A 110,398-nucleotide genomic window follows, 5' to 3' on the forward strand; every position below is an offset into this window, starting at 1 on the left:
GGGCTCCTACGGCCTTGACGTCAGGCGGAGCCTGGGCCCCGGATTTCATCCGGGCTACGGCGTTTTCGCGTGTCCCTTGGCGCAGCAACTGACACCCTGTTCGATGCCCTGCAGGATCGGGCAGTCCGGCCGCTCGTTGCCCTGGCAACTGGCCGCCAGGTCCACCAGGGTGTCGCGCAGTGCGCTCATCTCGGCGATCTTGCGCGACAGTGTGGCGATGTGTTCCTCGGCCAGTGCCTTGACGTCGGCGCTGGCGCGCTGCTTGTCCTGCCACAGCGCCAGCAGCCTGCCCACTTCGTCCAGCGAGAACCCCAGGTCCCGTGAGCGCTTGATGAAGGTCAGGCGATGCAGGTCGTTGGCGTCGTACTGCCGGTAGCCGCTCTGCGAGCGCCCGGCATGGGGCAGCAGGTCGATGGATTCGTAGTAGCGAATCATCTTGGCGCTGAGGCCGGTGTGCTTGGCGGCTTGGCCGATGTTCATGCCTTGGGTCTCCAGCGGTTCAGCAGCAGGGCGTTGCTCACCACGCTGACACTGGACAGGGCCATTGCCGCGCCGGCGAACATCGGGTTGAGCAGGCCCGCAGCGGCGAGGGGGATGCCGACCAGGTTGTAGATGAAGGCCCAGAACAGGTTCTGGCGGATCTTCGCATAGGTGCGCCGGCTGATGTCCAGGGCCGCCGGCACCAGGCGTGGGTCACCGCGCATCAGGGTGATGCCCGCGGCGTGCATGGCGGCGTCGGTGCCACCGCCCATGGCAATGCCGACGTCGGCGGCGGCCAGCGCCGGGGCGTCATTGATGCCGTCGCCGACCATGGCCACCGTGCCCTGCTGGCGCAGCTCGTCGATCAGGCGCGCCTTGTCCGCCGGGAGCACCTGGGCATGCGGCTGGTCGATGCCCAGGGCGGCTGCCACCGCCGCGACGCTGCCCTGGTTGTCGCCGCTGATCAGGTGGCTGGTGATGCCCTGTTCGCGCAGTTCGGCAATGGCTTCTGCGGCGCCGTGCTTGAGTTGGTCGCCAAACGCCAGCAAGCCGAGCAGGCGCGGGTTGTCGCCGCTTTCGATCAGCCAGGACAGGGTCCGACCTTCGGCTTCCCAGGCGCGGGCGGACTCGCTCAGGGCGCCGGCCTGCAGCTGCTGTTCGTCCAGCAGACGGCTGCTGCCCAGCTGCAGCTGGCGGCCCTCGACCGTGCCGGCGATGCCCCGGCCCGCCAGCGCGCGGCTGTCGCTCACGGCGGGCAGGGCAATGCGCTGCTCGCTGCAGCGTTCCAGCACGGCCTTGGCCAGCGGGTGTTCGCTGCCTTGCTGGAGGCCGCCAGCCAGGCGCAGCAGCGTCTCTTCGCTGGCCTCGGCCAGGCCGACATGGGCGATACGTGGTTTGCCCTCGGTCAGCGTGCCGGTCTTGTCGAAGGCGATGTGGCGCACGTCATGGGCCACCTCCAGCGCTTCGGCATCCTTGATCAGGATGCCGTGGCGAGCGGCGACGCCGGTACCGGCCATGATCGCGGTCGGGGTCGCCAGGCCGAGAGCGCAGGGGCAGGCGATCACCAGCACGGCCACGGCGTTGAGCAGGGCCTGTTCGGCGGAGGCCCCCAAAAGCAGCCAGACCAGCAGCGTGGCCAGTGCCACCAGCAGCACGGCAGGGACGAACACCTGGCTGACCTTGTCCACCAGCTTCTGGATCGGCGCCTTGGCCGCCTGGGCGTCTTCGACCAGGCGGATGATGCGCGCCAGCACCGTTTCCGCGCCGAGGGCGGTGGTCTCCACCAGCAGGCGGCCTTCGCCGTTGATGGCACCGGCGGTGACCTTGTCGCCCGGCTGCTTGGCCACCGGCAGGCTCTCGCCGCTGATCAGCGCTTCGTCGGCGTGGCTGCGGCCTTCCACCACCTGGCCATCCACGGGAAAGCGTTCGCCAGGCCTGACCAGCACCTGGTCACCGAGGGCCAGCGCCTCGATGCTGACCTGCTCCTCGCGGCCATCGATCAGGCGCACGGCGTGATCCGGGCGCAGCGCCTGCAGGGCGCGGATGGCGCTGGCGGTCTGGCGCTTGGCGCGGCTTTCCAGGTACTTGCCGAGCAGGATCAGGCTGATGATCACCGCCGAGGCTTCGAAGTACAGGTGTGGCATCTGCCCGGCGGGTGTCACCGCCCACTGGTAGAGGCTCAGGCCGTAGCCGGCGCTGGTGCCGATGGCCACCAGTTGGTCCATGTTGCCGGCGCGTGCCTTGAGCGCCTGCCAGGCCGCACGGTAGAAGCGGGCGCCGAAGATGAACTGCACGGGGGTGGCGATCAGGAACTGCAGCCAGGCTGGCAGCATCCAGTGCAGGCCGAAGGGTTCGACGAGCATCGGCACCAGCAATGGCAGGGTCAGGGCGATGGCCGCGAACAAGGTGAGGCGCTCGCGGCGCAGGCGCGAGCTGCCATCGTCCGCAGGGGTTTGCTCGTCCACGAGGCTGGCCTGGTAGCCAGCCGCCGCCACGGCTTGCAGTGCCTGCTGCGCGTCGAAACCGGCGACGACCTGCAGGCGTGCCTTCTCGTCCGCGAGGTTGACCGCGACCTGGGTCACGCCCGGCAGCTTGCCGAGTGCACGTTCGATGCGGCCGACGCAGCTGGCGCAGGTCATGCCCTCGATGGCCAGTTCCAGTGCGTGGCCGGGAACGGCGTAGCCGGCCCCTTCGATCGCCTCGATCAGTTGCCCGAGGCTGTCGGCAGGCGCTTCGATGCGTGCCTGCTCGCTGGCCAGGTTGACGGTGGCGCTGGCGACCTCTGGCAGCTTGCGCAGTGCGCGTTCGACACGACCGGCGCAGCTGGCGCAGGTCATGCCCTGGATCGGCAGGTCGAAAGTGGTCATGGACGGGCTCCCGGTAACGTCATGACCACAGGATCAACCTTGACCCCATGGCAAGGTCAAGCGTTCAGTTCAATGCGGGCGCGGCATGCAGTCGCAGGCCGGCGTTGTCCATGGCGATGCGGTAGCGGCGTACTTCGCCGGCATAGAGCTCCAGCGACTGCCCCTCCAGCTGGGCGATGCCATCCTGGCACGGCCCGGTGCCGGTCAGGCCGAGGCGCAGGGACACCTTGCCGGGCGGCAGGTTGAACGCCACCGACTGGCCCTGGTGCAGGCGGGCGGCCATCTGGTCATGCAGGTACAGCGCGACCTCGCAGGTGGTGGCCACCTCCAGCCGTTCGCGTGAAACGATGAGTACCGCGTAGCCCTCGCCCTGGGCGGCCGATGGCAGGGGTGCCAGCGGTTGGGCAAGGGCTGCTGGCGCAAGCAGGGCGGCAAGCAGCAGGTAGGGCAGGCGCATGACGATGATCCCCATGTCGAAAGCCGGCGGAATGACTGGCGGCAAGTGCTTGACCTTGCCACCGTGGCAAGGTCGAGACTACACCCATCGACCATCGATTCAAGGAGTCAGCAGATGCAGCAGTTCAAGGTTAGCGGAATGTCCTGCGGTCACTGCGTCAGGACCGTCACCCAGGCGATCAAGGCGCTCGACCCGGCGGCGCAGGTGGATGTCGATCTCGCCGCCGGAGTGGTGCAGGTCGACAGTGACGTGCCGGCCGCGCAGCTGGAGGCGGCGATACGCGGCGAGGGCTACGAGGTGAGCGCGCCTTAGCCGGCCGCGAGTGGCGCTACGGCCACTGCCGCAGCAGGCCGCGGAAGCAGCTGTCGATCATCGCCGGCGTGTCGGTCTGCGCGTCGAACAGGTTGGGGTCGCGCAGCCAGTCGCTGAACAGCCCGACCAGCATGGCATGCAGGGCCCGTGACGCCAGGCGGGAGGTGATCCCGGGTTGCAGCAGTGGTTGTACCGACGGCAGGGCGAACTGCTGTTCGCAGAGGGCGATGAACTGGTTGACGAAGGCTTCGTGGCGTTCCTCGGCTTCACGCAGCTCCTCGGTGAACTCGCAGCGCCGCAGCAGCACGGTGAGGATGCGCCGGCGCTGGTCGTCGAGAACCAGGTTGGCCATGGCCTCGATGCACAGGTCGCGCAGCAGCTGCAGGGATACCAGCCCGTCCACTTCGGCCAGCTGCTGGGCCAGTGGCTCCAGTGGCAGGCGCACCTGGTTGAGCATCTCGTGGAACAGGTGGGCCTTGTTCTGGAAGTGCCAGTAGACGGCACCTCGGGTCACACCCGCGTGTCTGGCGACCTGCTCCAGGCTGGTGTGGGCGACTCCGCGCTCGAGGAACAGGTGTTCGGCTGCGGCCAGGATGGTATGGCGGGTTTTCTCCGCGTCTTCTTTTGTTCTGCGCATGGTGATCCGGCAGGTTGGTGCTGGGCTATGAGGGGGCGAAGTTTACCGGCTTTGCCATGACCTCTGCTGAGGGGTGATCGACGGGTATCAGCGCCAGTGTTTTAGGTCCTGCGTCGTGCACGACGATGGGGCCCCAGGGGGCTTTCACCGCGCCTGCGGTCGGTGAGATGATTAGCCGGCTAACAATAAAGCCCGGAATAGTCATGAACCTGAGAACACTCCTGATTCTCGGTGCCCTGTGTGCCTTCGGCCCTCTGGCCATCGATTTCTATCTGCCAAGTTTCCCGACTCTGGCTCAGCAGTTCGCCACCGATGTCGAACACATCCAGCTGTCGCTGGCGGCCTACTTCGTCGGTATCGCCATCGGCCAGCTGTTCTACGGGCCACTGGCCGACCGATTCGGGCGCCGGGTGCCGTTGCTGGTCGGTGTCGCGCTGTTCGCCTTGGGCTCGCTGGCCTGTGCGATCGCGCCGAGCCTGGAGTGGCTGATCGCCGCGCGCTTCGTGCAGGCCCTGGGCGGCTGCGCCGGCATGGTGATCACCCGTGCCGTGGTGCGTGACCTGTGCGACCCGCTGGCTTCGGCCAAGGTGTTTTCGCAACTGGTGCTGGTCATGGGGCTGGCGCCGATCCTGGCGCCGCTGGGAGGTGGCTTGCTGCTCAACACCCTGGGCTGGCCCTGGATCTTTCACAGCCTGGCGATCTTCGCGACCCTGTGCCTGCTGGCGGTGCTGCGCTGGTTGCCGGAGACGCGTCCGCAGGAGCTGCCGCCAGCGCCTCTGAGTGGCGCCTTCGGGCAATACCGGGCGCTGCTGGGCAATGCGCCGTTCATGGGTTACAGCCTGGCTGGCGGTGTGGCGATGGCAGGAATGTTCGCCTATATCGCCGGCTCCCCCTTCGTCTTCATCGAGCTGTACGGCGTGCCGGCCGAGCACTACGGCTGGCTGTTCGGCAGCAATGCGGCCGGCTTCGTGATCATGGCCCAGGTCAATGCGCGGCTGGTGCGGGCGGGTGGTCCGGCGGTGTGGTTGCGGCGCGTGGTGCTGGTGTACCTGAGCAGCGGCCTGTGCCTGCTGGCGCTGGCGTGGTGGCGACCGGAGCAGCTCTGGCCGCTGCTGGTGCCGCTGTTCATCTGCGTCGCCAGCCTGGGCTGTCTGCTGCCCAACGCCACGGCCTGCGCCATGGCCGGGCAGGGGCGGCATGCCGGCAGTGCCTCGGGGTTGCTGGGGAGCATGCAGTTCACCGTGGCCGCCAGCGCCTCGGCGCTGGTGGCCTTCCTGCATGATGGCTCGGCGGTGCCGATGGCACTGGTGATCGCCCTGTGTGGCGGGGCGGCCACTGCCTTCGCCTGGTGGAGTAGGCGCTTCGCGATCTGAGCCGCTTGGCTGTTACAGGCGTGTCGCCTTGAAGGTGTCGCAGCGGCTCGGCTGGCCGGTCTCGAAACCGGTGCTGAACCAGCGCACACGCTGCTGCGAGGTGCCATGGGTGAAGGCGTCGGGCACCACCTGGCCGCGCGCCTGCTTCTGCAGGCGGTCGTCGCCGATGGCGCTGGCGGCGTTCAGCGCCTCTTCCAGGTCACCCGCCTCTAGCCAGTCATGACGCCGCTGGGCATGGTGCGCCCAGACGCCGGCCAGGCAGTCGGCCTGCAGCTCCTGGCGCACCAGCAGGCCGCCATCGCCTTCGACGCGCTCACCGCGCTGGCGGGCGGCATTGACCTTGGCCGATACGCCCAGCAGGGTTTGCACGTGGTGGCCGACCTCATGGGCGATCACGTAGGCCTGGGCGAAGTCGCCGGCGGCGGAGAAGCGCTGCTCCATCTCGCGGAAGAAGGCCATGTCCAGGTACACGCGCTTGTCGCCTGGGCAATAGAAGGGGCCGACCGCCGAGCTGGCGAAGCCGCAGGCCGAGTTCACCCCGCCCGAGAACAGCACCAGTTGCGGGTCGCGGTACTGCTGCCCGGCCTGCTGGAACAGCTCGCGCCAGGTGTCCTCGGTATCACCGAGAATGGCGCGAACGAACTCGCTCTGTTCATCCCCGGCGGGTGGTGCCGTCTGGGACTGGGGTGCCTGTGGCTGCGTGGCCTGGCCGGCTATCTGGCCGAGGATCTGCAGCGGGTCCTGCCCCATCAGCAGCCCGACGATAACGATGACCGCCACGCCGCCAAGGCTCAAGCCGCCGCCGACGCGCCTGCCGGAGCGGCCGCGTGCATCCACCACGTTGTCACTGCGTCTGCCTTTCTGCCAGCGCATGTCGCTGCTCCCTCGTTGGTTATCGCTGCGGAGCGGGGTAGTCGCTCAGCACCTGGTCCTGACGGTCACGGTCCAGGCCGATGACCTGGTAGGCGTCGACGCGGTCGCCGTACTCCATGCCGGGCGAGCCCACGGGCATGCCCGGTACGGCGGCGCCGACAAGGTCGGCGCGTTCGCGCAGTTTGAGAATGTCGGCGGCCGGCACGTGGCCTTCGACGAACTTGCCGTCGATCACGCCGGTATGACAGGAGGCCAGGCGCGCTGGCACGCCGAGGCGTCGCTTGACCGCGCTCATGTCCTGCTCGACGTGGTCGTTGACGGTGAAACCGTTGTCCTGCAAATGGCTGATCCAGGCGGTGCAGCAGCCGCAGCTGGCGTCGCGGTGGACATCGATGGTCAGCGGCTCGCTGGCGTGGGCCAGGTTGCCGATGAGGAAGAGGGCAAGCAGGGAAAGGCGCATGTTGGCAGCTCCTGTGGGCGTGGGGTAGAGGATACCGCCGCGCCCGAGGATGACCAAGATGCGTGACGCGGCGCCGCAGTTGCTCCGGCGCCGCTGCACGGGTCACTCCAGTTCCATCAGGCCGGGATCGCGCTGTACCGGCTTGATCTGCTCAGGCTTGACCTCCTTCTTGAGCATCAGCTTCAACTGGCTGGCCTTCTGGCAGGCGTTGTGCCCATCGACGAAGACACCGCCCTGGTTGCACTTCCAGTCATAGAAGTTGGCCAGGCCTCCCGCCAGTTGCAGGCTGTAGTCGCTGCTCTTGGTGCCGGGGCTGAACGGCTGGCCGGCGGGAATGTTCTGGAACCAGCGCATCCATTGCGGCGAACCGACCGCCGGAGGGTTGGCCTGGAAGGTGGGGTTCATGATGGCCAGTTGCGGGTACTCCCCGGTCATGTGGCAGCTCATGCAGGAACTGACCGGGTTATCCACCGGGCCGTTGAGGCGGCCATTCCAGCCCAGGTGCGTCGGCGGCAACTGCGCCTTGTTGGCGTTGATCGCGGTCTGCTTGAGGTTGGGGTTGATGCGCGTCTGGCTCGGTTGCGGGTTGCTGAAGTCGTTGCCCGTGTCCTGCGGGTCGTTGCCCCACATGATGCCCACCGGGACCAGGTTGTCCCAGCCGGCCTTGCCGGTGACTGCGCCGTTGTACTGGAAGGTACCGAAGATCCAGCCGGTTTCGTTGATGCGGGTGTCGCGCACGGCGATGTCCATCTGGATCAGGGCGACGTCCTTCACCTCGCGGTCGGCGGAGTCGAACCGTGTGGTGATATAGCCCTTCCACAGCACCGGGTTCTGCAGGAAGGGCACCTGGCTGCGGTCGACATCGGCGAACAGCGCCTTGCACACCACGGTGCCGTTGGCGAAGCTGTTGGGCTTGGAGGTGAAGTCCGGGTTGGGGTTCTGCGGGTCTTTCCACACCTGGCCGATGGTGTAGGCGCCGATGTCGTTGTAGATGCCCACCGCGTAGGTCTGCCCGGTGCTGGTCTGGCTCGCGGCGAGTTGCTTGGCCTGGATCTGCGCCTCCTTGGTCAGGCCGTGGATGCCCTCACGACCCAGCGGACCGTAGTGCTGCCAGGGCATGTGGTACCACTGGCGCAGCGTGTTCTTCTGCACGTTCCAGTCGTTCTCCACGTTGCCTTCCAGGCAGTAGTCCTTGACCGCGTCCATGTACTCGCGCCAGGTCTCGAAGTCGTTGCTCGGCTTGCCGGGTAGCAGCTTGAAGAAGGCCGGCAGGGCCGACGCGGGAGGTGCGGCGTCGGGATAGGACTGGCTGAGCTGGAACAGCGGCCCGCTGTATTCCTTGCTCGGTGGCTGGTAGCCGAAGTCGGGAAAGGTGCCGGCCTGGGCTACCGGGGCGAGCAGTGGGGTGGCCAGTGCCAGGGTGAAGATCAGGGTTCCTTGTGCGTTGCGCATGGATCATCTCCTTATGTGGCCACGCCTGCCTGGCGAGCGGTTCGCGCAGTGAGTGCAGGGTGGCCGTTATCTAGGCTGCGGCGCATCATCCGGTGCGTCGGTTCACGGTGTCGCGGGGCTCCTGAGCGGGGGCGTGGAGAGGTACTCAGGCACGAGTTCGGCATGGCGCCGACGGGCGGGACGACTAGGACGGCGGGCAGGCATGTCGACCTCCATGTCGAGTACGGTGAGGGCACTACTACAGGTGATAGTTGTAGATCATCCTGACGGAAGTGCCATGATCTGGTGCGGCGTCGCCCTGCGCGCCGGTACTCGAACGAGGAATTTCCGATGCTGTTCGCGCGAATCGTCCTGCTGATCCAGATTGCCGCCCTCGTCCTGCTGGGGCTGGCCTACTTCATCCGCCCCGAGGAAATGGCCAGCTTCAGCGGTGCGCTGCTGATGAGCGCCGCGGCGGTGACCGAGGTCCGGGCGTTCTACGGTGGCCTGCAGCTTGGCCTGGCGGCCTTTCTGGCGATGGCGCTGTTGCGCCTCGACCTGCTGCGTCCGGCGCTGACCCTGCTGGTGCTGCTCTACAGCGCCCTGGCCGTGGCGCGCATCGGCGGCCTGTGGCTCGACGGTGGCGCGCAGCAGACCTTCAATCTCTACGCGCTGCTGCTCGAACTGGTCTCGGCCGGGCTGGCCTGGTGGGCGCTGCGGGGGATTCAGCGCGGGAACTGAGCCGTTCAGGCGACTCAGCGGCGCTCCAGCAGCACGCCCGCTTCCATGTGATGGGTATAGGGGAACTGGTCGAACAGCGCGCAACGCGTGACTTTGTGCGTGTCGTGCAGCTGGGCGATGTTGGCGGCCAGGGTCTGCGGGTTGCAGGAGATGTAGAGGATGCGCTCGAAGCGTCGGGTCAGCTCGCAGGTGTCCGGGTCCATGCCGGCGCGTGGCGGGTCGACGAAGACGCTGCCGAAGTCGTAGCTCTTCAGGTCGATGCCCGCCAGGCGGCGGAACGGGCGCACCTCGTTGAGGGCCTGGGTCAGTTCCTCGGCGGACAGACGCACCAGCTCGACGTTGTCCACGCCGTTGTCGGCCAGGTTGGCCAGGGCGGCATTCACCGAGGCCTTGCTGATCTCGGTGGCCAGTACCTTGCGCACGCGGGTGGCCAGCGGCAGGGTGAAGTTGCCGTTGCCGCAGTACAGCTCGAGCAGGTCATCCTGACGCTCGCCGAGCGCATCGTAGGCCCAGCCGAGCATCTTCTCGCAGACCCGGCCATTGGGCTGGGTGAAGGCACCCTCCGGCTGGCGGTAGTGGAAGCTGCGCCCGGCCACGTCGAGCTCCTCGGCCACGTAGTCGCGGCCGATCACCAGGCGCTGGCCACGCGAGCGACCGACCAGGCTGACGTTGAGCGCGCTGGCCAGTTTTTCCGCCTCGGCCTGCCAGGCGTCGTCCAGCGGACGGTGATAGGCCAGGGTGATCAGGGCGTCGCCGGCCAGGGTGGTGAGGAACTCCACCTGGAACAGTTTGAACGACAGCACCTCGCTGGCCTGCCAGGCCGCGCGCAGGCGTGGCATCAGCTCGTTCACGCGCAGGCTGGCGATGGGGAAGTCGTCGAGCAGGATCGGCGTGTGCTTGTCGCCCGGGGCGAACATCGCATAGTGGCGCTGGCCGTCTTCACGCCACAGGCGAAATTCGGCGCGCAGGCGGTAGTGCTCGCGTGGCGAGTCGAATACCTGCGGTTCGGGGGCGGCGAAGGGCGCCAGCAGTTCGACCAGGCGTGCCTTCTTCTCGGCGAGTTGGGCGTCGTAGGTGGCGGGGTCGAATGCGGGGCGGCTCATCGGTCACTCGTGCAGGCAGGAAAACGGGGCGCCATTGTAGCGGAGGCGGTGGCCGCGTGCCTTGGGTTACTCGTCGGCGCTGCACTGTGGGTGGGCACAAGTGAGTGATTGGTGGACGTGAAAAGCGATGTCCACTCTAGGTGGTGGCCGGCGGGGGCGTAGGGTGGATGACGCTCTTTTCATCCACCGTTGCTTCGGCTAGCGGGTATGGGGGGCTGCAATGGCATGCCCAGCCAAGGGCCGATCAGGCGAAGTAGGCCAGCTTGACGATGAACAGCGCCGAGAGCACCCACATCGCGGCGTTCAGCTCGCGGGCACGGCCGGACAGCAGCTTGATGCCGGTCCAGGCGATGAAACCGAAGGCGATGCCGTTGGCGATGGAGAAGGTCAGCGGCATGGCCAGGGCGGCGATCACCACCGGGGCGGCGACGGTCAGGTCGTCCCAGTCGATCTGCGCCAGGCTGCTCATCATCAGCACGGCGACGAACAGCAGCGCCGGTGCGGTGGCATAGGCCGGTACGGAGCCGGCCAGCGGGGCGAAGAACAGGCTGAGGAGGAACAGCGCAGCGACCACGCAGGCGGTCAGGCCGGTACGCCCACCGGCGCTGATGCCCGCGGCGGATTCGATGTAGCTGGTAGTGGTGCTGGTACCCAGTGCGGCACCGGCCATGGTCGCGGTGCTGTCGGCCAGCAGGGCACGGCCCAGGCGCGGCATCTTGCCGTCCTTGTCCAGCAGGTCGGCTTTCTGCGCCACGCCCACCAGGGTGCCGGAGGTGTCGAACAGGTCGACGAAGAGGAAGGCGAAGATCACGCTGACCAGGCCGATGTCCAGGGCGCCGGCGATATCCAGTTGCAGCAGGGTCGGCATCAGCGACGGCGGCATCGAGACCACCCCCGGCAGCTCGGACAGGCCGAGGATGATCGACAGTGCGGTGACCAGCAGAATGCCGATCATCACGGCGCCGGTGACCTTGCGGTAGGCCAGCGCGGCGATGACGAAGAAGCCCAGGCAGGCCAGCAGCGCGCCGCCGTTGCTCATGTCGCCCAGGCCGACCAGGGTGGCCGGGTGATCGACCACGATGCCGGCGTTCTTCAGGGCGATGATTGCCAGGAACAGGCCGATACCGGCGGCGATGCCGGCGCGCAGGGCCAGCGGGATGCTGTTGATGATCCATTCGCGAATCTTGAAGATCGACAGCAGGAAGAAGATCGCGCCGGAGAGGAACACCGCGCCCAGGGCGGTCTGCCAGCTGTAGCCCATGGTCATCACCACGGTGTAGGTGAAGAAGGCGTTGAGACCCATGCCCGGGGCCAGGGCGATCGGGTAGTTGGCCAGCAGGCCCATTACCAGCGAGCCGATGGCGGCGGCCAGGCAGGTGGCGACGAACACCGCGCCGTGGTCCATGCCGGTCGCGGCCAGCATGTTGGGGTTGACGAAGAGGATGTAGGCCATGGTCAGGAAGGTGGTGATCCCGGCCAGAACCTCGGTGCGCACCGTGGTGTTGTGGGCTTTGAGTTGGAACAGTCTTTCCAGCATGGTGGCTCCCCAAGGCGCGAGCGCGCCGAAATTGGTCTGCAGAAAGCAAAGCACATTCGTCCGAACCGGCCGGAAAATTGCCCGTTCCCGCAAAAGCCGCGCATCATACCAGCAAGGTTTTGCCTGGTGAATTTGTGCGCTGTGCGGCCATTTCATGACCAGGCGGACAGTTTCATTTCGCACCTGAAGGAGTGGATAGATGAGCAAGCGTGCACTGATCACCGTCGCCGATGGCGTCGAGGATCTCGAATGCGTGACCCTGATCGATGTGCTGCGCCGTGCCGACGTCGAGGTGCTGGTGGCAAGTGTCGAGGAGCGGCGGATGATCACCTGTTCCCGTGGCACGCGCCTGACCGCCGACGCCATGCTGGTGGATGTGCTGGCGCAGGACTTCGACCTGATCGTGCTGCCCGGTGGCATGCCCGGTGCGCAGCGCCTGGCCGACTTCGAGCCGCTGGCCGAGCGTGTGCGCAAGCAGGCCAGGGCCGGTGAGCTGTTCGCTGCCATCTGTGCGGCGCCCGCCCTGGCGTTGCAGGGCTACGGGGTGCTCAGGCAGCGGCGGATGACCTGCTACCCGGCCTTCAGCGATCGCCTGAGCGGCTGCAGCTTCGTCGATGAAGCGGTGGTGGTCGACGGCAACTGCATCACCAGCCAGGGGCCGGGAACGGCACTGGCCTTCGCCCTGACCCTGGTCGAGCAACTGGTCGGGCGCGGCAAGCGCAACGAGGTGGCGGCGGCGATGCTGGTCTAACGTTCGCGATGCTGTTGCAGGACGGGCGTCGCGGGTGGCAGCGGCGAACTCATGGTTCGCCATGCTCGCTCGCCAGCAACTGGCGCTTGCGCTGCAGCCCCCAGCGGTAGCCGCTGAGGCTGCCGTCGCTGGCCACCACACGGTGGCAGGGCAGCAGCAGGCCGATGGCGTTGCTGGCGCAGGCCCGTGCCACCGCGCGCGGATGGCTGCGCAACTGCCCGGCCAGCTCGGCGTAGCTGCGGGTTTCGCCGCTGGGAATCTGTTGCAGGGCCTGCCAGACGCGCTGCTGGAAGGCCGTGCCGCGAATGTCCAGCGGCAGGTGGGCGGCGCGTTCCGGCTCCTGCAGTTGCCCGAGTACCTGCTGCAGCCAGTCGTGCAGGGCGCCCTCATCCTGCTCCAGCCGGGCTGCGGCGAAGCGCTGCTGCAGTTCGGCGAGCAGCGTCGCCGGATCGTCGCCGAACAGCAGGGCGCAGACGCCCTTGTCGCTGCTCGCCAGCAGCACGTGGCCGAGGGCACAGGGGGCGATGCCGTAGCGCAGGTGTTCGCCGGCGCCCCCTGAACGCCGTCGGCCCGGACTCATGGCCTGCGGCTTCTCATACAGGGCACGGGTGCCGGAGTAGCCCGCCGCCAGCGCGGCATCGAGGACGCTGTGCGATTGCGCGAGGTGCGCGTCCAGGCGCTGTCGTCGTTCGGCATCGGCCCAGGCGTGGGGCGTCATGCCGGTACGCGCCTTGAACGCACGCGCCAGGTGCGAGGGCGACAAGCCGATGCGTGCGGCCAGCTGGGGCAGCGTCAGGCGTTGCTCGCCGCGCAGCAACTGGCAGGCGGCCGCGACCAGCGCGTCGAGCTGCTGTGCCGGGCTCTGGCCTTGCGGCGAGCAGCGCTTGCACGGGCGAAAGCCGGCGGCTTCGGCGCTGCCCGGGTCCGCATGGAAGCTGACGTTGTCGCGGCGTGGGCGCCTGGCCGGGCAGCTTGGCCGGCAATAGATGCCGGTGCTGCGCACGGCGAACACGAAGCGTCCGTCGAGCGTCGCGTCGCGCTCGCAGACGGCCTGCCAGCAACTCTCCGGATTCAACATGTGGCCTGCCCAGGTGATGACGGTCTGAATGACGATTGTCGGCCGGCTCCGCCGCGCTGCCAATCCGTATTGCACTTTCAAAGCCTAACGGCGGTCAGTTGTGGAACACCTGGGCGCAGATGCCGTTCTGCGCCTTTACTGTTCGGTAGACAGGTAGCCGTGGAGGTCGCCATGCGCGGGATGCTCGACAGGCCGGAACAGGAGCTGATTCTGGTCGCGGACGACTCACAGGAGGTGCGCGAGCGCATCGGCGCACTGCTGGTCGAGCGCTACCAGGTGCGCCTGGTCGCCGCTGACCAGGCACTGGCTGCCGCCTGCGAGGCGCCGCAGCCGGACCTGATACTGCTCGGCTGGCAGGATGACTATGCGCTCTGCCGCCAGTTCAAGCGTGAGGCGCAGACCCGGCATATCCCGCTGATTCTGGTGACCGCCAAGCGCGATGCCGTCGACGAGCAGATGGGCTTCGACCTTGGCGCCGCCGACTACATCACCAAGCCGGTCAGCCCGCCCATCGTCCTGGCTCGGGTCAAGGCGCAGCTGCAGCTCAAGGCGGCCACCGACTACCTGCGCGACAAGAGCGAGTACCTCGAACTCGAGGTCAAGCGGCGCACCCGCGATATCCAGAAACTGCAGGACGTGACCATCGAGGCGATGGCCAGCGTTGCCGTCATGCGTGACAACCCGTGCAGCCGTCACCTGGCGCGCATCGAGCGCTACATGACCTGCCTGGCTGCGGCGGTGGCACGGCAACAGCCCGCGCTTTCCGCTCAGCTGGACGAGGAGCGCATCGCCCAGCTGGGCAAGTCCGCCATGCTCCACGTGATCGACCGGATGACCCTGCCGGACCGTATCCTGTTCCGCCATGGCGAACCGGACGAGGGCGACCTGCGCCTGCTCAGCGAAGGTGTGCTGGCCGGGCGGGACGCCTTGCTGCGTGCCGAGCGCAAGCTGGGTAGCAGCACCAGTTTTCTCTCCGATGCCAAGGACATCGTCCATGGCCAGCACGAGCGCTGGGATGGCAAGGGTTACCCGCAGGGCGTGCATGGTGAGCAGATTCCCCTGTCCGCACGCCTGATGGCGCTGGTCGGCCACTTCGAGGAGCTGACCTGCCAGCACCCGTACCGGCCGCGGCTCAGCCCCGCTCAGGCGGTGGCGCAGATCAGCGAGGCCAGCGGTACGCGCTTCGATCCCATGGTGGTACTGGCCCTCGTCGAGGCGACGCCGGCATTCATGCGCATCGCCGAGTCGCTGGCCGACGACGCGGCGGCTGTGGAGGTCGAGTTGCAGCGCCTGGAGGACTCCCTGGCGGAGAGCATCGAGCTGACCCTGCCGCCAGTGGGCTGAAGACGCTCAGCCGGCTATTCGCTCGACGTGATGGCAGGCGACCTGGCGCGTGTCGATCAGGCGCAGCTCCGGGCGCTCGCCGCGGCAGCGCTCGTCGGCATGCGGGCAGCGCTTGTGGAAGGCGCAGCCGGACGGCGGATCGAGCGGATTGGGCAGCTCGCCGCTGATCTTCACCCGGGGCTTGTCCGGATCGGGATGGATCGCGGGCGTCGCCGACAGCAGCGCCCGTGTGTACGGATGCAGGGGGCGGTCGTAGAGGGCCGCCGCCGGGCCCATTTCCACCGGGCGCCCGAGGTACATCACCAGCACGTCGTCGGCCACATGGCGCACCACCGCGAGGTTGTGCGAGATGAACACGTAGCCGGTGGCGAACTGCTCCTGCAGGTCCATGAACAGATTGAGCACCTGGGCCTGGATCGACACGTCCAGCGCCGAGGTCGGCTCGTCCGCCACCAGGACCTTGGGTTGCAGCATCATGGCGCGGGCCAGGGCGATGCGCTGGCGCTGGCCGCCGGAGAACATGTGCGGGTAGCGCTGGTAGTGCTCGGGGCGCAGGCCCACCTGCTGCATCATCGCCTGTACGCGCTCGCGGCGCTCGCCGCGATCCAGGCCGGTATTGATCAGCAGCGGCTCGGCCAGCTGGTCGCCGATCTTCTGCCGGGGGTTGAGCGAGGCGTAGGGGTTCTGGAACACCATCTGCACGTCGCGGCGCAGTTGCTTGCGCAGGTCGTTGCTGGCCCCGGCCACTTCGCGGCCGGCGATCTGCAGGCTGCCCGAGCTGGGCTCCTCGATCAGGGTGAGGGCGCGGGCCAGGGTGGATTTGCCGCAGCCGGATTCACCGACCACCGCCAGCGTCTTGCCGGCCTGCAGGCTGAACGACACGCCGTTGAGTGCCCTGACCAGCGCGGTGGGTTTGAACAGGCCGCGCGAGACGTTGTAATGACGGGTCAGGTCCTGGGCTTCGAGTACGCAACTCATCAGGCCACCTCCAGGGGAAAGAAGCAGCGCGCGGCGCCACTGGCGTGTTCATCGAGTGCGGGCCGCTGCTGGCGGCAGCGCTCCTGCACGTAGGGGCAGCGCGGGGACAGCAGGCAGCCCTGCGGCCGGTCGTAGCGTCCGGGCACGATGCCGGGCAGGGTCGCCAGGCGCTCGGCGCCTGCGCTGTGCTCGGGAATGGCCTTGAGCAGTGCCTCGGTGTAGGGGTGGCTGGGGGCATCGAACAGCGCCGGCACCTGGCCCAGTTCAACCGCCTGCCCGGCGTACATCACGCAGACGCGCTGGGCCGTCTCGGCCACCACGGCAAGATCGTGGGTGATCAGCACCAGGGCCATGCCCTGATCGCGTTGCAGGTCCAGCAGCAGTTCCATGATCTGCGCCTGGATGGTGACGTCCAGCGCCGTGGTCGGCTCGTCGGCGATCAGCAACTTGGGCTCGGCGGCGATGGCCATGGCGATCGCCACGCGTTGGCTCATGCCACCGGAAAGCTGGTGTGGATAGGCGTCCAGGCGGCTGGCGGCAGCGGGAATCTCGACGCGTTCGAGCAGTTGCAGCGCGCGCGCCCGCGCGGCCTTGCCCTTGAGCCCGAGATGCTGGCGCAGCACTTCCTCGATCTGGAAGCCTACGGTGTAGCTGGGGTTGAGGGCGGTCATCGGGTCCTGGAAGACCATGGCCAGGTCCTTGCCGACGATGTGCCGGCGCTGACGCCCTTTCAGGCGCAGCATGTCGGTGCCATCGAACTGCATGCAGTCGGCGCCGACGATGCCGGGGGCGTCGATCAGGCCCATCAGTGCCATCATGGTCACCGACTTGCCGGAGCCGGACTCACCGACGATGGCCAGCACTTCACCCTTTTCCACGGACAGGTCGAGGCCGTCGACCACCGGCACGGCATCGGCGCTGCCGAAGCGTACGGAAAGATTGCGGATATCCAGCAGGCTCATGGGCGTGCCTCCGTGCGCAGGGTGGACGATGCTGCACCCGTCCAGCGTCGTAGATTCGTGGTGGATGAACAGCGCGTCATCCCCCCTGCGTCGCTGACATCCAGGGCGTGCTGCCTCGCCTGCTGGCGGGGGAGGGTTGGGCAGAGCCCTCGCCCGTGAACGGGAGAGGGGAGGAGGCCGATTCGGGCTGGGGTATGGCTCATGTCGGGCTCCTCACTGCGCATTCTTGAGTTTCGGGTCGAGCGCGTCGCGCAGACCGTCGCCCATCAGGTTGATCGCCAGCACGCTGAGCAGGATGGCCAGACCCGGCAGGCTGACCACCCACCAGGCGCGTTCGATGTAGTCGCGCGCCGAGGCCAGCATGGTGCCCCACTCGGGAGTGGGCGGTTGCACGCCGAGGCCGAGAAAGCCCAGCGCGGCGGCGTCGAGAATCGCCGAGGAGAAGCTCAGGGTGGCCTGCACGATCAGCGGTGCCATGCAGTTGGGCAGCACGGTGACGAACATCAGGCGAGGCAGGCCGGCGCCGGCCAGCTGGGCGGCGGTGACGTAGTCACGGTTCAGCTCGCCCATCACCGCGGCGCGGGTCAGGCGCACGTAGGACGGCAGCGAAACGATGGCGATGGCGAAGATGGTGTTGATCAGCCCGGGGCCGAGGATGGCGACGATGGCCACCGCCAGCAGCAGCGACGGCAGGGCCAGCATGATGTCCATCAGGCGCATGATGCTGGGGCCGAGCAGGCGCGGGAAGAAGCCCGCGGCCAGGCCCAGGAGGATGCCGGGGATCAGCGACAGCACCACCGACGCCAGGCCGATCAGCAGCGACAGGCGTGCGCCATGGATCAGGCGGGACAGCAGGTCGCGGCCCAGCTCGTCGGTGCCGAGGAGGAACTGCCATTGGCCGCCTTCCAGCCACACCGGCGGGGTGAGCAGAAAGTCGCGGTACTGCTCGCTGGGGTCGTGTGGGGCGATCCAGGGGGCGAACAGGGCGCAGAACACCATCAGCAGCATGAACGCCAGGCCGCCCAGGGCGCCCTTGTTATGGCTGAAGGCCTGCCAGAATTCCTTCAGCGGCGAAGGGTAGAGCAGGCTCTGGTCGAGCGTGGTGGCGGTCGTCATGGGCGCACCTCGCGTGGGCTGGATGCTGCAGCGGCGGTCCGCCATTGGTTTTTCACGCTGGATGAAGCGGGGGTCATCCAACCTGCGTAATCGTCATGTTCGTGCATGGCGCCTTCCTTACTGCTGATGGCGGATGCGTGGATTGGCCAGGCCATAGAGGACATCCACGATGAAGTTGACCAGGATCACCAGGCAGGCGATCAGCAGAATGCCGTTCTGCACCACCGGGTAGTCGCGGGCGCCGATGGCTTCGATCAGCCATTTGCCGATGCCCGGCCAGGAGAAGATGGTTTCGGTGAGCACGGCGCCGGCCAGCAGGGTGCCGATCTGCAGGCCGAACACGGTCAGCACCGGGATCAGCGCATTGCGCAGACCGTGGACGAACACCACCCGTGCCGGAGAGAGGCCCTTGGCCCGCGCGGTACGGATGTAGTCCTCGCGCAGCACTTCGAGCATGGCCGAGCGGGTCATGCGGGCGATCACCGCCAGCGGGATGGTGCCGAGCACGATGGCGGGCAGGATCAGGTGGTGCAGGGCATCGAGGAAGGCACCTTGTTCATCGGAGAGCAGGGTGTCGATCAGCATGAAGCCGGTGACCGGCGGAATGTCGTAGAGCAGGTCGATGCGTCCGGACACGGGGGTCCAGCCCAGGCCGACGGAGAAGAACATGATCAGCAGCAGGCCCCACCAGAAGATCGGCATGGAATAGCCGGTCAGCGAGATGCCCATCACTCCGTGGTCGAACAGCGAGCCGCGTTTCAGCGCGGCGACCACCCCCGCGACGAGGCCCAGCGTACCGGCGAACAGCAGCGCCGCCAGTGCCAGTTCGACCGTGGCGGGGAACAGGGTGAGGAACTCGCGCCAGACGCTTTCGCGCGAGCGCAGCGATTCCCCCAGGTTGCCCTGGGCGAGCTGGCCGATGTAGTCGAGGTACTGGGCATACAGCGGCTTGTTCAGCCCCAGGCGCTCCATGGCCTGGGCGTGCATTTCCGGGTCGACGCGGCGTTCGCCCATCATCACTTCCACCGGGTCGCCGGGGATCAGGCGGATCAATGCGAAGGTCAGCAGGGTGACGCCGAAGAAGGTGGGGATCAGCAGCCCCAGGCGTCTGGCGATGAATGAAAACATCAGGCGGTTCTACTCCATGGCTGGAAGCGGGCGGCGGACTGCGTGGTCCGCCGCTGTTCTGGGATGTGCGTGGCCCGGAGGCCTTCCGGGGGTATCGCGGGTTGGCGGGCTGTGCGGCGAGGGGTCATGGCAGCTTCACCCGGGCAAAGTTGTTCGAGCCCATGGGGCTGAGCACGAAACCTTCGACCCCCTTGCGCAGCGCGGCGAACTGCTTCGGGTGGGCCAGGGCGATCCATGGCGCCTGCTCGTGGAAGATCGCCAGGGCCTGGCGGTACAGCGCCGCACGTTTTTGTTGCTGCGGCTCGCGGCGGGCCTGGGTGATCAGCGTGTCGAAGGCCTCGTTGCACCAGCCGGCCTGGTTCTCGCCGCTTTCGGCGGCTGCGCAGGACAGGTTGGGCGTGAGGAAGTTGTCCGGGTCGCCGTTGTCGCCGGCCCAGCCCATGAACACCAGATCGTGCTCGCCATTCTTGGCGCGCTTGATCAGCTCGCCCCACTCGAACACGCGAATGTCGCTGGCGATGCCCAGCCTGGCCAGATCGGCCTGCAGCATCTGCGCGCCGATACCGGGGTTGGGATTGGTCGGGCCGCCGCCGGGGCGCGTCCAGATCGACAGCTTGAAGCCGCTCTTGCGCCCGGTTTCGCCCAGCAGCTGGCGGGCGCGCTCGACGTCGTGCGGCCAGTCCTGCAACTTTTCATCGTAGCCCCACAGTGTCGCCGGGTAGGGGGCGACGGCAGGGCTCGCATTGCCTTCGCCATACTGCGCGCGAATGTAGGCGGCCTTGTCGAACGCCAGGTTCAGCGCCTGGCGCACGCGCACGTCATCCAGCGGCGGGTGGCGGGTGTTGATGCCGATATAGGCGGTGAGCAGCGAGTCCAGTTCCAGCACCTGCAGTCGTGCATCGGCCTTGAGCGCGGGGATGTCCACCGGACGCGGATACAGGGCGATCTGGCAGTCGCCGGCCTTGAGCCGTTGCTGGCGGACGTTGGGCTCGGTGGTGATGGCCAGCAGCAGGCGCTCAATGGCAGGGGCACCATCCCAGTAGTCGGGGTTGGCACGAAAGCGCACTTGGGCATCCTTGGCATAGCGTTCGAAGATGAACGGGCCGGTGCCGATGGGCTGGCTGTTGAGGCGCTCGGGTGCATGCTCGGCGAGCAGCTGGTGGGCGTACTCGGCCGAATAGATGGAGGCGAAGCCCATGGCCAGGTTGGCCAGGAACGGCGCCTCCGGGTGCCTGAGCACGAAGCGCACGCGATAGTCGTCGAGCTTTTCCACACGCTCGATCAGTTGCCGCAGGCCCATGGCTTCGGCATAGGGAAAGCCGCGCAGCGACAGCTTGTGCCAGGGGTGATCCGGGTCGAGCTGGCGCTGGAAGCTCCACAACACATCGTCGGCGTTGAAGGGGCGAGTCGGGGTGAACGCCGGGTTGCTGTGGAATTTCACCCCCTGGCGCAGGTTGAAGGTGTAGCTCAGACCGTCGTCGCTGATGCTCCAGCTCTGCGCCAGCGCGGGAATGATCTCGGTGCTGCCGGGAGCGAAGGCCACCAGGCGCTCGAACAGGGTCTCTGCGCTGGCGTCGGCGGTGGTCGCCGCGGTGTACTGGACGATATCGAAACCTTCCGGGCTCGCTTCGGTGCACACCACCAGGCTGTCAGCCGCCTGGACGTGTGCGCCCAGCAGGGCGGCCAACAGCAGGCCGCCACGTAGCAAGGACGTGGATGACATGAATAACTCCTTGAACGGCGCCCTTGCGGGCGCCGCATGCATCACTTGTCGATGCTTACACCATAGAAGGAGTTGAGCGCGAACGGACTGATGCGGAAGTCGTGCACTTCCTTGCGCATCGGCTGGTACACGGTGGAGTGTGCCAGCGGGGTGATCGGCACTTCGCGTTTGAGGATCACCTGGGCCTGCTTGTACAGCTCGGTGCGCTCGGCCACATCGGTGGTGCGCTTGGCTGCCTTGACCAGCTTGTCGTAGTCCTCGAAGCACCACTTGGAGAAGTTGTTGCCGTCGACCGCATCGCAGCCATAGAGGGTGCCCAGCCAGTTGTCCGGGTCGCCGTTGTCGCCGCTCCAGCCGATCAGCATGGCGTCATGTTCGCCGCCCTTGGCACGCTTGAGGTACTCGCCCCACTCGTAGCTGACGATGCGCGCCTTGATGCCGATCTTGGCCCAGTCGGCCTGCAGCATCTCGGCGATCTGCTTGGCATTGGGGTTGTACGGGCGCTGCACCGGCATGGCCCACAGGGTGATCTCGGTGCCTTCCTTGACGCCCGCCGCCTTGAGCAGCGCCTTGGCTTTCTCGGGGTCGAAGGCCGGGTCCTTGATGTCCTCGTTATACGACCACTGGGTCGGCGGCATGCCATTGACGGCCAGCTGTCCGGCCTTCTGGTAAACGGCGTCGAGGATCGCCTGCTTGTTCACCGCCATGTCCAGCGCCTGGCGTACTTCCAGTTTGTCGAACGGCGGGTGGGTGACGTTGTAGGCGATATAGCCGACGTTGAAGCCCGCCTGCTCGGGCATCTGCAGGTTGGGGTCCTTCTGCAGCGACTCGATGTCCGCCGGACGCGGGAACAGGGTGACGTGGCATTCGCCGGCCTTGAGCTTCTGCATGCGCACCGAGGAGTCGGTGTTGATGGCGAAGATCAGGTTGTCGATCTTCACGTCGTCGGGCTTCCAGTAGTCCTTGTTGCCCTTGTAACGGATCACCGCGTCCTTCTGGTAGCGGCTGAACACGAAGGGGCCGGTGCCGATCGGCTTCTGGTTGATGTCGGAGGCCTTGCCGGCCTTGAGCAGCTGGTCGGCGTATTCGGCGGACTGGATCGAGGCGAAGCTCATCGCCAGGTTCTGCACGAACGCGGCGTCGACCTGGTTGAGGGTGAAGCGCACCGTCATGTCATCGAGCTTCTCCAGCTTGGCGATGTTGCTGTCCATGCCCATGTCGGTGAAGTAGGGAAACTCGGTGGGGTACGCCTTGCGGAAGGGGTGGTCCTTGTCGAGCATGCGTTCGAAGGTGAACAGCACGTCGTTGGCGTTGAACTCACGGCTGGGCTTGAAGTAGTCGGTGGTGTGGAACTTCACCCCGGGACGCAGCTTGAAGGTGTAGACCAGGCCGTCGTCGGAGACCGTCCAGCTCTCGGCCAGGCCGGGCTCGACCTTGGTGCCGCCACGCTCGAACTGGGTCAGACGGTTGAAGATGGTTTCCGCAGCGGCATCGAAGTCGGTGCCGGTGGTGTACAGGCCCGGGTCGAATCCGGCGGGGCTGCCTTCGGAACAGAAAACCAGGTTGGCGGCGCTGGCGAGGGGGGCGCTGGCGATCAGCCCAGCGGTCAGCAAAGCCTGGATAACGGCGTTCTTGCGCATCATGACCTCATCGTTGTTTTGCTTGTTTTTGAGGAGCCCCTTGTGGGGGCCTCCTGGCAAGCTATGCAGGGCGTGTGCCTGAGGCAAGTGCGCAAGTGGCGTAAAAAGGGTTAGCGCTACACGGGTGTAACTCGCTGTCGCATTTATGAACTTTTGTCGGGAAGAGATAGCAAAACGCCGTTATCTTTCGACAACGGCGCTGCTTTGTCGCGGGGCGCGGGTCAGGGCATCTGCACTTCGATGACGCCATCGGCGCTCACGGTCACCTGGCTGGTGCCGGCTTCGATCTGCGGAGTGGGGGCGGAATCCATCATCGCCATGCTCTTCGCCTCGAAGCCGCGCATGGCCATCGGCGGCTGGAAACCACCGGTGTTCAGGCTCAGGCTGACCAGCTTGTAGCCCTTGCCGCCGAGCGCCTGGGTGGCCAGCTGGGCACGGGCCTTGAAGGCATCCACGGCGTCCTTGAGCATGGCGTCCTCGCGTGTCTTGCGGGTATCGCTGGCGATGCTGAAGTCCATGCCGCCCATCTTCATCGACTGCAGCAGCTCACCAGTCAGCGAGGACAGGCGGGCGAAGTCGGCGCTCTCCATGCGCACTTCGGCGCGCTCGCGCCAGGCGGTGATCTTCTGGCCCTTGTCGTCATAGACCGGGTAGCTGTGGCGGCTGCCCAGCTTGACCGATACGCCTTTTACCTGGCGCACGTGCTCCAGGGTCTTGTTCAGGGTGTTGGTGATCTCCGCCGCCAGTTTGGCCGGGTCGGCATTCTGCGACTCGGTGTACAGGGTGACGTGCATCAGGTCATGAGCGACTTCCTGGTTCACCTCGGCGCGCAGGGCAATCTGGTTGTAGCGCGCTTCGTCGGCCAGCAGGCCGCTGCTGGCCAGGCCGGCGATGGTCAGGGCGATGGCGGAGGCGATACGGGGCATGGTGAGCATGTGCAGTTCCTTTTTCAGTGGCCTTGATGGCCGTTTCCCGAGGTTAGACGAAGACAGATGACCATCCGGGTTAAACCCGGTTCAGGTTTTTTTCAGGCCGCACAGCCGCGCCGAACAGGCGTGCGTCCGGTTGCCGCAGCGGCGGAAGGCCGCGCCAGGCTTGGTTATACTCGCTCCATTGACTGGAGTCGCCATGCTCGAACCCGTGCAGTTGTTGTCCGCCAGCCGCCAGAATCTCTGGCGCCTGACCCTCATTCGTATCCTCGTGCTCGCCGCCCAGGCCGGCTCCGTCGGGCTCGCGTACAAGTCGGGCGTGCTGGCGCTGCCCTGGTGCGAGTTGTCGATCACCCTCGGCATTTCCCTGCTGCTCTGCGTGGGCACGGCGCTGCGTTTGCGCGGTCCCTGGCCGGTCACCGAGGTAGAGTACGCCGTGCAGCTCGGCTGCGATCTGATCATCCACAGCGTGCTGCTGTATTACTCGGGTGGTTCGACCAACCCCTTCGTCTCCTATTACCTGGTGCCGCTGACCATCGCTGCGGCCACCTTGCCCTGGCTGTTCACCATCGTGCTGGCGGGGATGGCGCTGGCGGGCTACACCCTGTTGCTGGTGTGGACGCACCCGCTGGAACTGCCGGCGGCGCGCGAGAGCCTGCTGGTCTATGGCATGTGGCTGAGCTTCGCCCTGGCTGCCGCGCTGATCACCTTCTTCGTCGCCAAGATGGCCGAGGAACTGCGGCGCCAGGACGAGCTGCGTGCCGAGCGCCGTGAGGAGAGCCTGCGCGACCAGCAGTTGCTGGCCGTGGCCACCCAGGCTGCGGGCGCCGCCCATGAACTGGGTACGCCGCTGGCCACCATGAGCGTGCTGCTCAAGGAGCTGCGCCAGGAACACCGTGACAAGCCGGCCCTGCAGGACGACCTGGCCCTGCTGCAGGAGCAGGTCAAGCTGTGCAAGTACACCCTGCAGCAACTGGTGCGGGCGGCCGAGAACGACCGGCGCCAGGCGGTGGTGGAGCAGTCCTGCGTGGAATGGCTGGAAACCACCCTCAATCGCTGGCACCTGATGCGCCCCGAGGCCAGCTACCGCTACCAGTGCCTGGGGCGTGGCACGGCGCCGCGCATCATGCCGCCGGCCGACCTTACCCAGGCGCTGCTCAACCTGCTGAACAACGCCGCCGATGCCTGCCCGGACAAGCTCGATATCCGTCTGGACTGGGATCACCAGTGGTTGCGCCTGAGCATCCGCGACCATGGCGCCGGCGTCCCGCTGGCCATCGCCGAACAGCTGGGGCGGCCGTTCTTCACCACCAAGGGCAAGGGTTTCGGGCTCGGTCTGTTCCTCAGCCAGGCCAGCGTGACCCGTGCCGGTGGTACGGTTAAGTTGTATAACCATGAGGATGGCGGCACCCTCACCGAATTGAAGTTGCCGCGAGCCTATGGCGTGGCCTGACAAGGAAAACCTGCATGAGCGAAGAATCCCTGTTCGAAGGTGAAGAGCAGCCCCATCTGCTGCTGGTCGACGACGACCCGACGTTCACCCGTGTGATGGCGCGCGCGATGAGCCGCCGTGGCCTGCGTGTGTCCACCGCGTCCAGCGCCGAGGAAGGCCTGGCGATGGCCAAGGAAGACCTGCCCGACTACGCGGTGGTCGACCTGAAGATGGAAGGCGATTCCGGCCTGGTCCTGCTGCCCAAGCTGCTGGAGCTGGATGCCGAGATGCGCGTGGTGCTGCTCACCGGTTACTCCAGCATCGCCACCGCCGTCGAGGCGATCAAGCGTGGCGCCGCCAACTACCTGTGCAAACCGGCCGACGCCGACGACGTGCTGACCGCCTTGCTCTCCGAGCATGCCGACCTGGACAGCCTGGTGCCGGAAAACCCGATGTCGGTCGACCGTCTGCAGTGGGAGCACATCCAGCGTGTGCTGGCCGAGCATGAGGGCAACATCTCCGCCACGGCCCGCGCGCTGGGCATGCACCGTCGTACCTTGCAGCGCAAGTTGCAGAAGCGCCCGGTACGCCGCTGAGGCCATTGGCCCGGAGCGGTTCCGGGCCTCGCTTCATGGCCGCCGCAGGTGGCCACCCGATTTACCGGTAGCAGCATAAACATTAGCCGGCTAACATGCGTTGTCGTACAACTGCATCGGTGCCTTCATGCTCGCCGTCGCTGCACAAACCCTCGCTGTCACCGCCCCGGTGTTCGCCATGCTGTTTCTCGGTGTGGCGCTCAAACGCGTGCGCTGGATCGACGGCGCCTTCATCGATACCGCCTCGAGCCTGGTGTTTCGCGGCACCATGCCGACCCTGCTGTTTCTCGGGGTGATCAAGGCCGATCTGGATGCGGCGCTGCAACCGGGGCTGCTGACCTACTACGTGCTGGCCACGGTGGCCAGCTTCTTCCTGGCCTGGGGCTGGGCCGTCTGGCGCGTGCCGTTCGTGGACCGTGGCGTCTACACCCAGGGTGCCTTTCGCGGTAACAACGGTATCGTCGGGCTGGCGCTGGCCACCAGCATGTATGGCGATTACGGGCTGTCCCTCGGCTCGGTGCTCGCCGCGCTGGTGATCCTCTGCTACAACGCGCTCTCGGCCGTCGTGCTGGCCATCTACAGCCCGGGGGCGAAAACCGGCATGCGGGCCATCGCCCGCAGCATCGTCAGCAACCCGATGATCATCGGCGTGCTGCTGGCCGTGCCTTTCGCCTACTGGAAGATCGCCCTGCCGCAGTGGCTGCTCACCTCGGCGGAGTATTTCGCGCAGATGACGCTGCCGCTGGCGCTGATCTGCATCGGTGGCACGCTGAGCCTGGCCTCGCTGCAGCGCAGCAGCGGCACGGCCATCGGTTCGAGCCTGATGAAGATGGTCTGGCTGCCGCTGTTGAGCACCACCGGCGCCTGGCTCCTGGGTTTTCGCGATGCGGACCTGGCGATTCTCTTTCTCTACTTCGCCAGCCCGACGGCTGCGGCCAGTTTCGTCATGGCCCGGGCCGTCGGTGCCAACCATGAGCTGGCGGCGGCGATCATCGTCATCACCACCCTGGCGGCGGTGCTGACCACCAACTTCGGTCTGCTGCTGTTGCAGTGGGGGGGCTGGGTCTAGCCGGTCGTGGCCGGCGCTCGATGGAGCACCGGCAAGGCGGCTCCTACGAGGCGTTGCGCTGATAGTCGTCGATCACTTCCTGGGCGGCGCGGAAGGCATCGATGCTCGCCGGCACGCCGGCATAGACCGCACAGTGCAGCAGGGTTTCGCGGATTTCCTCGACGGTGCAGCCGTTGTTCAGCGCGCCGCGCACGTGCCCCTTGAGCTCCTGCGGGCACTTCAGTGCGGTCAGCGCGGCCAGGGTGATCAGGCTGCGGGTCGCGCGTGGCAGGCCGCTGCGCGTCCACACGCCGCCCCAGGCGTGTTCGTTGACGAAGTCCTGCAGGGGTTGGCTGAACTCGGTGGCATTGCCCTGGGCGCGCTCGACGAACGCCTCGCCCATGACTTCGCGGCGTACCTGCAGGCCGCGCTCGTGGTTCTCGCTCATGTTCAGATCTCCTGGCCGCGTTGCTTGTGCCAGGCACGCCCGGCGATGATCACCAGGGTAATGGCGGTCAGTGGCAGCGCATAGCCGATCATTGCGTCACCGAAGCTCTGGGCGAATGGGCGGCCGGTGGCGAACAGCACCACATAGAGGGTGTAGGCCACGTAGTAGGCGACGAACAGCAAGCCTTCCCAGCGGTTGATGCGATAGCCGCTGAAGAAGATCGGCAGGCAGGCGAAGGCCACGGCGATCATCACCGGGAAGTCGAAGGCCAGCGCGTTGGCGGCCACCGGGATGGCGTTCGGCGAGACCAGCGAGGCGAGGCCCAGGACGCACAGCAGGTTGAAGATATTGCTGCCGACGATGTTGCCGACGGCGATGTCGCGCTCACCCTTGAAGGCGGCGATGATCGAGGTGGCCAGTTCCGGCAGCGAGGTGCCGATGGCGATCACGGTCAGGCCGATCACCAGCTCCGACAGGCCCAGGGCGCGGGCCAGTTGCACGGCGCCGTCGACCAGCAGGTTGGAGCCGCCCACCAGCAGCGCCAGGCCGGCGAGCAGCAGGCCGAGGTTGACGGCCCAGGCGTAGGGCTTGGCCGGCTCGTCGAGGCCGAATTCCTTGGCGAACTCATCGTCTTCGCCGCCCTTGTCCTTGCGGCTGCTGTAGATCAGGAAGACGGTGTAGGTGATCACGCCCGCGAACAGCAGGGCGCCATCGAGACGGCTCAGCTGGCCGTCCCAGGCGAGTGCGTAGACCACCAGGCTGGCGCCGATCATGATCGGCACGTCCAGGCGGATCAGCTGGCGCGAAACGATCAGCGGGGCGATCAGTGCGGTCACGCCGAGGATCAGCAGGACGTTGGCGATGTTGCTGCCGATCACGTTGCCGAACGCCAGGTCGCCACTGCCGTTGAAGGCCGATTGCACGCTGACCGCCGTCTCCGGGGCGCTGGTGCCGAAGGCCACCACGGTCAGGCCGATCACCAGCGGGGGAATGCCGAACTGCGCGGCCAGCTTGGCGGCGCCGCGTACCAGCACTTCTGCGCCGGCGACCAGCAACACCAGGCCGGCGATCAAGTAGACGAAAGTCATCAGGGTCATTACAGGGAGGCTCCGAAAAAGTGCGGCTAGTGTAGCGATGGCGTCCGTGGCCGCCAGAGATTACGCAAGGTATTTGTTGCCAATTGTTCGTCAGTCCAGCGCTTGAAGCCGAACCGGCACCACGCCTGCACGCAGCATGTCCAGGCGCTCGGCGGCGGCGCGGGAGAGATCGATGATGCGCCCGCGCACGAACGGGCCGCGGTCGTTGATGCGCACCACCACGCTGCGCTCGTTGTTCAGGTTGGTGACGCGTACCCGTGTGCCGAAGGGCAGGGTGCGATGCGCGGCGGTCAGGGCGTGCTGGTCGAAACGCTCGCCGCTGGCGGTGCGCTTGCCATGGTGCGCCTGGCCATAATAGGAGGCCTTGCCGGTTTCGCTGCCGCCGCTACCGCCGAAGGTGGAGCAGCCGCCGAGCAGGACCAGCGCGCCAAGCAAGGCGCAGGTCTGTAGCCCGGATGCAATCCTGGGCGTTGCGGGCTCCCGGATTGCATCCGGGCTACGGGTCATCATCGCGGTATCTCCAGATAGAAAGACGCCGGGCAAGCCCGGCGTCGTTTCGGTGGGTCGAGGCTCAACCTTCGAGCTTTTTCTTCAGCAGTTCGTTCACTTGGCCCGGGTTGGCCTTGCCTTTCGAGGCCTTCATGGCCTGGCCGACGAAGAAGCCGAACATCTTGCCGCGCTTGGCTTCGTCCGCTGCACGGTACTGCTCGAGCTGCTCGGCGTTGGCCGCCAGCACTTCGTCGAGCATCGCCTCGATGGCGCCGGAGTCGGTGACCTGCTTGAGGCCCTTCTTCTCGATCACCTCGTCGGCGCTGGCGCCTTCACCGGCGGCCAGGGCTTCGAAGACCATCTTGGCGATCTTGCCGCTGATGGTGTTGTCCTTGATGCGCAGGATCATGCCGCCCAGTTGCTCGGCGGACACCGGCGACTGCTCGATCTCCAGGCCTTCTTTATTGAGCAGGCTGGACAGCTCGCCCATCACCCAGTTGGCCGACAGCTTGGCATCGCCGCAAGTCTTCTCGACCGCTTCGAAGTAGTCGGCCAGCTCGCGGCTGGCGCTCAGCACGCTGGCGTCGTAGGCGGACAGAGCGAACTGGCTCTCGAAGCGCTCGCGCTTCTGCACCGGCAGTTCCGGCAGCTGGCCGCGCAGGTCATCGAGGAAGCTGCGCTCGATCACCACCGGCAGCAGGTCCGGGCAGGGGAAGTAACGGTAGTCGTTGGCTTCTTCCTTGCCGCGCATGGAGCGCGTCTCGTCCTTGTTCGGGTCGTACAGGCGGGTTTCCTGTACCACCTTGCCACCGTCCTCGATCAGCTCGATCTGCCGCTGAATCTCGTGGTTGATGGCCTTCTCGATGAAGCGGAAGGAGTTGACGTTCTTGATCTCGGCGCGGGTGCCGAAGGCTTCCTGGCCTTTCGGGCGTACCGACACGTTGCAGTCGCAACGCAGCGAGCCCTCGGCCATGTTGCCGTCGCAGATGCCGAGGTAGCGCACCAGGGCGTGAATCGACTTCACATAGGCGACCGCTTCCTTGGCCGAACGGATGTCCGGCTCGGAGACGATTTCCAGCAGCGGCGTGCCAGCGCGGTTGAGGTCGATACCGCTCATGCCGTGGAAGTCTTCGTGCAGGCTCTTGCCGGCGTCTTCTTCCAGGTGCGCGCGGGTGATGCCGATGCGCTTGACGGTGCCGTCTTCCAGGGTGATGTCCAGGTGGCCCTTGCCGACGATGGGGTGATCCATCTGGCTGGTCTGGTAGCCCTTGGGCAGGTCCGGGTAGAAGTAGTTCTTGCGCGCGAAGACGTTGCGCTCGCCGATCTCGGCGTCGATCGCCAGGCCGAACATGCAGGCCATGCGCACCGCTTCGGCATTGAGCACCGGCAGGGTGCCGGGCATGCCGAGGTCAACCAGGCTGGCCTGGGTGTTGGGCTCGGCGCCGAAAGTGGTGGCGCTGGCCGAGAAGATCTTCGATTGGGTGCTGAGCTGAGCGTGAATCTCCAGCCCGATCACTGTTTCCCATTGCATCTTTAGTGTTCCTCAATCCTGTGTGGCGTCATCCAGCCCTCTCCCGGCGCTGCGCGCCACCCTCTCCCATGAATGGGAGAGGGGAAAAGGCTGCATGGCTGCGCCATGGCCTAGAAGCCGCTCGGTGCTTGGCTGTGCCAGTCAGTCACCTGCTGGTACTGATGCGCGATGTTGAGCAGGCGACCTTCCTGGAAGTAGTTGCCGAGCAGCTGCACGCCCACCGGCAGGCCATCGACGAAGCCGGCTGGCATCGACAGGCCGGGGATGCCGGCGAGGTTGGCGGTGATGGTGTAGATGTCCTCGAGGTAGGCCGACACCGGGTCGCCACCTTTTTCGCCGAGTTTCCATGCCAGGTTCGGCGTGGTCGGGCCGAGGATCACGTCGACGTCATTGAAGGCAGCGACGAAGTCGTTCTTGATCAGGCGGCGGATCTGCTGCGCCTTGATGTAGTAGGCGTCGTAGTAGCCGGCCGACAGCGCATAGGTGCCGACCATGATGCGCCGTTTCACCTCCGCACCGAAGCCTTCGCCGCGCGAACGCTTGTACAGGTCTTCGAGGTTGAGCGGATTCTCGCAGCGGTAGCCGAAGCGCACACCGTCGAAACGCGACAGGTTGGAACTGGCCTCGGCCGGGGCGATCACGTAGTAGGCCGGGATCGCATGCTGCAGGTTGGGCAGGCTGATGTCCTTGACGCTGGCGCCGAGCTTCTTCAGCTCCTCGACCACGGCCAGCACCTTCTCGCCGATACGGGCGTCGAGGCCGGCGCCGAAGTATTCCTTCGGCAGGCCGATGCGCAGGCCGGCCAGTGGCTGGGCGAGGGCGGCCAGGTAGTCATCCACCGGCTGGTCGACCGAGGTGGAGTCCTTGGCATCGAAGCCGGCCATGGCGCCGAGCAGCAGCGCGCAGTCTTCGGCGGTGCGGGCCAGCGGGCCGCCCTGGTCGAGGCTGGAGGCGTAGGCGATCATGCCCCAGCGCGAGACGCGGCCGTAGGTAGGCTTGATCCCGGTGAGGTTGGTCAGCGCCGCCGGCTGGCGGATCGAGCCGCCAGTGTCGGTGCCGGTGGCGGCCGGCAGCAGGCGTGCGGCGACCGCAGCCGCCGAACCGCCCGAGGAACCGCCCGGTACACGGCTGGTGTCCCAGGGGTTCTTCACCGGGCCGTAGTGGCTGGATTCGTTGGCCGAGCCCATGGCGAATTCGTCCATGTTCAGCTTGCCGAGGGTGACAGCGCCGGCGGCGGCCAGTTTCTCGACCACGGTGGCGTTGTACGGCGCCTTGAAGCCGGTGAGGATCTTCGAGGCACAGGTGGTCAGCACGCCTTCGGTGCAGAACAGGTCCTTGTGCGCGATCGGCGCACCGAGCAGGGCGCCGTTCTCGCCAGCGGCACGGCGGGCGTCGGCGGCCTGGGCCTGGGCGACCGCCTGTTCGGGCGTGACGGTGATGAAGCTGTTGAGCTGCGGATCTAGCTGCTCGATGCGCGCCAGCAGGCTGCGGGTCAGTTCTTCGGCGGAGAATCGCTTGGCCTCGAGGCCCTTGGCGATCTCGGCCAGGGTCAGTTGATGCATGTCAGCCCTTTCCTTATTCGATGACTTTCGGCACGAGGTACAGGCCGCTTTCCACGGCCGGGGCGATGGCCTGGTAGGCGTCGCGCTGATTGCCCTCGGTGGCCACGTCGGCGCGCAGGCGCTGGGTGGCTTCCAGCGGGTGGGCCAGGGGTTCGATGCCCTGGGTGTCGACGGCCTGCATCTGGTCGATCAGGCCGAGGATGTTGTTCAGGGTCTCGGTGGTTTGCGGAATATCGCCGTCATTCAGGCCCAGGCGGGCCAGGTGGGCGATTTTTTCCACCTCGGAGCGTTCAAGCGCCATTGGGGGGTCTCCAGTGGAAGTGTGACGGGGCGGGTGTCTGCCAATTGCTGCGCTCGGGCATCCCGCGTCGCCTGTAGGGAACGGATGTCGCGAGCCGGCGGTCAAAGGCCGCGATGTGCAGCTACAAGGCCCGGAAAAACAGGCAATCTACCATATTGCCGCCTTGCTCAAAATCCCTGCCGTTGTTAGAGTTTGCCGCACTTTTTTACCCACGCGTTGCCTAGGGTCCCTTCCTAATGTTCAAGAAACTGCGTGGCATGTTTTCCAGTGATCTGTCTATCGACCTGGGAACTGCCAATACCCTTATTTATGTGCGCGAGCGCGGTATTGTCCTGAATGAACCGTCCGTGGTCGCCATCCGCACCCACGGCAACCAGAAGAGTGTCGTGGCCGTCGGCACCGAGGCCAAGCGCATGCTCGGCCGTACGCCTGGCAACATCTCCGCCATTCGGCCGATGAAGGATGGCGTGATCGCCGACTTCAGCGTCTGCGAGAAGATGCTGCAGTACTTCATCAACAAGGTGCACGAGAACAGCTTCCTGCAGCCGTCGCCGCGCGTGCTGATCTGCGTGCCGTGCAAGTCGACCCAGGTCGAGCGCCGTGCCATCCGTGAATCGGCCCTGGGCGCCGGTGCCCGTGAAGTGTTCCTGATCGAAGAGCCGATGGCCGCCGCCATCGGTGCCGGCCTGCCGGTAGAGGAAGCCCGTGGCTCGATGGTCGTCGACATCGGCGGCGGCACCACCGAGATCGCCCTGATCTCCCTCAACGGCGTGGTCTATGCCGAGTCCGTCCGCGTCGGCGGCGACCGCTTCGACGAAGCCATCATCACCTACGTGCGCCGCAACTACGGCTCGCTGATCGGTGAAGGCACCGCCGAGCGCATCAAGCAGGAAATCGGTACCGCCTACCCGGGCGGCGAGATTCGCGAAGTCGACGTTCGCGGCCGCAACCTGGCCGAGGGCGTACCGCGCAGCTTCACCCTGAACTCCAACGAAGTGCTCGAGGCGCTGCAGGAATCCCTGGCGACCATCGTCCAGGCGGTGAAGAGCGCGCTGGAGCAATCGCCGCCCGAGCTGGCCTCGGACATCGCCGAGCGCGGCCTGGTGCTGACCGGTGGTGGCGCACTGCTGCGCGACCTGGACAAGCTGCTGAGCCAGGAAACCGGCCTGCCGGTGATCGTCGCCGAAGACCCGCTGACCTGCGTCGCCCGTGGCGGTGGCAAGGCGCTGGAAATGATGGATCGCCACGCCATGGACCTGCTCTCCACCGAGTAAGCGCCTGCCGTGGGGCTCGCTGTCGTGCCGCCTCCGGGCGGCACGCGCATATTCGAGCATTGCAGTACACTCGCCTCAACCTTCGCCAGATCGGTTTGCCCTTCGCATGAATTCGCGCGCTTTCCGCCCTCGTGGCGCACAAGGAGCAGGTCATTAAGCCGCTCTTCGCCAAAGGTCCTTCGCTGGGCATCCGCCTGCTGGTGCTGGCGGTGCTGTCGGCTGCGCTGATGGTGGTGGATGCCCGCTTCGAGGCGCTCAAGCCGGTGCGCAGTCAGATGGGCCTGGTGCTGACGCCGTTCTACTGGCTGGCGGACCTGCCGGTGCGGGCCTGGGATGGCGCGACCCAGCAGATTTCCTCGCGCAGCGAGCTGATGGCCGAGAACGAGAAGCTCAAGGCCGAGGCCCTGCTGCTGCAGCGCCGGCTGCAGAAGCTGGCGGCCCTCACCGAGCAGAACGTGCGCCTGCGCGAATTGCTCAACTCCGCCGCACTGGTGGATGACGAAGTGCTGGTCAGCGAGCTGATCGGCGTCGATCCCAACCCCTATACCCACCGCATTCTCATCGACAAGGGCGAGAAGGACGGCGTGTTCCTCGGCCAGCCGGTGCTCGATGCCCGTGGCCTGATGGGCCAGGTGGTCGAGATCATGCCCTACACCTCGCGGGTGCTGCTGCTCACCGACAACACCCACAGCATTCCGGTGCAGGTCAATCGCAACGGCCTGCGCGCCATTGCCGTCGGCACCGGCAACCCCGAGCGCCTGGAGCTGCGCCACGTGGCGGATACCGCGGACATCAAGGAAGGCGATCTGCTGGTCAGCTCCGGCATGGGCCAGCGCTTCCCGGCGGGCTATCCGGTGGCCACGGTCAAGGAAGTGATCCATGACTCCGGCCAACCGTTCGCCATCGTTCGCGCGGTGCCCACTGCGGCGCTCAATCGCAGCCGCTATCTGCTGCTGGTGTTTTCCGACCGGCGTACCCCCGAACAGCGCGCCAACGACTCCGCCGTGGCGCAGGAAGCCGCCGACCGTGAGGCCGAGCAGGCGCGACAGGGCGAGCAGGCACCCGCGGACGGGCAGACGCCGGCTGCGGACGCTGGCGCAGAGGAGACGAACTGATGGTTGGCGTGCAGCCTCGCAATGGCTGGGTGATCTGGCTCAGTCTCGCCCTGGGTTTGTTACTCAGTGTTTCGCCGTTGCCCGAGTTCATGCAGATCGGCCGCCCGCTGTGGGTCGCGCTGGTGCTGACCTACTGGGTGCTGGCCCTGCCGCACCGTGTCGGCATGACCACCGCCTGGGTTCTGGGCCTGGCGCAGGACGTGCTGTTCGGCACGTTGCTGGGGCAGAACGCGCTGATCCTGACGTTGATCACCTTCCTGGTGCTGAGCCTGCACCAGCGTCTGCGCATGTTCCCCATGTGGCAGCAGAGCATGGTGCTGATGGTGGTGTTCGGTCTGGCCCAGCTGGTTCAGCTGTGGCTCAATGCGCTGACCGGCAGTCGGCCGCCGACCCTGGCCTTCATCCTGCCGGCGCTGGTCAGTGCCCTGCTCTGGCCGTGGATCTGCGCCATCCTGCGTGGTCTGCACCTGCGCCTCAACGTCAACTGAGCGCGGCCCGCCGCACGGCTGGTCGCGGTTCGCCAACGGAGATACCCGCATGGCCGAGCTGTTCCTGGCCTCCGCTTCGCCCCGTCGGCGTGAACTGCTGGCCCAGATCGCTGTGCCATGTGTCACGCAAATCGCCTCGATAGATGAAACCCCGTTGCCAGCCGAGCCTGCCGCAGTCTATGTAGAGCGCCTGGCGCTGGAAAAGGCGCGTGCGGGGCTGCGTGCCCTGGGCGAGCGGGCCGATGCTGTGGTCCTGGGGGCCGATACGGCGGTGGTGCTGGATGGGCGCATTCTCGGCAAGCCGGCCGACTTCGCCGAGTCCCGCGAGATGCTCTTGAGCCTGTCCGGTCGCAGCCATCAGGTCATGACTGCAGTCGCCCTGGTGGGCACCGGGCGGGAGTCGTCCCGGGTGGTGACCAGCGAGGTGAGTTTCCGCACCCTCGGTGAGGCGGAGATCGCGGCCTACTGGGCCAGTGGCGAGCCCTGCGACAAGGCCGGCAGTTATGGTATCCAGGGCCTGGCGGCGGTGTTCGTCAACCGTGTGCAGGGCAGTTATTCGGCGGTGGTGGGGTTGCCGCTGTGCGAAACTGCCGAGATGCTTGGCCAGTTCGGTATTGCCTGCTGGCAGTTGCCGGCGCAAGGGGGCGTCTAGAAACGCAGGGCGTTTCCAGCGACTCCCGAAAGCTTGAGTCCGCGGGGCGGCGTTATGGTCCGGCCGGCATGATCACCAGGATGGATGCATGAGCGAAGAGATTCTGATCAACATCACGCCGATGGAATCGCGTGTGGCCGTAGTGGAAAACGGTGTGCTGCAGGAAGTGCACGTCGAGCGTACGCAGAAGCGTGGCATCGTCGGCAACATCTACAAGGGCAAGGTGGTGCGCGTGCTGCCCGGCATGCAGGCGGCCTTCGTCGACATCGGCCTGGAACGTGCCGCGTTCATCCATGCCTCGGAGATATCCACCCGCGAGGGCGCCGCGATCGAGCCGATCAGCGCGCTGGTGCACGAAGGCCAGAGCCTGGTGGTGCAGGTGACCAAGGACCCGATCGGCAGCAAGGGCGCGCGCCTGACCACTCAGCTGTCGATTCCGTCGCGCTACCTGGTGTACATGCCGCGCACCAGCCACGTCGGCATTTCCCTGAAGATCGAGGACGAAGCCGAGCGCGACCGTCTCAAGCAGGTGGTGGCCGACTGCGTGGCCGCCGAGGGAATCGAGGAGGCCGGCGGCTTCATTCTGCGTACGGCTGCCGAGGGGGCCGGTGCCGACGAGATCCTCATCGACATTCGCTACCTGCGGCGCCTGTGGGATCAGATTTCCGCGCAGGTGCAGACCGCCAAGGCGCCCTCGGTGATCTACGAGGACCTGTCGCTGGCACTGCGCACGCTGCGTGACCTGGTCAGCCCGCGAACCGAGAAGATTCGCGTGGACTCGCGCGAGACCTTCCAGAAGATCACTCAGTTCGTCGCCGAGCTGATGCCGGAGATTGCCGACCGCCTGGAACATTACCCCGGCGAGCGACCGATCTTCGACCTGTATGGCGTCGAAGACGAGATCCAGCGGGCGCTCGAGCGCAAGGTGCCGCTGAAGTCCGGCGGCTATCTGGTGGTCGACCCCGCCGAGGCGATGAGCACCATTGACGTCAATACCGGCGCCTTCGTCGGCCATCGCACCCTCGAAGAGACCATCTTCAAGACCAACCTGGAAGCGGCCACGGCCATCGCCCGCCAGCTGCGCCTGCGCAACCTGGGCGGGATCATCATCATCGACTTCATCGACATGGAGGACGAGGAGCACCAGCGCCAGGTGCTGCGCACCCTGGAGAAGCAGCTGGAGCGCGATCACGCCAAGACCAACATCATCGGCATCACCGAGCTGGGCCTGGTGCAGATGACCCGCAAGCGTACCCGCGAGAGCCTCGAACAGATTCTCTGCGAGCCGTGCAGCGCCTGCCAGGGGCGCGGCAAGTTGAAGACTCCCGAGACCATCTGCTACGAAATCTTCCGCGAGATCCTGCGCGAGGCGCGGGCCTACCAGGCGGAAAGCTACCGGGTGCTGGCGAACCAGAAGGTCGTCGACCGCCTGCTCGATGAAGAGTCGGGCAACGTCGCCGATCTCGAAGCCTTCATCGGCCGCACCATCAAGTTCCAGGTGGAAACCATGTATTCCCAGGAACAGTACGATGTGGTGCTGCTCTGAGCGCCGCGAGCGCTGAGGTGAACGGCCTGGTGCGCCTGTTCACCACCTTGCTGCGCTGGGGGCTGGGTGTCCTTGCCGCGCTGCTGGTGCTGGCGGCGCTGTACGTCAGCCTGGGGCGCGAACTGGTGCCGCTGGTGGCCGAGTACCGCCTCGAACTGGAGGACAAGGCCAGCGCGCAGCTGGGCGTGCCCGTACGTATCGGCCGGCTCGAAGGGCGCTGGCAGGGGTTCTCCCCGGTGCTGCTGGCGCACGATGTGCGCCTGGGCGCAGAGGACGACGGGCTGAGCCTGGAGCGCGTACAACTGGTGCCCGATGTGCTGGCCAGCCTGCTGGCACGCCAGCCCCGCATCGCCCACCTGCAGTTCGACGGTTTGCAGCTGAACCTGCAGCAGGACAGCGAAGGGCGCTGGCATCTGCAGGGTTGGCCACAGCGCGGCGAGCGGCAGATGGATGTCGAGCAGCTGTTGCGGCAGTTGCAGGCGGTGCGGCGGGTCAGCCTGTTCGACAGTCGCGTGGTGCTGCAGCCGCTCGATCAGGAACCGTTGCTGCTCAGCTACGTCAATCTGAGCCTGAGCTACGGCAGCAGCCGGCAGCGCCTCGACGGCCGCCTGCTGCTCCCCGACGGCCAGCCGGTCGCCCTGCGGCTGCGCACGCGCATGCAGCCCGAGACCTGGCGCGAGACGGAGTCCGAGCTCTACCTGAGCCTGCCGCAGAGTGACTGGGCAACGTGGTTGCCCAAGTCGCTGCTGGGCGACTGGCAGGTGCAGCGTCTGCAGGCCGGTGGCGAACTCTGGCTGCAAGGGCGTGGGCTGGCCCTTGATAAAGCTGCGCTGCGCCTGCATGCGCCCGAGCTGGTGGGCGGTCGGGCCAAGCGTGAAGCCGTGACCCTCAAGGACCTGGCCTTCAACGCCTTCTTCGAACACGACGAGCAGGGCATGCGCGGGCAGATCGACTCCCTGGCCATGACCCATGGCGAGCAGCGCATCGGCGAGTTGCACCTGAACCTGAAACAACTCGATGGCGGCGAGACCGACGAGCGCTGGGCGCTGACGGCTGACCGTCTCGACCTGGCGGCCTGGGCGCCGCTGGTGCAGGCGCTGGCGCCCATGCCCGACGCGGCCCACGACGCCCTGGTCGCGCTGGCGCCCGTCGGCGTGGTCAACAACCTGTTGCTCGACTACTACCCGCAGCACCAGGGTGCCGAGCGCCTGCGCTTCGCTGCCAATCTGCAGCAGGTGGGCGTCCAGGCCTACCACGGCGCGCCGGCTGCCGAAAATGTCAGCGGCAGCGTCTCCGGCAACCTGTTCAAAGGCGAGTTGCGCCTGAACAGCGAGAACTTTGCCCTGCACCTGAATGAACTGTTTCCCAAACCCTGGCGCTATCGCCATGCCCAGGCCCGCCTGAGCTGGGACTGGAGCGAAGCCGGCCTGACCCTGTACAGCCCCTACATGCGTGTCGACGGCGAGGAAGGGCAGGTTGCGGGTGACATGCTGATCCGCCTGCTGCGAGATCCCGAGGCCGAGGACTACATGGACCTGCGTGTCGGTCTGCGCGACGGCGATGCGGCCTTCACCGAGAAGTACCTGCCGAGTCTCTCGCCCGGCATGAGCCCGGAACTCGATCATTGGCTGAAAACGGCGATTCGTGCCGGCCACGTCGAGGAGGGCTACTTCCAGTACCAGGGCTCGTTGCACAAGGGTGCACCGCTGGCGGCGCGCAGCCTCAGCCTGTTCTTCAAGGTCAGGGATGCCGAGCTGGCCTTCCAGCCTGGCTGGCCATCGCTGCGTGACGGCGCCGGCGAAGTGCTGATCGAAGATGATGCCGTGCGGGTGCGCCTGCAGCAGGGGCGCCTGCTCGACAGTCAGGTCACGGACGTGAGCGCCAACATCCCGCTGCTGCATGACGGCAAGGCGCCGCACCTGTACCTCGATGGCGACGTGCAGAGCAGCCTGAGCGATGCCATCAAGCTGCTGCAGGAGGCGCCTCTGGGCACCTCGCAGATCTTCGCCGGCTGGCAGGGCGAGGGGCCGCTGGCCGGGCGCCTGAAGCTGGATATCCCGCTGCACAAGGGGGATGCCCCGGTCGTGGTAGTGGACTTCGCCACCGAAGGCGCGCGTCTCAAGTTGCCCAACCCGGACCTGCAGCTGAGCAAGGTGAAGGGCGCGTTTCGTTTCGACAGTGCGGCGGGCCTCAGCTCGCCCGACGTGCGTGGCGAGGTGTTCGGGCGCCAGGTGCGCGGCAAGATCAGTGCCGAGGGCTCGCGCGGTCAGGCCAGAACCCTGTTCGATCTGCGCGGGCAGGTGCAGGTCGACACTCTCAACAAATGGTTGAATGGTCCGCAGGCGCTGCCTGTCAGCGGCCTGCTGCCCTATCGCCTGCGCCTGACGCTGGATGGCGACGACAGCCAGCTGCGCGTCGATTCCAATCTGCTCGGGGTGAATGTGGCGCTGCCCGCGCCCTTCGGCAAGGGCGCCGAGCAGGAGGCCTATGCCGACTGGCGCATGACGCTGTCCGGCAAGGAGCGCCGCTACTGGGCCGACTATCGCGGGCTGGCCAGCCTGAACCTGGCGGCGCCGCCGACGGCACTGGCCGAGGGCCGTGGCGAGCTGATGCTGGGCGGGGCGCCCGCCCGGCTGCCCACCAGCCAGGGCCTGCGTGTGCGTGGTCGCCTGGCCGAGCTGGACCTGGATGCCTGGAAGCAGTTCATCGCGGATCACCCGCTGAAGGTGGACGCTGACAGCCAGCGCCTGTTCCGCAGCGCCCAGCTGGATATCGGCCGTTTCAAGGGCTTCGGCCAGGAAGTCGAGCAGCTCGCCGTCGGCCTCGAGCGAGAGTCTCAGGGCTGGGCGCTGCAGCTCGACAGCGCATTGGCGAGCGGGCGGGTGGTGCTGGCGGACGCCGAGGGCGTACCCATCCAGGTCGACTTGCAGCATGTCAGCCTGCCAGCTCCGGCCGCCGATGCTGCGAGCGTCACCGATGCCCCGGACCCTCTGGCGAATGTCGACCCCCGGCAGATTCCGGCGCTGGATATCAGGATCGACCGCGTACAGCGGGGTGACAAGGTGCTGGGGGCCTGGTCGCTGAAGGTTCGGCCCGAGGCGCAGGGGGTGCGCTTCGACGAACTCGACCTCGACCTGCGCGGGCTGAAGATCAGTGGCAGCGCCGGCTGGCGCGGCACGCCAGGCAACCTCCAGAGCTGGTACAAGGGCCGCCTGCACGGCGAGGACCTTGGCCAGGTACTCAAGGCCTGGGATTTTGCGCCGAGCGTCACCAGCGAGCGCTTCCGGTTGGATGTCGATGGCAACTGGCCGGGCTCGCCGGCGTGGTTCTCCCTCAAGCGGTTCTCCGGCAACCTCGACCCGTCGCTGCGCAGCGGCCAGTTCGTCGAGGTGCAGGGTTCGGCACAGGCCTTGCGGGTGTTCGGCTTGCTCAACTTCAATTCGATCGGCCGCCGCCTGCGTCTGGATTTCTCCGACCTGCTGGGCAAGGGCCTCAGCTACGACCGGGTCAAGGGCAACCTGCAGGCGACCGATGGCGTGTTCGTCACGCACGAGCCGATCACCCTGACAGGGCCCTCGAGCAACCTGGAACTCAATGGCAACCTGGACATGCGCAACGAGCGCATCGACGCCAAATTGCTGGTGACCCTGCCGGTGACCAACAACCTGCCGCTGGCGGCGTTGATCGTCGGTGCGCCGGCCATCGGCGGTGCACTGTTCGTGGTGGACAAGCTGCTGGGCGACAAGGTGGCGCGTTTCGCCAGCGTGCAGTACGACGTCGACGGCCCGCTGCAGGATCCCAAGATCAGCTTCGACAAACCCTTCGAGAAACCGCAATGAAGCGCCGCCTTGGCGTACGCTGTCAGCACCGGAGGCAATGAGCGCAGCCATGAATCTTGCCGTGATACAGATGGTCAGCCAGGCAGAGGTGCGGGCCAACCTCGCGCAGGCTAGGCGTTTGCTGGAGCGTGCCGCACAAGGTGGTGCGCGCCTTGCCGTGCTGCCGGAAAACTTCGCGGCCATGGGCCGGCGCGACCTGGCCGCCATCGGGCGTGCCGAGGCCATGGGCGAGGGGCCGATTCTGCCCTGGTTGAAACAGACCGCCCGTGACCTCAGCTTATGGATAGTGGCCGGTACGCTGCCGCTGCCACCGGATGACGACCGCGACGGCAAGCCACGGGCCTGTTCGTTGCTGATCGATGAACAGGGTGAGCGTGCCGCACGCTATGACAAGCTGCACCTGTTCGATGTCGACGTGGCGGACAATCGTGGCCGCTATCGCGAATCGGACGACTTCGCCCATGGCGAGCAGGTGGTGGTGGTCGACACGCCGGTCGGTCGGCTCGGGCTGACGGTATGCTATGACCTGCGTTTCCCCGAGCTGTATGGCGCGCTGCGTGAAGCCGGAGCCGAGCTGATCAGCGTGCCGGCGGCATTCACCGCGGTGACCGGCGCGGCCCACTGGCAGGTGCTGACCCGTGCCCGCGCCATCGAGACCCAGTGCTACCTGCTGGCGGCCGGTCAGGGCGGGGAACACCCCGGGCCACGCTGGACGTTCGGCCATTCGGCCATCATCGACCCCTGGGGGGGCGTGCTGGTCGAGCAGGATCAGGGCGAAGCCGCCTTGCTGGCTTCACGCGATGGCGCCGAGCAGGCGGCCATTCGCCAACGCATGCCGGTGCAGCAGCACCGCCGTCTTTTTTCATCGGGCGTCGCACGCCCGATCGTTGTGGAGTGACCATGAATACGATGTTGCAATCCGTCAGCGAGCACCTGCTCGCCCCAGGCGACCTGACTCTGGATAGCCTCGGCTCGGTGCTGGGTGAGGTCGCCGGGCCGGGTATCGACGCGGCTGATCTGTATTTCCAGAGCCAGGTATCCGAGTCCTGGGTGCTGGAGGACGGGATCGTCAAGGAGGGCAGCTTCAATCTCGATCAGGGCGTCGGCGTGCGTGCGCAGTCGGGCGAGAAGACCGGCTTCGCCTACAGCAACGCGATCAGCCTCGATGCGCTGCAGCAGGCGGCGCGTGCGGCGCGCTCGATCTCGCGCGCCGGCCAGCAGGGGCGCGTGCAGGCCTTCGTCAGCCCGCAGGTGACCCAGCTGTATGCCCGGGACAATCCGCTGGATGTCATCGACCGGGCCGAGAAGGTCGAGTTGCTGCAACGCATCGATCGCGCCACGCGTGCGCTGGACCCGCGCATCAAGCAGGTGACCGTGAGCCTGGCCGGGGTCTGGGACCGCATCCTGGTGGCGGCCCATGATGGCAGCCTGAGCGCCGACATCCGCCCGCTGGTGCGTTTCAACGTCAGCGTCATCGTCGAGCAGAACGGCCGTCGTGAGCGTGGCGGGCATGGCGGTGGCGGACGCACCGACTACCGCTATTTCCTCAGCGAGGATCGCGCCATGGGCTATGCCCGTGAAGCGCTGCGCCAGGCGCTGGTCAACCTGGAAGCCGTTGCCGCGCCTGCCGGGACCCTGCCGGTGGTGATGGGCGCGGGCTGGTCGGGCGTGCTGCTGCACGAAGCGGTAGGCCATGGCCTGGAAGGCGATTTCAACCGCAAGGGCAGCTCGGCGTACAGCGGCAAGGTGGGCGAGAAGGTCGCGTCCAGCCTGTGCACCATTGTCGATGACGGCACCCTGGCCGAACGTCGCGGCTCGCTCAGCGTCGATGACGAAGGCACGCCGACACAGTGCACCACGCTGATCGAGAACGGCGTGCTCAAGGGCTACATGCAGGACAAGCTCAACGCCCGCCTGATGGGCGTCGCCGCCACTGGTAACGGCCGGCGCGAGTCCTACGCGCATCTGCCGATGCCGCGCATGACCAACACCTACATGCTGGCTGGCGAGAGCGATCCGGAAGAAATCATCCGTTCGGTGAAGAAGGGCATCTATTGCGCCAACCTGGGCGGTGGCCAGGTGGACATCACCAGTGGCAAGTTCGTGTTCTCCACCAGCGAGGCCTACCTGATCGAGGACGGCAAGATCACTGCGCCGGTCAAGGGCGCCACCTTGATCGGCAATGGGCCGGAAGCCATGAGCCGCGTGTCCATGGTCGGCAACGACCTGGCCCTGGACAGCGGCGTCGGCACCTGTGGCAAGGACGGCCAGTCGGTGCCGGTAGGCGTTGGTCAGCCGACGCTGAAGATCGATGCGATCACGGTCGGCGGTACCGGTGCCTAGAGGGTGCGAGGTCAGCGCAGGCCGCGCTGGATCTCGTCGAGTTCACGGATGTACTTGAACACCTTGCGTGCGGCCGCCGGCGGTTTGTTGCGCGCGGCCTCGTGCTGGGCATGACGTATCAGGCTGCGCAGGTGCTGGCGGTCCGCGTCGGGGTAGAGCTCGAAAAAGCTTTCCAGGGCGCTGTCGCCTTCGCCGATCAGGCGGTCGCGCCAGCGCTCGAGGGCGTGAAAGCGCTCGTTGTATTCACGGGTGGAAGTGTCCACCTGGTCGATCATGGCGAGGATCGCCTCGACATCCTGTTCACGCATCAGCTTGCCGAGGAACTGGATGTGGCGTTTGCGCGCCGCGTTGGCCGTATGCTTCGGCGCTTCGGCCAGTGCCCGGCGCAGGGCGTCGGTCAGCGGCATCTTGGCCAGCAGGTCGGGTTTGAGCGTGGTCAGTCGCTCGCCGAGTTCCTGCAGGGCATGCAGTTCGCGCTTGACCTGGGATTTGCTCTTCTCCAGGGAGAAGTCGTCGAAAGAATCAGACATGGGGCGGGTCCAGATGGAAACGCCGCCATGATAACAGCAGCTGCGAGCTTCAAGCTTCAAGCGAAAAACGGGTTCGGCGTTTTTCTTGTAGCGAGGAGCTTGTAGCTTGAAGCTGCTTTTTAGGAGTCGTTATGAGTGAGTTAGAACAGATCGGGCCGCAGGCCTTGCCAGAGCTGCAGCAGCAGGTCGAGAGCATTCTTGCCGAGGCGGCGCGCCAGGGTGCCAGTGCGTGCGAAGTGGCGGTCTCGATCGGCCAGGGACTGTCGACCACGGTGCGTCAGCGCGAAGTGGAAACCGTGGAGTTCAACCGCGACCAGGGCTTCGGCATCACCCTGTACGTCGGCCAGCGCAAGGGCTCGGCCAGTACCTCGGCGACCGGCCTCGACGCCGTTCGCGAGACGGTGGCGGCGGCGCTGGCGATCGCCAGGCACGCATCCGAAGACGAATGCGCCGGCCTGGCCGACGCGGCGCTGATGGCGCGCGAGTTGCCGGAACTGGACCTCTATCACCCCTGGGCGATCAGCCCGGAGCAGGCGGTGGAGCAGGCGCTGGCGTGCGAAGCGGCGGCCTTCGCTGCTGACCCGCGCATCAGCAACGCCGATGGCACCAGCCTCAACACCCATCAGGGTTGCCGCGTGTACGGCAACAGCCATGGCTTCATCGGCGGTTACGCCAGCACCCGGCACAGCCTGAGCTGCGTGATGATCGCCGAGGGCGAAGGGCAGATGCAGCGTGACTACTGGTACGACGTCAACCGCCAGGGCGAGTTGCTGGCCGACGCCGCCGGTATCGGCCAGCGCGCGGCGCAACGTGCCGTCAGCCGCCTGGGCGCACGCCCCGTGCCGACATGCGAAGTGCCGGTGCTGTTCGCAGCGGAGCTCGCCGGGGGGCTGTTCAGTCACCTGCTGGCAGCCATCTCCGGTGGCAACCTCTATCGTCACTCGTCCTTCCTGGAAGGGGCGCTCGGCCAGCGCCTGTTCCCCGAGTGGCTGAGCCTCGATGAGCGTCCGCACCTGCCGCGAGCCCTGGGCAGCGCTGCGTTCGATGGCGACGGCCTGGCCACCTATGCCAAGCCATTCGTGGACAAGGGCGAACTGGTGTCCTACGTGCTCGGCACCTACTCCGGCCGCAAGCTGGGCCTGCCCAGCACGGCCAACTCGGGGGGCGTGCACAACCTGTTCGTCACTCATGGCGACGAGGACCAGCAGGCGCTGATCCGGCGCATGGGGCGCGGGCTGCTCGTGACCGAGCTGATGGGGCAGGGGCTCAACCTGGTGACCGGCGATTATTCGCGTGGCGCCGCCGGTTTCTGGATCGAGAACGGCGAGATCCAGTTCCCGGTGCAGGAAGTCACCATCGCCGGCAATCTGCGCGACATGTTCGCCCAGATCGTCGCGGTCGGCAGCGATCTGGAGCGCCGTGGCAACATCTGCACCGGCTCGGTACTGATCGAGCGGATGACGGTCGCCGGCAGCTGATCCCCAGGCCGACCGCCGCGTCGGCTTTTCTCGTTGCGCGCCCGCTGCACGGTGCGCAGCGAAGCCCACACGGATTGCGTGTTGATTATCTCATGAGAATGGGAATAAATATCATTACGTAATCTGGTGGGCCTCTATGCACAATCCCTACTCCTCGCTCTGTCTCGACTGCTGGCACTGGCAAGGTCTGCGCATTCGCTGCGCGCTGCTGCCGGACGACCCGCGCCTGTTCGATTTCCACGAGGCGCAGGGGCGTCAGCTGGTCGCGCAGGGGCGCCTGGACGCCTGGCGGATGTGGTGGCACCTGGCGCAGTTGCTGCTCGACAGCGCTGCCGATCCGGCATTGCCCTGGCATTGGCGCAGCCAGTGCCTGGACCGTGCCTGGCGCCCCCTCTACGCCCTGCAGATGCTCGCCAGTGATCGCCGCCGCCTGCTGCGCCTGGATGCATTGCGCAGCCGCCTGGCCCACCTGCGCCTGGCGCCATCGCTTTCCTACGACGAATCAGCTGAGGGACCATCCCATGCTTGAAATGACTGCTAGCACCCGTATCGAACGCGACAGCATGGGGGAGCTGGCCGTACCCGGTGGCGCGCTCTATGGCGCACAGACGCAGCGCGCGGTGAACAACTTCCCGATCTCCGGGCAACGTATGCCGGCCGCTTTCGTGCGTGCGCTGATCCTGGCCAAGGCGGCTGCGGCGCGGGCCAACGTCGAGTTGCAGCAGCTCGATGCGCCGATGGGCGATGCCATTGTCAGCGCCTGCCAGCAACTGCTCGACAGCGATTTCATGGCGCATTTCCCGGTGGACGTGTTCCAGACCGGCTCTGGCACCAGCTCCAACATGAACGCCAACGAGGTGATCGCCACCCTGGCCAGCGACCTGCTGGGCGATGCGGTCAGTGCCAACGATCACGTCAATTGCGGGCAGAGCAGCAATGACATCATTCCCACGACCATTCACGTCAGCGCCGCCATCGAGCTGCATGAGCGCCTGCTGCCGGCGCTTGGCCACCTGCTGCAGGCGCTGTGCGAGAAGTCGCTGGAAGTGCGCCCTTACGTGAAGACCGGGCGGACCCATCTGATGGACGCCATGCCGGTGCGCATGAGCCAGGTGCTCGACGGCTGGGCGCAGCAGATCCAGGCCAATATCGAGCACCTGCGTCATCTGCAACCCTCCCTGCAGGCGCTGGCCCAGGGCGGTACGGCGGTGGGCACCGGGGTCAACGCGCACCCGCGCTTTGCCGAGCAGTTCTGCCAGGAGCTGAGCACCCTGAGTGGTCTGCCTTTCACCACCGGCACCAACTTCTTCGCCCTGATCGGTTCGCAGGACACCGCCGTTGCCGTCTCCGGTCAGCTGAAGACGGTAGCGGTGTCGTTGATGAAGATCGCCAACGACCTGCGCTGGATGAATTCGGGGCCTCTGGCCGGCCTGGCCGAGATCGAGCTGGAGGCCTTGCAGCCTGGCTCTTCGATCATGCCGGGCAAGGTCAATCCGGTGATCCCGGAAGCGACCGCGATGGTGGCGGCGCAGGTGATCGGCAACGACGCGGCCATCGCCATCGCCGGCCAGTCCGGCAACTTCGAGCTCAACGTGATGCTGCCGCTGGTGGCCGACAACCTGCTGTCGAGCATGCAGTTGCTGAGCAATGCCAGCCGCCTGCTGGCCGACCGGGCGATCAGCAGCTTCAAGGTCAACCAGCCGAAGCTCAGGGAAGCGCTGGAGCGCAACCCGATTCTAGTTACCGCGCTCAACCCGCTGATCGGCTACCTCAAGGCCGCGGAGATCGCCAAGCAGGCCTACCGCGAACAGCGGCCGATCATCGATGTGGCGCTGGAGCACACCGAGCTGAGCCGTCAGCAACTCGAGCATCTGCTCGACCCGGAGAAACTCACCGCAGGCGGTCTGTAAATCCACTGGCGAGCAGCCGGGAGGTAACCATGGAGCACTGGAAACACATCATCGAAGCGGGCAACCGCTGCTTTCGGGACGGCGACTGGGTGCAGGCCCGCGAGCTCTATCTGCAAGCCCTGGCCGAGGCTCAGGTGCTGTTCGGGCGCTGGCACGAGCACAACATGGCAGTGGCCGCGTTCGTGATCTCGCACCACAACCTGGCCGATCTGCATCTGACGTTGGGCCAGCCGGAGGAGGCGGCGGAGAACCTCTGCGCCAGCCATGAACGCCTGTTGCAGACCCTGGGCGACGCGCAGCAGCCCCAGGCACTGCGGGATATCGCCATGCATCACAGCCGGCGTACCTACATCGAACTGCTGCGGTTCATCGCCGAGCACGGCGCATTCCCGCGTACCGACCGCTTGCTGGGGGCGCCGAGCAGGCGTCAGCAGCACCTGGCCTGCAATGGCCGTCACTGTCACTGAAGGATGACGTCAATGCCTTATCAGCTTCCGCCGCTGGCCTACGCCTACGATGCCCTGGAGCCGCATATCGATGCGCAGACCATGGAAATTCACCACACCAAGCATCATCAGACCTATATCAACAACCTCAACGCGGCGCTGCAAGGTACGGCGTACGCCGAGCAGGACGTCGAGCACTTGCTGCGTCAGGTCAGCGAGCTGCCGCAGAGCCTGCAGGGCGCGGTGATCAACCAGGGGGGTGGCCACGCCAATCACAGCCTGTTCTGGCAGGTGATGTCGCCCAGCGGAGGCGGCGTGCCCGAGGGGGAACTGGCGTTGGCGATCGATACCGAACTGGGTGGTTTCGCGGCATTCAAGGAGGCCTTCACGCAGGCGGCGCTGAGTCGTTTCGGCAGTGGCTGGGCCTGGCTCAGCGTGACGCCGCAGCGCAGGTTGCTGGTCGAGAGCAGCGCCAATCAGGACAGTCCGCTGATGCACGGCAACACGCCGATTCTCGGGCTGGACGTCTGGGAACATGCCTACTACCTGCGTTACCAGAACCGCCGGCCGGAATACATTGGTGCCTTCTACAACGTCATCGACTGGGCGGAAGTGGCGAGTCGATTCCGACGGGCGTCGAGCTGAGGATGCGCCTGGTGATGCTGCGGCGAACCTTGCTGAGCCCCTCGGCAGCCGCCAACGGACGAGTACTGCGCTATCTGCTGGGTGGGGCCATCCTGTTCAGCGGTGCGTTGCTGCTGTTCATCCAGTCGACTGCGCTGCTCGACCCGCACGCGCAGCCGCGCTTGATGGATGCCTTGCAGGGCGGGCTGTTGTGCGCGCTCGGCACGGCGTCAGGCGCGCTGCCGGTATTGTTCATGCGCGAGTTGTCCCAGCGCTGGCGTGACCGTCTGCTCGGCTTCGGTGCCGGTGTCATGCTTGCGGCGGCAGTGTTCTCTCTGTTGATACCGGCGCTGGACGTGGCGCGCACACAGGGGTTCGGCCCCTGGTCGGCTGGCGCGCTGGGCAGTGCTGGCCTGTTGCTGGGCGCGGCTGGGTTGCTCGGTTTGGCGCGTTTGCTGGACGCGCGACAGTGCCTGCCGGATACGCAGGCCGGTCTGACGCCGGGCGTGCTGCTGTTCGTCATCGCCATCATGCTGCACAACGTACCGGAAGGGATGGCTGTCGGTGTTGCTGTCGGGGCCGGACTGAGCGGCGCCGAGGGCCTGGTGATCGGTATCGCCCTGCAGGACGTGCCGGAGGGGCTGATCGTCGCCCTGGTGCTGGCCAGTGCCGGTATGGGGCGGGGTAGGGCGGTGCTGATCGGCGCGGCGTCCGGGTTGGTCGAGCCGCTGTTCGCGGTGCTCTGCGCCTGGGTGGTGAGCCTGTCGCAGTTACTGTTGCCTTGGGGGTTGGCGCTGGCTGCGGGGGCCATGCTGGTCGCCGTGACTCACGAAGTCATTCCCGAGTCGCACGGCAACGGTTATCGCGGCGATGCCAGTCTGGCACTGGCGATGGGCTTCTGCCTGATGATGGTGCTGGATACGGCCCTGGCCTAGAACTGAAGAGCCGGGTGCAACTGGTCGCGGCCTTACTCGCCTTCCTCGAAGTAGTTCTCGATCAGGCCGACCAGGGCTTCCATCGCTTGCTGCTCCTGTTCGCCTTCGGTCGACAGGTGCACATCGGTGCCCTTGCCGGCCGCGAGCATCATCACAGCCATGATGCTCTTGCCATCGACCAGGCTCTCGGGGCTTCTGCCAATGCGCACCTGGCAGGGGTAGGTCGTGGCCACGCCAACGAACTTGGCCGCAGCACGTGCGTGCAGGCCGAGCTTGTTGATGATGGTGATATCGCGTGCTGGCATCGCGGCGGGGCTCCTTAGCTGAGGTCGCGGTGACGCACCTGGACGTTCTTCAGTTTCTCTTTCAGTGCCTGGCTCAGGCGGCTGGCCAGGTAGACCGAACGGTGGTGACCGCCGGTGCAGCCGATGGCGACGGTCACGTAGGCCCGGTTGCTGGCGGCGAAGCGGGGCAGCCACTTGTCCAGATAGACGAGAATGTCCTGATACATTTCTTCCACTTCCGGTTGCGCCGCCAGGTAGTCGATCACGGGCTGGTCGAGGCCGGAGTAGTCGCGTAATTCGGGTTTCCAGTATGGATTGGGCAGGCAGCGGGCGTCGAACACCAGGTCGGCGTCCACCGGCATGCCGCGCTTGAAGCCGAAGGACTCGACCAGAAATGCCGTGCCGGTCTGCTCCTGGCCCAGCAGGCGGAGCTTGAGGGCATCGCGCAACTGGTACAGGTTCAGGCGTGTGGTGTCGATCCTCAGGTCGGCGCGATCGGTGATCGGTGCCAGCAACTGGCTTTCGTAGGCGATCGCCTCGGCCAGCGAGCGGTTGTCATTGGTCAGCGGGTGGCGCCGGCGGGTTTCCGAGAAGCGCTTGAGCAGGGTGTCGTCTTCGGCATCGAGATAGAGCACGTCGCAGCGAATGTTGCGCTGGCGTACTTCATCGAGCAGCTCGGGAAAACGCTTGAGCTGGCTCAGCAGGTTACGTGCATCGATGGATACCGCGACCTGTGGCAGGAGCATGTCGCTGTGCGGCAGAAAGCGTTCGGCGAGATCAGGCAGGAGGCCGGCTGGCAGGTTGTCGATGCAATAGAAGCCGTTGTCCTCAAGGACATCGAGGGCGGTGCTCTTGCCCGAGCCCGAGCGACCGCTGACGATGATCAGGCGCATGCTTATTGACCGTTCTGAGTGTCCACGACCACTTGGTAAAGGTCTTCGCCGCTTGAGGCATGGCGCAGACGTTCACGTACGTCGCCGCGGTCGAGCATGCTGGCGATCTGGCGTAGCAGCTCGAGGTGAGCGTCGGTTGCGGCTTCCGGCACTAGCAGTACGAACAGCAAGTCGACCGGGGCGCCGTCGATGGCGTCGAAGTCCACTGCGGTGTCCAGATGCAGCACGGCGCTGATCGGTTCACTGCAGCCAGCCAGGCGACAGTGAGGAATGGCGATGCCGTTGCCGAAACCGGTCGAGCCGAGTTTCTCGCGGGCAATCAGGCTTTCGAAAATGTCCTGGGCATCCAGGTCGGGAAGATCGCGGGCGACCAGGTTGGCGATCTGTTCGAGCACGCGTTTCTTGCTGCCGCCCGGCACGTTCACCAGGGAACGGCCGGGGGTCAGGATGTTTTCAAGTCGGATCATGGATGGGGAATGTCAGCGGGCCGTGGCGCCTTGCAGGCGGTCGAGCTGCTTTTCCTTGTGCTTGATAAGTTGACGGTCAAGTTTGTCGGCCAACAGGTCGATGGCTGCGTACATGTCCTGATGTTCGGCGTTGGCGACCACTTCGCCGCCTGCAACGTGCAGAGTCGCCTCGATCTTCTGCTTGAGTTTCTCGACCTCCATGGTCACCTGAACGTTGGTGATCTTGTCGAAGTGGCGTTCCAGTCGGCCCAGTTTCTCGCCGATATAGTCACGCAGGGCGTCGGTCACATCCAGCTGATGTCCACTGATGTTGACTTGCATACCGCTTTCTCCTTGTTGCCTTGTGTAAGAGACGGGTCTCGTGCGACCCGCCACCGGAACACGTTGGCTTGGAGGCCCAGGCCTCCAATCGATCTGGCCTACATCAGTCGCTTGCGCTCACTGGAGGGCGCTATGCCGAGGGACTCGCGATACTTGGCGACCGTCCGACGGGCGACTTGGATGCCTTGTGCCTCCAGTAAACCAGCGATCTTGCTGTCACTCAACGGCTTTTTCGCGTTTTCTGCAGCGACCAGTTTCTTGATGATTGCGCGGATCGCGGTGGACGAGCATTCGCCCCCTTCGGAGGTGCTGACGTGGCTGGAGAAGAAGTATTTCAGCTCGTAAATGCCACGCGGGGTGTGCATGAACTTCTGCGTGGTCACGCGCGAGATGGTCGACTCGTGCATGCCGACCGCTTCGGCGATGTCGTGCAGGACCAGCGGTTTCATCGCCTCGTCGCCGTAGTCGAGGAAGCCGCGCTGGTGCTCGACGATCTGCGTGGCCACCTTCATCAGCGTTTCGTTGCGGCTTTGCAGGCTCTTGATGAACCAGCGCGCTTCCTGCAGCTGGTTGCGCATGAAGGTGTTGTCGGCGCTGGAGTCGGCTCGCTTGACGAAGCCCGCGTACTGCGCGTTGACGCGCAGGCGTGGCATGGCTTCTTGGTTGAGCTCCACCAGCCAGCGATCGTTGTGCTTGCGCACGATCACGTCCGGTACCACGTATTCCGGCTCGCTGGATTCGATCTGCGAGCCGGGGCGCGGATTGAGGCGCTGGATCAGTTCGATGACCTGACGCAGTTCGTCTTCCTTGAGCTTGGTGCGCCGCATCAGCTGGGCGTAGTCGCGGCTGCCGAGCACTTCGAGGAAGTCACTGACCACGCGCTGCGTTTCGCTCAGCCATGGCGTGCCGGCAGGCAGCTGGCGCAGTTGCAGCAGCAGGCACTCGCGCAGGTCGCGCGCGCCGATGCCGGCCGGCTCGAACTGCTGGATGCGATGCAGGACGACCTCGACTTCGTCCTGCTCGATGTCGAGTTCAGGGTCGAAGGACTCGGTGACTTCCTCGAGGGTCTCTTCGAGGTAGCCGTCGTTGTTGATGCAGTCGATCAGGGTGGCGGCGATCAGGCGGTCCTTGTCGGACATGGGCGCCAGGTTCAGCTGCCAGAGCAGGTGGCTCTGCAGGCTCTCGCCGCTGGAGGTACGGGTGGTGAAGTCCCACTCGTCATCGTCGTTGCTCGGCAGGCTGCTGGCGCTGGTCTGGTAGACGTCTTCCCAGGCCGTGTCGACCGGCAGTTCATTGGGTATGCGCTCTGCCCACTCGCCTTCTTCCAGGCTGTCCACCGTCGGGGTGGATTCCTGGTAGCTGTCTTCCTTGCTGGGGGTGGGGGCGGCGCTTTCCGCGCCGTCGGCCATGGGGTCGCTGTTGTCGAAGTCGTCGCCGTCTTCCTGGCGCTCGAGCATGGGGTTGGATTCCAGTGCCTCCTGGATTTCCTGTTGCAGGTCCAGGGTCGACAGTTGGAGGAGGCGGATAGCCTGTTGCAGCTGCGGTGTCATCGTCAGCTGCTGGCCCATCTTGAGGACTAGCGATGGTTTCATTGCAGACCTTAATTTACTGGCGAGTTACGCCTTCCACATCAGGGCGCCGAAGCGCCGCCAGGAAGCAAATTATATGCCTGAATTTCTCGTTCTTGCCTAGGGGGTGCAATATTTCTGTAGCGAAATAGCCTGCGCCCTACAGGCGGAACTCGTGGCCCAGATACACCTCTTTCACCGTCTGGTTGGCGAGGATGGTCTCGGCGTTGCCTTCGGCGATCAGCTGACCGTCGTTGACGATGTAGGCGGTTTCGCAGATGTCCAGGGTCTCGCGCACGTTGTGATCGGTGATCAGGATGCCGATGCCCTTGGCCTTGAGGTGATGGATGATCTGCTTGATGTCACCCACCGAGATCGGGTCGACGCCGGCGAAGGGTTCGTCGAGGAGGATGAACTTCGGGTTGGTGGCCAGGGCGCGAGCGATCTCCACGCGACGCCGTTCACCACCGGACAGGCTCATGCCCAGGCTGTCGGCGATGTGGTGGATGTGGAACTCCTGCAGCAGGCTTTCCAGTTCGGCCTGACGTCCGGCGCGGTCGAGATCCTTGCGGGTCTCGAGGATGGCCATGATGTTGTCGGCTACCGACAGCTTGCGGAAGATCGAGGCTTCCTGCGGCAGGTAGCCGATGCCGGCGCGAGCGCGGCCATGCATGGGCTGATGGCTGACGTCGATGTCGTCGATCAGTACGCGGCCCTGATCGGCGCGTACCAGGCCGACGATCATGTAGAAGCAGGTGGTCTTGCCGGCGCCGTTGGGGCCCAGCAGGCCGACGATCTGCCCGCTTTCGATGCTCACGCTGACGTCGCGCACGACCTGGCGGCTCTTGTAGCTTTTCGCCAGATGTTGGGCTTTGAGAATGGCCATTACTGCTGTGCCTGATCCGCGGGTTTGTTCTTCGGTTGGATGACCATGTCGATGCGCGGGCGCGGCGTGCTGACATTGCTGCCAGTGGCGCGGCCTGCGTTGACGATCTGGCGGCGGGTGTCGTAGACGATCTTCTCGCCTTCGAAGGTATTGCCTTCCTGGATCACCTTGGCCTGATCGATCAGCACGATGCGTTCGTTGCTGGCGAAGTACTGGATCGTCTTGCCGTAGGCCTTGACGATGTCCTTGTCCACGTCCGGCTTCTGCTCGTAGTAGGCGAGGTTGCCCACCGAGGTGAACACGTCGATGTCACCGCTGGCGGTCTGGGTGATGGTGACGGTGTCGCCGGTGATCTTCAGGGTGCCCTGAGTGATGATCACATCGCCGCGATAGACTGCGACGCCCTGCTTGTCATCCAGCTCGGCCGTGTCGGCCTGGATGCGGATCGGCTGGTCGCGATCCGATGGCAGTGCCCAGGCGGCCGCGCTTCCCAATGCGGCGCCGAGGCTGAGAATCAGGGGGAGGGTGTTAACGAACCTCATGCTGGCCTCTTACGTTGGACTGCAGGATCATCCTGCCGTCATTCAAGTACGCTTTCATTCCTTGTGCCGTGGTCACCCCATTGGCCGCGACGATTCTAACGGCTTGCTTGGTCTGCGCATATTCCTTGTCGGGAATTACGGTCATGCGGCTGCTGGTGATGATGGTCGGGCGGTTCTTGGCATCGGTACGCGCGATGCGCACATCGTCGATCAGCTCCACCTCGGTGCCGCCGGGGGAGACCTCGGCGCGCTGGCTGGTGACTTTCCAGGGCAGTTCGCTGCCGCGGTAGAGGTCCAGCTTGGGGGTGTCGACCAGGGTGATGTCGGTGCTCTTGACGTGCTCGAGCTTCTCCGCGGTCATGCGGTAATGCAGCTTGCCGTCATCCTGGTACTGCACGGTGCGCGCACCCAGGACGTAGAAGTCGATGGCGTCGTCGTTGCTGGCCTGTTGCGGCTTGTGGGCGTTTTCCGGGGCGATGTTCCAGTACCCGAGGGCGGCCACGACGGCTGCGATCAGGGCGAAAATCAGAGTGTTGATGGCTTTGCGCAGCATGCTTGGCTCACAGGTAGGCGGCTTGAGCCGCATCCAGCGTGCCCTGGGCACGCATGATCAGTTCGCAGAATTCCCGGGCGGCGCCTTCCCCGCCGCGCGCCTGGGTCACGCCATGGGCGTGCTGGCGCACGAAGCTGTCCGCGCTGGCCACGGCCATGCCCAGGCCGACGCGACGGATGACCGGCAGGTCAGGCAGGTCATCGCCCAGGTAGGCGACCTGCTCGTAGTCTAGGCCGAGTTCGGCGAGCAGGCCGTCGAGAACGACGAGCTTGTCTTCACGGCCCTGGAACAGGTGCTGGATGCCGAGGTTGTTGGCGCGGCGCTCGACCACCGGGGTCTTGCGCCCGCTGATGATGGCGGTACGCACGCCCGAGCCGATGAGCATCTTGATGCCGTGACCATCGAGGGTGTTGAAGGTCTTGAACTCGCTGCCGTCTTCGAGGAAGTACAGGCGGCCGTCGGTGAGTACGCCATCGACGTCGAAGATCGCCAGCTTGACGGCGCGTGCTCGCTGCAGCAGGTCGTTCATCACATCACCCCCGCGCGCAGCAGGTCGTGCATGTTCAATGCGCCGACCGGGTTGTCCTGGTCGTCGACGACGACCAGAGCATTGATCTTGTGGTCTTCCATGATCTTCAGGGCCTCTGCCGCGAGCATTTCTGCGCGGGCGGTCTTTCCATGCGGGGTCATCACGTCATCGATCAGTGCCTGGCGCACGTCGATGCCCTTGTCCAGCGTGCGACGCAGGTCGCCATCGGTGAAGATGCCGGCCAGGCGGCCATCACTCTCCAGCACCACGGTCATGCCCAGGCCTTTCTGGGTCATTTCCAGCAGTGCGTCACGCAGGCTGGTGCCGCGGTGCACGCAGGGCAGTGCGTCGCCCTTGTGCATGACGTTCTCCACTTTCAGCAGCAGGCGGCGGCCAAGCGCGCCGCCCGGGTGGGAGAAGGCGAAGTCTTCGGCGGTGAAGCCGCGAGCTTCCAGCAGGGCGATGGCCAGGGCGTCGCCGAGTACCAGGCTGGCGGTGGTCGAGGAGGTCGGTGCCAGGTTCAGCGGGCAGGCTTCCTGCGAGACGCTGGCATCGAGATTGACCTCGGCGGCCTGGGCCAGTGGCGAGTTCGGGTTGCCGGTCATGCTGATCAGGCGAATGCCGAGGCGTTTGATCAGCGGCAGCAGCGTGACGATCTCCGCCGTGGAGCCGGAGTTGGACAGGGCCAGGACGATGTCGTCGCGGGTGATCATGCCCATGTCGCCGTGGCTGGCTTCAGCCGGGTGGACGAAGAACGCCGTGGTGCCGGTGCTGGCCAGGGTGGCAGCGATCTTGTTGCCGATGTGCCCGGACTTGCCCATGCCGACCACGACCACGCGGCCCTTGCAGTCCAGGATCAGCTCGCAGGCCTTGACGAAATCTGCGTCGATACGAGGCAAAAGTTCCTGTACTGCTTCGATCTCGAGGCGAATGGTGCGCAGCGCGGAATCAATCAGGTCACGGGTCTGGTTCATGCTAAACAGGGGCTTCGGGCGAAAAAGACGAGGATTATAAACGGAAATGCTTGCAACGCTCACCTTTGCTGAGTGTGCGTAACATCGAAGCTGTCGCAAGTCTGAACGCTGGCGCGCGTCGCTATTGGGCGGTAACTCCAGCCAGTGCTATAGTTCGCGGCCATTTCGGCCATCTTGCAGGTGTGTCCCAGTAGGTGGGAGATGGCGTCTGCCAGGAAGGCCAGTTTTTCAAGGAGTTCAGATGAGCGCCGAGCACGAGTATGCGATCGAGCTGCAGGGCGTTAGCTTCAAGCGTGGCGCGCGGTCGATCTTCGACACGGTCGATATCCGCATACCGCGCGGCAAGGTCACCGGCATCATGGGGCCGTCCGGTTGCGGCAAGACCACGCTGCTGCGGCTGATCGCCGCCGAGTTGCGTCCGTCCGCCGGTGATGTCCGCGTCGCGGGCGTCAGTCTGCCGAAGCTGTCGCGCGATGAGCTGTTCGACATGCGCAAGCAGATGGGCGTGCTGTTCCAGAGTGGCGCGCTGTTCACCGACCTCGATGTCTTCGAGAACGTCGCCTTTCCGTTGCGCGTGCACACCAAGCTGCCCGAAGAGATGATCCGCGACATCGTGCTGATGAAGCTGCAGGCCGTCGGCCTGCGTGGCGCGCTGGAGCTGATGCCGGACGAGCTGTCCGGCGGCATGAAGCGTCGTGTGGCCCTGGCGCGTGCCATTGCGCTGGACCCGCAGATACTGCTGTACGACGAGCCCTTCGTCGGCCAGGACCCCATCGCCATGGGCGTGCTGGTGCGCCTGATCCGCCTGCTCAATGACGCGCTGGGAATCACCAGTGTGGTGGTCTCTCATGACCTTGCGGAAACCGCCAGCATTGCCGACTACCTCTATGTCGTCGGTGATGCGCAGGTGCTGGGGCACGGCACTCCGGCCGAGCTGATGGAGTCGGATAACCCGCGTATCCGGCAGTTCATGAAAGGCACGCCGGATGGTCCGGTGCCCTTTCATTATCCGGCGCCGGATTACCGCGAAGATCTGTTGGGGAGAGGTTGATGCGCAGAATTTCACCGCTCGAACGGCTGCGTCTGTTCGGTCGTGCGGGTATCGATGTGGTGGCGACGCTGGGACGCTCGATGCTGTTCCTGGTGGGCGCGCTGTTCGGCCGCAACCGCGCCGGCAAGCCGATGCAACTGCTGATCAAGCAGCTGTTCGCCGTCGGCGTGATGTCGCTGGCGATCATCGTCGTCTCCGGCGTCTTCATCGGCATGGTGCTGGCCCTGCAGGGCTACAACATCCTGGTCAGCTATGGCTCCGAGCAGGCCGTGGGGCAGATGGTCGCCCTGACCCTGTTGCGTGAGCTTGGCCCGGTGGTGACTGCGCTGCTGTTCGCCGGACGTGCCGGTTCGGCGCTGACCGCCGAGATCGGCAACATGAAATCCACCGAGCAGTTGTCCAGCCTGGAAATGATCGGTGTCGATCCGCTCAAGTACATCGTCGCCCCGCGCCTCTGGGCTGGTTTCATCTCCATGCCGCTGCTGGCGATGATCTTCAGTGTCGTCGGCATCTGGGGCGGGGCCATGGTCGCCGTCGACTGGCTGGGAGTCTACGAGGGCTCGTTCTGGTCCAACATGCAGAACAGCGTTTCCTTCTATGACGATGTGCTCAACGGCGTTATCAAGAGCATCGTCTTCGCCTTCGTGGTGACCTGGATCGCCGTGTTCCAGGGATATGACTGCGAGCCCACGTCCGAGGGGATCAGTCGCGCCACTACCCGTACCGTTGTCTATGCCTCGCTGGCCGTGCTGGGGCTGGATTTCATTCTGACCGCTTTGATGTTTGGAGATTTCTGATGCAAAACCGCACGCTGGAGATTGGTGTCGGTCTGTTCCTGATGGCAGGTGTGCTGGCCCTACTGCTGCTGGCCCTGCGCGTCAGCGGCCTGAGCGTCGGATCGGCGGGTGACACCTACAAGGTCTATGCCTATTTCGACAACATTGCCGGCCTGACCGTGCGCGCCAAGGTGACCATGGCCGGTGTCAGTATCGGCAAGGTGACGGCCATCGACCTGGATCGTGACAGCTATATGGGGCGGGTGACCCTGGAACTCGACGGTAACGTCGACAATCTACCCGAGGACTCCACTGCGTCGATTCTGACCGCAGGGCTGCTCGGCGAGAAATACATCGGCATCAGCGTGGGTGGTGAAGAGACGGTGCTCAAAGACGGCAGCACCATCCACGACACCCAGTCGTCGCTGGTGCTGGAAGACCTGATTGGCAAATTCCTGCTCAATTCGGTCAATAAAGACGAAGCCAATTGATGAGGGCTCTCAAGATGTTCAAGACCGGACGTAACCTGTTGCTGACCCTGCTCGCGGCCATGCCTCTGCTGGCACTGGCGGCGCCGAGCGCTCACGAGGTGGTGCAGCAAACCACCGATACGCTGCTGGCGGACCTCAAGGCCAACAAGGACGAGTACCGTCGTGATCCGGCGGCTTTCTATCAGTCGCTCAACGACATTCTCGGCCCGGTGGTGGATGTCGACGGCATCTCGCGTGGCGTGATGACCGTGCGCTATTCGCGTCAGGCCTCGCCCGAGCAGATGAGCCGCTTCCAGGAGAACTTCAAGCGCAGCCTGATGCAGTTCTACGGCAACGCCCTGCTCGAGTACGACAATCAGGACATCCGTGTGCTGCCGGCCACCGGCAAGCAGGACGCCGAGCGCACCTCGATCGGCATGGAAATCCGCGACGGCAAGGGCGTGGTCTATCCGCTGTCCTACACCATGGTGTCCATGGATGGTGTGTGGAAGCTGCGCAACGTCGTGATCAACGGCATCAACGTCGGCAAGCTGTTCCGCGACCAGTTCGCCCAGTCGATGCAGAACAATCGCAACGACCTGGACAAGGTCATCGACACCTGGGCCGATACCGTGGCCAAGGCGCGTGAGGCGCGAGGCAACTCGTGAGCCAGGCGACCATCATCGAGCGGGCGCCCGGCCAGCTGCAGCTGGCTGGCGTGCTCGACTATCGCACCGGCCCCGGCTTGCGCGAGCAGGGTGCGCGCCTGATCACCGGCTGCAGCGTCAAGCGTCTGTCGCTGGACTGTGCGGCGGTGGAGAAGTCCAGCAGCGTCGGCCTGTCGCTGCTGCTGGCGTTCACCCGCGATGCGCGCGAGTCCGGGCATGAACTGTCGATCAGCGGCCTGCCCGAGGACATGCGGCAGATTGCCCAGGTCAGCGGGTTGCTGGAGTTGCTGCCACTGGCGTAACCGAGAACCGCCTCTCGACGTTCCGTCAGCGGTGCGGCGGGCGGGGTTCGCAGGCGGGAGGCTTTTTTGTATGATGGCCGACCCGCGGGCTCAGGTGCCCGAATGCGTCAGTCGAGGTCGAGCATGCAGGCTGCAGAAGTAAAAAGCCTCCTAGAGGAAAAACTCCCGAATACCCAGGTGGAAGTCGAAGGCGAAGGCTGCAACTTCCAGCTGAACCTGATCAGCGACGATCTGGCCGCTCTCAGCCCGGTCAAGCGTCAGCAGCAGATCTATGCCCACCTCAACGCCTGGATCGCCGATGGCAGCATCCACGCCGTGACCATGAAATTTTTCAGCCAGGCCGATTGGGCCGCGCGTTCCTGAGCCTGCGGGCGACGAGATTCCTATGGACAAACTGATCATTACCGGCGGCGCTCGCCTCGATGGCGAAATCCGTATTTCCGGTGCGAAGAACTCTGCGCTGCCGATCCTGGCCGCGACCCTGCTGGGCGATGCGCCGGTCACCATCTGCAACCTGCCGCACCTGCACGACATCACCACCATGATCGAACTGTTCGGTCGCATGGGTATCGAGCCGGTGATCGACGAAAAGCTCTCCGTCGAAGTCGACGCGCGAAGCATCAAGACGCTGGTCGCCCCCTACGAGCTGGTCAAGACCATGCGTGCCTCGATCCTCGTGCTCGGTCCGATGGTCGCCCGTTTCGGTGAAGCCGAAGTTGCCCTGCCTGGCGGTTGCGCCATTGGCTCGCGTCCGGTCGACCTGCACATCCGTGGCCTCGAGGCCATGGGCGCGAAGATCGACGTGGAAGGCGGCTATATCAAGGCCAAGGCGCCGGAAGGCGGCCTGCGTGGCGCGCACTTCTTCTTCGATGTGGTCAGCGTGACCGGCACCGAGAACATCATGATGGCGGCAACCCTGGCCAAGGGCCGCAGCGTGCTGGAAAACGCCGCCCGCGAGCCGGAAGTGGTCGACCTGGCCAACTGCCTGATCGCCATGGGTGCAAAGATTCAGGGCGCGGGGACCGATACCATCGTCATCGACGGTGTCGAGCGTCTCAACGGCGCGCGTTTCAACGTCATGCCCGACCGTATCGAAACCGGTACCTACCTGGTCGCTGCTGCCGTTACCGGTGGTCGCGTCAAGGTCAAGGATGCCGACCCGTCGACCCTGGAAGCCGTGCTCGCCAAGTTGCAGGAAGCGGGTGCCGAGATCACCACCGGCCCGGACTGGATCGAGCTGGACATGAAGGGCAAGCGTCCCAAGGCCGTGAACCTGCGGACCGCGCCTTACCCGGCGTTCCCCACCGACATGCAGGCGCAGTTCATTGCCCTCAACGCGGTGGCCGAAGGCACCGGCACCATCGTCGAGACCGTGTTCGAAAACCGCTTCATGCACGTCTACGAGATGCTGCGCATGGGCGCCAACATCCTGGTCGAGGGCAACACCGCCATCGTCACGGGTGTCGACAAGCTCAAGGGTGCCCCGGTCATGGCGACCGACCTGCGTGCTTCTGCCAGTCTGGTGCTGGCTGCGCTGGTGGCCGATGGCGATACGCTGATCGACCGCATCTACCACATCGACCGTGGCTACGAGTGCATCGAAGAGAAGCTGCAACTGCTGGGTGCCAAGATTCGCCGCGTGCCGGGCTGAGACGCCGCTTGCAACTCGCTGTGCGCCGGCCCTGCTGCGTTGTGACGGGCCTGCAGCCAGCGGCGTTGTGAACAGGTGCCTCCGCCTGCCGCCATTGTCGTAGGGCCGCTTCCCGTCGGAGCGGCCGCTTCCGATCAAGGAAACCGTTTCATGCTGACCATCGCCCTGTCCAAAGGCCGCATTCTCGATGACACCCTGCCACTGCTGGCGGCAGCGGGCATCGAGCCGACCGAGAATCCGGACAAGAGTCGCAAGCTGATCATCCCCACCACTCAGGATGACGTGCGTCTGCTGATCGTGCGCGCCACCGACGTGCCAACCTATGTCGAGCACGGCGCCGCCGATCTCGGCGTGGCCGGCAAGGACGTGCTGATGGAGTACGGTGGCCAGGGTATCTACGAGCCGCTGGACCTGCAGATAGCCAAGTGCAAGCTGATGACCGCCGGCAAGGTCGGTGCGCCGGAGCCCAAGGGGCGCCTGCGCGTCGCCACCAAGTTCGTCAACGTCGCCAAGCGCTACTATGCCGAGCAGGGTCGCCAGGTCGACATCATCAAGCTCTACGGCTCGATGGAGCTGGCGCCGCTGGTGGGGTTGGCGGACAAGATCATCGACGTGGTCGATACCGGCAACACCCTGCGTGCCAACGGTCTGGAACCGCAGGAGCTGATCGCGACGATCAGTTCGCGACTGATCGTCAACAAGGCGTCGATGAAGATGCAGCACGCCCGTATCCAGGCGTTGATCGAAACTCTGCGTGGTGCCGTCGAAGCACGACACCAAGGCTGATCAATGGCACGCCTGCCGTCGCGGCAGGGTGCTTTACCAGCCTATCCGTGTCATAGCCATTTTTCTCGGGTGCCCGCACGGTGGGCTTGCTACATTACGGGCGCCCGAGAAAACGCCAATCAGATGAGGCTTTCGCTATGACCGCTCCCGTTGCCATCCGCCGACTCAATGCTGCCGATCCGGACTTCGCGGCTCATCTGGACCATCTGCTCGCCTGGGAAAGCGTCTCCGACGATGGCGTCAACCAGCGTGTGCTGGAAATCATCAAGGCCGTGCGCGAGCGCGGCGACGCCGCCCTGGTCGAGTACACCCAGCGTTTCGATGCCCTGGAAGTGGCCTCGATGGCCGATCTGATCCTGCCGCGCGCGCGTCTGGAGCAGGCGCTGGAACGCATCACCGCCGAGCAGCGTGCGGCCCTGGAGGTCGCCGCCGAACGTGTGCGCAGCTACCACGAGAAGCAGAAGCAGGACTCCTGGCGTTACAGCGAGGCCGACGGCACCGTGCTCGGGCAGAAGGTCACTCCGCTGGACCGCGCCGGCCTGTACGTGCCGGGCGGCAAGGCCTCCTATCCGTCGTCGGTGCTGATGAACGCCATTCCGGCCAAGGTCGCCGGCGTGCCGGAAGTGGTCATGGTGGTGCCGACTCCGCGTGGCGAGATCAACGAGCTGGTGCTGGCCGCCGCCGCCCTGGCCGGTGTCGATCGCGTGTTCACCATCGGTGGCGCGCAGGCCGTCGCTGCCCTGGCCTATGGCACCGAGAGCGTGCCGCCGGTGGACAAGATCGTCGGCCCCGGCAACATCTACGTGGCCACCGCCAAGCGCCACGTGTTCGGTAAGGTCGGTATCGACATGATTGCCGGGCCGTCCGAGATTCTCGTGGTCTGCGACGGCGCGACCGATCCGGACTGGATCGCCATGGACCTGTTCTCCCAGGCCGAGCACGACGAAGATGCCCAGTCGATCCTGGTCAGCCCGGATGCCGCCTTCCTCGACCGCGTGGCCGAGAGCATCGCCAGGCTGCTGCCGACCATGGAGCGTGCCGAGATCATCCGCACTTCGCTGGAAGGCCGTGGCGCACTGGTGCAGGTGGCGGACATGGCCGAGGCCATCGAGGTCGCCAACCGCATCGCCCCGGAACACCTGGAGCTGTCGGTAGCCGACCCGGAAGCCTGGCTGCCGCAGATTCGCCACGCTGGTGCGATCTTCATGGGGCGTTACACCGCCGAGGCGCTGGGCGACTATGTCGCCGGCCCCAACCACGTGCTGCCGACCTCCGGTACTGCGCGCTTTTCCTCGCCGCTGGGGGTGTATGACTTCCAGAAGCGTTCGTCGATCATCTTCTGTTCGCCGGACGGGGCGTCCGAGCTGGGCAAGAGCGCGTCGGTGCTGGCCCGCGGCGAGTCGCTGACCGCGCATGCGCGCAGCGCCGAGTACCGCATCAAGCCTTAACGGCCGCGCAGGGTGGACAACGCTACGCTTGTCCACCGCTTTGCATAAGACAACTCAAGTATTCGAGGAGAGAAGGGCAGATGAGCAAATTCTGGAGCCCCTTCGTCAAGGACCTGGTGCCCTACGTGCCGGGTGAGCAGCCGAAGCTGAGCAAGCTGGTCAAGCTCAACACCAACGAAAACCCCTACGGTCCTTCGCCCAGGGCCATCGCGGCCATGCAGGCGGAGCTGAACGATGACCTGCGCCTGTACCCGGACCCCAACGGCGATCGCCTGAAGCAGGCAGTGGCCGAGTACTACGGCGTGCAGCCGGCCCAGGTGTTCGTCGGCAACGGCTCCGACGAGGTGCTGGCACATGCTTTCCACGGCCTGTTCCAGCATGACGCGCCGCTGCTGTTCCCGGACATCAGCTACAGCTTCTACCCGGTGTACTGCGGCCTGTACGGCATCGACCATGAGCAGGTGGCGCTGGACGAGCAGTTCCAGATCCGTGTCGGGGACTACGCCAGGCCCAATGGCGGCATCATCTTCCCCAACCCCAATGCGCCGACCGGCTGCCTGCTGCCGCTCGACGCCATCGAGCGCCTGCTGCAGGGCAGCCCTGATTCGGTGGTACTGGTGGACGAGGCCTACATCGACTTCGGTGGCGAGACGGCGATCAGCCTGGTGGACAAGTACCCCAATCTGCTGGTCACCCAGACCTTGTCCAAGTCGCGCTCGCTGGCCGGTCTGCGCGTCGGTATCGCCGTGGGCCATCCCGACCTGATCGAGGCCCTGGAGCGAATCAAGAACAGCTTCAACTCCTACCCGCTCGATCGCATGGCGATCGCCGGTGCGGCGGCGGCCTTCGCGGACCGTGCCTACTTCGAGCAGACCTGCCAGCAGGTCATCGCCAGCCGCGAGGCGGTGGTGGCAGGCCTGCAGGGGCTGGGATTCGAGGTGCTGCCGTCGGCGGCCAACTTCGTCTTTGCCCGCCATCCCGGCAAGGATGCTGCGACTCTGGCGGCCGGTCTGCGTGAACAGGGCGTGATCGTGCGGCACTTCAAGCAGCCGCGCATCGCTCAGTTCCTGCGCATCACCATTGGTGCGCCGGAGCAGAACCAGGCGCTGCTGGAGGCCTTGCAGGGGCTGTAAGGCGCCCGCGGGGCAGGCATGAAAAAGCCGGCATCAGCCGGCTTTTTCATGTCTTCAGTTACCGTTGGCCGGTGGGCGAATGCCGATTTCCGCGGTCAGATCCAACTGCTTGCCGTTGCGCAGGACTTCGATGCGGATCTTGTCGCCAGGCTTGGTGCGTGCCACCTGATTCATCGAGCGACGCCCGTCGCTGGCCGCTTCGCCATCGATGCTGAGGATCAGGTCGCCTGGCTGCAAGCCGGCGCGTTGCGCCGGGCCGTCGCGGTAGACACCGGCGACTACGATGCCGGGGCGGCCTTCCAGACCGAAGGACTCGGCCAGTTCAGGAGTCAGCGGCTGCACTTCGACGCCCAGGTAACCACGGATCACCTGGCCATGTTCGATGATCGCCTGCATCACCTCCATCGCCAGTTTGACCGGGATGGCGAAGCCGATGCCCTGCGAGCCACCGGACTTGGAGAAGATCGCGGTGTTGATGCCCACCAGGTTGCCATGTGCGTCGACCAGCGCGCCGCCCGAGTTGCCCGGGTTGATCGCTGCGTCGGTCTGAATGAAGTCCTCGTAGGTGTTCAGTCCCAGCTGGTTGCGCCCGGTGGCGCTGATGATGCCCATGGTCACGGTCTGGCCGACGCCGAACGGGTTGCCGATGGCCAGGGTCACGTCGCCGATGCGGATGGCGTCGGAGCGGCCCAGGGTGATCGCCGGCATGTTGGGCAGATCGATCTTCAGCACCGCCAGGTCGGTTTCCGGGTCGCTGCCGATCAGCCGTGCGAGGGTTTCGCGGCCGTCCTTGAGCGCCACGACGATCTGGTCGGCGCCGCTGACGACGTGGTTGTTGGTCAGCAGGTAGCCTTCGCGGCTCATCAGCACGGCCGAGCCCAGGCTCGACTCCATGCGCTGTTGGCGGGGCAGGTTGTCACCGAAGAAGCGGCGGAAGGTCGGGTCTTCGAACAGCGGATGGGCCGGCTTGCTTACCAGCTTGGTGGTATAGAGGTTGGCCACCGCCGGCGACGCCGTGTCCACGGCTTCGGCATAGGACACGGGGCCTTCCTGCAGGCGGCTGTAGGTCGGTGCCTGGACCAGCTGCACTTCCTTGCGCGGCAAGCCGACCCACTCCGGGTACTGCTGAATCAGCAGCAGTGCGAGCAGCACACCGACCAGCAGGGGCCAACCGAGAAAACGCAGTGCCTGGGGCATCGAGACAATCCTGAGGGTTGCGAGGGCAAAAGGTCGCCCTTAAGGTGGCGCATTATAGTGAGGTGCTCGCCAATTAGGCAGCGGCCCGCAACAGCTTGAGAGGAATCTTCATGGCCATTGCCCTGTCCACCCTGGTCGAGGAAGCTGACGCTTTTCTCAACGCGTCGCGCATCAGCGATTACTGCCCCAATGGTCTGCAGGTCGAGGGGCGTCCGCAAGTGCGCCGTATCGTCAGCGGCGTTACCGCCAGTCAGGCACTGATAGAGGCGGCCATCGAGGCCGAGGCCGATGTGCTGCTGGTGCATCACGGCTATTTCTGGAAAGGCGAGAACCCCTGCGTCATCGGCATGAAGCAGCGCCGCCTGAAGGCCCTGCTGGCGCATGACATCAGCCTGCTGGCCTACCACCTGCCGCTGGATGTCCATCCCGAGGTCGGCAACAACGTGCAGCTCGCTCGGCAGCTGGGCATCGTCGTCGAAGGGCCGCTGGAGCCGGACAACCCGCGTACCGTCGGTCTGGTCGGCTCGCTGGCGGAGGCGATGAGTGCCGCCGATTTCGCCCGTCACGTGCAGCAGGCCCTCGGTCGCGAACCGCTGCTGGTCGAAGGGCAGGGGCTGATTCGTCGGGTCGGCTGGTGCACCGGCGGTGGCCAGGGCTACATCGACCAGGCCATCGCCGCAGGGGTCGACCTGTACCTGACCGGCGAGGCCTCCGAGCAGACCTTCCACAGTGCCCGCGAGAACGGCGTGAGCTTCATCGCGGCCGGCCATCACGCGACCGAGCGTTACGGCGTGCAGGCCCTGGGCGACTATCTGGCGCGGCGTTTCGCCCTCGAACACCTGTTCATCGACTGCCCCAATCCCATCTGAATGGCGCTTACGGGCAGGTATAACACTAGATCTTTTCGGTCTAACCAGCGTCCTGAGTATAAGCAGATGCTGTGATAGAGTGCGCGCTCGTCCACGGCCCGCCGGCCCCATAACAGCAAACCGTGAGTAGCCATGCTCGACAAACTGACCCATCTCAAGCAGCTGGAGGCGGAAAGCATCCACATCATTCGTGAAGTGGCCGCCGAATTCGACAACCCGGTGATGCTCTATTCCATCGGCAAGGATTCCGCCGTGATGCTGCACCTGGCCCGCAAGGCGTTCTTCCCCGGCAAGCTGCCATTTCCGGTGATGCACGTCGATACACGGTGGAAGTTCCAGGAAATGTACCGTTTCCGCGACAAGATGGTCAGCGAAATGGGCCTGGATCTGATCACCCACATCAACCCTGACGGTGTGGCGCAGGACATGAACCCCTTCACCTACGGCAGTGCCAAGCACACCGACGTGATGAAGACCGAGGGCCTCAAGCAGGCGCTGGACAAGTACGGTTTCGACGCCGCCTTCGGCGGTGCCCGCCGCGACGAAGAGAAGTCGCGTGCCAAGGAGCGTGTCTACTCCTTCCGTGACAGCAAGCATCGCTGGGACCCGAAGAACCAGCGCCCCGAGCTGTGGAACGTGTACAACGGCAAGGTGAAGAAGGGCGAGTCGATCCGTGTCTTCCCGCTGTCGAACTGGACCGAGCTGGACATCTGGCAATACATCTATCTGGAGCAGATCCCGATCGTTCCGCTGTACTTCGCCGCGGAGCGTGAAGTGATCGAGCGCAACGGCACGCTGATCATGATCGATGACGAGCGCATCCTCGAGCACCTCTCCGACGAGGAGAAGGCGCGTATCACCAAGAAGATGGTGCGTTTCCGTACCCTCGGCTGCTACCCGCTGACCGGCGCGGTGGAGTCCACGGCGGCGACCCTGCCGGACATCATCCAGGAGATGCTCCTGACCAAGACCAGCGAACGCCAGGGCCGGGTCATCGACCACGACCAGGCCGGTTCGATGGAAGAGAAGAAACGTCAGGGCTATTTCTGAGGATCGCGCACCATGAGTCACCAATCCGATTTGATCAGCCAGGACATCCTCGCGTACCTGGCTCAGCACGAACGCAAGGAACTGCTGCGTTTTCTCACCTGCGGTAACGTCGACGACGGCAAGAGCACGCTGATCGGTCGCCTGCTGCACGATTCCAAGATGATCTACGAAGACCATCTGGAAGCCATCACCAAGGATTCGAAGAAGGTCGGCACCACCGGCGACGATATCGACCTGGCGCTGCTGGTCGATGGCCTGCAGGCCGAGCGCGAGCAGGGCATCACCATCGATGTGGCCTACCGCTACTTCAGCACCGCCAAGCGCAAGTTCATCATCGCCGACACCCCCGGCCATGAGCAGTACACGCGCAACATGGCCACCGGTGCCTCGACCTGCGACCTGGCGATCATCCTCATCGACGCCCGCTACGGCGTGCAGACCCAGACCAAGCGCCACAGCTTCATCGCCTCCTTGCTGGGCATCAAGCACATCGTGGTCGCCGTCAACAAGATGGACCTGAAGGACTTCGATCAGGGCGTGTTCGAGCAGATCAAGGCCGACTACCTGTCGTTCGCCGAGAAGATCAACCTGCGCCCGACCACCCTCGAGTTCGTGCCGATGTCGGCGCTCAAGGGCGACAACGTGGTCAACAAGTCCGAGCGCTCGCCGTGGTACACCGGCCAGTCGCTGATGGAGATCCTCGAGACCGTCGAGGTCTCCGGCGACCGCAATTTCGACGACCTGCGCTTCCCGGTGCAGTACGTCAACCGCCCCAACCTGAACTTCCGTGGCTTCGCCGGCACCCTGGCCAGCGGTATCGTGCGCAAGGGCGATGAAGTCCTGGCGCTGCCGTCGGGCAAGACCAGCCGGGTCAAGTCCATCGTCACCTACGAAGGTGAGCTGGAGCAGGCCGGTCCGGGCCAGGCCATCACCCTGACCCTGGAAGACGAGATCGACGTGTCGCGCGGCGACATGCTGGTGCACGCCGACAATCGTCCGCAGGTCACCGACGGCTTCGAGGCCATGCTGGTCTGGATGGGCGAAGAGCCGATGCTGCCGGGCAAGAAGTACGACATCAAACGCGCCACCAGCTACGTGCCAGGCTCGATCCCGAGCATCGTGCACCGTGTCGACGTGAACACCCTGGAGCAGGGCGCGGCCAGCGAGCTGAAGCTCAACGAGATCGGCCGGGTCAAGGTGGCGCTGGATGCCCCGATTGCCCTCGATGGCTACGAGCACAACCGCACCACTGGCGCGTTCATCGTCATCGATCGACTGACCAACGGCACCGTTGGTGCCGGCATGATCATCGCCGAGCCGGTCGCTCATGGCGGCGGTCAGCACGGTCGCCTGGCGCACGTGTCGACCGAGGAGCGCGCCTCGCGCTTCGGTCAGCAGCCGGCTACCGTGCTGTTCACCGGCCTCTCCGGTGCTGGCAAGAGCACCCTGGCGTACGCGGTGGAGCGCAAGCTGTTCGACATGGGCCGTGGTGTGTTCGTCCTCGACGGGCAGAACCTGCGCCATGACCTGAACAAGGGGCTGCCGCAGGATCGTGCCGGACGTGCCGAGAACTGGCGTCGTGCCGCGCATGTGGCGCGTCAGTTCAACGAGGCCGGGATGATCGCGCTGGCCGCCTTCGTCGCTCCGGATGCCGAAGGGCGTGAGCAGGCCAAGGCGCTGATCGGCCGCGAACGTGCGCTGACCGTCTACGTGCAGGCTTCGCCGCAGATCTGCGCCGAGCGTGACCCGCAGGGGCTGTACGCGGCCGGTGGCGACAACATCCCCGGCGAGGGCTTCCCCTACGACGTACCGCTGGATGCCGACCTGGTGATCGACACCCAGTCGCAGTCGATCGAGCAGGGCGTCAAGGCGGTGCTGGAGCTGCTGCGCAGTCGCGGCGCGATCTGATCGTCCTCTGCTGAACGAAAGGCCCCGCCAGATGTGCGGGGCCTTTTTCGTCAGGGAGCAGCGTCGCGATGGCCCGTAACGCGGCAGGCGCTGCGAGAGCGGGTGGGCACGCCGACCGCCAGCTGTTTTGGTCGTGTCATCGCAGCCAATAAAAAGCCCCGCGATGCGGGGCTTTTCGTATCTCGCTGGCGGGTTACTTCTTCAGGCCGTAGCTCTCGTCCAGCATGCCCGGTCCGTCGTTCTTCGGCGCGTAGTCCTTGGGCATTTCGTAGTTCTTCGGCGGCGTCAGGCGCTCGCGCTTCTCGGCGTTTTCCGCGCTGTTCAGCGTGGCCAGCAGACGCTGACGGGTCAGCTCGTCCAGGGCCAGGCGGTTGGCACCGTCGGACAGGTGTTCCTGCACGTCCTGGTAGCTCTGGGTGAGTTTCTTCACCAGGCTGGCAGTGGTGTTGAAGTGGGTCACCACTTCGTTCTGGTAGGCCTCGAAGCGTGCCTGCATCTCATCCATCTGCCGCTGTGTGCGGCCAGGTGCGGCGTTGGGTGCCAGGCGGGCGAGCAGAAAGCCCACGGCGATGCCGACCACCAGGGTCAGGGCGGGTACCAACCAGGCTGCAAGTGTCTGTTCCACGAGTCCTTCCTCTCAAAACGGCTTTGCTTTACGTTAGCGGCTTGAGCCTGTGCTGTATACGACCAGAACCTGCTCGGAGTCTACTGCGCGTCGGCACTGCTGCGGTAAAAACCGGTTCGGAATGCTCATGTACATCAGTACACTGCGCTTCCTCCCCTGTTTTGGCCCTGCATTGCTCCGGCTCGCGAGACGCTGAACAGGTTCATTTGCCGCACAGGCAGTTTGCTAGACGAGTCGACCCGTTGCGGGGTCACGGAGTTCAGTGTTGCTCAGTCGCGAAACCCCCATTTTCATTCCCGGCCCGGTGGGCCAGCTCGAAGCCCTTCTGCTGGAAGTGCCTGACGCCCGTGGCATTGCCCTGGTCTGCCACCCCAATCCGGTGCAGGGCGGGACCATGCTCAACAAGGTGGTGTCTACCCTGCAGCGCACGGCACGCGATTGTGGCTATCACACCCTGCGTTTCAACTACCGTGGCGTCGGTGCCAGCGCAGGTAACCATGACATGGGCGCCGGCGAGGTGGACGATGCCGAGGCGGTCGCTACCTGGTTGCAGGAACGCTACCCGGACCTGCCCATCACCCTGCTGGGGTTTTCCTTCGGCGGTTTCGTCGCGGCGGCCCTGGGCGCACGACTGGAGGTTCAGGAACGGACACCCGGCAAGCTGTTCATGGTGGCGCCCGCCGTGCATCGCCTCGGCGGCGATACGCCCCCGGCGAGCCAGTGCCCGCTGGTGGTGATCCAGCCGGAGACGGATGAAGTGGTGGAACCACAGGTGGTCTACGACTGGTCGGCCAATCTCGGGCGTGCCCATGAACTGCTGAAAGTGGCAGAATGCGGCCACTTCTTCCATGGCAAGCTGACCGATCTGAAGGACCTCCTTCTGCCTCGTCTCTGAGCCCCGCCTAGTCATTGCAGCAAGACAAGCGAATCACTATGACCACCCGTATCCTCACCGGTATCACCACCACCGGCACGCCGCACCTGGGCAACTACGCCGGCGCCATTCGCCCGGCCATCGTCGCCAGCCGCGCCGCGGATGCCGACTCGTTCTACTTCCTCGCCGACTATCACGCGCTGATCAAGTGTGACGATCCCGCGCGCATCCAGCGTTCGCGTCTGGAAATCGCGGCCACCTGGCTGGCACTGGGCCTGGATGTGGACAAGGCGACCTTCTATCGCCAGTCGGACATCCCCGAGATCCCCGAGCTGTGCTGGCTGCTCACCTGCGTCGCCGGCAAGGGCCTGCTCAACCGCGCCCATGCCTACAAGGCGTCGGTGGACAAGAACGTCGAGGCCGGCGAAGACCCGGACGCCGGCGTGACCATGGGCCTGTTCAGCTACCCGGTGCTGATGGCGGCGGACATCCTCATGTTCAACGCGCAGAAGGTGCCGGTCGGTCGCGATCAGATCCAGCACGTGGAGATGGCACGTGACATCGGTCAGCGCTTCAACCACCTGTTCGGCAAGGGCAAGGACCTGTTCGTCCTGCCGGAGGCGGTGATCGAGGAAGAAGTCGCCACCTTGCCTGGTCTCGATGGCCGCAAGATGAGCAAGAGCTACGACAACACCATCCCGCTGTTCGGTACCAGCAAGCAGCTCAAGGAGGCGATCGCACGCATCGTCACCGACTCCAGGCTGCCGGGCGAGCCCAAGGATGTCGACGGCTCGCACCTGTTCACCCTGTACCAGGCCTTTGCATCCTCCACCCAGCAGGCCGAGTTCCGCGCCGAGCTGGAGGCCGGGCTGGCCTGGGGCGAGGCGAAGAACCGTCTGTACCAGCTGCTGGAAGGCGAGCTGGGCGAGGCCCGCGAGCGCTACAACGCGCTGATCGCCAGGCCCGCCGACCTCGAGGACATTCTCCTCGCCGGCGCCGCCAAGGCGCGCCGCATCGCCACGCCGTTCCTCGGTGAACTGCGCGAAGCGGTTGGCCTGCGTTCGTTCCGCGAGCAGGTGCAGGCGGCCGGCAGCGAGAAGAAGAAAGCGGCCAGGAGCGCGCGCTTCGTCAGCTTCCGCGATGATGACGGCAGTTTCCGTTTCCGCCTGCTGGACGCCGATGGCGAGCAGCTGTTGCTGTCGAAGTCGTTTGCCGATGGCAAGTCGTCCGGCATGGTCGGCAAGCGCCTGCAGGCTGGCGAAGCGCTGGATGTGCGCGCAGACGGCCTGTTCTTCTCGGTCTGGATCGATGGCGAGAGCGTGGCGAGCAGCCCCGAGTTCGCCGATGCGCAGGCCCTTGAGGGCGCCATCCAGCGTTTGCGCGAGGCGCTGGCGCCGCAGGACTGATCGGGCCTCGCGCTCCCGTGAACGCGGGGGCGTCACGCATCCGTCCGACGTGCACGGATTGCCAATCCACGGGGGCGTCGCTAAAGTGACGCCCCCGTTTTTACTTGCTCGGCCGAGCGCCTGCTTGCAGGCTCGCGAGCCAGAGGCAGGCGAGGAAGCACCCTGTACGGGCGTACATGGGCATTCCGGGCTTGCTTCTCACGCGACAGACCCGACGCGCAGCAGACTTTGAACAGGCTCTAACGAATCATGACTCCCCTCGAGCGTTATCAGGCCGATCTCAAACGGCCCGACTTCTTCCATGACGCGGCCCAGGAAAATGCCGTTCGCCACCTGCAGCGTCTGTACGACGACCTGGTCGCCTCCGACCAGGGCAAGGGCGGGCTGCTGGGCAAGCTGTTCGGCAAGAAGCCGCAGGGGCCGGTCAGGGGCCTGTACTTCTGGGGCGGGGTAGGACGCGGCAAGACCTATCTGGTCGATACTTTCTTCGATGCGTTGCCCTTCGAGCAGAAGATGCGCACCCACTTCCACCGCTTCATGAAGCGCGTGCACGAGGAAATGAAGACCCTCAAGGGCGAGAAGAATCCGCTGACCATCATCGGCAAGCGCTTCGCCGACGAGGCGCGGGTGATCTGCTTCGACGAGTTCTTCGTCAGCGACATCACCGACGCGATGATCCTGGCGACCCTGCTGGAGGAGCTGTTCAAGAACGGCGTGTCCCTGGTGGCGACCTCCAACATCGTGCCGGACGGCCTGTACCGCGACGGTCTGCAGCGGGCGCGCTTCCTGCCGGCCATCGCCCTGCTCAAGCAGCACACCGACATCGTCAACGTCGACAGCGGCGTCGACTATCGCCTGCGTGCGCTGGAGCAGGCCGAGCTGTTCCACTTCCCGCTGGGAGTGGCCGCCGAGGAAAGCCTGCGCAAGAGCTTCCAGAGCCTGCTGCCTGACTGCACGCACATGGTCGAGAACGAGGCGCTGATGATCGAGAACCGCGCCATCAATGCCGTGCGCGTCTGCGAGGACGTGGCCTGGTTCGAGTTTCGCGAGCTGTGCGACGGCCCGCGCAGCCAGAACGATTACATCGAGCTGGGCAAGATCTTCCATGCGGTGATCCTCGCCAACGTCGAGCAGATGAGCGTGGCCAAGGACGACATGGCGCGCCGCTTCATCAATCTGGTGGACGAGTTCTACGACCGCAACGTCAAGCTGATCATCTCCGCCGAGGTGGAGCTCAAGGATCTGTACACCGGCGGTCGCCTGAGTTTCGAGTTCCAGCGTACGCTGAGCCGTCTGCTGGAGATGCAGTCGCACGAGTTCCTCTCGCGGCCACACCGGCCCTGAGGGATGGCGAAACGAAAAAGGCGACCCACAAGGTCGCCTTTTTCGTTCGTGCCGATGCAGCGCCTGCTGGCGCCTGCCGGTCAGTTGTGCGCCAGCTTGTGCTGGTACTGCGCCAGCAGCTTCTGCGCGTGGGCCACTTCCAGCGCTTCCATCGCGTTGATCGGCTTGATCGCCGCAGCGAGCCTGAGGTGCTCGACGACCTTCTGCTCTTCATCGTCGCCGTACACGTAGGTCAGCGCATTGGCGTATTCGTAGTGGCCGATGGGCAGGTCGTCGCGGGCCTGGAAACTGCGCCGGAAGTACTTCTCCATGTTGTCCGCGCTGACGCCGTAGGTCATCCGGCCGACCAGCTTGCCCACCTTGCGAATCACCCCGGCTTCATAGCCGCCATACAGGGCCAGCGCGAAGGGCTGCTGCGGCTGCTTGGCAAGCAGCGCCTTCAGTTCCTCCGGGATCTGCGATGTGTAGCCGCGCTTGAGCACGACCGGTACCGACAACTCCTCGCCCAGGCGCGCCTTGGCGTAGACGCGGCCGAACTGGGCGACGGTGTCCGCCTGCACCAGGTCCCCAGCCTCGTCGGTGTAGGCGATCACTTCTTCCAGCAGGCGGTGCTTCTCGGCCTGCTCCGGCACCAGAAACATGGCATAGATGACCTGGGCGAACATCGCCGGGATCTGTCCGCCGACGCCAAGGGCCAGGCCCTGCTCCTTGGCCTGGGCGAAATCGCCACGGAACATCAGGCGCCACACGTCCTGCAGCTGCTGCGCATAGCGTTCGGCTTCCTCCGGCTTGCCGGTGAAGCCGGTGCCGGCGGCGACCGTCTTCTCCAGCGCCTGCGGATAGCTTGTGGCCATGGTCACCACCCAGTCGGCATCGGGGAAGGGGTAGTCGCCGAAGCCGCGAGTCAGCTGCGGCCAGGCCTGGCGCAGCTTGTCGCCGCTGTAGTCGTAGGCGCTCTGGTCGAGCGGGAAGGGTTTCCAGTTGTCGGCTGCGGCAGCGCTCAGGCTGCAGGTGGCAAGCAGGGCAATCAATAGACGGCGCATGGCGGTGAACCTGTTGTTGTTATGTGCACCGACCGATCATAGGGCGCCATGGCGGGGCGCCAACCTAACCAAGGGTGGGCTGGCGTTTTGCCGTCCAGCCGGCAGGTGTTGCGCTGCCGCTGGACGTACCTCAGTCCTGCTTGTCCTTCTGCTGGAACTGGCGGCGGTACTGGTTCGGCGACAGCTCGGTGTGCTGGCGGAACAGGCGGGCGAAGAAGCTGGCGTCGTCGTAACCGACCTCGTAGCTGATGGTCTTGATGCTCTTGCGGGTGGCGGAGAGCAGGCTCTTCGCCGTCTCGATGCGCAGGCGTTGCAGGTAATGCAGGGGTTTGTCGCCGGTGGCGCCCTGGAAGCGGCGCATGAAGTTGCGAATGCTCATGCCGTGTTCGCGGGCGACGTCCTCGAAGCGGAACTTGTCGGCGTAGTGCTCCTCCAGCCAGTGCTGGATCTGCAGCACCGTGACATCCTGGTGCAGCTTCTGCCCGCCGAAACCGATGCGCCCGGGGGTATAGCTGCGCTGCACTTCGTAGAGGATGTCGCGTGCCACGCCCTGCGCCACGCCCGTGCCGCAGTAGCGCTCGATCAGATAGATGTAGAGGTCGCATGCCGAGGTGACGCCGCTTGCGCAGTACAGATTGTCGGCGTCGGACAGGTGCTTGTCCTGATTGAGCAGCACCTTGGGGAAGCGTTCGGCGAACTCGCGAAAGAAGCGCCAGTAGGTGGTTGCTTCCTTGCCGTCGAGCAGGCCGGCCTCGGCCATCCAGAACACACCGCTGGCTTCGCCGCAGATTGCGCTGCCGGCCGCATGCTGACGCCTGAGCCACTCCAGCACCTGTGGATAACGGCGGCTGAGCGCGTCGAAGTCGTCCCAGAAGGCGGGCAGGATGATCACATCGCAGGCATCCAGGCCGCCGTCCACCGGGACCTGCACCTTGCTGAAGCTGTTCACCGGCAGGCCGTCCGGGCTCACCAGGTGAATCTCGAAAGGGGGCTCGTGGCCCAGTCCCTGTTGGCGGGCATGACGAATGCCGGCCATGTGGAAAAAGTCCTTGGCCTGCATGAGGGTGGAGGCGAATACGCCATCGGTGGCGAGAATGCTGACGCGGTGCAAGGCCGCACGCGGCTGTGGAATAACCATGGTTCGTTGTTCTTGTTCAAGGCTAAGTGGTCAAGCAGCGGCTGGATCGTCTTATTTTTTGGCGCTTGTGTCCAGTGTAACCAAGCGTTTGCTTGGCTAAAGTCGAGGCCAGGTTTTTGCCCGAGCCAGACACAGGTAGCGCCATGATCCCCAGAACGATATTCAGCTCCGACCATGAATTGTTTCGCGACAGCGTACGCAAGTTCCTCGAGCAGGAGGCCGTGCCCTTCCATCAGCAATGGGAGAAGGATGGCCACATCGACCGCGCGCTGTGGAACAAGGCGGGGGAGGCCGGCATGCTCTGTTCGCACATCCCCGAAGAGTACGGTGGCATGGCCGCCGACTTCCTCTACAGCAGCGTGGTGATCGAGGAGATCGGTCGCCTGGGGCTGACCGGCATCGGCTTCTCCCTGCACTCGGACATCGTCGCGCCTTACATCCTGCATTACGGCAGCGAGGCGCAGAAGCAGCACTACCTGCCCAAGCTGGTGAGCGGCGAGATGGTCACCGCCATCGCCATGACCGAGCCGGGGGCCGGCTCCGACCTGCAGGGCGTGAAGACCACTGCGGTGCTGGACGGCGACGAGTACGTGATCAATGGCTCGAAGACCTTCATCACCAACGGCTGGCTGGCCGATCTGGTCATCGTGGTGGCCAAGACCGATCCCAAGGCCGGAGCGAAGGGCACCAGCCTGTTCCTGGTCGAGGCCAATACGCCCGGTTTCTCCAAGGGCAAGCGCCTGGAGAAGGTCGGCATGAAGGCGCAGGACACCTCGGAGCTGTTCTTCCAGGACGTGCGCGTGCCCAGGGAAAACCTGCTGGGGCAGCCGGGCATGGGCTTCGCCTACCTGATGCAGGAATTGCCGCAGGAGCGCCTGACCGTCGGCATCGGCGCCCTGGCCTCGGCCGAGGCCGCCCTGAACTGGACGCTGGACTACACCCGTGAGCGCAAGGCGTTCGGCAAGGCGGTCGCCGACTTCCAGAACACCCGCTTCAAGCTGGCCGAGATGGCCACGGAGATCCAGGTCGGGCGCGTGTTCGTCGATCGCTGCCTGGAGTTGCACCTGCAGGGCAAGCTCGATGTGCCGACCGCCGCGATGTTGAAGTACTGGGGCACCGATCTGCAGTGCAAGGTGCTCGACGAGTGCGTGCAGTTGCACGGCGGCTACGGCTTCATGTGGGAGTACCCGGTGGCGCGTGCCTGGGCTGATGCGCGGGTGCAGCGCATCTACGCCGGGACCAACGAGATCATGAAGGAAATCATCGCCCGCTCGCTGGTCTGAGAGTTGCTGCAAGCCTCAAGCGGCAAGCTCCAAGGAAAAGCAGATGCAGGTTGAGCTTGCGCCCGCACACTGGTTTTTAGCTTGCAGCTTGCCGCTTGTTGTTATGGCGCCGGGTTGGGTTGCGCCTTATGGATCGCCTCGATACCGGCCAGCACCTCGGCGGAGAGGCTCAGCTCGGCGCTGGCCAGGTTGCTCTCCAGCTGTTCCAGGCTGGTGGCGCCGATGATGTTGCTGGTCACGAAAGGTTGCGCGGTGACGAAGGCCAGGGCCATCTGCGCGGGATCGAGGCCATGCTCGCGGGCCAGTGCGACGTAGCGCGAGCAGGCCGCCTCCGACTGCGGGTTGGTGTAGCGGGCGAAGCGACTGAACAGGCTGATGCGCGCACCCTCGGGGCGCGCGCCGCCCTCGTACTTGCCGCTGAGCATGCCGAACGCCAGTGGTGAGTAGGCCAGCAGCCCGCACTGCTCGCGAATCGCCACTTCGGCCAGGCCCACTTCGAAGCTGCGGTTGAGCAGGTTGTAGGGGTTCTGGATCGACACGGCGCGCGGCCAGCCACGGCTCTCGGCCAGTTGCAGGAACTTCATGGTGCCCCAGGGCGTTTCGTTGGACAGGCCGATGTGGCGGATCTTGCCGGCCTTGACCTGCTCGTCGAGCACGGCGAGGGTTTCTTCCAGGGGCGTGAAGTCGCTGTCCTGGTGGCGATAGCCCAGCTGGCCGAAGAAGTTGGTCGGGCGTTCTGGCCAGTGCAGCTGATAGAGGTCGATCCAGTCGGTGCGCAGGCGCTTCAGGCTGGCGTCCAGGGCCGCGACGATGTGCTGGCGATCGAATTTCAGCTGGCCGTCGCGAATGTGGCTGATGCCATTGCCGGGGCCGGCGATCTTGCTGGCCAGGATCCAGTCGGCGCGGTCGCCGCGCTGCTGGAAGTAGCTGCCGATGATCTGCTCCGTCTTGCTGTAGGTCTCGGCTCGCGGCGGTACCGGGTACATCTCGGCGGTATCGATGAAGTTGATCCCGCCGGCCTTGGCGCGTTCGATCTGGGCATGGCCTTCGGCCTCGCTGTTCTGCTCGCCCCAGGTCATGGTGCCCAGGCACAGTGCGCTGACATCGAGATCGGTTCGGCCCAGCTTGCGGTATTCCATGGGGTGCTCCTTGGCAAAAGAGTCATACAATCAGGTTGAAATTTTTTTCGCAATCAGGATAATCCGGCACCTCTTTCTGCGGTGGAAGTGATGCGCCGCCTGCCGAAGAATCTTGCCGTACTGTGGACGCGCTGACCCGAGCCCCCGATAGCGTCCGTATGCGGCTGCCTTTGACTTGTCAAAGTACGCACTAACCAGTAAGATCCGCCGTCTATTTTTGCTGGGCGGCCCCTGAGGCTATAAAGAATGAAAACTTTTACTGCTAAACCGGAAACAGTAAAACGCGATTGGTTCGTCGTTGATGCTGCTGGTCAGACCCTGGGTCGTCTGGCCACCGAAATCGCGAGCCGTCTGCGTGGCAAGCACAAGCCTGAGTACACCCCGCACGTTGATACCGGCGACTACATCGTCGTGATCAATGCCGAGCAGGTGCGTGTAACCGGCGCCAAAGCCAGCGACAAGAAGTACTACTCCCACTCCGGTTTCCCGGGCGGCATCAAAGAGATCAACTTCGAGAAGCTGATCGCTCGTGCCCCTGAGCGCGTGATCGAGACCGCGGTCAAAGGCATGCTGCCGAAGAACCCGCTGGGTCGCGACATGTACCGTAAGCTGAAAGTGTACAAGGGTGCCGCTCACCCGCACACCGCTCAGCAGCCCCAAGAACTGAAGATTTAACGGAATAGTTCATTATGTCGGCGACTCAAAACTACGGCACTGGCCGTCGCAAGACCGCAACCGCGCGCGTATTCCTGCGTCCGGGCACTGGTAACATCTCGATCAACAACCGCAGCCTGGACGTGTTCTTCGGCCGCGAGACCGCTCGCATGGTCGTGCGTCAGCCGCTGGAGCTGACCGAGACCGTCGAGAAGTTCGACATCTTCGTCACCGTTGCCGGTGGTGGTGTCAGCGGTCAAGCCGGTGCCATCCGTCACGGCATCACCCGCGCTCTGATCGAGTACGACGAGACCCTGCGCAGCCCGCTGCGTAAAGCCGGTTACGTCACTCGTGACGCCCGTGAAGTCGAGCGTAAGAAAGTCGGTCTGCGCAAAGCGCGTAAGCGTCCGCAGTACTCGAAGCGTTAATCGCTACTACGCTTCCAAAAGCGCCCAGTTTCCTTACGGAGCTGGGCGTTTTTTATGGGGGTGGCAAAGTGCTGCGACAACGTGCCGCATACCCGCAGGCCGCGCGCGTCAAGGCTTTCGCCAGCCTCTTCCGGGGTAATTACCTTGTCAGAAAAGGGGCTTTTCTTTACCATTTGGCGAATTTTTTGCGCGGCCCGATTTTTACTTAGTAGAGGCCTGAACAACAGGCCACAAAGCTGATGGGAGACGACTGAATGAGCAATGACGGCGTGAATGCAGGCCGACGTCGCTTTCTGGTTGCGGCCACCTCTGTGGTGGGCGCGGCAGGAGCGGTAGGTGCTGCGACTCCGTTCGTGGGGTCATGGTTCCCCAGTGCCAAGGCCAAGGCGGCCGGTGCACCGGTGAAGGTGAACGTCAGCAAGATCGAGGCTGGCCAGCAGATGGTTGCTGAGTGGCGCGGTCAGCCGGTGTTCATCGTCCGCCGTACCGAGGAGATCCTGGGTAACCTCACCAAGATCCACGATCGCATGGCAGATCCGGAGTCCCAGGCGTCGGTACAGCCGACCTACGTGGACCCGACTGTTCGCTCGATCAAGCCGGAGCTGCTGGTCGTGGTCGGTCTGTGCACCCACCTGGGCTGCTCGCCGTCCTTCCGTCCGGAAGTGGCGCCTGCCGATCTGGGCGCCGATTGGGTCGGTGGCTACTTCTGCCCCTGCCACGGTTCTCGTTACGACCTCGCCGGGCGCGTCTACAAGGCCCAGCCGGCTCCGCTGAACCTGCCGGTACCGCCGCATAGCTACGAGACGGATGATGTGATCATCATCGGTGTGGACCAGGAGAAGGCCTGATGAGCAAATTCATGGAATGGGTGGATGCGCGCTTCCCCGCCACCAAGATGTGGGAAGACCATCTCTCCAAGTACTACGCCCCGAAGAACTTCAACTTCTTCTACTTCTTTGGCTCGCTGGCGCTGCTGGTTCTGGTCAACCAGATCCTCACCGGTGTCTGGCTGACCATGAGCTTCACCCCGTCCGCCGAGGAAGCCTTCGCGTCCGTCGAGTACATCATGCGCGACGTGGAGTACGGCTGGATCATCCGCTACCTGCACTCCACCGGCGCTTCGGCGTTCTTCGTGGTGGTCTACCTGCACATGTTCCGCGGTCTGCTCTACGGCTCCTACCAAAAGCCGCGTGAGTTGGTGTGGATCTTCGGCATGCTGATCTACCTCTGCCTGATGGCCGAGGCCTTCATGGGCTACCTGCTGCCGTGGGGCCAGATGTCCTACTGGGGCGCCCAGGTGATCATCTCGCTGTTCGGTGCGATTCCGGTGATCGGCGATGACCTGACCCAGTGGATCCGTGGTGACTACCTGATTTCCGGCATCACCCTGAACCGCTTCTTCGCCCTGCACGTGATCGCCCTGCCGATCGTTCTGCTCGGCCTGGTCGTGCTGCACATCCTGGCGCTGCACGAAGTCGGTTCGAACAACCCGGATGGCGTCGACATCAAGAAGAAGAAGGACGAGAACGGTGTGCCGCTCGACGGTATCGCCTTCCACCCTTACTACACCGTGAAAGACATCGTCGGCGTAGTGGTCTTCCTGTTCGTGTTCTGCTTCGTGGTGTTCTTCTTCCCGGAGATGGGTGGTTACTTCCTCGAGAAGCCCAACTTCGAAGCGGCCAACCCGTTCAAGACGCCTGAGCATATCGCCCCGGTGTGGTACTTCACGCCCTTCTACGCCATCCTGCGCGCCGTGCCGGACAAGCTGATGGGTGTTATCGCCATGGGTGCTGCGATCGCCGTGCTGTTCGTCCTGCCGTGGCTGGACCGTAGCCCGGTCAAGTCCATGCGTTACAAGGGCTGGATGAGCAAGATCTGGCTGGTGGTGTTCTGCATTTCCTTCGTCATCCTCGGCGTACTGGGTGTATTGGCACCGACCCCGGGTCGTACCCTGCTGTCGCAGGTGTGCACCATCCTGTACTTCGCGTACTTCATCCTGATGCCGTTCTACACCAGGATGGAAAAGACCAAACCGGTTCCGGAAAGGGTGACGGGCTGATGAAAAAGCTATTTGCTGCATTTGTTTTCGCTGCACTGCCGGCCCTGGGCTTCGCGGCCGGTGGCAACGTGCACCTGGACAAGGTCGACATCGACCTGACCGACAAGGCTGCCATGCAAGATGGTGCGCGTACCTTCGCCAACTACTGCATGGGCTGCCACTCGGCCAAGTTTCAGCGTTACGAGCGGGTTGCCGATGACCTCGGCGTGCCGCACGAAATCATGCTGGAGAACCTGGTATTCAGTGGCGCCAAGATCGGCGACCACATGAAGATCGGCATGAAGCCCGACGACGCCAAGGTGTGGTTCGGTGCGGCTCCGCCCGACCTGACCCTGGTGGCTCGCGTGCGTGGCAACGACTGGCTGTACACCTACCTGCGCAGCTTCTACGCCGACCCGACCCGTCCGCTGGGCGCCAACAACAAGGTGTTCCCGAACGTGGGCATGCCGAACGTGCTGGTCGGCCTGCAGGGTAACCAGGTCATCGGTTGCAAGCAGGTTCAGGTGGTCACCGATGGCAAGAAGCAGTACGACCCGCTGACCGGCGCGCCGATCACTCACGAAGCCTGTGATCAGCTGACCGTGGAGCCGAACACCGGCACCCTGAGCGAGGCCGAGTTCGACGAGAAGATCAAGAACCTGGTGACCTTCCTGGCCTACTCGGCCAACCCGGTCAAGCTGAAGTCTCAGCGCATCGGCACCTACGTGCTGCTGTACCTGGCGTTCTTCTTCGTGTTCGCCTACCTGCTCAAGCGTGAGTACTGGAAGGACGTGCACTAAGTCGTTCCGGGTTCCGTCTCGAACCTGCGCGCCCTGATGGGCGCGCAGGTTTTTGTGCTTTAGCATCCTGGTGCCGCCTTGTTTGGTGGCGGCCAGCGAATCAAGAGTTGCTCGAGGCGTTTTCCGTCTTCGTCATGTCAGGCGCGCTCTGCGCTGCTGGCGGCGATGTCGGAAGTGCCGCAGACAATTTCCGTGTTTCTGGAACATCCAATAAAAGCGAGGAGGATCGCCATGGCGGTGACCAACAGGTTGACCTGCTACTCCGACCCCGCCGACCACTATTCCCATCGCGTGCGTCTGGTGCTCGCCGAGAAAGGTGTCAGCGTCGAGATTATCGATGTCGAGCAGGGCCGCTGCCCGCCCAAGCTCGCGGAGCTCAACCCCTACGGCAGTCTGCCGACGCTGGTCGATCGCGACCTGGCGCTGTACGAATCGTCCGTGGTGATGGAGTATCTGGACGAGCGCTATCCGCACCCGCCGCTGCTGCCGGTGTATCCGGTCGCACGCGCCAACAGTCGTCTGCTGATACACCGTATCCAGCGCGACTGGTGTGCGCTGGTCGATCGCATTCTCGACAAGCGCAGCAAGGAGGCAGAGCGCCAGCTGGCGCGCAAGGAGCTCCGTGAGAGCCTGACGGGCGTCTCGCCACTGTTCGCTGACAAGGCGTTCTTCCTCAGTGACGAGCTGAGCCTGGTGGATTGCTGCCTGCTGCCCATCCTCTGGCGTTTGCCGTTGCTGGGCATCGAGTTGCCGCGTCCGGCCAAGCCGCTGCTCGACTACATGGAGCGCCAGTTTGCCCGTGAGGCCTTTCAGGCCAGTCTTTCCGCTGTCGAGCGCGCAATGCGCTGAGAAGGAGGATCACATGAATTCCAGTCGTCCCTATCTGGTCCGCGCGCTGTACGAGTGGATCGTCGATAACGATTGCACGCCGCACCTGCTGGTCAATGCCGAGTATCCGGGGGTGCAGGTGCCTCCGGGGTTCGCCAGTGACGGGCAGATCGTGCTCAACGCATCGCCCAGTGCGGTGCGCCACCTGCACATGGACAACGAGGCGGTCAGCTTCGAAGGGCGCTTCGGCGGTGTGGCGCACAGCCTCTACATCCCGTCAGCGGCCATCCTGGCAATCTACGCGCGGGAGAACGGGCAGGGCATGGTGTTCGACATGGAGCCGCCGCTCGCCGGTGCTGCCGACGAGCCGGGCCCGGATGATGATGGCCCGTCCGGTGGCGAACCGCCGCGCCCGAGTGGTCGGCCGAGCCTGAAAGTGGTGAAGTGAAGCAGCTGCACGCTACCGGCGAGCTGTGAGGTGGAAATGAAAACGGGCGCCCTGGGGCGCCCGTTTTCTTTGCTTGCAGCTCGAGGCTACCGGCTTACCGCTGTCTCAGTTGGTGTACTCGAACAGGCGCACCACCTTCTGCACGCCCGATACGCTCTGGACCACGGCGGTCGCTGCGTTCGCTTCGCTGCGATTGACCACGCCGAGCAGGTAGACGATGCCGTTTTCGGTGATGACCTTGATCTTGGTGCTCGGCACGTTGCTGTCGGCCAGCATCTGCGTCTTGATCTTGCTGGTGAGCAGGGAGTCGTTGCTGCGCGCCAGCAGCGAGGCCGGCTGCTGGACCTGCAGCTCGTTGTACACCTTCTTCACGCCCTGGACGTTGCGCGCGCGCTGGGCGGCCAGGTCCTTCAGCTCGCTGCGGGGCGTCTGGCCGGCGATCAGGATCACGCCGTTGTAGGCGGTGACGACGATGCGCGAGGTGGGGCTGGACAGGTCGGCGTGCGCGTTGCTGATGCTGGAGGCGACGTCCGGGCCGAGGAACTGGTCATCGATCTTGTTGCCGATGCTGCGGCTGCCGCAGCCTGCCAGGCTCAGGGTAACGGCCAGGGTGGCCAGGATCAGGGCGAAACGCTTCATTCTTCACTCCCAAACAATTGACTGTCGATCAGGTCGCACAGGCAGTGGATGGTCAGCAGGTGGACCTCCTGGATGCGTGCGGTAACTTTGGCTGGAACGCGGATTTCCACATCTTCCGGCAGCAGCAGCGAGGCCATGCCGCCACCGTCGCGGCCAGTCAGGGCGACCACGGTCATCTCGCGATCATGCGCAGCTTGAATGGCCTGGATGACATTTGCTGAGTTGCCGCTGGTGGAAATCGCCAGGAGCACGTCACCCGGCTGGCCCAGTGCGCGGATCTGTTTGGAGAAAATCTCGTTGTAGCTGTAGTCGTTGGCGATCGAGGTGATGGTCGAGCTGTCGGTGGTCAGGGCCACGGCGGGCAGGCTCGGGCGTTCGCGCTCGAAGCGGTTGAGCAGCTCGGAGGAAAAGTGCTGGGCGTCACCGGCCGAACCGCCGTTGCCACAGGAAAGAATCTTGCCCTCGTTGAGCAGCGCCTGGACCATGACCAGGCTGGCGTGCTCGATGTAGGGTGCGAGGACTTCCATGGCCTGCTGCTTGGTGTCGATGCTGGCTTGGAAGAGCTGGCAGATTCGGGATTGCATGTCCATCGGTTAAACCTTGAGTGTACGGCCGTCAGGCATCGAAGGCGTTCTTGATCCAGTCGAGGCGAGTGGCGCCATCGGTACTGATGGCGACCACGTCGAAGCGGCAGGGGTGGCGGGCCCAGCGGGATTCCTGCTGGAGGAAGAGCTCGGCGGCGATGACCAACTTGCCACGCTTGCGCGCATCGATGCTCTCCAGGGCGCCGCCCCAGGCACTGTGGCGGCGGGCGCGGACTTCGACGAATACTACTGTATCGCCGTCGAGCATGACCAGATCAAGCTCGCCACGGCGACAGCTCCAGTTCTCTTCGATCAGGCGCAGGCCATTACGTTCCAGATGCTGACGGGCCGCCTGTTCGGCGGCTCGTCCCAGGTCGTTGTGGGTGCTCAATTGAGGCTTTCGGGAAGGCGCTGGACCTGGCCGCCGCGGAACTCTGCCCAGGGCAGCTGGCGTTCCACGCGCTGGGCCTGGTTGAGGCTGAGGGTGCCGGAAAGACCGTCGATGCGCGACTCCGGCAGGGCCTTGAGCTGGCCCAGGCGTGGCGCCAGGCGATAGGCGTCGACACCCATCGCGTACAGGCGGCCGAGGCTGCCGCCGGCCTGCGGCCACTGCTGGGTGACTTCCTGGCGCAGCGGTGCGTGGGCGTCCAGCAGCCATGGGGTCTCGCAGAAGCGGATGCCTTCGAGGTCCTGGTACTGGGCCTGGCTGTGGGTGCCGGTGAACAGGTGGGAGGTGGCATAGACCGGTACGTCGCCGGCGTACTGGAAGGCCAGGGTCGGCTTGATCTGCTGCGCCTGCTGCGGTGTCGCGGCGAGGAAGATGAAGTCGATGTCCTGGCGGCGTGCCGGCAGGGCGTCGACGCTGCTGCCCAGGGTGTTCTGCAGGCGGCGGGCGCGTGCTTCGCTCTCGCGCAGCTGGAACAGGTCGGCGATCTGGCGTGCCAGCTCGACGGGCTGGTCCACGTGCTCGGCGGCGATCAGGGTGCCGCCCTGGGCCTGCCAGCTCTGGCGGAAGGCATCCAGCACGCGGTCGCCCCATTCGCCGGCCGGGACCAGGGCCACGGCGCGGCGCATGCCGTCGCTCCAGGCGCGGCGCGAGACTTCGCGCGCTTCGTCCTCGGCGGCGAGGCCGAACTGGAACAGCTGCACAGGGCCTTCCTGGCCGGCGTCGCTGTAGTTGAGGGCCAGCGTGGTGATCGGCAGCTGCTCGCGATCGCTGAGCTGCTTGACCAGCGGCTTCTCCAGAGGGCCGACCACCAGTTGCACGCCGTCGGCCTGTGCCTGCTGGTAGAAGGCGTCCAGCGAACCGATGCGGGCGCTGTCGTAGAGTTTCACGTCCGGGGGATTCTGCCCGGCCTGCTGTGCCTCGTAGTGAGCCGCGAGGAAGCCGTCGCGCAGGGCGCGGGCCACGCTGGCCAGCTGGCCTTCCTGCGGCAGCAGCAGGGCGATGCGGGTCAGGGGCTGGCTGGCCAGCTCGCGCAGTTTCACCAGTGCCTCCGGGAGCTGCATCGCCGCCGGGTGCTGCGGGTTCTGCGCGACCCACTGGTCGATGGCGTCCTGCTGTTGTTCGAGCGTTGCCGCGCCCTTGGTCACGCGGGCCAGTGCCAGCCAGCCGGCCAGGTCGGCGTCGCCGCCGGCGGAGGTCTGTTCCGGCAGGTTGGCGACCAGCTCCCAGATCTTCTCGTGATTGTCCTGGGCCTGCTGACCGCTCAGCAGGGGCGCGATGAAGACGCGCTCGCGGGCGGCGGCCAGTGCCTGGCCGTCGGCTTCCAGTGCGCGAGCACGTACCAGCTGGGTGCGGATCTGCTGTTCCACGGGCAGTTCGCTCAGGCGCTCGAGGCTGGGATGACGCAGGGCCTTCAGGGCGCTCTTGGGCTGTTTGCGCGCCATCGCCAGTTCCGCGTTCAGGGTGCTGGCGAACATCTGCTGGGCGGGTTGCAGGCTAGCAAGGTCGATCTGTTCGAGAATGCGCGCGGAGCCGGCCACATCGTTCTGGCGATAGGCCTGGTCGGCTGCGGACAGGCGCAGCAGGGCGGCTTGTTCGGGCTTGCTCTCGGCCGCCTGTTGCAGCATCTGCTCAATGCTGGCCTTGGGTGTGCGTGGCAGTTCACCCAGGCCGTTGTTGGGCGAACTGGCGCATGCCGCAAGCATGCCGGCCAGGAAGATGGCGGAAAGAGGGCGCAGACTAGCGATCATCGGGTCATCCTGATACTTGAGCAAAACAAGCGGCGATTGTACCCAAGCGCCAAGGATGGTGCGATGCCGCTGGGTCGGAAGCGGCTAGAATGAGCGCTCTTTCAATTAACGAGGTGTTACCCGTGAGTCAGTCCGTCGTCACCAGCGTCCAGCCCGGCACTCTTTATGTGGTCGCCACGCCGATTGGCAACCTGGACGACATCAGTGCGCGGGCACTGCGCATCCTGCGTGAGGTGGCGCTGATCGCTGCCGAGGACACCCGGCATTCCGTGCGCCTGCTGCAGCATTTCGGCATCGAGACGCCGCTGGCGGCCTGCCACGAGCATAACGAGCGCGAGCAGGGCGGGCGCTTTCTCGCGCGTCTGCAGGCGGGCGAGGATGTGGCGCTGATCTCCGATGCGGGCACGCCGCTGATTTCCGATCCGGGCTACCACCTGGTGCGCCAGGTGCGCGCTGCCGGCTATCCGGTGGTGCCGGTGCCGGGAGCCTGTGCGCTGATCGCCGCGCTGTCGGCGGCCGGGCTGCCATCCGATCGTTTCATCTTCGAGGGCTTCCTGCCAGCGAAGGCCGCTGGACGCCGCGCACGTCTCGAGCAGGTACGCGAGGAGCCGCGTACGCTGATCTTCTACGAGGCGCCGCACCGGATTCTCGAGTGCCTGGAGGATATGCGCAGTGTCTTCGGCGAGGAGCGTCCGGCATTGCTGGCGCGTGAGCTGACCAAAACCTTCGAGACGCTCAAGGGTTTGCCGCTGGCCGAGTTGTGCGCCTGGGTCGCGGCGGACAGCAATCAGCAGCGCGGCGAGTGCGTGGTGCTGGTGGCAGGCTGGCAGGCGCCGGAAGGTGAAGAGGCGGTGAACGCGGACGCGCTGCGGGTACTCGATCTGCTCCTGGCGGAAATGCCGCTCAAGCGCGCGGCAGCGCTGGCGGCCGAGATCACCGGGGTGCGCAAGAACCTGCTCTATCAGGTGGCATTGCAGCGTCAAGGCTGAGCGCCGAGCTTGTTCTCGAGGGCGCCTGTCGGTAACCTTGGCGGCGGAGAGTCGATCAGACAGTCGCTGCCTCGTTTCGTTCCGCGATGCGGGGGGGAGGAAAGTCCGGGCTCCATAGGGCGGAGTGCCAGGTAACGCCTGGGGGGCGTGAGCCTACGGAAAGTGCCGCAGAAAATAACCGCCTAAGCGCTTCGGCGCCGGTAAGGGTGAAAAGGTGCGGTAAGAGCGCACCGCACGGCTGGTAACAGTCCGTGGCTAGGTAAACCCCACTCGGAGCAAGACCAAATAGGGTTCCATTGGCGTGGCCCGCGCTGGAACCGGGTAGGTTGCTAAAGGCGTGCAGTGATGTACGCCGTAGAGGAATGACTGTCCTCGACAGAACCCGGCTTACAGATCGACTCTCCTCCTTTCTTCCTCTCGTTGTACTTCTATCTCCCGCTCGTCTGATACCGAAATAGTCTTACTCTTAAGAAATTACTTTAAGTTCGAATTTCAGCTTGCTGCTGTGGCTGAATTTTGCCTGCCGAATCCGCCTTCCTGCATCGCTTTTCTCCTCGCTTTCGTTCGCTAAATCTCCGTCCTGTAAGGATTTTTCCCTTCTGGCGTGCCTTGACGGTGGGGCGTGCCCATTCCTATAGTGTGCGCAAGTGGTGGGAAGTGGCATGAAGTGGGTTTTTTTGGGCATGGAAAGCTAATTACAGGGGAAGCGCAGCCGTGTTTCGCGGAGCTAACGCCATCAGTCTCGACGCCAAAGGGCGCCTCGCGATGCCGAGTCGGTATCGTGACGAGCTCGTTGCGCGTTGTGGTGGCCAGCTGATCGTGACCATCGATGCCGTCGACCCCTGTCTTTGCGTTTATCCACTGGCCGAATGGGAGCTGATCGAGAACAAGCTGCGCGAGCTGGCCTCCTTCCGTGAAGAGAACCGCCGCCTGCAGCGTCTGCTGATCGGCAATGCCGTCGACCTCGAACTCGACGCCAGTGGCCGCTTCCTGGTACCGCCGCGTTTGCGCGAGTACGCCAAGCTGGACAAGCGAGCGATGCTCGTGGGTCAGCTGAACAAATTCCAGCTCTGGGATGAAGATTCCTGGAATGCCGTAGCCGAGGCCGACCTCGCTGCCATCAAGCAGCCGGGCGCTCTTTCCGATGATTTGCGTGACCTGATCCTGTGACCATGACCGATACCAACTACCGCCATATCACCGTGCTGCTCGACGAGGCCGTCGAGGGACTCGCCGTGCGCGGCGACGGTTGCTATATGGACGGCACCTTCGGTCGGGGCGGGCACAGCCGATTGATCCTGCAGAAGCTCGGGCCAGATGGGCGGTTGTTGGGATTCGATAAAGATCCCCTGGCAATAGCTACCGGGGAAGCACTGGCGGCCGAAGACGGCCGCTTTGTCGTTGTGCAGCGCAGTTTTGCGGAACTTGGCGAGGAGGCTGTTGTCCGCGGCCTCGACGGCCAGGTCTCGGGCATCCTGCTGGACCTCGGCGTGTCGTCGCCGCAGCTCGACGATCCCGAGCGTGGCTTCAGCTTCCTCAATGACGGGCCGCTGGACATGCGCATGAATCCCGACGCCGGCGTCAGCGCGGCGGACTGGATCGCCCGCGCCGACGAGGACGAGATCGCCCGGGTATTCAAGGACTATGGCGAGGAGCGTTTCGCCAAGCGCATGGCGCGCGCCGTGGTGCAGCGCCGAGTCGAGCAGCCGTTCACCCGTACCGCCGATCTGGCGAAGGTCCTGACCGAGGCCAACCCTGCCTGGGAGAAGGGCAAGAATCCGGCGACGCGTGCCTTCCAGGGCATCCGCATCTTCGTCAACAACGAACTCGGTGATCTCGAGCGTGGCCTCGAGGCGGCGCTGGAGTCGCTCGAAGTCGGTGGTCGCCTGGTGGTGATCAGCTTCCACTCGCTGGAAGATCGCATCGTCAAACAGTTCATGAAGCGCCAGGCCAAGGGCGAGGCGGACAAGCTGCCGCGTGACCTGCCGATCATTCCCAAGGCCTTCGAGCCGCGTCTGAAGCTGATCGGCAAGCCAGTCTATGCCAGCGACGAGGAGCTCAAGGGCAATCCGCGTTCACGCAGTGCCGTGATGCGCATCGCGGAGAAGTTGCGGTGAACCGCCGGCTCATCAAGTCCATGCCCGGCGGCAGCTTCCTGATGCTGCTGCTGTTCATCGGCGTGCTGGTTTCCGCCGTGGCGGTGTCGTACAGCGCGCACTGGAATCGTCTGCTGCTCAACGAGCTGTACGGCCAGTTGAGCGTGCGCGACAAGGCACAGGCCGAGTGGGGCCGACTGATTCTCGAGCAGAGCACCTGGACTGCACACAACCGCATCGAGGCGCTGGCCAGCGAGCAGTTGAAGATGCACATCCCCGATCCCGCCGCCGTGCGCATGGTGCGACCATGATCGGTCTCGAAGGCGCGCTCTACCCCTGGCGTTTCCGCCTGGTGCTGGCGCTGCTCGCCCTGATGGTCGCGGCCATCGCCTGGCGCATGCTCGACCTGCAGGTGCTCGATCACGATTTCCTCAAGGCGCACGGTGATGCGCGCAGCGTGCGCCACATTCCGATTCCCGCGCACCGTGGCCTGATCACTGACCGTAATGGCGAGCCGCTGGCCGTCAGCACCCCCGTGACCACCCTGTGGGCCAACGGCAAGGAGCTGCAGGCCGGGCGCGAACAATGGCCGGCGCTGGCTGCCGCGCTGGGGCAGGAGCCGAAGAGCTTCGCCGAGCGTCTGGAGCAGAACAAGGATCGCGAGTTCATGTACCTGGTGCGCGGCCTGACCCCCGAAAAGGGCCAGGGCGTGCTCGACCTGAAGGTGCCTGGCGTCTACGCCATCGAGGAATTCCGTCGTTTCTACCCGGCCGGCGAGGTCGCCGCCCATGTGGTCGGCTTCACCGACATCGACGACCGTGGTCGTGAAGGCATGGAGTTGGCCTACGAGGACTGGCTGGCCGGCGTGCCGGGCAAGCGCCAGGTGCTCAAGGACCGTCGCGGCAAGCTGATCAAGGACGTGCAGGTGGTGCAGAACGCCAAGGCTGGCAAAGCCCTGGCCCTGTCCATCGACCTGCGCCTGCAGTATCTGGCGCACCGCGAGCTGCGCAACGCCCTGCTGGAGAACGATGCCAAGGCCGGCAGCCTGGTGATGGTCGACGTGAAGACCGGCGAGGTGCTGGCCATGGTCAACCACCCCACCTACAACCCGAACAACCGGCGCAACCTGACCCCGGCGGCCATGCGCAATCGCGCCATGATCGATGTCTTCGAGCCCGGCTCGACGATCAAGCCGCTGTCGATGGCCGCGGCGCTGGAGACCGGTCGCTGGAAGCCCAGCGATATCGTTCAGGTCGGCAACGGTACGCTGCAGATCGGTCGCTACACCATTCGTGACGTGTCCCGTACCCAGGGGCCGGCGCTGGACCTGACCGGCATCCTGATCAACTCCAGCAACGTGGGCATGAGCAAGGTCGCCTTCGATGTCGGCGGTGAGCAGCTGTATCGGGTGTTCAGCGACCTCGGCTTCGGTCGCGATACCGGCCTGGGCTTCCCCGGTGAACGGGTGGGCAACCTGCCCAACCATCGCCAGTGGCGCGAGGCGGAAACTGCCACGCTGTCCTACGGCTATGGCCTTTCGGTAACCGCCGTGCAACTGGCGCACGCCTACTCCGCGCTGGCCAATGGCGGTGGCATGACGCCGCTGTCGATGATCCGCGTGGACGACAAGCCGCACGCGACGCAGGTGGTGCCGGGCGAAGTGGCCAAGACCGTACGGGGCATGATGCAGCAGGTCATCGAAGCGCCGCGAGGCGTGTTCCGCGCTCAGGTACCCGGCTATCACGTGGCCGGCAAGAGCGGTACCGCACGCAAGACCAGTGTCGGCAGCAAGGGCTACCGGGCCAACTCCTACCGTTCGCTGTTCGCCGGCTTCGCCCCGGCTCAGGACCCGCGCATCGCTCTGGTGGTAGTCATCGACGAACCCGGCAAGGGCGCCTATTACGGCGGCCTGATCTCTGCGCCGGTGTTCAGTCGCGTGATGGCCGGATCGCTGCGTTTGATGAATATCGCGCCGGACAATCTGCCCTCCGAGGCGCAGAAGTCCGTCGCTGTCGCACAGGGAGGGCGCAACTGATGCCCATGCCGCTCAATCAACTGTTGCCGGCCGCCAATGGCAGCGTGCTGATTCGTGAGCTGACGCTGGACAGCCGCAAGGTGCGTCCGGGTGATCTGTTCCTGGCCGTGCCCGGCACCCAGCAGGATGGCCGTGTACATATCGTCGATGCGATCGCGCGCGGCGCGGCTGCGGTCGCCTACGAGGCCGAGGGCGCTGCCGAGATGCATGCCGAGAGCGCCGTGCTGGTGCCGGTCAAGGGCCTGTCTGGCCAGCTCTCGGCCATCGCCGGACGCTTCTATGGCGAGCCGAGCCGTGGCCTGCACCTGGTCGGCATCACGGGCACCAATGGCAAGACCAGTGTCAGCCAGTTGCTGGCGCAGGCCCTCGACCTGCTCGGCCAGCCGTGCGGCATCGTCGGTACCCTGGGTAACGGTTTCCATGGCGCGCTGGAGCAGGGCAAGCACACCACGCCCGATCCGGTCGGCGTCCAGGCGACCCTGGCCTCGCTCAAGCAGGCCGGTGCGCGCGCCGTCGCCATGGAGGTGTCCTCCCATGGCCTGGATCAAGGGCGGGTCGCCGCACTGGAGTTCGATGTCGCGGTGTTCACCAACCTGTCGCGTGACCACCTCGACTATCACGGCAGCATGGAGGCCTACGGCGCTGCCAAGGCCAGGCTGTTCGCCTGGCCGAATCTGAGTTGCCGGGTGCTCAACCTCGATGACGCCTTTGGTCGTGAGCTGGCTGCGCAGGCGCACGAGTCGCGTCTGATCGGCTACAGCCTGGAAGACAGCGCCGCCTACCTCTATTGCAGTGACGCGCAGTTCGACGATCACGGCGTGCGTGCGCGCCTGCTCACGCCGCGTGGCGAAGGCGTGCTGCGCAGCAGCCTGCTCGGTCGTTTCAACCTGAGCAACCTGCTTGCCGTGGTCGGTGCCCTGCTCGGCATGGACTACGCGCTCGACGAGATTCTCAAGGTGCTGCCGCAGCTGCAGGGGCCGGTTGGCCGCATGCAGCGCCTCGGGGGCGCCGACAAGCCGCTGGTGGTGGTCGACTACGCGCATACGCCGGATGCTCTGGAAAAGGTGCTGCAAGCCATGCGCCCGCATGTCGAAGGGCGCCTGGTCTGCCTGTTCGGCTGTGGCGGTGACCGTGATCGCGGCAAGCGCCCGCTGATGGCCGCCGTGGCCGAGCGCCTGGCGGACGTGGTCTGGGTGACCGACGACAATCCGCGCACCGAGGACCCGGCACAGATCATCGAGGATATCCGCGCCGGTTTCGCCGCGCCGGAGGCGGTGCAGTTCGTTCACGGTCGTGGCGACGCCATCGCCAGGCTGATTGCCCAGGCCGATGCCGCCGATGTGCTGGTGCTGGCCGGCAAGGGCCACGAGGATTACCAGGAAATCATGGGCGTGCGTCAGCCGTTCTCGGACCTCAGCGAAGCGAACAAGGCCCTGGCGGTCTGGGAGGCGGCCCATGCTTAAGCCCTGGCTGCTCAGCGACGTCGAGGGTGATCTGGATGGTCGTGTGATCGGCGCCGATGTCGCCTTCTCCGCCGTCGGCACCGATAGCCGCAGCATCGCCGCCGGTCAGCTGTTCGTGGCGCTGACCGGGCCGCGCTTCGACGGTCATGACTATCTGGCGGAAGTCGCTGCCAAGGGCGCCGTCGCCGCGCTGGTCGAGCGCGAAGTGGCGGGTGCGCCGCTGCCGCAGTTGCTGGTCGCCGACACCCGCATGGCCCTCGGTCAGCTGGGCGCGCTCAATCGTCAGGCGTTCAGCGGGCCGCTGGCGGCCGTGACCGGCTCCAGCGGCAAGACCAGCGTCAAGGAAATGCTCGCGGCCATCCTGCGTGCCGGCCTGGACGGCGCGGTGCTGGCCACCCGCGGCAACCTCAACAATGACCTCGGTGCGCCGCTGACCTTGCTCGAGCTGGCGCCGGAGCATCGCGCCGGTGTGATCGAGCTGGGCGCCAACCATGTCGGCGAGATCGCCTACACCGTCAGCCTGACCCGGCCCCATGTGGCCATCATCAACAATGCCGGCAACGCTCATGTCGGCGAGTTCGGTGGCCCGGAAAAGATCGTCGAAGCCAAGGGCGAGATTCTCGAGGGACTGGCACAGGACGGCGTGGCCGTGCTCAATCTCGACGACAAGGCGTTCGTCACCTGGCAGCGCCGCGCGGCGGGGCGCCAGGTGCTGAGTTTCGCCCTGCGTGACACCCGTGCCGATTTCCATGGCAGTGAGCTGACCCGCGACGAGCGCGGTTGCGCGGGGTTCATCCTGCGCAGTCCGCTGGGCAGCGCACGCATCCAGCTCAACCTGCTGGGCGAGCATAACGTCGCCAACGCCCTGGCCGCCTGCGCCGCCGCCCATGCCCTGGGCATGCCGCTGGCTGCCATGGTCGAGGGGCTGCAGGGCCTGCAACCGGTCAAGGGGCGCGCCGTCGCGCAACTGACGCCGAACGGTGTGCGGGTGATCGACGACAGCTACAACGCCAACCCCGTGTCGATGTGTGCGGCGGTGGACATACTCGCCGCCTTCTCCGGCCGCACCGTTCTGGTGCTGGGCGACATGGGCGAGCTGGGCGCGTGGGCCGAGCAGGGCCACCGCGATGTGGGTCGCCATGCCGCCGGCAAGGTCGACGCGCTGTATGCCATCGGCCCGCTGATGCGCCATGCGGTTGAAGAGTTTGGCGCCAAGGGTCGCCATTTCTCCGATCAGGCCGAACTGATCGAAGCGCTTCGTGCCGAACAGGCCGGCAGCACATTACTAATCAAGGGTTCACGCAGCGCAGCCATGGACAAGGTCGTGGCGGCGCTGTGCGACGTATCTGGGGAGAGTCACTAAATGCTGCTGCTGCTGGCGGAGTACCTGCAACAGTTCCACAAGGGCTTCGCGGTCTTTCAGTACCTGACCCTGCGCGGCATCCTCGGCGTCCTGACCGCCCTGGCGCTGTCGCTGTGGCTCGGCCCGTGGATGATCCGCACCCTGCAGGTGCGCCAGATCGGCCAGGCCGTGCGCAACGATGGCCCGCAGTCGCACCTGTCGAAGAAGGGCACGCCGACCATGGGCGGCGCGCTGATCCTCACCGCGATCGCGGTCAGCACCCTGCTCTGGGCCGACCTGTCCAACCGCTACGTGTGGGTGGTGCTGGCCGTGACCCTGCTGTTCGGTGCCATCGGCTGGGTCGATGACTACCGCAAGGTGATCGAGAAGAACTCGCGTGGCCTGCCGAGTCGCTGGAAGTACTTCTGGCAGTCGGTGTTCGGCCTGGGCGCGGCCTTCTTCCTTTATACGACGGCGCAGAACCCGGTGGAAACCACCCTGATCCTGCCGCTGCTGAAGGACGTGAGCATCCCCCTGGGCATCGGTTTCGTGGTGCTGACCTACTTCGTCATCGTCGGTTCGAGCAACGCGGTCAACCTCACCGACGGCCTCGACGGCCTGGCCATTCTGCCGACCGTGATGGTCGGTGGTGCGCTGGGCATCTTCTGCTACCTGTCGGGCAACGTGAATTTCGCCGAGTACCTGCTGATTCCCTACGTGCCGGGTTCGGGCGAGCTGATCGTGTTCTGCGCGGCGCTGGTCGGCGCCGGCCTCGGCTTCCTCTGGTTCAACACCTACCCGGCGCAGGTGTTCATGGGCGATGTCGGCGCGCTGGCGCTCGGCGCCGCACTGGGCACCATCGCCGTGATCGTTCGCCAGGAGGTCGTGCTGTTCATCATGGGCGGCGTGTTCGTCATGGAAACCCTGTCGGTGATCATCCAGGTCGCCAGCTTCAAGCTGACCGGCAAGCGTGTGTTCCGCATGGCGCCGATTCATCACCACTTCGAACTCAAGGGCTGGCCCGAGCCGCGCGTGATCGTCCGTTTCTGGATCATCACGGTGATTCTCGTGCTGATCGGCCTGGCCACGTTGAAACTGAGGTAATTGCGCGTGTCGTTGATCGCTTCCGACCAATTCCGCATCGTTGTCGGCCTCGGCAAGAGCGGCATGTCCCTGGTGCGCTTCCTGGCGCAGCAGGGCGTGCGCTTTGCCGTGGCCGACACGCGCGCGAATCCGCCGGAGCTGGAAACGCTCAAGCGCGACTACCCGCAGGTGGAAGTGCGCTGCGGCGAGCTGGACGCGGATTTTCTCAGCCGCGCCTCGGAGCTGTACGTGAGCCCGGGCCTGGCCGTGGCCACCCCGGCGCTGGCCGAAGCCGCAGCGCGCGGGGTCAAGCTGTCCGGTGACATCGACCTGTTCGCCCGCCATGCCAAGGCGCCGATCATCGCCATCACCGGTTCCAACGCCAAGAGCACCGTCACCACCCTGGTCGGCGAAATGGCGGCGGCGGCCGGCAAGCGGGTCGCGGTGGGCGGCAACCTCGGCACCCCGGCGCTGGATCTGCTGGCCGACGATGTCGAGCTGTACGTGCTCGAACTGTCCAGCTTCCAGCTGGAGACCACCGACCAGCTCAATGCCGAAGTGGCCACCTGCCTGAACATCAGCGAAGACCACATGGACCGCTACAGCGGGCTGCCGGCCTATCACCTGGCCAAGCACCGGATCTTCCGTGGCGCGCGTCAGGTGGTGATCAACCGTGATGATGCCCTCTCGCGGCCGCTGATCGCCGACCAGGTGACCTGCTGGGAATTCGGCCTGGGCAAACCCGACTTCAAGCGCTTCGGTCTGCTCGAGGAAAATGGCGAGAAGGCCCTGGCGTTCCGCTTCGACGCACTGCTGCCGGTCAGCGAGTTGAAGATTCGCGGCGCGCACAACCAGTCCAACGCCCTGGCGGCGCTGGCGCTCGGTCATGCCGCGGGCCTGCCGATGGAGGCGATGCTTGCCACCCTGCGCACGTTCGCCGGCCTGCCGCATCGCTGCCAGTGGGTCGGTGAGCGCGCCGGGGTGAACTACTACGACGACTCCAAGGCCACCAACGTCGGCGCCGCCCTGGCCGCCATCGAAGGCCTGGGCGCGGACATCGCCGGCAAGCTGGTGCTGATCGCCGGCGGTGACGGTAAAGGTGCCGATTTCTCCGCCCTGAAACAGCCGGTCGCGCGTTTCTGCCGCGCCGTGGTGCTGCTGGGGCGTGATGCCGAGCGGCTCGCCGAAACCCTGGGCGACGCCGCGCCGCTGGTGCGGGTGGGGACCCTCGATGAAGCGGTGCAGCGTGGCTGCGAGCTGGCCGAGGCCGGCGATGCCGTGCTGCTGTCACCTGCCTGCGCCAGCCTGGACATGTTCAAGAGCTTCGAGGAACGCGGGCGCCTGTTCGCCCAGGCCGTGGGAGGACTGCACTGATGCTGGGCTTCCTGCGCGTTCGTCCCTCGCCGCTGTTCGGTCGCGGCTTCGATGTCGACTTCCCGATGCTGGCCGGCTGCCTGGGCCTGCTCGGTCTGGGGCTGGTGATGATCACATCGGCCTCTTCGGAAGTGGCGGCGGCGATGTCCGGCAACCCGCTGTACCACATGATCCGTCACCTGGTGTACCTGGCCATCGGCCTGGGCGCCGCCGGCGTGGTGCTGATGATCCCGATGAGTTTCTGGCAGCGCTACGGCTGGATCCTGTTGCTGGCAGCCATCGGCTTGCTGGTGCTGGTGCTGATTCCCGGTATCGGCCGCGAGGTCAACGGTGCGCGGCGCTGGATCGGTTTCGGCGCGTTCAACGTACAGCCATCGGAGATCGCCAAGGTATTCGTCGTGGTCTACCTGGCCGGCTACCTGGTGCGGCGCCAGGAAGAGGTGCGCGAGAGCTGGATGGGCTTCTTCAAACCGTTCGTGGTGCTGCTGCCGATGGCCGGCCTGCTGCTGCTGGAGCCGGACTTCGGTGCCACCGTGGTGATGATGGGCTCGGCCATGGCCATGCTGTTCCTCGGTGGCGTCGGCCTGCTGCGTTTCGGCCTGATGGTGGCGCTGGCCGTGGGGGCCGTGTTCGTGCTGGTGCAGACCCAGGAATACCGCCTGCAGCGTCTGATCACCTTCACCGACCCCTGGGCCGACCAGTACGGCTCCGGTTACCAGCTGACCCAGGCGCTGATCGCCTTCGGCCGTGGCGAATGGTTCGGCGTCGGCCTGGGCAACAGCATCCAGAAGCAGTTCTACCTGCCCGAGGCGCATACCGACTTCGTCTTCTCGGTACTGGCCGAGGAACTGGGGCTGGTCGGTTCGCTGGTGACCCTGGCGCTGTTCGTCTTCGTCTGCGTGCGCGGCCTGTACATCGGCCTGTGGGCCGAGAAGGCCAAGCAGTTCTTTTCCGCCTACGTGGCGTACGGGCTGTCGTTCCTGTGGATCGGTCAGTTCCTGATCAACATCGGGGTGAACACCGGCCTGCTGCCGACCAAGGGCCTGACCCTGCCGTTCCTCAGCTACGGCGGTTCGTCGCTGGTGATCTGCTGCGTCAGCCTGGCGGTGCTGCTGCGTATCGAGTGGGAGCGGCGCAACGTATTGGGCAACGAGGATATCGAGTTCAGCGAAGACGACTTCGTCGAACCGAGCGAGGAGGTCGCCCATGCGCGGTAATGTCCTGATCATGGCGGGCGGCACCGGCGGGCACGTGTTCCCGGCGCTGGCCTGCGCGCGCGAGTTCCAGACGCGCGGCTACAGCGTGCACTGGCTGGGTACGCCGCGTGGCATCGAGAACGAACTGGTGCCGCAGGCCGATCTGCCGCTGCACCTGATTGATGTCAGCGGCCTGCGTGGCAAGGGCAAGCTGTCCCTGCTCAAGGCACCGTTCCAGTTGTTGCGTGCGCTGCTGCAGGCACGCCGCATCGTGCGCGAGCTGCAGCCGGTGTGCGTGCTCGGCATGGGTGGCTACGTGACCGGGCCGGGCGGCCTGGCCGCGCGCATGGCCGGTGTACCGCTGGTCATCCATGAACAGAACGCCGTCGCCGGTACTGCCAATCGCCTGCTCGCGCACATCGCCGCGCGCATCTGCGAGGCCTTCCCGAACACCTTCAAGGCCTCCGACAGGCGGCGCACCACGGGTAATCCGGTGCGTGAGGAGCTGTTCCTGGAAACCCCGCGCGAGCCGCTGGCCGGGCGCAAGCCGAAATTGCTGGTGCTGGGCGGTAGCCTGGGCGCCGAACCGCTGAACAAGTTGCTGCCTGCCGCGCTGGCCAAGGTCGCTGCCGACGTGCGTCCGCAGGTGTTCCACCAGGCAGGCAAGCAACACGCGGAAATCACTGCGGAGCGTTATCGCGATGCTGCGGTCGAAGCCGAGGTCGCGCCGTTCATCAAGGACATGGCGCGTGCCTATGGCTGGGCCGACCTGGTGGTCTGCCGTGCCGGCGCACTGACCGTCAGTGAACTCGCCGCCGCTGGTCTGCCGTCGTTCCTCGTGCCGCTGCCGCATGCGATCGACGACCACCAGAGCCGCAACGCCGAATACCTGGCGAAGGAGGGCGCCGCTGTCCTCCTTCCGCAACATGCCACTGACGCAGGCGAGCTCGCCGCGCAGCTCACCGAGGTTCTGATGCACCTGGAAAAACTCAACGTCATGGGCGCTACCGCGCGGCGCCTGGCCAAGCCCGATGCCACCCGTACGGTGGTCGACATCTGCCAGGAGGTGATCCGTGGCTAAGTCTCCCGCTGCCGTCAAGGCCGAAGTGCGGCGCATGCGCCGTATCCGCCGCATCCATTTCGTCGGTATCGGCGGTGTGGGCATGTGCGGCATCGCCGAGGTGCTGCTGAACCTGGGGTATGAAGTGTCCGGCTCGGACCTCAAGGCCTCGCCAGTGACCGAGCGCCTGGAGAAGTTCGGCGCGCAGATCTTCATCGGCCATCGTGCCGAGAACGCCGAGCAGGCCGATGTGCTGGTGGTATCCAGCGCCGTCAACACCAGCAACCCGGAAGTCGCCACCGCTCTGGACCGGCGTATCCCGGTGGTGCCGCGTGCCGAGATGCTGGCCGAGCTGATGCGCTACCGCCATGGCATCGCCGTGGCCGGTACCCATGGCAAGACCACTACTACCAGCCTGCTGGCTTCGGTGTTCGCTGCCGGTGGCCTGGACCCGACCTTCGTCATCGGCGGCCGCCTGAACGCGGCCGGTACCAACGCCCAGCTCGGCTCCAGCCGCTTCCTGATCGCCGAGGCGGACGAGAGCGACGCCAGCTTCCTGCACCTGCAGCCGATGGTCTCGGTGGTCACCAATATCGATGCCGACCACATGAGCACCTATGGCGGCGACTTCAACAAACTGAAGAAGACCTTCGTCGAGTTCCTGCACAACCTGCCGTTCTATGGCCTGGCCGTGCTCTGCGTCGACGACCCGGTGGTGCGTGAGCTGCTGCCGCAGATCGGTCGTCCGACCGTGACCTACGGCTTCTCCGAGGATGCCGACGTGCGCTCCATCAACGTGCGCCAGGAAGGCATGCGGACCCATTTCACCGTGCTGCGTCCGGACTGCGAGCCGCTCGACGTGTCGGTCAACATGCCGGGCAATCACAACGTGCTCAATGCCCTGGCCACCATCGCCATCGCCAGCGACGAAGGCATCGATGATGCGGCCATCGTCGCCGGTCTGTCGGGGTTCCAGGGTGTCGGCCGGCGCTTCCAGGTCTACGGCGAGCTGCCGGTCGACGGCGGTAGCGTGATGCTGGTGGACGACTACGGTCACCATCCGCGCGAAGTCGCCGCGGTGATCAAGGCCGTGCGTGGCGGCTGGCCGGAGCGCCGCCTGGTGATGGTCTACCAGCCGCACCGCTACAGCCGCACCCGTGATCTGTACGACGACTTCGTGCAGGTGCTCGGTGAGGCCAACGTGCTGCTGCTGGTGGAAGTCTACCCGGCCGGCGAGGAACCCATTCCGGGCGCCGACAGCCGCCAGCTGTGCCACAGCATCCGGCAGCGTGGCCAGCTCGATCCGATCTACGTCGAGCGTGGCGTCGATCTGGCACCGCTGCTCAAGCCGCTGCTGCGTGCCGGCGACATCCTGCTGTGCCAGGGCGCCGGCGATATCGGCGCAGTGGCACCGCAACTGATCAAGCACCCGCTGTTCGTGGGGGAGTCGAAATGAGTCTGCACAGTACCCTCGACCCCAAGGCCTTCGGCCGCGTCGCCGTACTGTTCGGCGGCAAGAGCGCCGAGCGCGAGGTCTCGCTGAAGTCCGGCAATGCCGTGCTCGGCGCCCTGCAGGCCGCCGGTGTGGACGCCTTCGGCATCGATGTGGGGGATGACTTCCTGCAGCGTCTGGGCCGCGAGAAGATCGACCGCGCCTTCATCGTGCTGCACGGTCGCGGCGGTGAGGATGGCTCCATGCAGGGCCTGCTCGAGTGTGCCGGCATTCCCTATACCGGCAGCGGCATCCTCGCCTCGGCCCTGGCCATGGACAAGCTGCGCACCAAGCAGGTCTGGCACAGCCTCGGCCTGCCGACGCCGCGCCACGCCGTGCTGACTTCGCCGGCCGACTGCGAGGCCGCTGCGGCCGAGCTGGGCTTCCCGCTGATCGTCAAACCGGCCCACGAAGGGTCGAGCATCGGCATGGCCAAGGTGGACAGTGCCCAGGCGCTGCTCGAGGCCTGGCAGGATGCCGCCCGCTACGACAGCCAGGTGCTGGTCGAGCAGTGGATCGCCGGTCCGGAATACACCATCGCCGTGCTGCGTGGCGAAGTGCTGCCGCCGATTGGCCTGGGCACCCCACACAGCTTCTACGACTACGACGCCAAGTACCTGGCCGATGACACCCAGTACCGCATTCCCTGCGGCTTGTCCGCCGAGAAGGAAGCCGAGCTGAAGGACCTGACCGCGCGCGCCTGTGAAGCCGTGGGTACCCAGGGCTGGGCGCGCGCCGATGTGATGCAGGATGCCAGTGGCCAGTTCTGGCTGCTGGAAGTGAACACCGTACCGGGCATGACCGATCACAGCCTGGTACCGATGGCCGCGCGCGCAGCCGGCCTGGATTTCCAGCAGCTGGTGCTGGCGATCCTGGCTGACAGCGTCGAGGCGAGGGGTTAAGCGATGAGTATCGCTCTGCGTCATCAGGACTCGCTGAGGGCTCCGCAGCGCGGCAAGCCCGCGCCGCGTGGCGCTAGCCGTCTGGTGGCCAAGGAGCCGATGCGCCTGCGCATGCCCAAGCCGGACTTCGCCTGGATGGGCCGTCTGCTCTGGCCGCTGCTGCTGCTCGGCCTGGGTTTCGGTGCATACGAGGGTGCGCAGCGCCTGCTGCCCTATGCCGACCGTCCGATTGCGCGCATCAGCGTGCAGGGCGACCTGGCCTATGTCAGTCAGCAGGCCGTGCAGCGCCGCATCGCCCCGTTCATCGCCGCGAACTTCTTCAGCGTCGATCTGCGCGGCATGCGCGAGGAACTGGAGCGCATGCCCTGGATCGCCCATGCCGAGGTGCGCCGCGTCTGGCCGGACCAGATCGACGTGCGCCTGGAAGAACAACTGCCCATCGCCCGCTGGGGCGACGAGGCGCTGCTCAACAACCTGGGTCAGGCCTTTGCCCCGCAGGAGGTGGACAACTACCAGCACCTGCCGCAGTTGTCCGGGCCCAAGCGTGCGCAGACCAAGGTGATGCAGCAGTACCAGATGCTCAGCCAGCTGTTGCGGCCGATGGGCTTCACCGTGGTCGGGCTGCAGTTGCGCGAGCGGGGCAGCTGGTTCCTCTCGGCGACCGAGAATGCCAGCGGGCAGCGTATCGACATCCTGCTGGGACGAGACCACGTGGTGGAAAAGATGCGTCGGTTCGCCGCCATCTACGAGCGGGAACTGAAAGACCAGAGCGCGAAGATCGCGCGCATCGACCTGCGTTATGCCAACGGCCTGGCCGTGGCCTGGCGTGAGCCGGTGGAGCCGGCTGCGGCCGAGCAGAAAGTGAATTGAGAAGAGGCAGGATTAAATGAGTAGCGCGCATAGCGGCAAGATGATCGTTGGCCTGGACATCGGCACCTCCAAGGTGGTGGCGCTGGTGGGCGAGGTGACGGCCGACGGCCAGCTGGAGATCGTCGGCATCGGCACCCATCCGTCGCGCGGGCTGAAGAAGGGCGTGGTGGTCAACATCGAGTCCACCGTGGCATCGATCCAGCGCGCGGTGGAGGAAGCCCAGCTGATGGCGGGCTGCCGTATCCACTCGGCGTTCGTCGGCGTGGCCGGCAACCACATCCGCAGCCTGAACAGCCACGGCATCGTCGCCATCCGCGATCGCGAGGTCAGCGGCGCCGATATCGAACGCGTGCTCGACGCCGCGCAGGCCGTCGCCATTCCGGCGGACCAGCGGGTGCTGCACACCCTGGCGCAGGACTACGTGATCGACAACCAGGAGGGCGTGCGCGAACCGCTGGGCATGTCCGGCGTGCGTCTGGAGGCCAAGGTGCACGTGGTCACCTGTGCCGTGAACGCCGCGCAGAACATCGAAAAGTGCGTGCGTCGCTGCGGCCTCGAGGTCGACGACATCATCCTCGAGCAGCTTGCATCCGCGTATTCGGTGCTGACCGAGGACGAGAAGGAGCTGGGCGTGTGCCTGGTGGACATCGGTGGCGGCACTACCGATATCGCCATCTTCACCGAAGGCGCCATCCGCCATACCGCCGTGATTCCGATCGCCGGCGATCAGGTCACCAACGACATCGCCATGGCCCTGCGTACGCCGACCCAGTACGCCGAGGAAATCAAGATTCGTTATGCCTGCGCCCTGGCCAAGCTGGCCGGTGCCGGCGAAACCATCAAGGTGCCGAGCGTCGGTGATCGTCCGCCGCGCGACCTGTCGCGCCAGTCCCTGGCCGAGGTGGTCGAGCCGCGTTACGACGAGCTGTTCACCCTGATCCAGGCCGAGCTGCGTCGCAGCGGCTACGAAGACCTGATTCCGGCCGGCATCGTCATGACCGGTGGCACGGCGAAGATGGAAGGCGCGGTCGAACTGGCCGAGGAAATCTTCCACATGCCGGTGCGCCTGGGCGTGCCGCACAGCGTCAAGGGCATGGCCGATGTCGTGCGCAACCCGATTTATTCCACCGGTGTGGGCTTGCTGCTGTACGGGCTGCAGAAGCAGCACGACGGCATTTCCATGTCGGTGGGCAGTCCTTACCAGGACGAAAGCAAGACCCCGGTACTCGAGCGCATCAAGCGCTGGGTCCAAGGCAATTTCTAAATTTGCAGTAGGCGTTACAACTAGAAAGGAAGGAGAGGGATCATGTTCGAACTAGTAGACAACATTCCACAAAGTGCGGTGATCAAGGTCATCGGTGTCGGTGGTGGCGGCGGCAACGCGGTCAATCACATGGCCGTCAGCAACATCGAGGGCGTCGAGTTCATCTGCGCCAACACCGATGCGCAGGCGCTGAAGAACATCGGTGCGCGCACCGTGCTGCAGCTCGGCCCGGGCGTGACCAAGGGCCTGGGTGCCGGCGCCAATCCGGAGGTCGGTCGTCAGGCCGCGCTGGAAGACCGCGAGCGCATCGCCGAAGTGCTGCAGGGCACCGACATGGTGTTCATCACCACCGGCATGGGCGGTGGTACCGGTACCGGTGCTGCTCCGGTGATCGCCGAAGTGGCCAAGGAGATGGGTATCCTGACCGTGGCCGTGGTCACCCGTCCGTTCCCGTTCGAAGGCAAGAAGCGCATGGTGATTGCCGACGAGGGCATCCGCGCGCTGGCCGAGAGCGTCGACTCGCTGATCACCATTCCCAACGAGAAGCTGCTGACCATCCTGGGCAAGGATGCCAGCCTGCTGTCCGCCTTTGCCAAGGCCGATGACGTGCTGGCCGGCGCCGTGCGCGGTATCTCCGACATCATCAAGCGTCCGGGCATGATCAACGTCGACTTCGCCGACGTGAAGACCGTGATGAGCGAGATGGGCATGGCGATGATGGGTACCGGCTGCGCCAGCGGTCCGAACCGTGCGCGCGAAGCCACCGAGGCGGCGATCCGCAACCCGCTGCTGGAAGACGTCAACCTGCAGGGCGCTCGCGGCATCCTGGTCAACATCACCGCAGGTCCGGACCTGTCGCTGGGCGAGTACTCCGACGTGGGTAACATCATCGAGCAGTTCGCGTCCGAGCAGGCCACCGTCAAGGTCGGTACCGTGATCGACGCCGACATGCGCGACGAACTGCACGTCACCGTGGTCGCCACCGGTCTGGGCGCGCGCATGGAGAAACCGGTCAAGGTGATCGACAACACCGTGCAGGTCGCCGTCAGCCAGCCGGTTGCCCAGCAGCCTGCCGCGCAACAATCGCGCAGCGAGCAGTCGGTCAACTACAAGGACTACGAGCGTCCGACCGTGCAGCGTCAGAGCCACAGCGGCGCGGCTACCGCAGCCAAGCTCAATACCCAGGACGATCTCGATTACCTGGATATTCCGGCGTTCCTGCGTCGTCAGGCTGATTGATGAAACTTATCAGGAGTATGAAAGTGATTGGTGTTCAGCAAAGGTCGGTTCTGCTATCATTTCCGACCATTGTTGAAAACAGTTCGCAACTAGCGATATAGCGGCCAAGCCATGATCAGACAACGCACCCTGAAGAACATTATCCGTGCCACCGGCGTTGGCCTGCATTCGGGGGAAAAGGTTTACCTGACCCTGAAGCCGGCACCGGTGGACACTGGCATCGTGTTCCGTCGCACCGATCTCGACCCTGTCGTGGAAATCCGCGCATCGGCCGGGAATGTCGGTGAAACCACCATGTCGACCACGTTGATCAATGGTGATGTCAAGGTGGACACGGTAGAGCACCTGCTTTCGGCCATGGCAGGCCTGGGCATCGATAACGCCTACGTCGAGCTCTCCGCGTCCGAAGTGCCGATCATGGATGGTAGCGCTGGTCCTTTCGTATTCCTGATTCAATCCGCTGGCCTGCAGGAGCAGGAAGCGCCGAAGAAGTTCATCCGCATCCTGCGTGAGGTCACGGTGGTGGAGGGCGACAAGCGCGCCACCTTCGTGCCTTTCGACGGTTTCAAGGTGAGTTTCGAGATCGACTTCGATCACCCCGTGTTCCGCAATCGCACGCAGAGCGCCAGTGTGGATTTCTCCAGCACGTCTTTCGTCAAGGAAGTCAGCCGGGCCCGCACCTTCGGCTTCATGCGTGACATCGAGTTCCTGCGTTCGCAGAACCTGGCACTTGGTGGCAGCGTGGAAAACGCCATCGTGGTCGACGAATATCGTGTGCTCAACGAAGACGGCCTGCGTTACGAGGACGAGTTCGTCAAACACAAGATTCTCGATGCCATCGGCGACCTGTACCTGCTGGGTAACAGCCTGATTGGCGAGTTCAAGGGCTTCAAGTCCGGTCACGCACTGAACAACCGTTTGCTGCGCACCCTGATCGAACAGACCGATGCCTGGGAGATGGTGACCTTCGAGGACGCCACGCTCGCGCCAATCTCTTACATGCGCCCGGTTGCGGCCGTGTAAGCGAACTCTCTTCCTAGCTGCAATTGAGGCCACCTTCGGGTGGCCTTTTTTATGGCCGCTCCTGAGCGGCTCATCGTGGTCCGGGTCCTGCGTGAGCCGGTGTGCCTGTGAACGGCTGCGCCGTGAAACCTTGTTTGCCCGTTCTTTGCGGCCGCCCGCCTTGGCCGTTTCCCGGTTGTTCGCTGGCCGTTTGGGCCCTCATGCGCCGCGGGGTGCTGCTTTAGTGTGGCGCCATCGAGTGAGCAAAGACGTCGGGAGGCGAGCATGCGGGCAGGGCTGTTGGGTTGGAAGGGGATGGCTGCGCTGTGCGTTGCGTGCCTGGCGCTGGGCGGCTGTGGCGAGGAAGCCGGGCCGCAGGTGCGAGCGGATGCCGTGCCGGCGGACGCGGCGCTGGCGCAGTTGTATGCCACCAGTTGCCAGCAATGCCATGCCAGCCCGGCTGCCGGTGCGCCGCTGACCGGCGATGCTCAGGCCTGGGCGCCGCGTCTGGCCAAGGGCATGGATACCCTGCTGGAGCACAGCATCAGCGGGTTCCAGGGCATGCCGCCGATGGGGCTGTGCATGCAGTGCTCGGCGGAGGAGTTCCAGGCGCTGATCGCGTTCATGTCGACCGCCGCGACGGAGGGTCGCTGACATGGGCCAGCCGTTCTCCCGCCGTCAACTGCTGCAGCGCGCCAGCCTGTTGGGCGCCTTGCTGGCGCTGCCGGGCCGTCCGCTCTGGGCCGAGACCTCGCTCGCCTCGCGGCCGATCCCCTGGCGCAACTGGTCCGGTGCGCAGAGCTGCCTGCCGCTGGAAAGACTGGCGCCGAAGAACCTGGACGAGCTGATCCAGGCCATTCGCCAGGCTCCGGGCAAGATCCGCCCGGTCGGCTCGGGGCATTCCTTCAGCGCGCTGGTTCCCACCGACGGCACCCTGTTGTCGCTCAGCCACTTCTCCGGGTTGTTGGAGCATGATGCGCAGAGCCTGCAGGCCGAATTCGCCGGTGGCACGCCGATGTCGCAGATGGGCGCGCCGCTCAAGGAGGTCGGCCAGGCGCTGGTCAACATGGCCGACATCGACTACCAGACCCTGGCCGGGGCGATCGCCACCTCGACCCACGGCACCGGCGTCGACTTCGGTTCCTATTCCGCCCAGGTCTGTGGCCTGCAGCTGGTCAGTGCGGCTGGCGACGTGCTCGATTGCAGCCGCGACAACAATCCTGCGCTGTTCGATGCCGCACGGGTGTCGCTCGGTGCGCTGGGGGTGGTTACCCGCGTGCGCCTGCAGAACCGCCACGCCTATCGCCTGCGCGAGCGCCAGTGGATCGCCAGGACCGAGGAGCTGCTGGAGGATATCGACAACCTCACGCGCGACAACCAGCACTGGGAGATGCTGGTGGTCACGCACTCCGACTACGCGCTGTCGGTGGCGCTGAACGAGACCGAGGACCCGGAGACGCCGCCCTTGTCGCCGGAGGAGGAGGGGGGCAACGGCTTCGTCGGCCTGATCGAGGGGCTGGACAAGTACCTGAGCGACTTCCCCGACCTGCGCCGCAGCCTGCTGAACAACATGCGCCACCTGGCCAGCTTCGAGGACCGGGTGGACGACTCCTACGAAGTCTTCGCCAACGTGCGCAACGTGCGCTTCAACGAGATGGAGTACTCGGTGCCGGCCGAGCTGGGTCCGGCCTGCCTGCGCGAGATCCTCAAGCGCATCGACGAGGGCAGCCTGCGCACCTGGTTCCCCATCGAGTATCGCTACGTCAAGGCCGACGACATTCCCCTGAGCATGTTCGAGGGCCGCGACAGCTGCTCGATCTCGGTGCATCAGCACTACGCGATGGATCACCACAACTTCTTCGCCGCGATCGAGCCGATCTTCTGGAAATACCAGGGCCGTCCGCACTGGGGCAAGCTGCACAGCCTGGGCGCGCGCCAGCTGCAGGCGCTGTACCCGCGCTGGCAGGCATTCACCGAGGTGCGCCAGGCGCTGGATCCGCACGGCCGCTTCGTCAACGCGCACCTGGCCGGCATCTTCGGTGTTGCCTGAGGAACCACGATGAAGCGACGTTCTTTCGTACTCGCCGGCCTCGCTGCCGGTGGCTTGCTGGCCGCTGCCTGGCTGCGGCCGCGCGACCATGGCCAGCCGCATGACGCCTACTTCCAGGCGCTGAACCAGGAGCTCAAGGCCAACGGCCCGATGCGCCCGGCGCTGCTGATCGACCTTGACCGGCTCGACCACAACATCGAGGTGGTCCGGCAGTCGCTCGCACGCAGCGGCAAGCAGTTGCGCCTGGTGGAGAAATCGCTGCCGGCTCCCGGCCTGCTGCGCTACATCGGTGAGCGCCTGCACACCCGGCGGCTGATGTCCTTCCACCAGCCGTTCCTGAATCACGACGCGCGGCTTTTCCCCAAGGCCGACATCCTGCTCGGCAAGCCGCTGCCGGTGCGCTCGGCGCAGCTGTTCTACGAGCGACACCGCGGACCGTTCGACCCTGCCCGCCAGTTGCAGTGGCTGATCGATAGCCCCGAGCGGCTGGGGCAATACCTGGCGCTGGCCCAGGGCCTGGGCACGCGGTTGCGCATCAACATCGAACTGGATGTCGGCCTGCACCGTGGTGGCGTGCACGACACCCAGGTGCTGGGGCAGTTGCTGCAACTGATCGCGGATAACCCGCAGCATCTGGAGTTCGCCGGCTTCATGGGCTACGACCCGTTCGTCGGCATGAACCTGCCGGCGCTGCTCGGCACCCAGGACGAACTGCTGGCCAAGGTGATGGCGCTGTACCAGGGGCATGTGGACTTCACCCGCCAGCGCTTCCCCGCGCTGTGGCGCGAGGGCCTGACCCTGAACACCGCCGGCAGCCCCAGCTACCGTGCCCACGAGGGCGAGTCGCTGAGCACCGAGGTGGCCGTCGGCACCGGCCTGCTCAAGCCCAGCCACTACGATCTGCCGTCGCTGGCCGAGCATGTGCCTGCGGTGTACATCGCCACGCCGGTGCTCAAGCGTACCGGAGCGTTGCGCATCCCGGCGCTGGACGAGAAGTCGCGGCTGTTCTCCTGGTGGGACGTCAACCAGCGCGAAACCTTCTTCATCTATGGCGGCAACTGGCAGGCCGACTTCGCCTCGCCCGCCGGCCTGCAATTGAGTGAAGTGTTCGGGCGCAGCTCGAACCAGGAACTGGTCAACGGCTCGCCGGCAGTGGCGCTGAAGGTGGAGGACCAGGTGTTCCTGCGGCCGACCCAGAGCGAGTCGGTGTTGCTGCAGTTCGGCGACCTGCTGGCGCTGCGCGGTGGTCGCATCGTCGAGCGCTGGCCGGTGTATCAGGAGTCCTAAGGGGCGCGGTCATTCCTGGGCGATGCGCTGTTTGGCCGTGCGCGGGGTCACGCCGGTCCAGCGCTTGAAGGCGCGGCGGAAGTTGCGCACATCGCTGAAACCGGTGGCGCAGGCCACGTCGATCAACCGGTTGTCGCGCTGGCCGAGCAGTTGCAGCGCCCGCGTCCGGCGCAGTTCGTCGACGATTGCGTGATAGCTCAGGCCCGCCTCGCCGATGCGCCGGCGCAGGGTGCGCTCGCTCAGGTTCAACTGGCTGGCCAGCTGGCTCAGCGACGGCGGTGACTCGAGGCGCTTGCGCACCTCGCGCTCGATGGTCTCGATCAGGTCGCTCAGTCCCTGTTCGTGCCGGCCCGCGCTGTCCAGCAGCATGCACGCCTCGGCCGCCGCATAGTCGTCGCGGGTCGGCAGCGGCAGTTGCAGCCAGGCGGCCGGGAACTGCATCCGGTTGTGCTCGCAGGCGAAGCGCACCGGGCAGCGGAACAGTTCCGCGTAGCGCTGCGCGTGGGGCGGGGCGGGGTACTGCACCTCGATGTGGCTGGCGACCAGGTCCGCGCCGGTGAGGAAACGCACGATGGCCAGGCTGCTGGCGAAGGCTTCCTCCAGGTAGAACACGGCCACCTCCGGGTCGAAGAAGCGCGGGGTGGCGTAGAACAGTACCTGGTCGTCCACGATTTCGATGTGATAGTCGAGCAGGCTGCCGATGTGCCATTGGTAGCGCAGCCCCAGGTCCAGTGCCGTGCCCAGGTCCGGGCAGGCCA

General features: G+C 65.3%; 110 protein-coding genes and 1 other RNA gene (1 of these 111 only partly in view). 67 read left to right on the top strand and 44 right to left on the bottom strand.

The genetic code is table 11. From position 1 onward, the window contains the following. Window positions 1–54 precede the first annotated feature (54 nt). The 3 genes from cueR to E4487_RS06550 all read right to left on the bottom strand — a co-directional run bounded on the left by cueR (window position 55) and on the right by E4487_RS06550 (window position 3,303). Window positions 55–480, bottom strand: coding sequence for a Cu(I)-responsive transcriptional regulator (cueR, locus tag E4487_RS06540; protein ID WP_037046334.1), 426 nt, complete (start codon window positions 478–480; stop codon window positions 55–57). Next, window positions 477–2,846 (bottom strand): heavy metal translocating P-type ATPase, encoded by a 2,370-nt coding sequence (locus tag E4487_RS06545; protein ID WP_175252984.1) that lies wholly within the window; start codon window positions 2,844–2,846, stop codon window positions 477–479. Before E4487_RS06545 ends, cueR begins: the two co-directional genes overlap by 4 nt. Before the next feature lie 64 nt (window positions 2,847–2,910). Then, window positions 2,911–3,303, bottom strand: a complete 393-nt coding sequence (locus E4487_RS06550; protein WP_152490085.1) for a hypothetical protein — start codon at window positions 3,301–3,303, stop codon at window positions 2,911–2,913. Between the two features lie 114 nt (window positions 3,304–3,417). Between E4487_RS06550 and E4487_RS06555 the strand changes: the two genes are divergently transcribed. Beyond that, window positions 3,418–3,615 carry a heavy-metal-associated domain-containing protein gene (locus tag E4487_RS06555; protein WP_037046338.1) on the top strand — a complete coding sequence of 66 codons (198 nt, stop codon included), beginning with the start codon at window positions 3,418–3,420 and terminating at the stop codon, window positions 3,613–3,615. Window positions 3,616–3,631: 16 nt separating this feature from the next. Here E4487_RS06555 and E4487_RS06560 read toward each other — a convergent pair whose 3' ends face one another. Then, complete coding sequence (locus E4487_RS06560) at window positions 3,632–4,252, bottom strand: TetR family transcriptional regulator (protein WP_037046340.1); 621 nt, start codon at window positions 4,250–4,252, stop codon at window positions 3,632–3,634. 203 nt (window positions 4,253–4,455) lie between these two features. Here E4487_RS06560 and E4487_RS06565 point away from each other — a divergent pair, with 203 nt between their 5' ends. Beyond that, window positions 4,456–5,625 carry a multidrug effflux MFS transporter gene (locus E4487_RS06565; protein WP_037046342.1) on the top strand — a complete coding sequence of 390 codons (1,170 nt, stop codon included), beginning with the start codon at window positions 4,456–4,458 and terminating at the stop codon, window positions 5,623–5,625. Window positions 5,626–5,637: 12 nt separating this feature from the next. Here the strand turns inward: E4487_RS06565 and E4487_RS06570 are convergent, their stop codons facing one another. From E4487_RS06570 to E4487_RS06580, 3 genes are all read right to left on the bottom strand, one after another. Continuing rightward, window positions 5,638–6,498, bottom strand: a complete 861-nt coding sequence (locus E4487_RS06570; RefSeq protein ID WP_047589766.1) for a neutral zinc metallopeptidase — start codon at window positions 6,496–6,498, stop codon at window positions 5,638–5,640. Between the two features lie 19 nt (window positions 6,499–6,517). After that, window positions 6,518–6,958 carry a DUF411 domain-containing protein gene (locus tag E4487_RS06575; RefSeq protein ID WP_037046345.1) on the bottom strand — a complete coding sequence of 147 codons (441 nt, stop codon included), beginning with the start codon at window positions 6,956–6,958 and terminating at the stop codon, window positions 6,518–6,520. A gap of 102 nt (window positions 6,959–7,060) precedes the next feature. Next, window positions 7,061–8,410: a hypothetical protein gene (locus E4487_RS06580; RefSeq protein WP_175252985.1), complete on the bottom strand. Its 1,350-nt coding sequence runs from the start codon at window positions 8,408–8,410 to the stop codon at window positions 7,061–7,063. Between the two features lie 330 nt (window positions 8,411–8,740). On the opposite strand from E4487_RS06580, the gene E4487_RS06585 reads away from it, so the two are divergent. Next, a complete protein-coding gene (locus E4487_RS06585; RefSeq protein WP_037046350.1) occupies window positions 8,741–9,130 on the top strand; it encodes a DUF4345 domain-containing protein in 390 nt (129 codons plus the stop codon). A gap of 14 nt (window positions 9,131–9,144) precedes the next feature. Here the strand turns inward: E4487_RS06585 and trmA are convergent, their stop codons facing one another. After that, the gene (gene trmA, locus E4487_RS06590) at window positions 9,145–10,233 is read right to left on the bottom strand and encodes a tRNA (uridine(54)-C5)-methyltransferase TrmA (protein ID WP_175252986.1); all 1,089 of its coding nucleotides are present in this window, start codon (window positions 10,231–10,233) and stop codon (window positions 9,145–9,147) included. A 244-nt stretch (window positions 10,234–10,477) separates the two neighbouring features. After that, window positions 10,478–11,770 carry an NCS2 family permease gene (locus tag E4487_RS06595; protein ID WP_037046356.1) on the bottom strand — a complete coding sequence of 431 codons (1,293 nt, stop codon included), beginning with the start codon at window positions 11,768–11,770 and terminating at the stop codon, window positions 10,478–10,480. Window positions 11,771–11,969: 199 nt separating this feature from the next. Between E4487_RS06595 and E4487_RS06600 the strand changes: the two genes are divergently transcribed. Beyond that, complete coding sequence (locus tag E4487_RS06600; RefSeq protein ID WP_037046359.1) at window positions 11,970–12,521, top strand: DJ-1 family glyoxalase III; 552 nt, start codon at window positions 11,970–11,972, stop codon at window positions 12,519–12,521. Window positions 12,522–12,570: 49 nt separating this feature from the next. Here E4487_RS06600 and ada read toward each other — a convergent pair whose 3' ends face one another. Next, on the bottom strand, window positions 12,571–13,599 hold the full coding sequence (ada, locus tag E4487_RS06605) for a bifunctional DNA-binding transcriptional regulator/O6-methylguanine-DNA methyltransferase Ada (protein WP_150608126.1): 1,029 nt from the start codon (window positions 13,597–13,599) through the stop codon (window positions 12,571–12,573). Window positions 13,600–13,770: 171 nt separating this feature from the next. On the opposite strand from ada, the gene E4487_RS06610 reads away from it, so the two are divergent. Next, a complete protein-coding gene (locus E4487_RS06610) occupies window positions 13,771–14,943 on the top strand; it encodes an HD domain-containing phosphohydrolase (protein ID WP_175252987.1) in 1,173 nt (390 codons plus the stop codon). A gap of 6 nt (window positions 14,944–14,949) precedes the next feature. Here the strand turns inward: E4487_RS06610 and E4487_RS06615 are convergent, their stop codons facing one another. From E4487_RS06615 to E4487_RS06645, 7 genes are all read right to left on the bottom strand, one after another. Next, window positions 14,950–15,921, bottom strand: a complete 972-nt coding sequence (locus E4487_RS06615; RefSeq protein ID WP_134676890.1) for a peptide ABC transporter ATP-binding protein — start codon at window positions 15,919–15,921, stop codon at window positions 14,950–14,952. Continuing rightward, a complete protein-coding gene (locus tag E4487_RS06620; RefSeq protein WP_037046387.1) occupies window positions 15,921–16,883 on the bottom strand; it encodes an ABC transporter ATP-binding protein in 963 nt (320 codons plus the stop codon). The genes E4487_RS06615 and E4487_RS06620 overlap by 1 nt, the downstream gene beginning before the upstream one ends. 213 nt (window positions 16,884–17,096) lie before the next feature. Continuing rightward, window positions 17,097–17,999 (bottom strand): ABC transporter permease subunit, encoded by a 903-nt coding sequence (locus tag E4487_RS06625; RefSeq protein WP_037046390.1) that lies wholly within the window; start codon window positions 17,997–17,999, stop codon window positions 17,097–17,099. Window positions 18,000–18,116: 117 nt separating this feature from the next. After that, entirely contained in the window at window positions 18,117–19,127 is a 1,011-nt protein-coding gene (locus E4487_RS06630) for an ABC transporter permease subunit (RefSeq protein ID WP_037046393.1), read from the bottom strand. A gap of 124 nt (window positions 19,128–19,251) precedes the next feature. Beyond that, window positions 19,252–20,850 carry an ABC transporter substrate-binding protein gene (locus tag E4487_RS06635; protein ID WP_175252988.1) on the bottom strand — a complete coding sequence of 533 codons (1,599 nt, stop codon included), beginning with the start codon at window positions 20,848–20,850 and terminating at the stop codon, window positions 19,252–19,254. 41 nt (window positions 20,851–20,891) lie between these two features. Further along, window positions 20,892–22,490, bottom strand: a complete 1,599-nt coding sequence (locus E4487_RS06640; protein ID WP_134676956.1) for an ABC transporter substrate-binding protein — start codon at window positions 22,488–22,490, stop codon at window positions 20,892–20,894. A gap of 221 nt (window positions 22,491–22,711) precedes the next feature. Next, a complete protein-coding gene (locus tag E4487_RS06645) occupies window positions 22,712–23,425 on the bottom strand; it encodes an SIMPL domain-containing protein (protein ID WP_175252989.1) in 714 nt (237 codons plus the stop codon). A gap of 193 nt (window positions 23,426–23,618) precedes the next feature. Here E4487_RS06645 and E4487_RS06650 point away from each other — a divergent pair, with 193 nt between their 5' ends. The 3 genes from E4487_RS06650 (at window position 23,619) to E4487_RS06660 (ending at window position 26,516) form a co-directional block, all read left to right on the top strand. Next, window positions 23,619–24,872 (top strand): ATP-binding protein, encoded by a 1,254-nt coding sequence (locus E4487_RS06650; protein WP_037046403.1) that lies wholly within the window; start codon window positions 23,619–23,621, stop codon window positions 24,870–24,872. A gap of 14 nt (window positions 24,873–24,886) precedes the next feature. Then, a complete protein-coding gene (locus E4487_RS06655; protein WP_047587309.1) occupies window positions 24,887–25,447 on the top strand; it encodes a response regulator transcription factor in 561 nt (186 codons plus the stop codon). A gap of 127 nt (window positions 25,448–25,574) precedes the next feature. Then, a complete protein-coding gene (locus E4487_RS06660) occupies window positions 25,575–26,516 on the top strand; it encodes an AEC family transporter (protein WP_134676887.1) in 942 nt (313 codons plus the stop codon). A 43-nt stretch (window positions 26,517–26,559) separates the two neighbouring features. On the opposite strand, the gene E4487_RS06665 is transcribed toward E4487_RS06660, so the two are convergent. From E4487_RS06665 to gatC, 6 genes are all read right to left on the bottom strand, one after another. Further along, window positions 26,560–26,943 carry a carboxymuconolactone decarboxylase family protein gene (locus tag E4487_RS06665; RefSeq protein ID WP_175252990.1) on the bottom strand — a complete coding sequence of 128 codons (384 nt, stop codon included), beginning with the start codon at window positions 26,941–26,943 and terminating at the stop codon, window positions 26,560–26,562. Window positions 26,944–26,945: 2 nt separating this feature from the next. Beyond that, a complete protein-coding gene (locus E4487_RS06670) occupies window positions 26,946–28,040 on the bottom strand; it encodes a calcium/sodium antiporter (protein ID WP_175252991.1) in 1,095 nt (364 codons plus the stop codon). Between the two features lie 90 nt (window positions 28,041–28,130). Beyond that, complete coding sequence (locus E4487_RS06675) at window positions 28,131–28,550, bottom strand: septal ring lytic transglycosylase RlpA family protein (protein WP_037046415.1); 420 nt, start codon at window positions 28,548–28,550, stop codon at window positions 28,131–28,133. 61 nt (window positions 28,551–28,611) lie between these two features. Next, window positions 28,612–30,060 carry an Asp-tRNA(Asn)/Glu-tRNA(Gln) amidotransferase subunit GatB gene (gene gatB, locus E4487_RS06680; protein WP_152487920.1) on the bottom strand — a complete coding sequence of 483 codons (1,449 nt, stop codon included), beginning with the start codon at window positions 30,058–30,060 and terminating at the stop codon, window positions 28,612–28,614. Between the two features lie 110 nt (window positions 30,061–30,170). Then, on the bottom strand, window positions 30,171–31,622 hold the full coding sequence (gene gatA, locus E4487_RS06685) for an Asp-tRNA(Asn)/Glu-tRNA(Gln) amidotransferase subunit GatA (RefSeq protein ID WP_037046425.1): 1,452 nt from the start codon (window positions 31,620–31,622) through the stop codon (window positions 30,171–30,173). Between the two features lie 13 nt (window positions 31,623–31,635). After that, window positions 31,636–31,923: an Asp-tRNA(Asn)/Glu-tRNA(Gln) amidotransferase subunit GatC gene (gene gatC, locus E4487_RS06690; RefSeq protein WP_037046429.1), complete on the bottom strand. Its 288-nt coding sequence runs from the start codon at window positions 31,921–31,923 to the stop codon at window positions 31,636–31,638. Between the two features lie 236 nt (window positions 31,924–32,159). On the opposite strand from gatC, the gene mreB reads away from it, so the two are divergent. The 8 genes from mreB (at window position 32,160) to tldD (ending at window position 43,180) form a co-directional block, all read left to right on the top strand. Beyond that, complete coding sequence (gene mreB / locus E4487_RS06695; RefSeq protein WP_013714086.1) at window positions 32,160–33,197, top strand: rod shape-determining protein MreB; 1,038 nt, start codon at window positions 32,160–32,162, stop codon at window positions 33,195–33,197. A 200-nt stretch (window positions 33,198–33,397) separates the two neighbouring features. Beyond that, window positions 33,398–34,312, top strand: a complete 915-nt coding sequence (gene mreC / locus E4487_RS06700) for a rod shape-determining protein MreC (protein WP_373921508.1) — start codon at window positions 33,398–33,400, stop codon at window positions 34,310–34,312. Continuing rightward, the gene (gene mreD, locus E4487_RS06705; RefSeq protein WP_037046434.1) at window positions 34,312–34,800 is read left to right on the top strand and encodes a rod shape-determining protein MreD; all 489 of its coding nucleotides are present in this window, start codon (window positions 34,312–34,314) and stop codon (window positions 34,798–34,800) included. Before mreC ends, mreD begins: the two co-directional genes overlap by 1 nt. Window positions 34,801–34,849: 49 nt before the next feature. Continuing rightward, window positions 34,850–35,452 (top strand): nucleoside triphosphate pyrophosphatase, encoded by a 603-nt coding sequence (locus tag E4487_RS06710; RefSeq protein ID WP_175252992.1) that lies wholly within the window; start codon window positions 34,850–34,852, stop codon window positions 35,450–35,452. Between the two features lie 88 nt (window positions 35,453–35,540). Beyond that, complete coding sequence (gene rng / locus E4487_RS06715) at window positions 35,541–36,998, top strand: ribonuclease G (protein ID WP_037046445.1); 1,458 nt, start codon at window positions 35,541–35,543, stop codon at window positions 36,996–36,998. Between the two features lie 17 nt (window positions 36,999–37,015). Further along, complete coding sequence (locus E4487_RS06720) at window positions 37,016–40,837, top strand: YhdP family protein (RefSeq protein WP_175252993.1); 3,822 nt, start codon at window positions 37,016–37,018, stop codon at window positions 40,835–40,837. Window positions 40,838–40,886: 49 nt separating this feature from the next. Beyond that, window positions 40,887–41,735 (top strand): carbon-nitrogen hydrolase family protein, encoded by an 849-nt coding sequence (locus E4487_RS06725; protein WP_037046457.1) that lies wholly within the window; start codon window positions 40,887–40,889, stop codon window positions 41,733–41,735. 2 nt (window positions 41,736–41,737) lie between these two features. Next, window positions 41,738–43,180: a metalloprotease TldD gene (tldD, locus tag E4487_RS06730; RefSeq protein WP_175252994.1), complete on the top strand. Its 1,443-nt coding sequence runs from the start codon at window positions 41,738–41,740 to the stop codon at window positions 43,178–43,180. Between the two features lie 11 nt (window positions 43,181–43,191). Here the strand turns inward: tldD and yjgA are convergent, their stop codons facing one another. Next, entirely contained in the window at window positions 43,192–43,710 is a 519-nt protein-coding gene (yjgA, locus tag E4487_RS06735; protein WP_037046464.1) for a ribosome biogenesis factor YjgA, read from the bottom strand. Between the two features lie 131 nt (window positions 43,711–43,841). Between yjgA and pmbA the strand changes: the two genes are divergently transcribed. From pmbA to E4487_RS06765, 6 genes are all read left to right on the top strand, one after another. Beyond that, window positions 43,842–45,188, top strand: a complete 1,347-nt coding sequence (gene pmbA / locus E4487_RS06740; protein ID WP_037046469.1) for a metalloprotease PmbA — start codon at window positions 43,842–43,844, stop codon at window positions 45,186–45,188. Between the two features lie 136 nt (window positions 45,189–45,324). Continuing rightward, a complete protein-coding gene (locus tag E4487_RS06745; RefSeq protein ID WP_037046475.1) occupies window positions 45,325–45,717 on the top strand; it encodes a hypothetical protein in 393 nt (130 codons plus the stop codon). Between the two features lies 1 nt (window position 45,718). Continuing rightward, a complete protein-coding gene (gene fumC / locus E4487_RS06750; RefSeq protein WP_175253092.1) occupies window positions 45,719–47,098 on the top strand; it encodes a class II fumarate hydratase FumC in 1,380 nt (459 codons plus the stop codon). A 29-nt stretch (window positions 47,099–47,127) separates the two neighbouring features. Continuing rightward, on the top strand, window positions 47,128–47,565 hold the full coding sequence (locus E4487_RS06755) for a tetratricopeptide repeat protein (RefSeq protein WP_134676877.1): 438 nt from the start codon (window positions 47,128–47,130) through the stop codon (window positions 47,563–47,565). Between the two features lie 12 nt (window positions 47,566–47,577). Then, window positions 47,578–48,189 carry a superoxide dismutase gene (locus E4487_RS06760; protein ID WP_037046481.1) on the top strand — a complete coding sequence of 204 codons (612 nt, stop codon included), beginning with the start codon at window positions 47,578–47,580 and terminating at the stop codon, window positions 48,187–48,189. A gap of 14 nt (window positions 48,190–48,203) precedes the next feature. Beyond that, entirely contained in the window at window positions 48,204–49,103 is a 900-nt protein-coding gene (locus E4487_RS06765; protein ID WP_256663067.1) for a ZIP family metal transporter, read from the top strand. Window positions 49,104–49,135: 32 nt separating this feature from the next. Here E4487_RS06765 and E4487_RS06770 read toward each other — a convergent pair whose 3' ends face one another. From E4487_RS06770 to E4487_RS06815, 10 genes are all read right to left on the bottom strand, one after another. Continuing rightward, window positions 49,136–49,408 (bottom strand): HPr family phosphocarrier protein, encoded by a 273-nt coding sequence (locus tag E4487_RS06770; protein WP_175252995.1) that lies wholly within the window; start codon window positions 49,406–49,408, stop codon window positions 49,136–49,138. Window positions 49,409–49,422: 14 nt separating this feature from the next. Then, on the bottom strand, window positions 49,423–50,280 hold the full coding sequence (gene rapZ / locus E4487_RS06775; protein ID WP_047586945.1) for an RNase adapter RapZ: 858 nt from the start codon (window positions 50,278–50,280) through the stop codon (window positions 49,423–49,425). A gap of 2 nt (window positions 50,281–50,282) precedes the next feature. Beyond that, a complete protein-coding gene (gene ptsN, locus E4487_RS06780; RefSeq protein WP_047586948.1) occupies window positions 50,283–50,747 on the bottom strand; it encodes a PTS IIA-like nitrogen regulatory protein PtsN in 465 nt (154 codons plus the stop codon). 12 nt (window positions 50,748–50,759) lie between these two features. Beyond that, window positions 50,760–51,068: a ribosome hibernation-promoting factor, HPF/YfiA family gene (hpf, locus tag E4487_RS06785; RefSeq protein ID WP_037046497.1), complete on the bottom strand. Its 309-nt coding sequence runs from the start codon at window positions 51,066–51,068 to the stop codon at window positions 50,760–50,762. Window positions 51,069–51,166: 98 nt separating this feature from the next. After that, window positions 51,167–52,660: an RNA polymerase factor sigma-54 gene (locus E4487_RS06790; protein ID WP_037046500.1), complete on the bottom strand. Its 1,494-nt coding sequence runs from the start codon at window positions 52,658–52,660 to the stop codon at window positions 51,167–51,169. A 136-nt stretch (window positions 52,661–52,796) separates the two neighbouring features. Then, window positions 52,797–53,522: an LPS export ABC transporter ATP-binding protein gene (lptB, locus tag E4487_RS06795; protein ID WP_037046502.1), complete on the bottom strand. Its 726-nt coding sequence runs from the start codon at window positions 53,520–53,522 to the stop codon at window positions 52,797–52,799. Beyond that, window positions 53,522–54,064 carry a lipopolysaccharide transport periplasmic protein LptA gene (gene lptA, locus E4487_RS06800; RefSeq protein ID WP_037046505.1) on the bottom strand — a complete coding sequence of 181 codons (543 nt, stop codon included), beginning with the start codon at window positions 54,062–54,064 and terminating at the stop codon, window positions 53,522–53,524. Before lptA ends, lptB begins: the two co-directional genes overlap by 1 nt. Next, on the bottom strand, window positions 54,051–54,617 hold the full coding sequence (gene lptC / locus E4487_RS06805; RefSeq protein WP_037046507.1) for an LPS export ABC transporter periplasmic protein LptC: 567 nt from the start codon (window positions 54,615–54,617) through the stop codon (window positions 54,051–54,053). The genes lptA and lptC overlap by 14 nt, the downstream gene beginning before the upstream one ends. A 7-nt stretch (window positions 54,618–54,624) precedes the next feature. Continuing rightward, a complete protein-coding gene (locus E4487_RS06810; RefSeq protein WP_037046510.1) occupies window positions 54,625–55,146 on the bottom strand; it encodes an HAD family hydrolase in 522 nt (173 codons plus the stop codon). Continuing rightward, window positions 55,146–56,120, bottom strand: a complete 975-nt coding sequence (locus tag E4487_RS06815) for a KpsF/GutQ family sugar-phosphate isomerase (protein WP_152487931.1) — start codon at window positions 56,118–56,120, stop codon at window positions 55,146–55,148. Before E4487_RS06815 ends, E4487_RS06810 begins: the two co-directional genes overlap by 1 nt. A gap of 241 nt (window positions 56,121–56,361) precedes the next feature. Here E4487_RS06815 and E4487_RS06820 point away from each other — a divergent pair, with 241 nt between their 5' ends. The 10 genes from E4487_RS06820 to hisC all read left to right on the top strand — a co-directional run bounded on the left by E4487_RS06820 (window position 56,362) and on the right by hisC (window position 64,405). Beyond that, on the top strand, window positions 56,362–57,171 hold the full coding sequence (locus E4487_RS06820; protein ID WP_150608148.1) for an ABC transporter ATP-binding protein: 810 nt from the start codon (window positions 56,362–56,364) through the stop codon (window positions 57,169–57,171). After that, on the top strand, window positions 57,171–57,968 hold the full coding sequence (mlaE, locus tag E4487_RS06825) for a lipid asymmetry maintenance ABC transporter permease subunit MlaE (protein ID WP_037046520.1): 798 nt from the start codon (window positions 57,171–57,173) through the stop codon (window positions 57,966–57,968). Before E4487_RS06820 ends, mlaE begins: the two co-directional genes overlap by 1 nt. Then, entirely contained in the window at window positions 57,968–58,438 is a 471-nt protein-coding gene (gene mlaD, locus E4487_RS06830) for an outer membrane lipid asymmetry maintenance protein MlaD (protein WP_134676872.1), read from the top strand. The genes mlaE and mlaD overlap by 1 nt, the downstream gene beginning before the upstream one ends. A gap of 14 nt (window positions 58,439–58,452) precedes the next feature. Further along, window positions 58,453–59,085, top strand: coding sequence for a phospholipid-binding protein MlaC (locus tag E4487_RS06835; protein WP_175253093.1), 633 nt, complete (start codon window positions 58,453–58,455; stop codon window positions 59,083–59,085). Further along, window positions 59,082–59,387, top strand: a complete 306-nt coding sequence (locus tag E4487_RS06840; RefSeq protein WP_175252996.1) for a lipid asymmetry maintenance protein MlaB — start codon at window positions 59,082–59,084, stop codon at window positions 59,385–59,387. The genes E4487_RS06835 and E4487_RS06840 overlap by 4 nt, the downstream gene beginning before the upstream one ends. A 123-nt stretch (window positions 59,388–59,510) precedes the next feature. After that, window positions 59,511–59,750: a BolA family protein gene (locus tag E4487_RS06845; protein ID WP_017678930.1), complete on the top strand. Its 240-nt coding sequence runs from the start codon at window positions 59,511–59,513 to the stop codon at window positions 59,748–59,750. 22 nt (window positions 59,751–59,772) lie between these two features. After that, complete coding sequence (murA, locus tag E4487_RS06850; RefSeq protein WP_037046532.1) at window positions 59,773–61,038, top strand: UDP-N-acetylglucosamine 1-carboxyvinyltransferase; 1,266 nt, start codon at window positions 59,773–59,775, stop codon at window positions 61,036–61,038. 150 nt (window positions 61,039–61,188) lie between these two features. Next, window positions 61,189–61,824: an ATP phosphoribosyltransferase gene (hisG, locus tag E4487_RS06855; protein ID WP_037046535.1), complete on the top strand. Its 636-nt coding sequence runs from the start codon at window positions 61,189–61,191 to the stop codon at window positions 61,822–61,824. A 137-nt stretch (window positions 61,825–61,961) separates the two neighbouring features. Next, window positions 61,962–63,272 (top strand): histidinol dehydrogenase, encoded by a 1,311-nt coding sequence (gene hisD / locus E4487_RS06860; RefSeq protein WP_037046542.1) that lies wholly within the window; start codon window positions 61,962–61,964, stop codon window positions 63,270–63,272. An 80-nt stretch (window positions 63,273–63,352) separates the two neighbouring features. Further along, window positions 63,353–64,405 (top strand): histidinol-phosphate transaminase, encoded by a 1,053-nt coding sequence (gene hisC, locus E4487_RS06865; protein ID WP_175252997.1) that lies wholly within the window; start codon window positions 63,353–63,355, stop codon window positions 64,403–64,405. 54 nt (window positions 64,406–64,459) lie between these two features. Here the strand turns inward: hisC and algW are convergent, their stop codons facing one another. Continuing rightward, on the bottom strand, window positions 64,460–65,602 hold the full coding sequence (gene algW / locus E4487_RS06870; protein ID WP_175252998.1) for a Do family serine endopeptidase AlgW: 1,143 nt from the start codon (window positions 65,600–65,602) through the stop codon (window positions 64,460–64,462). A gap of 110 nt (window positions 65,603–65,712) precedes the next feature. Between algW and E4487_RS06875 the strand changes: the two genes are divergently transcribed. From E4487_RS06875 to cysN, 3 genes are all read left to right on the top strand, one after another. After that, a complete protein-coding gene (locus E4487_RS06875; RefSeq protein ID WP_175252999.1) occupies window positions 65,713–66,471 on the top strand; it encodes a Nif3-like dinuclear metal center hexameric protein in 759 nt (252 codons plus the stop codon). 132 nt (window positions 66,472–66,603) lie between these two features. Further along, window positions 66,604–67,521, top strand: coding sequence for a sulfate adenylyltransferase subunit CysD (gene cysD / locus E4487_RS06880; RefSeq protein ID WP_037046552.1), 918 nt, complete (start codon window positions 66,604–66,606; stop codon window positions 67,519–67,521). Window positions 67,522–67,533: 12 nt separating this feature from the next. Next, window positions 67,534–69,429 carry a sulfate adenylyltransferase subunit CysN gene (gene cysN / locus E4487_RS06885; RefSeq protein WP_134676867.1) on the top strand — a complete coding sequence of 632 codons (1,896 nt, stop codon included), beginning with the start codon at window positions 67,534–67,536 and terminating at the stop codon, window positions 69,427–69,429. 193 nt (window positions 69,430–69,622) lie between these two features. Here the strand turns inward: cysN and E4487_RS06890 are convergent, their stop codons facing one another. After that, on the bottom strand, window positions 69,623–70,054 hold the full coding sequence (locus tag E4487_RS06890; protein WP_037046561.1) for a YhcB family protein: 432 nt from the start codon (window positions 70,052–70,054) through the stop codon (window positions 69,623–69,625). A gap of 265 nt (window positions 70,055–70,319) precedes the next feature. Between E4487_RS06890 and E4487_RS06895 the strand changes: the two genes are divergently transcribed. The 3 genes from E4487_RS06895 to zapE all read left to right on the top strand — a co-directional run bounded on the left by E4487_RS06895 (window position 70,320) and on the right by zapE (window position 73,678). After that, entirely contained in the window at window positions 70,320–70,949 is a 630-nt protein-coding gene (locus tag E4487_RS06895; RefSeq protein ID WP_175253000.1) for an alpha/beta hydrolase, read from the top strand. A gap of 38 nt (window positions 70,950–70,987) precedes the next feature. After that, the gene (locus E4487_RS06900) at window positions 70,988–72,334 is read left to right on the top strand and encodes a tryptophan--tRNA ligase (protein ID WP_175253001.1); all 1,347 of its coding nucleotides are present in this window, start codon (window positions 70,988–70,990) and stop codon (window positions 72,332–72,334) included. A 249-nt stretch (window positions 72,335–72,583) separates the two neighbouring features. Next, window positions 72,584–73,678, top strand: a complete 1,095-nt coding sequence (zapE, locus tag E4487_RS06905; RefSeq protein ID WP_037046570.1) for a cell division protein ZapE — start codon at window positions 72,584–72,586, stop codon at window positions 73,676–73,678. 80 nt (window positions 73,679–73,758) lie between these two features. Here zapE and E4487_RS06910 read toward each other — a convergent pair whose 3' ends face one another. Next, window positions 73,759–74,721 carry a hypothetical protein gene (locus E4487_RS06910; RefSeq protein ID WP_175253002.1) on the bottom strand — a complete coding sequence of 321 codons (963 nt, stop codon included), beginning with the start codon at window positions 74,719–74,721 and terminating at the stop codon, window positions 73,759–73,761. A gap of 130 nt (window positions 74,722–74,851) precedes the next feature. Next, window positions 74,852–75,757, bottom strand: a complete 906-nt coding sequence (locus E4487_RS06915) for a GlxA family transcriptional regulator (protein WP_167494355.1) — start codon at window positions 75,755–75,757, stop codon at window positions 74,852–74,854. A 245-nt stretch (window positions 75,758–76,002) separates the two neighbouring features. On the opposite strand from E4487_RS06915, the gene E4487_RS06920 reads away from it, so the two are divergent. Then, window positions 76,003–77,142: an acyl-CoA dehydrogenase family protein gene (locus tag E4487_RS06920; protein WP_175253003.1), complete on the top strand. Its 1,140-nt coding sequence runs from the start codon at window positions 76,003–76,005 to the stop codon at window positions 77,140–77,142. Between the two features lie 101 nt (window positions 77,143–77,243). Here the strand turns inward: E4487_RS06920 and E4487_RS06925 are convergent, their stop codons facing one another. Beyond that, window positions 77,244–78,281, bottom strand: a complete 1,038-nt coding sequence (locus E4487_RS06925; RefSeq protein WP_152487940.1) for an NADP(H)-dependent aldo-keto reductase — start codon at window positions 78,279–78,281, stop codon at window positions 77,244–77,246. Window positions 78,282–78,527: 246 nt separating this feature from the next. Between E4487_RS06925 and rplM the strand changes: the two genes are divergently transcribed. The 7 genes from rplM (at window position 78,528) to E4487_RS06960 (ending at window position 83,477) form a co-directional block, all read left to right on the top strand. Continuing rightward, window positions 78,528–78,956, top strand: coding sequence for a 50S ribosomal protein L13 (gene rplM, locus E4487_RS06930; protein WP_003242947.1), 429 nt, complete (start codon window positions 78,528–78,530; stop codon window positions 78,954–78,956). Between the two features lie 14 nt (window positions 78,957–78,970). Beyond that, window positions 78,971–79,363 (top strand): 30S ribosomal protein S9, encoded by a 393-nt coding sequence (rpsI, locus tag E4487_RS06935; RefSeq protein WP_037046585.1) that lies wholly within the window; start codon window positions 78,971–78,973, stop codon window positions 79,361–79,363. Window positions 79,364–79,617: 254 nt separating this feature from the next. After that, the gene (petA, locus tag E4487_RS06940) at window positions 79,618–80,211 is read left to right on the top strand and encodes a ubiquinol-cytochrome c reductase iron-sulfur subunit (protein ID WP_037046587.1); all 594 of its coding nucleotides are present in this window, start codon (window positions 79,618–79,620) and stop codon (window positions 80,209–80,211) included. Continuing rightward, window positions 80,211–81,422 (top strand): cytochrome bc complex cytochrome b subunit, encoded by a 1,212-nt coding sequence (locus E4487_RS06945; protein WP_037046589.1) that lies wholly within the window; start codon window positions 80,211–80,213, stop codon window positions 81,420–81,422. Before petA ends, E4487_RS06945 begins: the two co-directional genes overlap by 1 nt. Beyond that, on the top strand, window positions 81,422–82,201 hold the full coding sequence (locus E4487_RS06950) for a cytochrome c1 (RefSeq protein ID WP_037046590.1): 780 nt from the start codon (window positions 81,422–81,424) through the stop codon (window positions 82,199–82,201). The genes E4487_RS06945 and E4487_RS06950 overlap by 1 nt, the downstream gene beginning before the upstream one ends. Before the next feature lie 231 nt (window positions 82,202–82,432). Then, window positions 82,433–83,050 carry a glutathione S-transferase N-terminal domain-containing protein gene (locus E4487_RS06955; protein WP_134676861.1) on the top strand — a complete coding sequence of 206 codons (618 nt, stop codon included), beginning with the start codon at window positions 82,433–82,435 and terminating at the stop codon, window positions 83,048–83,050. 13 nt (window positions 83,051–83,063) lie between these two features. Continuing rightward, complete coding sequence (locus E4487_RS06960) at window positions 83,064–83,477, top strand: ClpXP protease specificity-enhancing factor (protein ID WP_037046595.1); 414 nt, start codon at window positions 83,064–83,066, stop codon at window positions 83,475–83,477. Window positions 83,478–83,582: 105 nt separating this feature from the next. Here the strand turns inward: E4487_RS06960 and E4487_RS06965 are convergent, their stop codons facing one another. The 4 genes from E4487_RS06965 to E4487_RS06980 are packed head-to-tail and all read right to left on the bottom strand — an operon-like array spanning window position 83,583 to window position 86,896. Beyond that, window positions 83,583–84,116, bottom strand: a complete 534-nt coding sequence (locus E4487_RS06965) for a BON domain-containing protein (RefSeq protein ID WP_037046598.1) — start codon at window positions 84,114–84,116, stop codon at window positions 83,583–83,585. Beyond that, entirely contained in the window at window positions 84,113–84,706 is a 594-nt protein-coding gene (locus E4487_RS06970; protein WP_037046600.1) for a phosphoheptose isomerase, read from the bottom strand. Before E4487_RS06970 ends, E4487_RS06965 begins: the two co-directional genes overlap by 4 nt. A 25-nt stretch (window positions 84,707–84,731) precedes the next feature. After that, entirely contained in the window at window positions 84,732–85,091 is a 360-nt protein-coding gene (locus E4487_RS06975; RefSeq protein WP_037046602.1) for a YraN family protein, read from the bottom strand. Continuing rightward, window positions 85,088–86,896 carry a penicillin-binding protein activator gene (locus E4487_RS06980; RefSeq protein WP_037046604.1) on the bottom strand — a complete coding sequence of 603 codons (1,809 nt, stop codon included), beginning with the start codon at window positions 86,894–86,896 and terminating at the stop codon, window positions 85,088–85,090. Before E4487_RS06980 ends, E4487_RS06975 begins: the two co-directional genes overlap by 4 nt. 89 nt (window positions 86,897–86,985) lie before the next feature. Here E4487_RS06980 and rsmI point away from each other — a divergent pair, with 89 nt between their 5' ends. The 21 genes from rsmI to E4487_RS07085 all read left to right on the top strand — a co-directional run bounded on the left by rsmI (window position 86,986) and on the right by E4487_RS07085 (window position 109,640). After that, window positions 86,986–87,885, top strand: coding sequence for a 16S rRNA (cytidine(1402)-2'-O)-methyltransferase (gene rsmI / locus E4487_RS06985; protein WP_037046606.1), 900 nt, complete (start codon window positions 86,986–86,988; stop codon window positions 87,883–87,885). A gap of 47 nt (window positions 87,886–87,932) precedes the next feature. Further along, window positions 87,933–88,291: RNase P RNA component class A (gene rnpB, locus E4487_RS06990), an RNA gene on the top strand. A gap of 308 nt (window positions 88,292–88,599) precedes the next feature. After that, window positions 88,600–89,055: a division/cell wall cluster transcriptional repressor MraZ gene (mraZ, locus tag E4487_RS06995; RefSeq protein WP_047587012.1), complete on the top strand. Its 456-nt coding sequence runs from the start codon at window positions 88,600–88,602 to the stop codon at window positions 89,053–89,055. Window positions 89,056–89,057: 2 nt separating this feature from the next. Continuing rightward, window positions 89,058–90,002, top strand: coding sequence for a 16S rRNA (cytosine(1402)-N(4))-methyltransferase RsmH (gene rsmH, locus E4487_RS07000; RefSeq protein ID WP_175253004.1), 945 nt, complete (start codon window positions 89,058–89,060; stop codon window positions 90,000–90,002). Next, on the top strand, window positions 89,999–90,292 hold the full coding sequence (ftsL, locus tag E4487_RS07005) for a cell division protein FtsL (protein WP_037046613.1): 294 nt from the start codon (window positions 89,999–90,001) through the stop codon (window positions 90,290–90,292). Before rsmH ends, ftsL begins: the two co-directional genes overlap by 4 nt. Continuing rightward, window positions 90,289–92,016, top strand: coding sequence for a penicillin-binding protein 2 (locus tag E4487_RS07010; RefSeq protein WP_175253005.1), 1,728 nt, complete (start codon window positions 90,289–90,291; stop codon window positions 92,014–92,016). Before ftsL ends, E4487_RS07010 begins: the two co-directional genes overlap by 4 nt. Continuing rightward, entirely contained in the window at window positions 92,016–93,479 is a 1,464-nt protein-coding gene (locus E4487_RS07015; RefSeq protein ID WP_175253006.1) for a UDP-N-acetylmuramoyl-L-alanyl-D-glutamate--2,6-diaminopimelate ligase, read from the top strand. The genes E4487_RS07010 and E4487_RS07015 overlap by 1 nt, the downstream gene beginning before the upstream one ends. Next, window positions 93,472–94,842 (top strand): UDP-N-acetylmuramoyl-tripeptide--D-alanyl-D-alanine ligase, encoded by a 1,371-nt coding sequence (murF, locus tag E4487_RS07020; RefSeq protein ID WP_175253007.1) that lies wholly within the window; start codon window positions 93,472–93,474, stop codon window positions 94,840–94,842. Before E4487_RS07015 ends, murF begins: the two co-directional genes overlap by 8 nt. Further along, window positions 94,843–95,925, top strand: a complete 1,083-nt coding sequence (gene mraY / locus E4487_RS07025; protein WP_175253008.1) for a phospho-N-acetylmuramoyl-pentapeptide-transferase — start codon at window positions 94,843–94,845, stop codon at window positions 95,923–95,925. 6 nt (window positions 95,926–95,931) lie between these two features. Then, complete coding sequence (gene murD, locus E4487_RS07030) at window positions 95,932–97,278, top strand: UDP-N-acetylmuramoyl-L-alanine--D-glutamate ligase (protein ID WP_175253009.1); 1,347 nt, start codon at window positions 95,932–95,934, stop codon at window positions 97,276–97,278. After that, complete coding sequence (ftsW, locus tag E4487_RS07035; RefSeq protein WP_047587023.1) at window positions 97,278–98,495, top strand: putative lipid II flippase FtsW; 1,218 nt, start codon at window positions 97,278–97,280, stop codon at window positions 98,493–98,495. Before murD ends, ftsW begins: the two co-directional genes overlap by 1 nt. Next, window positions 98,485–99,555, top strand: a complete 1,071-nt coding sequence (gene murG / locus E4487_RS07040; RefSeq protein ID WP_175253010.1) for an undecaprenyldiphospho-muramoylpentapeptide beta-N-acetylglucosaminyltransferase — start codon at window positions 98,485–98,487, stop codon at window positions 99,553–99,555. Before ftsW ends, murG begins: the two co-directional genes overlap by 11 nt. A gap of 34 nt (window positions 99,556–99,589) precedes the next feature. Then, window positions 99,590–100,990, top strand: a complete 1,401-nt coding sequence (gene murC, locus E4487_RS07045; protein ID WP_218952878.1) for a UDP-N-acetylmuramate--L-alanine ligase — start codon at window positions 99,590–99,592, stop codon at window positions 100,988–100,990. Then, the gene (locus E4487_RS07050) at window positions 100,987–101,928 is read left to right on the top strand and encodes a D-alanine--D-alanine ligase (protein WP_047587025.1); all 942 of its coding nucleotides are present in this window, start codon (window positions 100,987–100,989) and stop codon (window positions 101,926–101,928) included. Before murC ends, E4487_RS07050 begins: the two co-directional genes overlap by 4 nt. Before the next feature lie 3 nt (window positions 101,929–101,931). Beyond that, window positions 101,932–102,798, top strand: a complete 867-nt coding sequence (locus tag E4487_RS07055) for a cell division protein FtsQ/DivIB (protein WP_037046638.1) — start codon at window positions 101,932–101,934, stop codon at window positions 102,796–102,798. 16 nt (window positions 102,799–102,814) lie between these two features. After that, window positions 102,815–104,062: a cell division protein FtsA gene (gene ftsA, locus E4487_RS07060; protein WP_037046640.1), complete on the top strand. Its 1,248-nt coding sequence runs from the start codon at window positions 102,815–102,817 to the stop codon at window positions 104,060–104,062. A 42-nt stretch (window positions 104,063–104,104) separates the two neighbouring features. Further along, window positions 104,105–105,301, top strand: coding sequence for a cell division protein FtsZ (gene ftsZ / locus E4487_RS07065; protein ID WP_175253012.1), 1,197 nt, complete (start codon window positions 104,105–104,107; stop codon window positions 105,299–105,301). A 111-nt stretch (window positions 105,302–105,412) separates the two neighbouring features. After that, window positions 105,413–106,324, top strand: a complete 912-nt coding sequence (gene lpxC / locus E4487_RS07070; RefSeq protein WP_037046645.1) for a UDP-3-O-acyl-N-acetylglucosamine deacetylase — start codon at window positions 105,413–105,415, stop codon at window positions 106,322–106,324. Between the two features lie 294 nt (window positions 106,325–106,618). After that, entirely contained in the window at window positions 106,619–106,957 is a 339-nt protein-coding gene (locus E4487_RS07075) for a cytochrome c5 family protein (protein ID WP_167494349.1), read from the top strand. A gap of 1 nt (window position 106,958) precedes the next feature. Beyond that, window positions 106,959–108,353: a D-arabinono-1,4-lactone oxidase gene (locus tag E4487_RS07080; protein ID WP_175253013.1), complete on the top strand. Its 1,395-nt coding sequence runs from the start codon at window positions 106,959–106,961 to the stop codon at window positions 108,351–108,353. A 72-nt stretch (window positions 108,354–108,425) separates the two neighbouring features. Further along, window positions 108,426–109,640, top strand: coding sequence for a DSD1 family PLP-dependent enzyme (locus E4487_RS07085; RefSeq protein WP_175253094.1), 1,215 nt, complete (start codon window positions 108,426–108,428; stop codon window positions 109,638–109,640). 9 nt (window positions 109,641–109,649) lie between these two features. Here E4487_RS07085 and E4487_RS07090 read toward each other — a convergent pair whose 3' ends face one another. Further along, window positions 109,650–110,398, bottom strand: the 3' portion of a protein-coding gene (locus E4487_RS07090; protein WP_175253014.1) for an AraC family transcriptional regulator. 286 nt of this gene lie beyond the right edge of the window; only the last 749 of its 1,035 coding nucleotides appear in the window; the start codon falls outside the window, past its right edge — the gene reads right to left on this strand; it ends in the stop codon at window positions 109,650–109,652.

This window comes from Pseudomonas sp. BMW13, assembly GCF_013357275.1.
Taxonomy (GTDB): Bacteria; Pseudomonadota; Gammaproteobacteria; order Pseudomonadales; family Pseudomonadaceae; genus Aquipseudomonas; species Aquipseudomonas khazarica.

Excerpts from the sequence above, each read along its gene's own strand:
- cueR (WP_037046334.1), bottom strand. The coding sequence starts at position 480 with ATGAACATCGGCCAAGCCGCCAAGCACACCGGCCTCAGCGCCAAGATG.
- E4487_RS06545 (WP_175252984.1), bottom strand. The coding sequence starts at position 2,846 with ATGACCACTTTCGACCTGCCGATCCAGGGCATGACCTGCGCCAGCTGC.
- E4487_RS06550 (WP_152490085.1), bottom strand. The coding sequence starts at position 3,303 with ATGCGCCTGCCCTACCTGCTGCTTGCCGCCCTGCTTGCGCCAGCAGCC.
- E4487_RS06555 (WP_037046338.1), top strand. The coding sequence starts at position 3,418 with ATGCAGCAGTTCAAGGTTAGCGGAATGTCCTGCGGTCACTGCGTCAGG.
- E4487_RS06560 (WP_037046340.1), bottom strand. The coding sequence starts at position 4,252 with ATGCGCAGAACAAAAGAAGACGCGGAGAAAACCCGCCATACCATCCTG.
- E4487_RS06565 (WP_037046342.1), top strand. The coding sequence starts at position 4,456 with ATGAACCTGAGAACACTCCTGATTCTCGGTGCCCTGTGTGCCTTCGGC.
- E4487_RS06570 (WP_047589766.1), bottom strand. The coding sequence starts at position 6,498 with ATGCGCTGGCAGAAAGGCAGACGCAGTGACAACGTGGTGGATGCACGC.
- E4487_RS06575 (WP_037046345.1), bottom strand. The coding sequence starts at position 6,958 with ATGCGCCTTTCCCTGCTTGCCCTCTTCCTCATCGGCAACCTGGCCCAC.
- E4487_RS06580 (WP_175252985.1), bottom strand. The coding sequence starts at position 8,410 with ATGCGCAACGCACAAGGAACCCTGATCTTCACCCTGGCACTGGCCACC.
- E4487_RS06585 (WP_037046350.1), top strand. The coding sequence starts at position 8,741 with ATGCTGTTCGCGCGAATCGTCCTGCTGATCCAGATTGCCGCCCTCGTC.
- trmA (WP_175252986.1), bottom strand. The coding sequence starts at position 10,233 with ATGAGCCGCCCCGCATTCGACCCCGCCACCTACGACGCCCAACTCGCC.
- E4487_RS06595 (WP_037046356.1), bottom strand. The coding sequence starts at position 11,770 with ATGCTGGAAAGACTGTTCCAACTCAAAGCCCACAACACCACGGTGCGC.
- E4487_RS06600 (WP_037046359.1), top strand. The coding sequence starts at position 11,970 with ATGAGCAAGCGTGCACTGATCACCGTCGCCGATGGCGTCGAGGATCTC.
- ada (WP_150608126.1), bottom strand. The coding sequence starts at position 13,599 with ATGTTGAATCCGGAGAGTTGCTGGCAGGCCGTCTGCGAGCGCGACGCG.
- E4487_RS06610 (WP_175252987.1), top strand. The coding sequence starts at position 13,771 with ATGCGCGGGATGCTCGACAGGCCGGAACAGGAGCTGATTCTGGTCGCG.
- E4487_RS06615 (WP_134676890.1), bottom strand. The coding sequence starts at position 15,921 with ATGAGTTGCGTACTCGAAGCCCAGGACCTGACCCGTCATTACAACGTC.
- E4487_RS06620 (WP_037046387.1), bottom strand. The coding sequence starts at position 16,883 with ATGAGCCTGCTGGATATCCGCAATCTTTCCGTACGCTTCGGCAGCGCC.
- E4487_RS06625 (WP_037046390.1), bottom strand. The coding sequence starts at position 17,999 with ATGACGACCGCCACCACGCTCGACCAGAGCCTGCTCTACCCTTCGCCG.
- E4487_RS06630 (WP_037046393.1), bottom strand. The coding sequence starts at position 19,127 with ATGTTTTCATTCATCGCCAGACGCCTGGGGCTGCTGATCCCCACCTTC.
- E4487_RS06635 (WP_175252988.1), bottom strand. The coding sequence starts at position 20,850 with ATGTCATCCACGTCCTTGCTACGTGGCGGCCTGCTGTTGGCCGCCCTG.
- E4487_RS06640 (WP_134676956.1), bottom strand. The coding sequence starts at position 22,490 with ATGCGCAAGAACGCCGTTATCCAGGCTTTGCTGACCGCTGGGCTGATC.
- E4487_RS06645 (WP_175252989.1), bottom strand. The coding sequence starts at position 23,425 with ATGCTCACCATGCCCCGTATCGCCTCCGCCATCGCCCTGACCATCGCC.
- E4487_RS06650 (WP_037046403.1), top strand. The coding sequence starts at position 23,619 with ATGCTCGAACCCGTGCAGTTGTTGTCCGCCAGCCGCCAGAATCTCTGG.
- E4487_RS06655 (WP_047587309.1), top strand. The coding sequence starts at position 24,887 with ATGAGCGAAGAATCCCTGTTCGAAGGTGAAGAGCAGCCCCATCTGCTG.
- E4487_RS06660 (WP_134676887.1), top strand. The coding sequence starts at position 25,575 with ATGCTCGCCGTCGCTGCACAAACCCTCGCTGTCACCGCCCCGGTGTTC.
- E4487_RS06665 (WP_175252990.1), bottom strand. The coding sequence starts at position 26,943 with ATGAGCGAGAACCACGAGCGCGGCCTGCAGGTACGCCGCGAAGTCATG.
- E4487_RS06670 (WP_175252991.1), bottom strand. The coding sequence starts at position 28,040 with ATGACCCTGATGACTTTCGTCTACTTGATCGCCGGCCTGGTGTTGCTG.
- E4487_RS06675 (WP_037046415.1), bottom strand. The coding sequence starts at position 28,550 with ATGATGACCCGTAGCCCGGATGCAATCCGGGAGCCCGCAACGCCCAGG.
- gatB (WP_152487920.1), bottom strand. The coding sequence starts at position 30,060 with ATGCAATGGGAAACAGTGATCGGGCTGGAGATTCACGCTCAGCTCAGC.
- gatA (WP_037046425.1), bottom strand. The coding sequence starts at position 31,622 with ATGCATCAACTGACCCTGGCCGAGATCGCCAAGGGCCTCGAGGCCAAG.
- gatC (WP_037046429.1), bottom strand. The coding sequence starts at position 31,923 with ATGGCGCTTGAACGCTCCGAGGTGGAAAAAATCGCCCACCTGGCCCGC.
- mreB (WP_013714086.1), top strand. The coding sequence starts at position 32,160 with ATGTTCAAGAAACTGCGTGGCATGTTTTCCAGTGATCTGTCTATCGAC.
- mreD (WP_037046434.1), top strand. The coding sequence starts at position 34,312 with ATGGTTGGCGTGCAGCCTCGCAATGGCTGGGTGATCTGGCTCAGTCTC.
- E4487_RS06710 (WP_175252992.1), top strand. The coding sequence starts at position 34,850 with ATGGCCGAGCTGTTCCTGGCCTCCGCTTCGCCCCGTCGGCGTGAACTG.
- rng (WP_037046445.1), top strand. The coding sequence starts at position 35,541 with ATGAGCGAAGAGATTCTGATCAACATCACGCCGATGGAATCGCGTGTG.
- E4487_RS06725 (WP_037046457.1), top strand. The coding sequence starts at position 40,887 with ATGAATCTTGCCGTGATACAGATGGTCAGCCAGGCAGAGGTGCGGGCC.
- tldD (WP_175252994.1), top strand. The coding sequence starts at position 41,738 with ATGAATACGATGTTGCAATCCGTCAGCGAGCACCTGCTCGCCCCAGGC.
- yjgA (WP_037046464.1), bottom strand. The coding sequence starts at position 43,710 with ATGTCTGATTCTTTCGACGACTTCTCCCTGGAGAAGAGCAAATCCCAG.
- pmbA (WP_037046469.1), top strand. The coding sequence starts at position 43,842 with ATGAGTGAGTTAGAACAGATCGGGCCGCAGGCCTTGCCAGAGCTGCAG.
- E4487_RS06745 (WP_037046475.1), top strand. The coding sequence starts at position 45,325 with ATGCACAATCCCTACTCCTCGCTCTGTCTCGACTGCTGGCACTGGCAA.
- fumC (WP_175253092.1), top strand. The coding sequence starts at position 45,719 with ATGACTGCTAGCACCCGTATCGAACGCGACAGCATGGGGGAGCTGGCC.
- E4487_RS06755 (WP_134676877.1), top strand. The coding sequence starts at position 47,128 with ATGGAGCACTGGAAACACATCATCGAAGCGGGCAACCGCTGCTTTCGG.
- E4487_RS06760 (WP_037046481.1), top strand. The coding sequence starts at position 47,578 with ATGCCTTATCAGCTTCCGCCGCTGGCCTACGCCTACGATGCCCTGGAG.
- E4487_RS06765 (WP_256663067.1), top strand. The coding sequence starts at position 48,204 with ATGCTGCGGCGAACCTTGCTGAGCCCCTCGGCAGCCGCCAACGGACGA.
- E4487_RS06770 (WP_175252995.1), bottom strand. The coding sequence starts at position 49,408 with ATGCCAGCACGCGATATCACCATCATCAACAAGCTCGGCCTGCACGCA.
- rapZ (WP_047586945.1), bottom strand. The coding sequence starts at position 50,280 with ATGCGCCTGATCATCGTCAGCGGTCGCTCGGGCTCGGGCAAGAGCACC.
- ptsN (WP_047586948.1), bottom strand. The coding sequence starts at position 50,747 with ATGATCCGACTTGAAAACATCCTGACCCCCGGCCGTTCCCTGGTGAAC.
- hpf (WP_037046497.1), bottom strand. The coding sequence starts at position 51,068 with ATGCAAGTCAACATCAGTGGACATCAGCTGGATGTGACCGACGCCCTG.
- E4487_RS06790 (WP_037046500.1), bottom strand. The coding sequence starts at position 52,660 with ATGAAACCATCGCTAGTCCTCAAGATGGGCCAGCAGCTGACGATGACA.
- lptB (WP_037046502.1), bottom strand. The coding sequence starts at position 53,522 with ATGGCCATTCTCAAAGCCCAACATCTGGCGAAAAGCTACAAGAGCCGC.
- lptA (WP_037046505.1), bottom strand. The coding sequence starts at position 54,064 with ATGAGGTTCGTTAACACCCTCCCCCTGATTCTCAGCCTCGGCGCCGCA.
- lptC (WP_037046507.1), bottom strand. The coding sequence starts at position 54,617 with ATGCTGCGCAAAGCCATCAACACTCTGATTTTCGCCCTGATCGCAGCC.
- E4487_RS06810 (WP_037046510.1), bottom strand. The coding sequence starts at position 55,146 with ATGAACGACCTGCTGCAGCGAGCACGCGCCGTCAAGCTGGCGATCTTC.
- E4487_RS06815 (WP_152487931.1), bottom strand. The coding sequence starts at position 56,120 with ATGAACCAGACCCGTGACCTGATTGATTCCGCGCTGCGCACCATTCGC.
- E4487_RS06820 (WP_150608148.1), top strand. The coding sequence starts at position 56,362 with ATGAGCGCCGAGCACGAGTATGCGATCGAGCTGCAGGGCGTTAGCTTC.
- mlaE (WP_037046520.1), top strand. The coding sequence starts at position 57,171 with ATGCGCAGAATTTCACCGCTCGAACGGCTGCGTCTGTTCGGTCGTGCG.
- mlaD (WP_134676872.1), top strand. The coding sequence starts at position 57,968 with ATGCAAAACCGCACGCTGGAGATTGGTGTCGGTCTGTTCCTGATGGCA.
- E4487_RS06835 (WP_175253093.1), top strand. The coding sequence starts at position 58,453 with ATGTTCAAGACCGGACGTAACCTGTTGCTGACCCTGCTCGCGGCCATG.
- E4487_RS06845 (WP_017678930.1), top strand. The coding sequence starts at position 59,511 with ATGCAGGCTGCAGAAGTAAAAAGCCTCCTAGAGGAAAAACTCCCGAAT.
- murA (WP_037046532.1), top strand. The coding sequence starts at position 59,773 with ATGGACAAACTGATCATTACCGGCGGCGCTCGCCTCGATGGCGAAATC.
- hisG (WP_037046535.1), top strand. The coding sequence starts at position 61,189 with ATGCTGACCATCGCCCTGTCCAAAGGCCGCATTCTCGATGACACCCTG.
- hisD (WP_037046542.1), top strand. The coding sequence starts at position 61,962 with ATGACCGCTCCCGTTGCCATCCGCCGACTCAATGCTGCCGATCCGGAC.
- hisC (WP_175252997.1), top strand. The coding sequence starts at position 63,353 with ATGAGCAAATTCTGGAGCCCCTTCGTCAAGGACCTGGTGCCCTACGTG.
- algW (WP_175252998.1), bottom strand. The coding sequence starts at position 65,602 with ATGCCCCAGGCACTGCGTTTTCTCGGTTGGCCCCTGCTGGTCGGTGTG.
- E4487_RS06875 (WP_175252999.1), top strand. The coding sequence starts at position 65,713 with ATGGCCATTGCCCTGTCCACCCTGGTCGAGGAAGCTGACGCTTTTCTC.
- cysD (WP_037046552.1), top strand. The coding sequence starts at position 66,604 with ATGCTCGACAAACTGACCCATCTCAAGCAGCTGGAGGCGGAAAGCATC.
- cysN (WP_134676867.1), top strand. The coding sequence starts at position 67,534 with ATGAGTCACCAATCCGATTTGATCAGCCAGGACATCCTCGCGTACCTG.
- E4487_RS06900 (WP_175253001.1), top strand. The coding sequence starts at position 70,988 with ATGACCACCCGTATCCTCACCGGTATCACCACCACCGGCACGCCGCAC.
- zapE (WP_037046570.1), top strand. The coding sequence starts at position 72,584 with ATGACTCCCCTCGAGCGTTATCAGGCCGATCTCAAACGGCCCGACTTC.
- E4487_RS06910 (WP_175253002.1), bottom strand. The coding sequence starts at position 74,721 with ATGCGCCGTCTATTGATTGCCCTGCTTGCCACCTGCAGCCTGAGCGCT.
- E4487_RS06915 (WP_167494355.1), bottom strand. The coding sequence starts at position 75,757 with ATGGCCGGCATTCGTCATGCCCGCCAACAGGGACTGGGCCACGAGCCC.
- E4487_RS06920 (WP_175253003.1), top strand. The coding sequence starts at position 76,003 with ATGATCCCCAGAACGATATTCAGCTCCGACCATGAATTGTTTCGCGAC.
- E4487_RS06925 (WP_152487940.1), bottom strand. The coding sequence starts at position 78,281 with ATGGAATACCGCAAGCTGGGCCGAACCGATCTCGATGTCAGCGCACTG.
- rplM (WP_003242947.1), top strand. The coding sequence starts at position 78,528 with ATGAAAACTTTTACTGCTAAACCGGAAACAGTAAAACGCGATTGGTTC.
- rpsI (WP_037046585.1), top strand. The coding sequence starts at position 78,971 with ATGTCGGCGACTCAAAACTACGGCACTGGCCGTCGCAAGACCGCAACC.
- petA (WP_037046587.1), top strand. The coding sequence starts at position 79,618 with ATGAGCAATGACGGCGTGAATGCAGGCCGACGTCGCTTTCTGGTTGCG.
- E4487_RS06945 (WP_037046589.1), top strand. The coding sequence starts at position 80,211 with ATGAGCAAATTCATGGAATGGGTGGATGCGCGCTTCCCCGCCACCAAG.
- E4487_RS06950 (WP_037046590.1), top strand. The coding sequence starts at position 81,422 with ATGAAAAAGCTATTTGCTGCATTTGTTTTCGCTGCACTGCCGGCCCTG.
- E4487_RS06955 (WP_134676861.1), top strand. The coding sequence starts at position 82,433 with ATGGCGGTGACCAACAGGTTGACCTGCTACTCCGACCCCGCCGACCAC.
- E4487_RS06960 (WP_037046595.1), top strand. The coding sequence starts at position 83,064 with ATGAATTCCAGTCGTCCCTATCTGGTCCGCGCGCTGTACGAGTGGATC.
- E4487_RS06965 (WP_037046598.1), bottom strand. The coding sequence starts at position 84,116 with ATGAAGCGTTTCGCCCTGATCCTGGCCACCCTGGCCGTTACCCTGAGC.
- E4487_RS06970 (WP_037046600.1), bottom strand. The coding sequence starts at position 84,706 with ATGGACATGCAATCCCGAATCTGCCAGCTCTTCCAAGCCAGCATCGAC.
- E4487_RS06980 (WP_037046604.1), bottom strand. The coding sequence starts at position 86,896 with ATGATCGCTAGTCTGCGCCCTCTTTCCGCCATCTTCCTGGCCGGCATG.
- rsmI (WP_037046606.1), top strand. The coding sequence starts at position 86,986 with ATGAGCGCTCTTTCAATTAACGAGGTGTTACCCGTGAGTCAGTCCGTC.
- rsmH (WP_175253004.1), top strand. The coding sequence starts at position 89,058 with ATGACCGATACCAACTACCGCCATATCACCGTGCTGCTCGACGAGGCC.
- E4487_RS07010 (WP_175253005.1), top strand. The coding sequence starts at position 90,289 with ATGATCGGTCTCGAAGGCGCGCTCTACCCCTGGCGTTTCCGCCTGGTG.
- E4487_RS07015 (WP_175253006.1), top strand. The coding sequence starts at position 92,016 with ATGCCCATGCCGCTCAATCAACTGTTGCCGGCCGCCAATGGCAGCGTG.
- murF (WP_175253007.1), top strand. The coding sequence starts at position 93,472 with ATGCTTAAGCCCTGGCTGCTCAGCGACGTCGAGGGTGATCTGGATGGT.
- mraY (WP_175253008.1), top strand. The coding sequence starts at position 94,843 with ATGCTGCTGCTGCTGGCGGAGTACCTGCAACAGTTCCACAAGGGCTTC.
- ftsW (WP_047587023.1), top strand. The coding sequence starts at position 97,278 with ATGCTGGGCTTCCTGCGCGTTCGTCCCTCGCCGCTGTTCGGTCGCGGC.
- murG (WP_175253010.1), top strand. The coding sequence starts at position 98,485 with ATGCGCGGTAATGTCCTGATCATGGCGGGCGGCACCGGCGGGCACGTG.
- murC (WP_218952878.1), top strand. The coding sequence starts at position 99,590 with ATGCGCCGTATCCGCCGCATCCATTTCGTCGGTATCGGCGGTGTGGGC.
- E4487_RS07050 (WP_047587025.1), top strand. The coding sequence starts at position 100,987 with ATGAGTCTGCACAGTACCCTCGACCCCAAGGCCTTCGGCCGCGTCGCC.
- E4487_RS07055 (WP_037046638.1), top strand. The coding sequence starts at position 101,932 with ATGAGTATCGCTCTGCGTCATCAGGACTCGCTGAGGGCTCCGCAGCGC.
- ftsA (WP_037046640.1), top strand. The coding sequence starts at position 102,815 with ATGAGTAGCGCGCATAGCGGCAAGATGATCGTTGGCCTGGACATCGGC.
- ftsZ (WP_175253012.1), top strand. The coding sequence starts at position 104,105 with ATGTTCGAACTAGTAGACAACATTCCACAAAGTGCGGTGATCAAGGTC.
- lpxC (WP_037046645.1), top strand. The coding sequence starts at position 105,413 with ATGATCAGACAACGCACCCTGAAGAACATTATCCGTGCCACCGGCGTT.
- E4487_RS07075 (WP_167494349.1), top strand. The coding sequence starts at position 106,619 with ATGGCTGCGCTGTGCGTTGCGTGCCTGGCGCTGGGCGGCTGTGGCGAG.
- E4487_RS07080 (WP_175253013.1), top strand. The coding sequence starts at position 106,959 with ATGGGCCAGCCGTTCTCCCGCCGTCAACTGCTGCAGCGCGCCAGCCTG.